This is a genomic window from Paenibacillus sp. LX16, assembly GCF_036252815.1.
GTDB classification, from domain to species: domain Bacteria; phylum Bacillota; class Bacilli; order Paenibacillales; family Paenibacillaceae; genus Paenibacillus; species Paenibacillus polymyxa_B.
Genome location: NZ_CP141152.1, coordinates 415,687 through 531,029 on the forward strand (window position 1 = coordinate 415,687; position 115,343 = coordinate 531,029).

At 47.4% G+C, this 115,343-nt stretch carries 95 protein-coding genes, 3 rRNA genes, 1 pseudogene and 3 riboswitches (2 of these 102 only partly in view); of the genes and pseudogenes, 60 read left to right on the top strand and 39 right to left on the bottom strand.

All coding sequences use genetic code 11. From position 1 onward, the window contains the following. From T3H97_RS01875 to T3H97_RS01885, 3 genes are all read right to left on the bottom strand, one after another. On the bottom strand, positions 1 to 637 hold the 5' portion of the coding sequence (locus tag T3H97_RS01875) for a PAS domain-containing sensor histidine kinase (RefSeq protein WP_328801521.1). Its footprint begins 467 nt before the window's first position; only the first 637 of its 1,104 coding nucleotides appear in the window; the start codon lies at positions 635 to 637; its stop codon lies off the left edge, out of view. Then, complete coding sequence (locus tag T3H97_RS01880) at positions 630 to 1,283, bottom strand: response regulator (RefSeq protein WP_016818376.1); 654 nt, start codon at positions 1,281 to 1,283, stop codon at positions 630 to 632. Before T3H97_RS01880 ends, T3H97_RS01875 begins: the two co-directional genes overlap by 8 nt. 143 nt (positions 1,284 to 1,426) lie before the next feature. Further along, entirely contained in the window at positions 1,427 to 1,876 is a 450-nt protein-coding gene (locus tag T3H97_RS01885) for a GAF domain-containing protein (protein ID WP_250242330.1), read from the bottom strand. Between the two features lie 299 nt (positions 1,877 to 2,175). Between T3H97_RS01885 and T3H97_RS01890 the strand changes: the two genes are divergently transcribed. From T3H97_RS01890 to rrf, 5 genes are all read left to right on the top strand, one after another. Then, on the top strand, positions 2,176 to 2,916 hold the full coding sequence (locus T3H97_RS01890; protein WP_025718906.1) for a Crp/Fnr family transcriptional regulator: 741 nt from the start codon (positions 2,176 to 2,178) through the stop codon (positions 2,914 to 2,916). Positions 2,917 to 3,144: 228 nt separating this feature from the next. Further along, the gene (locus T3H97_RS01895; protein WP_328801522.1) at positions 3,145 to 3,270 is read left to right on the top strand and encodes a hypothetical protein; all 126 of its coding nucleotides are present in this window, start codon (positions 3,145 to 3,147) and stop codon (positions 3,268 to 3,270) included. Between the two features lie 222 nt (positions 3,271 to 3,492). Continuing rightward, a 16S ribosomal RNA gene (locus tag T3H97_RS01900) occupies positions 3,493 to 5,048 on the top strand. A gap of 309 nt (positions 5,049 to 5,357) precedes the next feature. Next, positions 5,358 to 8,282 (top strand): 23S ribosomal RNA (locus T3H97_RS01905). Positions 8,283 to 8,429: 147 nt separating this feature from the next. Beyond that, positions 8,430 to 8,546, top strand: a 5S ribosomal RNA gene (rrf, locus tag T3H97_RS01910). The 16S, 23S and 5S rRNA genes sit together here, the layout of an rRNA operon. 179 nt (positions 8,547 to 8,725) lie before the next feature. Here rrf and T3H97_RS01915 read toward each other — a convergent pair. Further along, a complete protein-coding gene (locus T3H97_RS01915) occupies positions 8,726 to 8,884 on the bottom strand; it encodes a hypothetical protein (RefSeq protein ID WP_180984517.1) in 159 nt (52 codons plus the stop codon). A gap of 295 nt (positions 8,885 to 9,179) precedes the next feature. Between T3H97_RS01915 and T3H97_RS01920 the strand changes: the two genes are divergently transcribed. The 5 genes from T3H97_RS01920 (at position 9,180) to T3H97_RS01940 (ending at position 15,460) form a co-directional block, all read left to right on the top strand. Continuing rightward, a complete protein-coding gene (locus T3H97_RS01920) occupies positions 9,180 to 10,511 on the top strand; it encodes an extracellular solute-binding protein (protein WP_328801523.1) in 1,332 nt (443 codons plus the stop codon). Between the two features lie 227 nt (positions 10,512 to 10,738). Further along, positions 10,739 to 11,629: a carbohydrate ABC transporter permease gene (locus T3H97_RS01925; protein ID WP_250242336.1), complete on the top strand. Its 891-nt coding sequence runs from the start codon at positions 10,739 to 10,741 to the stop codon at positions 11,627 to 11,629. A 5-nt stretch (positions 11,630 to 11,634) separates the two neighbouring features. Further along, a complete protein-coding gene (locus tag T3H97_RS01930; protein ID WP_013308419.1) occupies positions 11,635 to 12,468 on the top strand; it encodes a carbohydrate ABC transporter permease in 834 nt (277 codons plus the stop codon). Positions 12,469 to 12,498: 30 nt separating this feature from the next. After that, positions 12,499 to 14,295: a sensor histidine kinase gene (locus tag T3H97_RS01935; RefSeq protein ID WP_328801524.1), complete on the top strand. Its 1,797-nt coding sequence runs from the start codon at positions 12,499 to 12,501 to the stop codon at positions 14,293 to 14,295. Further along, positions 14,276 to 15,460: a response regulator gene (locus T3H97_RS01940; RefSeq protein ID WP_328801525.1), complete on the top strand. Its 1,185-nt coding sequence runs from the start codon at positions 14,276 to 14,278 to the stop codon at positions 15,458 to 15,460. Before T3H97_RS01935 ends, T3H97_RS01940 begins: the two co-directional genes overlap by 20 nt. Positions 15,461 to 15,532: 72 nt before the next feature. On the opposite strand, the gene T3H97_RS01945 is transcribed toward T3H97_RS01940, so the two are convergent. Beyond that, a complete protein-coding gene (locus T3H97_RS01945; protein ID WP_235307012.1) occupies positions 15,533 to 16,438 on the bottom strand; it encodes a LysR family transcriptional regulator in 906 nt (301 codons plus the stop codon). A 161-nt stretch (positions 16,439 to 16,599) separates the two neighbouring features. Between T3H97_RS01945 and T3H97_RS01950 the strand changes: the two genes are divergently transcribed. From T3H97_RS01950 to T3H97_RS01975, 6 genes are all read left to right on the top strand, one after another. Continuing rightward, a complete protein-coding gene (locus T3H97_RS01950; protein WP_328801526.1) occupies positions 16,600 to 17,190 on the top strand; it encodes a flavin prenyltransferase UbiX in 591 nt (196 codons plus the stop codon). A gap of 28 nt (positions 17,191 to 17,218) precedes the next feature. Beyond that, on the top strand, positions 17,219 to 18,637 hold the full coding sequence (locus tag T3H97_RS01955) for a non-oxidative hydroxyarylic acid decarboxylases subunit C (protein WP_328802764.1): 1,419 nt from the start codon (positions 17,219 to 17,221) through the stop codon (positions 18,635 to 18,637). A gap of 41 nt (positions 18,638 to 18,678) precedes the next feature. Next, complete coding sequence (locus T3H97_RS01960) at positions 18,679 to 18,903, top strand: non-oxidative hydroxyarylic acid decarboxylases subunit D (protein ID WP_190298473.1); 225 nt, start codon at positions 18,679 to 18,681, stop codon at positions 18,901 to 18,903. 71 nt (positions 18,904 to 18,974) lie between these two features. Beyond that, a complete protein-coding gene (locus T3H97_RS01965) occupies positions 18,975 to 19,436 on the top strand; it encodes a pyridoxamine 5'-phosphate oxidase family protein (protein ID WP_328801527.1) in 462 nt (153 codons plus the stop codon). 164 nt (positions 19,437 to 19,600) lie between these two features. Then, positions 19,601 to 20,761: a serine hydrolase domain-containing protein gene (locus tag T3H97_RS01970; protein ID WP_328801528.1), complete on the top strand. Its 1,161-nt coding sequence runs from the start codon at positions 19,601 to 19,603 to the stop codon at positions 20,759 to 20,761. Positions 20,762 to 20,988: 227 nt separating this feature from the next. Beyond that, on the top strand, positions 20,989 to 23,325 hold the full coding sequence (locus tag T3H97_RS01975) for an Ig-like domain-containing protein (RefSeq protein WP_328801529.1): 2,337 nt from the start codon (positions 20,989 to 20,991) through the stop codon (positions 23,323 to 23,325). Positions 23,326 to 23,396: 71 nt separating this feature from the next. Here the strand turns inward: T3H97_RS01975 and sdaAA are convergent, their stop codons facing one another. Both sdaAA and sdaAB read right to left on the bottom strand, forming a co-directional pair. After that, complete coding sequence (gene sdaAA / locus T3H97_RS01980) at positions 23,397 to 24,296, bottom strand: L-serine ammonia-lyase, iron-sulfur-dependent, subunit alpha (RefSeq protein WP_328801530.1); 900 nt, start codon at positions 24,294 to 24,296, stop codon at positions 23,397 to 23,399. Continuing rightward, positions 24,286 to 24,975, bottom strand: a complete 690-nt coding sequence (gene sdaAB, locus T3H97_RS01985) for an L-serine ammonia-lyase, iron-sulfur-dependent subunit beta (RefSeq protein WP_328801531.1) — start codon at positions 24,973 to 24,975, stop codon at positions 24,286 to 24,288. Before sdaAB ends, sdaAA begins: the two co-directional genes overlap by 11 nt. Positions 24,976 to 25,186: 211 nt before the next feature. After that, a riboswitch (glycine riboswitch) is annotated at positions 25,187 to 25,302 on the bottom strand. 337 nt (positions 25,303 to 25,639) lie between these two features. On the opposite strand from sdaAB, the gene T3H97_RS01990 reads away from it, so the two are divergent. The 8 genes and pseudogenes from T3H97_RS01990 to T3H97_RS02025 all read left to right on the top strand — a co-directional run bounded on the left by T3H97_RS01990 (position 25,640) and on the right by T3H97_RS02025 (position 34,275). After that, positions 25,640 to 27,229 carry a DUF6359 domain-containing protein gene (locus tag T3H97_RS01990; protein ID WP_328801532.1) on the top strand — a complete coding sequence of 530 codons (1,590 nt, stop codon included), beginning with the start codon at positions 25,640 to 25,642 and terminating at the stop codon, positions 27,227 to 27,229. A 325-nt stretch (positions 27,230 to 27,554) separates the two neighbouring features. Beyond that, positions 27,555 to 28,586 (top strand): ABC transporter ATP-binding protein, encoded by a 1,032-nt coding sequence (locus tag T3H97_RS01995; RefSeq protein ID WP_328801533.1) that lies wholly within the window; start codon positions 27,555 to 27,557, stop codon positions 28,584 to 28,586. Beyond that, positions 28,564 to 29,490 carry an ABC transporter ATP-binding protein gene (locus T3H97_RS02000; protein ID WP_328801534.1) on the top strand — a complete coding sequence of 309 codons (927 nt, stop codon included), beginning with the start codon at positions 28,564 to 28,566 and terminating at the stop codon, positions 29,488 to 29,490. Before T3H97_RS01995 ends, T3H97_RS02000 begins: the two co-directional genes overlap by 23 nt. A gap of 13 nt (positions 29,491 to 29,503) precedes the next feature. Beyond that, positions 29,504 to 30,472, top strand: coding sequence for an oligopeptide ABC transporter permease (opp4B, locus tag T3H97_RS02005; RefSeq protein WP_103046713.1), 969 nt, complete (start codon positions 29,504 to 29,506; stop codon positions 30,470 to 30,472). A 28-nt stretch (positions 30,473 to 30,500) separates the two neighbouring features. After that, positions 30,501 to 31,409, top strand: a complete 909-nt coding sequence (locus T3H97_RS02010; RefSeq protein ID WP_103046714.1) for an ABC transporter permease — start codon at positions 30,501 to 30,503, stop codon at positions 31,407 to 31,409. A gap of 42 nt (positions 31,410 to 31,451) precedes the next feature. Then, positions 31,452 to 33,272, top strand: coding sequence for an oligopeptide ABC transporter substrate-binding protein (opp4A, locus tag T3H97_RS02015; RefSeq protein WP_328801535.1), 1,821 nt, complete (start codon positions 31,452 to 31,454; stop codon positions 33,270 to 33,272). Between the two features lie 160 nt (positions 33,273 to 33,432). Next, positions 33,433 to 33,513: pseudogene (locus tag T3H97_RS02020) on the top strand (LysR family transcriptional regulator); the annotation flags it as partial. 6 nt (positions 33,514 to 33,519) lie between these two features. Continuing rightward, the gene (locus tag T3H97_RS02025) at positions 33,520 to 34,275 is read left to right on the top strand and encodes a LysR family transcriptional regulator substrate-binding protein (RefSeq protein WP_328801536.1); all 756 of its coding nucleotides are present in this window, start codon (positions 33,520 to 33,522) and stop codon (positions 34,273 to 34,275) included. A gap of 27 nt (positions 34,276 to 34,302) precedes the next feature. On the opposite strand, the gene T3H97_RS02030 is transcribed toward T3H97_RS02025, so the two are convergent. From T3H97_RS02030 to T3H97_RS02045, 4 genes are all read right to left on the bottom strand, one after another. Then, positions 34,303 to 34,953, bottom strand: coding sequence for an amino acid ABC transporter permease (locus T3H97_RS02030; RefSeq protein WP_029514671.1), 651 nt, complete (start codon positions 34,951 to 34,953; stop codon positions 34,303 to 34,305). Positions 34,954 to 34,967: 14 nt separating this feature from the next. Further along, entirely contained in the window at positions 34,968 to 35,627 is a 660-nt protein-coding gene (locus T3H97_RS02035; RefSeq protein WP_103046716.1) for an amino acid ABC transporter permease, read from the bottom strand. 71 nt (positions 35,628 to 35,698) lie between these two features. Beyond that, positions 35,699 to 36,529: a transporter substrate-binding domain-containing protein gene (locus T3H97_RS02040; protein ID WP_103046717.1), complete on the bottom strand. Its 831-nt coding sequence runs from the start codon at positions 36,527 to 36,529 to the stop codon at positions 35,699 to 35,701. 42 nt (positions 36,530 to 36,571) lie between these two features. Then, positions 36,572 to 37,309 (bottom strand): amino acid ABC transporter ATP-binding protein, encoded by a 738-nt coding sequence (locus T3H97_RS02045; protein ID WP_103046797.1) that lies wholly within the window; start codon positions 37,307 to 37,309, stop codon positions 36,572 to 36,574. Positions 37,310 to 37,635: 326 nt separating this feature from the next. Here T3H97_RS02045 and T3H97_RS02050 point away from each other — a divergent pair, with 326 nt between their 5' ends. Beyond that, on the top strand, positions 37,636 to 38,103 hold the full coding sequence (locus T3H97_RS02050) for a cupin domain-containing protein (RefSeq protein WP_029514674.1): 468 nt from the start codon (positions 37,636 to 37,638) through the stop codon (positions 38,101 to 38,103). A 91-nt stretch (positions 38,104 to 38,194) separates the two neighbouring features. Here T3H97_RS02050 and T3H97_RS02055 read toward each other — a convergent pair whose 3' ends face one another. From T3H97_RS02055 to T3H97_RS02065, 3 genes are all read right to left on the bottom strand, one after another. Continuing rightward, on the bottom strand, positions 38,195 to 38,860 hold the full coding sequence (locus T3H97_RS02055; RefSeq protein WP_328801537.1) for a class D sortase: 666 nt from the start codon (positions 38,858 to 38,860) through the stop codon (positions 38,195 to 38,197). A 116-nt stretch (positions 38,861 to 38,976) separates the two neighbouring features. Then, complete coding sequence (locus T3H97_RS02060; RefSeq protein WP_328801538.1) at positions 38,977 to 42,480, bottom strand: collagen binding domain-containing protein; 3,504 nt, start codon at positions 42,478 to 42,480, stop codon at positions 38,977 to 38,979. Positions 42,481 to 42,672: 192 nt separating this feature from the next. Continuing rightward, positions 42,673 to 42,753: riboswitch (cyclic di-GMP riboswitch) on the bottom strand. A 50-nt stretch (positions 42,754 to 42,803) separates the two neighbouring features. Further along, positions 42,804 to 43,685, bottom strand: coding sequence for an AraC family transcriptional regulator (locus tag T3H97_RS02065; RefSeq protein WP_328801539.1), 882 nt, complete (start codon positions 43,683 to 43,685; stop codon positions 42,804 to 42,806). 593 nt (positions 43,686 to 44,278) lie between these two features. Between T3H97_RS02065 and T3H97_RS02070 the strand changes: the two genes are divergently transcribed. After that, positions 44,279 to 45,535 (top strand): DUF445 domain-containing protein, encoded by a 1,257-nt coding sequence (locus T3H97_RS02070; protein ID WP_328801540.1) that lies wholly within the window; start codon positions 44,279 to 44,281, stop codon positions 45,533 to 45,535. Positions 45,536 to 45,568: 33 nt separating this feature from the next. Beyond that, the gene (locus T3H97_RS02075) at positions 45,569 to 45,940 is read left to right on the top strand and encodes a TIGR02328 family protein (protein WP_328801541.1); all 372 of its coding nucleotides are present in this window, start codon (positions 45,569 to 45,571) and stop codon (positions 45,938 to 45,940) included. 112 nt (positions 45,941 to 46,052) lie between these two features. Here T3H97_RS02075 and T3H97_RS02080 read toward each other — a convergent pair whose 3' ends face one another. Next, entirely contained in the window at positions 46,053 to 46,727 is a 675-nt protein-coding gene (locus T3H97_RS02080; protein ID WP_274483687.1) for an NAD(P)H-dependent oxidoreductase, read from the bottom strand. Between the two features lie 189 nt (positions 46,728 to 46,916). Here T3H97_RS02080 and T3H97_RS02085 point away from each other — a divergent pair, with 189 nt between their 5' ends. Continuing rightward, positions 46,917 to 47,300, top strand: a complete 384-nt coding sequence (locus T3H97_RS02085; protein ID WP_023986690.1) for a winged helix-turn-helix transcriptional regulator — start codon at positions 46,917 to 46,919, stop codon at positions 47,298 to 47,300. 81 nt (positions 47,301 to 47,381) lie between these two features. Here the strand turns inward: T3H97_RS02085 and T3H97_RS02090 are convergent, their stop codons facing one another. From T3H97_RS02090 to T3H97_RS02110, 5 genes are all read right to left on the bottom strand, one after another. Then, positions 47,382 to 48,629: a stalk domain-containing protein gene (locus T3H97_RS02090; protein WP_328801542.1), complete on the bottom strand. Its 1,248-nt coding sequence runs from the start codon at positions 48,627 to 48,629 to the stop codon at positions 47,382 to 47,384. Between the two features lie 238 nt (positions 48,630 to 48,867). Further along, a complete protein-coding gene (locus tag T3H97_RS02095; protein ID WP_328801543.1) occupies positions 48,868 to 49,617 on the bottom strand; it encodes a YcnI family copper-binding membrane protein in 750 nt (249 codons plus the stop codon). Positions 49,618 to 49,648: 31 nt separating this feature from the next. After that, positions 49,649 to 51,367 carry a copper resistance CopC/CopD family protein gene (locus T3H97_RS02100; protein WP_328801544.1) on the bottom strand — a complete coding sequence of 573 codons (1,719 nt, stop codon included), beginning with the start codon at positions 51,365 to 51,367 and terminating at the stop codon, positions 49,649 to 49,651. A gap of 254 nt (positions 51,368 to 51,621) precedes the next feature. Further along, positions 51,622 to 53,472 (bottom strand): bifunctional diguanylate cyclase/phosphohydrolase, encoded by a 1,851-nt coding sequence (locus T3H97_RS02105; protein ID WP_328801545.1) that lies wholly within the window; start codon positions 53,470 to 53,472, stop codon positions 51,622 to 51,624. Positions 53,473 to 53,754: 282 nt separating this feature from the next. Further along, positions 53,755 to 54,348, bottom strand: coding sequence for a DUF5317 domain-containing protein (locus T3H97_RS02110; RefSeq protein ID WP_328801546.1), 594 nt, complete (start codon positions 54,346 to 54,348; stop codon positions 53,755 to 53,757). Between the two features lie 202 nt (positions 54,349 to 54,550). Between T3H97_RS02110 and T3H97_RS02115 the strand changes: the two genes are divergently transcribed. The 5 genes from T3H97_RS02115 (at position 54,551) to nfsA (ending at position 60,102) form a co-directional block, all read left to right on the top strand. Continuing rightward, on the top strand, positions 54,551 to 55,780 hold the full coding sequence (locus T3H97_RS02115; RefSeq protein WP_328801547.1) for a multidrug effflux MFS transporter: 1,230 nt from the start codon (positions 54,551 to 54,553) through the stop codon (positions 55,778 to 55,780). A 114-nt stretch (positions 55,781 to 55,894) separates the two neighbouring features. After that, positions 55,895 to 56,245 (top strand): metal-sensitive transcriptional regulator, encoded by a 351-nt coding sequence (locus tag T3H97_RS02120; protein ID WP_328801548.1) that lies wholly within the window; start codon positions 55,895 to 55,897, stop codon positions 56,243 to 56,245. 54 nt (positions 56,246 to 56,299) lie between these two features. Then, entirely contained in the window at positions 56,300 to 56,500 is a 201-nt protein-coding gene (locus tag T3H97_RS02125) for a copper ion binding protein (RefSeq protein ID WP_013308457.1), read from the top strand. A gap of 117 nt (positions 56,501 to 56,617) precedes the next feature. Beyond that, positions 56,618 to 59,074, top strand: coding sequence for a heavy metal translocating P-type ATPase (locus tag T3H97_RS02130; protein ID WP_328801549.1), 2,457 nt, complete (start codon positions 56,618 to 56,620; stop codon positions 59,072 to 59,074). 284 nt (positions 59,075 to 59,358) lie between these two features. Then, entirely contained in the window at positions 59,359 to 60,102 is a 744-nt protein-coding gene (gene nfsA / locus T3H97_RS02135) for an oxygen-insensitive NADPH nitroreductase (RefSeq protein WP_250242504.1), read from the top strand. Positions 60,103 to 60,250: 148 nt separating this feature from the next. Here the strand turns inward: nfsA and T3H97_RS02140 are convergent, their stop codons facing one another. The 5 genes from T3H97_RS02140 to T3H97_RS02160 form a co-directional block, all read right to left on the bottom strand. Beyond that, positions 60,251 to 61,123: a TatD family hydrolase gene (locus tag T3H97_RS02140; protein WP_328801550.1), complete on the bottom strand. Its 873-nt coding sequence runs from the start codon at positions 61,121 to 61,123 to the stop codon at positions 60,251 to 60,253. After that, complete coding sequence (locus T3H97_RS02145) at positions 61,116 to 62,066, bottom strand: ABC transporter ATP-binding protein (RefSeq protein ID WP_328801551.1); 951 nt, start codon at positions 62,064 to 62,066, stop codon at positions 61,116 to 61,118. Before T3H97_RS02145 ends, T3H97_RS02140 begins: the two co-directional genes overlap by 8 nt. A 44-nt stretch (positions 62,067 to 62,110) precedes the next feature. After that, positions 62,111 to 62,887, bottom strand: coding sequence for an ABC transporter permease (locus T3H97_RS02150; protein WP_274483704.1), 777 nt, complete (start codon positions 62,885 to 62,887; stop codon positions 62,111 to 62,113). After that, positions 62,884 to 63,177 carry an MTH1187 family thiamine-binding protein gene (locus tag T3H97_RS02155; RefSeq protein WP_290405221.1) on the bottom strand — a complete coding sequence of 98 codons (294 nt, stop codon included), beginning with the start codon at positions 63,175 to 63,177 and terminating at the stop codon, positions 62,884 to 62,886. The genes T3H97_RS02150 and T3H97_RS02155 overlap by 4 nt, the downstream gene beginning before the upstream one ends. Positions 63,178 to 63,711: 534 nt before the next feature. After that, positions 63,712 to 64,755 (bottom strand): ABC transporter substrate-binding protein, encoded by a 1,044-nt coding sequence (locus T3H97_RS02160; RefSeq protein ID WP_328801552.1) that lies wholly within the window; start codon positions 64,753 to 64,755, stop codon positions 63,712 to 63,714. Between the two features lie 192 nt (positions 64,756 to 64,947). Next, positions 64,948 to 65,057: riboswitch (TPP riboswitch) on the bottom strand. Positions 65,058 to 65,327: 270 nt separating this feature from the next. Between T3H97_RS02160 and T3H97_RS02165 the strand changes: the two genes are divergently transcribed. The 6 genes from T3H97_RS02165 (at position 65,328) to T3H97_RS02190 (ending at position 72,744) form a co-directional block, all read left to right on the top strand. Continuing rightward, positions 65,328 to 65,762: a pyridoxamine 5'-phosphate oxidase family protein gene (locus tag T3H97_RS02165; RefSeq protein ID WP_061831133.1), complete on the top strand. Its 435-nt coding sequence runs from the start codon at positions 65,328 to 65,330 to the stop codon at positions 65,760 to 65,762. A 220-nt stretch (positions 65,763 to 65,982) separates the two neighbouring features. Continuing rightward, positions 65,983 to 68,085: a bifunctional 2',3'-cyclic-nucleotide 2'-phosphodiesterase/3'-nucleotidase gene (locus T3H97_RS02170; RefSeq protein ID WP_328801553.1), complete on the top strand. Its 2,103-nt coding sequence runs from the start codon at positions 65,983 to 65,985 to the stop codon at positions 68,083 to 68,085. Between the two features lie 275 nt (positions 68,086 to 68,360). After that, on the top strand, positions 68,361 to 69,422 hold the full coding sequence (locus T3H97_RS02175) for an EAL domain-containing protein (RefSeq protein ID WP_328801554.1): 1,062 nt from the start codon (positions 68,361 to 68,363) through the stop codon (positions 69,420 to 69,422). A gap of 312 nt (positions 69,423 to 69,734) precedes the next feature. Continuing rightward, positions 69,735 to 70,748: a zinc-dependent alcohol dehydrogenase family protein gene (locus T3H97_RS02180; protein WP_328801555.1), complete on the top strand. Its 1,014-nt coding sequence runs from the start codon at positions 69,735 to 69,737 to the stop codon at positions 70,746 to 70,748. A 31-nt stretch (positions 70,749 to 70,779) separates the two neighbouring features. Further along, the gene (locus T3H97_RS02185) at positions 70,780 to 71,937 is read left to right on the top strand and encodes an SMP-30/gluconolactonase/LRE family protein (protein WP_328801556.1); all 1,158 of its coding nucleotides are present in this window, start codon (positions 70,780 to 70,782) and stop codon (positions 71,935 to 71,937) included. An 18-nt stretch (positions 71,938 to 71,955) separates the two neighbouring features. Next, entirely contained in the window at positions 71,956 to 72,744 is a 789-nt protein-coding gene (locus tag T3H97_RS02190) for an SDR family oxidoreductase (RefSeq protein ID WP_028541208.1), read from the top strand. Between the two features lie 307 nt (positions 72,745 to 73,051). Here T3H97_RS02190 and T3H97_RS02195 read toward each other — a convergent pair whose 3' ends face one another. Continuing rightward, positions 73,052 to 74,143: a hypothetical protein gene (locus T3H97_RS02195; RefSeq protein WP_328801557.1), complete on the bottom strand. Its 1,092-nt coding sequence runs from the start codon at positions 74,141 to 74,143 to the stop codon at positions 73,052 to 73,054. A gap of 272 nt (positions 74,144 to 74,415) precedes the next feature. Here T3H97_RS02195 and T3H97_RS02200 point away from each other — a divergent pair, with 272 nt between their 5' ends. Further along, positions 74,416 to 76,113 (top strand): glycoside hydrolase family 13 protein, encoded by a 1,698-nt coding sequence (locus tag T3H97_RS02200; protein ID WP_103046746.1) that lies wholly within the window; start codon positions 74,416 to 74,418, stop codon positions 76,111 to 76,113. Between the two features lie 114 nt (positions 76,114 to 76,227). Here T3H97_RS02200 and T3H97_RS02205 read toward each other — a convergent pair whose 3' ends face one another. Both T3H97_RS02205 and pdaA read right to left on the bottom strand, forming a co-directional pair. Next, the gene (locus T3H97_RS02205) at positions 76,228 to 76,950 is read right to left on the bottom strand and encodes an HAD-IIB family hydrolase (protein ID WP_328801558.1); all 723 of its coding nucleotides are present in this window, start codon (positions 76,948 to 76,950) and stop codon (positions 76,228 to 76,230) included. A gap of 160 nt (positions 76,951 to 77,110) precedes the next feature. Next, positions 77,111 to 77,908 (bottom strand): delta-lactam-biosynthetic de-N-acetylase, encoded by a 798-nt coding sequence (gene pdaA, locus T3H97_RS02210; RefSeq protein WP_328801559.1) that lies wholly within the window; start codon positions 77,906 to 77,908, stop codon positions 77,111 to 77,113. A 262-nt stretch (positions 77,909 to 78,170) separates the two neighbouring features. On the opposite strand from pdaA, the gene T3H97_RS02215 reads away from it, so the two are divergent. Together T3H97_RS02215 and T3H97_RS02220 are read left to right on the top strand one after the other, a co-directional pair. Beyond that, positions 78,171 to 79,193, top strand: a complete 1,023-nt coding sequence (locus T3H97_RS02215; protein ID WP_165178804.1) for a methionine ABC transporter ATP-binding protein — start codon at positions 78,171 to 78,173, stop codon at positions 79,191 to 79,193. Next, entirely contained in the window at positions 79,190 to 79,855 is a 666-nt protein-coding gene (locus T3H97_RS02220) for a methionine ABC transporter permease (protein WP_023986716.1), read from the top strand. Before T3H97_RS02215 ends, T3H97_RS02220 begins: the two co-directional genes overlap by 4 nt. On the opposite strand, the gene T3H97_RS02225 is transcribed toward T3H97_RS02220, so the two are convergent. Next, positions 79,852 to 80,226: a MerR family transcriptional regulator gene (locus tag T3H97_RS02225; protein WP_025722906.1), complete on the bottom strand. Its 375-nt coding sequence runs from the start codon at positions 80,224 to 80,226 to the stop codon at positions 79,852 to 79,854. The two genes, T3H97_RS02220 and T3H97_RS02225, sit on opposite strands and share 4 nt — an antisense overlap. 98 nt (positions 80,227 to 80,324) lie before the next feature. After that, complete coding sequence (locus T3H97_RS02230; protein WP_025722907.1) at positions 80,325 to 81,305, bottom strand: aldo/keto reductase; 981 nt, start codon at positions 81,303 to 81,305, stop codon at positions 80,325 to 80,327. A 275-nt stretch (positions 81,306 to 81,580) separates the two neighbouring features. Here T3H97_RS02230 and T3H97_RS02235 point away from each other — a divergent pair, with 275 nt between their 5' ends. From T3H97_RS02235 to T3H97_RS02250, 4 genes are all read left to right on the top strand, one after another. Then, positions 81,581 to 84,943: an S-layer homology domain-containing protein gene (locus T3H97_RS02235; protein ID WP_328801560.1), complete on the top strand. Its 3,363-nt coding sequence runs from the start codon at positions 81,581 to 81,583 to the stop codon at positions 84,941 to 84,943. 162 nt (positions 84,944 to 85,105) lie between these two features. Beyond that, complete coding sequence (locus tag T3H97_RS02240) at positions 85,106 to 88,249, top strand: ATP-binding protein (RefSeq protein WP_328801561.1); 3,144 nt, start codon at positions 85,106 to 85,108, stop codon at positions 88,247 to 88,249. A 156-nt stretch (positions 88,250 to 88,405) separates the two neighbouring features. After that, on the top strand, positions 88,406 to 89,557 hold the full coding sequence (locus tag T3H97_RS02245; RefSeq protein WP_328801562.1) for a response regulator: 1,152 nt from the start codon (positions 88,406 to 88,408) through the stop codon (positions 89,555 to 89,557). 240 nt (positions 89,558 to 89,797) lie between these two features. Next, complete coding sequence (locus tag T3H97_RS02250) at positions 89,798 to 89,950, top strand: hypothetical protein (RefSeq protein WP_250242567.1); 153 nt, start codon at positions 89,798 to 89,800, stop codon at positions 89,948 to 89,950. Between the two features lie 163 nt (positions 89,951 to 90,113). Here the strand turns inward: T3H97_RS02250 and T3H97_RS02255 are convergent, their stop codons facing one another. Further along, entirely contained in the window at positions 90,114 to 91,883 is a 1,770-nt protein-coding gene (locus T3H97_RS02255) for an alpha-glycosidase (protein WP_328801563.1), read from the bottom strand. 151 nt (positions 91,884 to 92,034) lie between these two features. On the opposite strand from T3H97_RS02255, the gene T3H97_RS02260 reads away from it, so the two are divergent. The 5 genes from T3H97_RS02260 to T3H97_RS02280 are packed head-to-tail and all read left to right on the top strand — an operon-like array spanning position 92,035 to position 96,557. Then, positions 92,035 to 92,709: a response regulator transcription factor gene (locus T3H97_RS02260; RefSeq protein WP_328802765.1), complete on the top strand. Its 675-nt coding sequence runs from the start codon at positions 92,035 to 92,037 to the stop codon at positions 92,707 to 92,709. After that, positions 92,709 to 94,139 carry a sensor histidine kinase gene (locus tag T3H97_RS02265; protein ID WP_328801564.1) on the top strand — a complete coding sequence of 477 codons (1,431 nt, stop codon included), beginning with the start codon at positions 92,709 to 92,711 and terminating at the stop codon, positions 94,137 to 94,139. Before T3H97_RS02260 ends, T3H97_RS02265 begins: the two co-directional genes overlap by 1 nt. A gap of 59 nt (positions 94,140 to 94,198) precedes the next feature. After that, positions 94,199 to 95,116, top strand: coding sequence for an ABC transporter ATP-binding protein (locus T3H97_RS02270; protein WP_103046757.1), 918 nt, complete (start codon positions 94,199 to 94,201; stop codon positions 95,114 to 95,116). Beyond that, positions 95,113 to 95,829: an ABC transporter permease gene (locus T3H97_RS02275; protein WP_328801565.1), complete on the top strand. Its 717-nt coding sequence runs from the start codon at positions 95,113 to 95,115 to the stop codon at positions 95,827 to 95,829. Before T3H97_RS02270 ends, T3H97_RS02275 begins: the two co-directional genes overlap by 4 nt. After that, complete coding sequence (locus tag T3H97_RS02280; RefSeq protein WP_328801566.1) at positions 95,829 to 96,557, top strand: ABC transporter permease; 729 nt, start codon at positions 95,829 to 95,831, stop codon at positions 96,555 to 96,557. Before T3H97_RS02275 ends, T3H97_RS02280 begins: the two co-directional genes overlap by 1 nt. A gap of 71 nt (positions 96,558 to 96,628) precedes the next feature. Here T3H97_RS02280 and T3H97_RS02285 read toward each other — a convergent pair whose 3' ends face one another. After that, entirely contained in the window at positions 96,629 to 97,585 is a 957-nt protein-coding gene (locus tag T3H97_RS02285) for an L-lactate dehydrogenase (protein ID WP_103046760.1), read from the bottom strand. Between the two features lie 534 nt (positions 97,586 to 98,119). Between T3H97_RS02285 and T3H97_RS02290 the strand changes: the two genes are divergently transcribed. From T3H97_RS02290 to T3H97_RS02300, 3 genes are all read left to right on the top strand, one after another. Continuing rightward, a complete protein-coding gene (locus tag T3H97_RS02290) occupies positions 98,120 to 98,941 on the top strand; it encodes a MerR family transcriptional regulator (RefSeq protein ID WP_258298041.1) in 822 nt (273 codons plus the stop codon). A 144-nt stretch (positions 98,942 to 99,085) separates the two neighbouring features. After that, complete coding sequence (locus T3H97_RS02295) at positions 99,086 to 99,907, top strand: serine/threonine protein kinase (RefSeq protein ID WP_328801567.1); 822 nt, start codon at positions 99,086 to 99,088, stop codon at positions 99,905 to 99,907. A gap of 116 nt (positions 99,908 to 100,023) precedes the next feature. Continuing rightward, positions 100,024 to 100,143 (top strand): hypothetical protein, encoded by a 120-nt coding sequence (locus T3H97_RS02300; protein WP_013369112.1) that lies wholly within the window; start codon positions 100,024 to 100,026, stop codon positions 100,141 to 100,143. Positions 100,144 to 100,322: 179 nt separating this feature from the next. Here the strand turns inward: T3H97_RS02300 and T3H97_RS02305 are convergent, their stop codons facing one another. The 4 genes from T3H97_RS02305 to T3H97_RS02320 all read right to left on the bottom strand — a co-directional run bounded on the left by T3H97_RS02305 (position 100,323) and on the right by T3H97_RS02320 (position 104,378). Continuing rightward, on the bottom strand, positions 100,323 to 100,508 hold the full coding sequence (locus T3H97_RS02305; RefSeq protein ID WP_080683015.1) for a hypothetical protein: 186 nt from the start codon (positions 100,506 to 100,508) through the stop codon (positions 100,323 to 100,325). Positions 100,509 to 100,600: 92 nt separating this feature from the next. After that, entirely contained in the window at positions 100,601 to 102,148 is a 1,548-nt protein-coding gene (gntK, locus tag T3H97_RS02310; RefSeq protein WP_103046763.1) for a gluconokinase, read from the bottom strand. A 41-nt stretch (positions 102,149 to 102,189) separates the two neighbouring features. Further along, positions 102,190 to 103,551 (bottom strand): GntP family permease, encoded by a 1,362-nt coding sequence (locus T3H97_RS02315; RefSeq protein WP_328801568.1) that lies wholly within the window; start codon positions 103,549 to 103,551, stop codon positions 102,190 to 102,192. A gap of 131 nt (positions 103,552 to 103,682) precedes the next feature. After that, the gene (locus tag T3H97_RS02320; protein ID WP_250242599.1) at positions 103,683 to 104,378 is read right to left on the bottom strand and encodes a GntR family transcriptional regulator; all 696 of its coding nucleotides are present in this window, start codon (positions 104,376 to 104,378) and stop codon (positions 103,683 to 103,685) included. Between the two features lie 193 nt (positions 104,379 to 104,571). Between T3H97_RS02320 and map the strand changes: the two genes are divergently transcribed. Next, entirely contained in the window at positions 104,572 to 105,318 is a 747-nt protein-coding gene (gene map / locus T3H97_RS02325; protein ID WP_023986734.1) for a type I methionyl aminopeptidase, read from the top strand. A gap of 829 nt (positions 105,319 to 106,147) precedes the next feature. Next, positions 106,148 to 107,110, top strand: coding sequence for a glycoside hydrolase family 26 protein (locus T3H97_RS02330; RefSeq protein WP_328801569.1), 963 nt, complete (start codon positions 106,148 to 106,150; stop codon positions 107,108 to 107,110). Between the two features lie 248 nt (positions 107,111 to 107,358). Here the strand turns inward: T3H97_RS02330 and T3H97_RS02335 are convergent, their stop codons facing one another. Both T3H97_RS02335 and T3H97_RS02340 read right to left on the bottom strand, forming a co-directional pair. Next, positions 107,359 to 107,856, bottom strand: coding sequence for a CcdC family protein (locus tag T3H97_RS02335; protein WP_103046767.1), 498 nt, complete (start codon positions 107,854 to 107,856; stop codon positions 107,359 to 107,361). A 166-nt stretch (positions 107,857 to 108,022) separates the two neighbouring features. Next, positions 108,023 to 108,499, bottom strand: a complete 477-nt coding sequence (locus T3H97_RS02340) for a disulfide oxidoreductase (RefSeq protein WP_053324504.1) — start codon at positions 108,497 to 108,499, stop codon at positions 108,023 to 108,025. A gap of 234 nt (positions 108,500 to 108,733) precedes the next feature. Between T3H97_RS02340 and T3H97_RS02345 the strand changes: the two genes are divergently transcribed. Beyond that, positions 108,734 to 109,360 carry a nitroreductase family protein gene (locus T3H97_RS02345; RefSeq protein WP_328801570.1) on the top strand — a complete coding sequence of 209 codons (627 nt, stop codon included), beginning with the start codon at positions 108,734 to 108,736 and terminating at the stop codon, positions 109,358 to 109,360. 106 nt (positions 109,361 to 109,466) lie between these two features. Here T3H97_RS02345 and mprF read toward each other — a convergent pair whose 3' ends face one another. Next, the gene (gene mprF / locus T3H97_RS02350) at positions 109,467 to 112,109 is read right to left on the bottom strand and encodes a bifunctional lysylphosphatidylglycerol flippase/synthetase MprF (RefSeq protein WP_328801571.1); all 2,643 of its coding nucleotides are present in this window, start codon (positions 112,107 to 112,109) and stop codon (positions 109,467 to 109,469) included. 200 nt (positions 112,110 to 112,309) lie between these two features. On the opposite strand from mprF, the gene T3H97_RS02355 reads away from it, so the two are divergent. From T3H97_RS02355 to T3H97_RS02365, 3 genes are all read left to right on the top strand, one after another. Then, positions 112,310 to 113,071 (top strand): AAA family ATPase, encoded by a 762-nt coding sequence (locus tag T3H97_RS02355; RefSeq protein WP_328801572.1) that lies wholly within the window; start codon positions 112,310 to 112,312, stop codon positions 113,069 to 113,071. Positions 113,072 to 113,319: 248 nt separating this feature from the next. Next, a complete protein-coding gene (locus tag T3H97_RS02360) occupies positions 113,320 to 114,522 on the top strand; it encodes an MFS transporter (protein WP_134903088.1) in 1,203 nt (400 codons plus the stop codon). Positions 114,523 to 114,742: 220 nt separating this feature from the next. Beyond that, positions 114,743 to 115,343, top strand: partial view of a lactonase family protein gene (locus tag T3H97_RS02365; RefSeq protein ID WP_134903087.1) — the 5' portion only. It continues 452 nt past the right edge of the window; the window shows 601 of its 1,053 coding nt (coding positions 1–601); it begins with the start codon at positions 114,743 to 114,745; the stop codon falls past the right edge of the window.

Below are 115,343 nucleotides of genomic sequence, written 5' to 3' on the forward strand. Positions count from 1 at the left end.
CTGCACTAGGTTGTTCGGCAAGTTGGCTATCTAATTGAATAATAAGTGAAAACAGGCTTTGTCCTATCCCGTCATGCAGCTCTCTTGAAAAACGTTTGCGTTCTTCTTCCTGTATTTGCATGACTTGCGTCATCATAGATTGGAGTTCTGCTTCTACTTTCTTCAGTTTAGTGACTTCATTGCGGATCGCTAAGTACTGATAGGGTTTACCTTCCTCGTCCATAAACGGAACGATCGTAGTATTCACCCAGTAGTAGCTGTTATCTTTAGCACGATTACGTATTTCTCCTTGCCATACCTCACCTGAACGGATCGTAGTCCACAGGTTTTTCATGAAGGCAGAGGTATGATAGCCTGAATTAATAAGACGATGATCCTGACCGATCAGCTCTTCACGACTGTATTGCGAAATCTCACAGAACTTGTCGTTTACGTACTGAATAGTACCTCGATGATCGGTCAAAGCAACGATGGAAGACGTATCTAGAGCAAATTTCAGATTGGATAGTTGGTGGAGTGAGTTACGCAGCGCATGAAGAAAAGGGGATTCTGGTATATAAATTTCCAGATCATTCAGCAGTTTATCGGTTGATTCACCAAAGGCATGCTGCAGTAAAGGGTTAGAAGGTTCATTCATAATGGAGCAGCCCCTTTTTTAGTGCGAATTTGACTAGCTCAGGTCGTGTTTTCAAGTTAAGCTTCTCCATAAGATTACTTTTATGGGATTCTACGGTTTTGACGCTAATCACCAGGTGCTCGGCAATTTCCTTGTTGGCATATCCTTTGGCTACCCACGATAGAATCTCTTTTTCCCGCTCAGACAAGGATTCATAGGGTCCGGCTATGCCTTCCTGTTTGATTTTGTCCAGATATTCACTCATCAGTCGTTTGGTTGCATTTGGGTACAAATAGGCACTACCTTCGGCCACAGACTGGATGGCAGCGAGTAACTCCTCATGAGGTGCGCTTTTTAAAATATATCCGGATGCTCCAGCCTGAATGGCTCGGAACAGATATTCTTCATCGTCATGCATCGTTAAAATAAGGACTTCTGTATCGGGCAACTGTTTTTTTAATTCAGTGGTTGCCGTGAGACCATCTTTGCCAGGTGGCATGCTAAAATCCATGAGTACAACATTAGGTTGTAGCTCTACTGCCTTGCGGATCGCCTCATCCCCGTCTGCTGCATCTCCTACGACCTTAATACCATTTTTGCCGTCCAATAGGGCCATGAGGCCAGAACGTACGACAACATGATCATCCACTACTAGTATACGAATCAATTTGTCATCCCCTCGAACGGTAAACAAACCGTGCGTTTTGTCATAATCATAGCAAATTTTAGGGATTTCAATCAACAAAGATAGTTAGGGACAGCCATATCAAGTATTTTATGAGTTTTATTATCTACAGTAACATTGTTGATCTATGGAGTGAGAGGGTAAGCACATAGTTGGCTAAGGCGTTGAGCGACTTGAGTGGCCTCGGCTACATCAGACTCTGTGAAAGTCCTCACATCACGATTACCAATAAGCAGCACACCGTTAGGCAGATCCCCTGTACTGGAAAAGGGAATAGCAACAGCAGAGTGAAGCTGCTCGGCCAGCATTAGTGCACACTCCTGACGCAGACGTATACTACCTGATAGCAGAGCACTTACAGTCACGGTACGTCCCAAGCGAACAGCCATCCCGGCAATACCATGGCCAATCTTAAAAGAAATAAGGCGATAGCGATTGCTTCGGCTGCCAGAGGCGTAATACCAATGCAACTTACCACCCGACTTGGACATAAATGCAAGGGCAGTGAGATCACCATAAATAGTATCTCTCAACTGGTTCAGTTCTTTTCGCATTTCATCCGTTATTTGTAGCATAGAAGACACATCCTTTTTCATAACCAAACTATATCTCTAATTCATTGTAGTTCCGACAGTTACAAAAGTAGATCAGGGAACCCCCTGATCTATAGGCTCGGGAAACACTGACTTTTCATTTGGTTGGGTAAGGAGTAGGGAAAAGGCCGATAAATGGGGCGTTAGCTCACTTTAGAAGTGATATTTATCACAGTAAATCAGGGAGTAGGAAGGTATAAAATCAGGTGTTCTCCCGATAACAACCCAGGCATTAAAACATTATGATATAGATATCAGGTAAACACGAGGAGGACGCTAACATGCAAGCCACTTGTATGGAACGGTTTGGGGACGAAGCGGAACGCACGGGAATTCAGATTTATTTGACAGAAGAACATTTTGATCTGCTAAAAGATATTATGTCCTGGAAGAAGGTAAAAGCAGGCGTTATGCTTTTCCGAGAGGGCGATGATGCAGAGCAGCTTTATTATATACATTCAGGTCATGTTAAACTTCGTAAATCGACAGAAGATGGTAAAGAACTGATACTGACCATTCAGCATCAAGGCGACTTAATTGGGGAATTTAGCGGGATAGATGGAGAAGAGTATAGTTGCACTGCAGAAACAGCCGATGTGTGTGAGTTAGGCGTCGTGCTTGTTAAGGATCTGGAGTCGCTCTTGTCCAAAAATGGGGAAATGGCACTTCAGTTCATCCAGTGGATGGCGATGAAGCAACGCATTATGCAATCCCGTTTTCGGGACTTACTGTTGTATGGTAAAACTGGAGCGTTAGCGTCTACATTGATCCGTGCTAGCAATACATGTGGCGTGGCTGTGAAGGATGGCATTTTATTAAATATGAAGCTAAGTCACTCCGAATTAGGTGAGATGATTGGAGCGACGCGAGAGAGCGTGAACCGGATGCTGAGCGCGCTGAAAGAGCAGGGAACCCTAGATACAAGGGATGGAAAGATTGTTATTCACGATCTCAAGGTATTACGTGGCATGTGTTGCTGTCCTTCGTACGGCCAATGTGCTCATGAAATTTGTCGCCTCTAATACATGAATACCATTAGGCGGGGTCCAAGAGACTTCGCCTTGCTGCATGTCTTCTAACAATCTAGCACATGGGGTAACGAACAACATAGATTACAAGAAAAACTAATCAACGTCGTATCGCGGCTAATTACCAATAATGTATTTATATTAAATGGAACTGAACACATGACACTATATGAAACTAGCTGTTTTGAAGTAACATTGGAGCTAATAATGGTTGGCTAAAAGATGGAAGGAATTTTAAGTTTGGAAAAAGGGATTATTTACAAGTTGCTTTCTTTTGCTGAAAATGATATATTATTTGAGCTGACAACAAAACAGCAGTTTCAAAAGCGAAAAGCTTGGGTGAAATGATCTTCAAAAAAAGAAAAAAATAACCCTTGCATTTTTGAAATGAACATGATATGATCTTATAGCTGCTGAAAAACGCAGCGAAAGAGAAATGTTTGATCTTTGAAAACTGAACAACGAGTGAGTAAAACGATTTTGTTCGCAAAATCAAACGAGAGATATTTTTATCTCGTCAGTTTCAACATGAGCTTATCGCTCTTTCTATAAACCAGCTTCGGTTGGTCTTTAATGGAGAGTTTGATCCTGGCTCAGGACGAACGCTGGCGGCGTGCCTAATACATGCAAGTCGAGCGGGGTTGTTTAGAAGCTTGCTTCTAAACAACCTAGCGGCGGACGGGTGAGTAACACGTAGGCAACCTGCCCACAAGACAGGGATAACTACCGGAAACGGTAGCTAATACCCGATACATCCTTTTCCTGCATGGGAGAAGGAGGAAAGACGGAGCAATCTGTCACTTGTGGATGGGCCTGCGGCGCATTAGCTAGTTGGTGGGGTAAAGGCCTACCAAGGCGACGATGCGTAGCCGACCTGAGAGGGTGATCGGCCACACTGGGACTGAGACACGGCCCAGACTCCTACGGGAGGCAGCAGTAGGGAATCTTCCGCAATGGGCGAAAGCCTGACGGAGCAACGCCGCGTGAGTGATGAAGGTTTTCGGATCGTAAAGCTCTGTTGCCAGGGAAGAACGTCTTGTAGAGTAACTGCTACAAGAGTGACGGTACCTGAGAAGAAAGCCCCGGCTAACTACGTGCCAGCAGCCGCGGTAATACGTAGGGGGCAAGCGTTGTCCGGAATTATTGGGCGTAAAGCGCGCGCAGGCGGCTCTTTAAGTCTGGTGTTTAATCCCGAGGCTCAACTTCGGGTCGCACTGGAAACTGGGGAGCTTGAGTGCAGAAGAGGAGAGTGGAATTCCACGTGTAGCGGTGAAATGCGTAGAGATGTGGAGGAACACCAGTGGCGAAGGCGACTCTCTGGGCTGTAACTGACGCTGAGGCGCGAAAGCGTGGGGAGCAAACAGGATTAGATACCCTGGTAGTCCACGCCGTAAACGATGAATGCTAGGTGTTAGGGGTTTCGATACCCTTGGTGCCGAAGTTAACACATTAAGCATTCCGCCTGGGGAGTACGGTCGCAAGACTGAAACTCAAAGGAATTGACGGGGACCCGCACAAGCAGTGGAGTATGTGGTTTAATTCGAAGCAACGCGAAGAACCTTACCAGGTCTTGACATCCCTCTGACCGGTCTAGAGATAGGCCTTTCCTTCGGGACAGAGGAGACAGGTGGTGCATGGTTGTCGTCAGCTCGTGTCGTGAGATGTTGGGTTAAGTCCCGCAACGAGCGCAACCCTTATGCTTAGTTGCCAGCAGGTCAAGCTGGGCACTCTAAGCAGACTGCCGGTGACAAACCGGAGGAAGGTGGGGATGACGTCAAATCATCATGCCCCTTATGACCTGGGCTACACACGTACTACAATGGCCGGTACAACGGGAAGCGAAATCGCGAGGTGGAGCCAATCCTAGAAAAGCCGGTCTCAGTTCGGATTGTAGGCTGCAACTCGCCTACATGAAGTCGGAATTGCTAGTAATCGCGGATCAGCATGCCGCGGTGAATACGTTCCCGGGTCTTGTACACACCGCCCGTCACACCACGAGAGTTTACAACACCCGAAGTCGGTGGGGTAACCCGCAAGGGAGCCAGCCGCCGAAGGTGGGGTAGATGATTGGGGTGAAGTCGTAACAAGGTAGCCGTATCGGAAGGTGCGGCTGGATCACCTCCTTTCTATGGAGAATCGTTTCCTGCAACGGAAACATTCAAATATGAAGCATTAGCTTCAAAACTCAGGTTTAGGCCTGTTACTCACTCGTTGCTCAGTTTTGAGAGCTCAAACTCTCGAAAAAGCTGGTTGTTTACAGCTTTGCACCTTGAAAACTGGATACCGAAACGAAATTGCGTTTTAGAATATTCCTTTAAGCTGATCTTGTGTAAACAAGTGAAATAAAGGTAGCAGGTAAGGAAAGATCTTTTGCCTTTGGCAAAAATCATTCTTTATCGAACATCGACATTTTCTTTCTTTGAAAGAAAAGTCTAGGTTAAGCTACAAAGAGCACACGGAGGATGCCTAGGCGCCAGGAGCCGACGAAGGACGTGGCGAACAACGATAAGGCCTCGGGGAGCTGTAAGCAAGCTTTGATCCGGGGATGTCCGAATGGGGAAACCCGGCTGTCTTCATCGACAGTCACTTTCTGCTGAATACATAGGCAGAATAGAGGCAGACCAGGGGAACTGAAACATCTAAGTACCCTGAGGAAGAGAAAACAATAGTGATTCCGTCAGTAGCGGCGAGCGAACGCGGATTAGCCCAAACCAAGAAGCTTGCTCCTTGGGGTTGTGGGACGTCTCACATGGAGTTACAAAGGAACCGGTTAGATGAAGAGGTCTGGAAAGGCCCGCCAGAGAAGGTAAAAGCCCTGTAGTTCAAAACTTGTTCTCTCCGAGACGGATCCCGAGTAGTGCGGGGCACGTGAAACCCCGTATGAATCCGGCAGGACCATCTGCCAAGGCTAAATACTCCCTGGCGACCGATAGTGAAGCAGTACCGTGAGGGAAAGGTGAAAAGCACCCCGGAAGGGGAGTGAAATAGATCCTGAAACCGTGTGCTTACAAGAAGTCAGAGCCCGATCTATGGGTGATGGCGTGCCTTTTGTAGAATGAACCGGCGAGTTACGTTCCCGTGCAAGGTTAAGGTGAAGAGCTGAAGCCGCAGCGAAAGCGAGTCTGAATAGGGCGAATGAGTACGTGGACGTAGACCCGAAACCGGGTGATCTACCCCTGTCCAGGGTGAAGGTGCGGTAACACGCACTGGAGGCCCGAACCCACGCATGTTGAAAAATGCGGGGATGAGGTGGGGGTAGCGGAGAAATTCCAATCGAACCCGGAGATAGCTGGTTCTCCCCGAAATAGCTTTAGGGCTAGCCTCGGAAATAGAATCGTGGAGGTAGAGCACTGATTGGGTGCGGGGCCCGCAAGGGTTACCAAGCTCAGTCAAACTCCGAATGCCATAGATTTAGTTCCGGGAGTCAGACAGTGAGTGCTAAGATCCATTGTCGAAAGGGAAACAGCCCAGACCATCAGCTAAGGTCCCCAAGTGTGTGTTAAGTGGGAAAGGATGTGGAGTTGCACAGACAACCAGGATGTTGGCTTAGAAGCAGCCACCATTGAAAGAGTGCGTAATAGCTCACTGGTCGAGTGACTCTGCGCCGAAAATGTAACGGGGCTAAACACACCACCGAAGCTATGGCTTGATGCTTTGCATCAGGGGTAGGGGAGCGTTGAATGTGGGTTGAAGGTGTACCGTAAGGAGCGCTGGACTGCATTCAAGTGAGAATGCCGGTATGAGTAACGAAAAGATCTGTGAGAATCAGATCCGCCGAAAGCCTAAGGGTTCCTGAGGAAGGTTCGTCCGCTCAGGGTAAGTCGGGACCTAAGGCGAGGCCGATAGGCGTAGTCGAAGGACAACAGGTCGAAATTCCTGTACCACCGTAATCCGTTATGAGCGATGGGGTGACGCAGTAGGGTAGTGACGCGGACTGATGGATGTCCGTCTAAGCAGTGAGGCTGGTGTGTAGGCAAATCCGCACATCGTAAGGCTGGGCTGTGATGGGGAGCGAAAATTATAGTAGCGAAGGTCATGATCTCAGACTGCCAAGAAAAGCCTCTAGCCAGGAGAAGGTGCCCGTACCGCAAACCGACACAGGTAGGCGAGAAGAGAATTCTAAGGCGCGCGGAAGAACTCTCGTTAAGGAACTCGGCAAAATGACCCCGTAACTTCGGGAGAAGGGGTGCCTCGGTAGGGTGAATAGCCCGAGGGGGCCGCAGTGAAAAGGCCCAAGCGACTGTTTAGCAAAAACACAGGTCTGTGCGAAGCCGCAAGGCGAAGTATACGGGCTGACGCCTGCCCGGTGCTGGAAGGTTAAGGGGAGTGGTAAGCCTTCGGGCGAAGCTATGAACCGAAGCCCCAGTAAACGGCGGCCGTAACTATAACGGTCCTAAGGTAGCGAAATTCCTTGTCAGGTAAATTCTGACCCGCACGAATGGCGTAACGACTTGGGCGCTGTCTCAACGAGAGATCCGGTGAAATTTTAATACCTGTGAAGATGCAGGTTACCCGCGACAAGACGGAAAGACCCCATGGAGCTTTACTGCAGCTTGATATTGAATTTGGGTACGATCTGTACAGGATAGGTGGGAGCCGTAGAACTTTGAGCGCCAGCTTGAAGGGAGGCATCCTTGGGATACCACCCTGATCGTATCTAGGTTCTAACTTGGTACCGTAAACCGGTGCGAGGACAGTGTCAGGTGGGCAGTTTGACTGGGGCGGTCGCCTCCTAAAGAGTAACGGAGGCGCCCCAAGGTTCCCTCAGAATGGTTGGAAATCATTCGAAGAGTGCAAAGGCAGAAGGGAGCTTGACTGCGAGACCTACAAGTCGAGCAGGGACGAAAGTCGGGCTTAGTGATCCGGTGGTACCGCATGGAAGGGCCATCGCTCAACGGATAAAAGCTACCCTGGGGATAACAGGCTTATCTCCCCCAAGAGTCCACATCGACGGGGAGGTTTGGCACCTCGATGTCGGCTCATCGCATCCTGGGGCTGAAGTAGGTCCCAAGGGTTGGGCTGTTCGCCCATTAAAGCGGTACGCGAGCTGGGTTCAGAACGTCGTGAGACAGTTCGGTCCCTATCTGTCGTGGGCGTAGGAAATTTGAGAGGAGCTGTCCTTAGTACGAGAGGACCGGGATGGACGTACCGCTGGTGTACCAGTTGTTCCGCCAGGAGCACCGCTGGGTAGCTATGTACGGAAGGGATAAGCGCTGAAAGCATCTAAGCGTGAAGCCCCCCTCAAGATGAGATTTCCCAATTAGTAAGACCCCTTGAAGACGACGAGGTAGATAGGTTGGGGGTGGAAGTGCAGTAATGCATGGAGCTGACCAATACTAATCGGTCGAGGGCTTATCCTAAAGAATAAAACGCAAATAAGTTTCGGATCCAGTTTTCAGGGTGTAAGTTTTGTATTGTATAAGCTCAAGTAGCTTATATGAAACAAGCGAACACACAGCATTTGGCGATGCTGATTCCTGAAAAAGAATTTACGATGTAAATTCATGTTTGGTGGCGATAGCGGAGGGGTTCCACACGTACCCATCCCGAACACGACCGTTAAGCCCTCCAGCGCCGATGGTACTTGGACCGCAGGGTCCTGGGAGAGTAGGACGTCGCCAAGCACGATAAAAGAGCACAGCCTTAACGGGCTGTGCTCTTTTTCCTATAACCGATTCATTTATCATTCACATGAAAGATCATTATCGTGGATTCGGTCAAAAGTTTTACGGTATCCTGGTTGTCCTTTGTATAGTGGTGCCTAGTCAGCATTTTTAACTGAGGACAGTATTAACTGGGGAAGTTAATCTATTTCAACCTGTTCTGTCTGAAGGACACTCAAGGCTTGAAGTTTACGGGTAATTTCTTTTTGCCACTTGGTATCTCCGACCTGTACGGCAAGATTGAGAAGATCCAAATAATCATCAATATGCAGGGAGGTTTTACTAAAAGCTTCTTTCACTGCGGTCCTGCCTCCTTTTAAAGTCTATGTGTATTCATCGTTTAATAATGATAATCATTATCAAACGATGATCTTATTCATATTATGCCTGTGTTCTAGATAAATTGCAAGTTATGATATGAATGAATTTTGAAGCACGCAAATGAGGGCTTGAAAAAACAAACCCTTCTCCTTAAGTTCACGCATTGTTCACGTCTTTTCTATGGAACATAATGAAAAGAACAAGCGGGCAATGAGTGTCCACCAATTAGGAGGGCAAATTGCGCAATGCTTCAACAAGAGGAGGAAAAAGACCATGAGCAGAACAAAAATGAAAGCGTTTGCCATTGTGATGGTGAGCGCCTTGGCATTGACGCTGGCAGCTTGTAATAACGGACAAAGCGCAAGTCCGGGAAATTCAGGAGAAACGAGCAGAGGCACCGCAACGAAAGATGTTACGATTACCTTTCAGAACATTAATCCTGATCCGAGCACCCCTTCGTACAAAATGATTAAGCAAATTGTAGGTCAATACGAGCAGGATCATCCTCATGTAAAAATTGAATTGGATTCGCTAAATACAGATCAACAAAAGCTTAAGCTGAAGACACAGGCAGCGGCGAAGGAAGTACCTGATATCACGATTGTAAACCCGGCTGCACAGATGAAGCCATTCGTAGATGCCGGGCTGCTGGCTCCATTAAACGATGTGGCTGATAAAGAGGGATTAAAAGATACGTTTCAGAATGGACTTCTTAATTACTATAGTTTCGACGATAAGCTCTATGCTTTTCCGGACGGTAACAATATAGAAGTGGTGTTTTACAATAAGGAACTGTTCAAGCAGGCGGGAATCCAGAAGTTGCCGACCACCTTTGACGAGCTGATTACGACGGTCAAAACGCTGAAGGCGAAGGGGATTACTCCGATTGCCATTGGGGAAAAGGATTCATGGACGGGGTCCCTCCTTTTTATGAATATTTTGTTGCGTACGAATGAAGGGCCGAATTTTCTCAATGATGTACTGGACGGCAAAAAGACGTTTAACGACCCGGCTTTTGTGGAAGCGGTGGATGCATTTCAGGAATTGGTGCAGGCAGGAGCTTTCCCAGATGGAGCTACATCTATTGACTACAATGCAGGCGGTAATATTTTTAAAACAGGAAAAGCCGCGATGTATATTATGGGTACATGGGAAACGGGGTCAATTGATGCTTCTTCGGTAGCGGGTAAGGTAGGAGCGTTTCAATTCCCTACGGTGAATGGCAAGGGTGATGTGAATGAGTATGTAATTGCGCCGGGCAGCGCATTTGCGGTATCTGCGAACAGTGAACATTTACAGGAAACGAAGGATTTTCTGCACTATTTTATTAAGGAGATGCCCAAAATTCAGTTTGATCTGAAAAATGCGATTGGCAGCGGTCAGAAAATGAAAGGTGATCTGAAGGAAGCGGGCTACTCCGAGTTAGCGATTAGTCTTAATGAGCTGTTCAAGAATGTAAAAGGGGGCGATCTCGCTTTTGATAATACGATGAATCCGGCTATTGCGCAGGCGCATCTGAGTAGCATTCAAAATCTGTTCGTGCAAAAAGAAGACCCTGCACAAGTTGCCAAGGAACATCAGAACACTTTTGAGGCGAATAAATAAGTGAGGATTTTGCAAAAATCCAATAAGCGACTCCCAATGAACAATATATAGATCGAAATGGTCTGGTTCGTCTAGATATTACACTTTGGAGCGACTGAAATCGAATTTTGCAAATCCTGAAGTAGCAGGCACTAGGGAGGGGGCAGAATGCTTCTTCCCTGATTGGAAATCATGTAGGTTGTGCATCCTCAGAAGATGTTCAGAATCAACACAAAGGAGATTAGAACATGAATGTACTGAAGGTGCCAGCACGTACCATTGCCGTTTTCGTGCTACCCTGCCTGTTGTTGTATACCTGTATGGTATTTGTTCCGATTCTGGTGTCGGTGTATTGCGGATTGCTGGATTGGAACGGAATTGCCGAGGCAAAGTTCGTGGGGCTGGCTAATTTTGAGCGGATTTTTACAGCAGATTCAGTGTTCTGGCCGTCCGTGAAACGGACTATGATGTTTGCTGTGTTTTCCATGCTGGAGATTCCATTCTGTCTGTTGCTGGCAATCTTGCTTAATCGCTATGTGCGTAAGGCCAATACGCTGGTTACGATATATTTTCTGCCGGTTATTCTGTCGGTGGTCATTATCGGGCAGCTGTGGAAGACGATCTATAATCCGGCTTCGATGGGTGGAATGCTGAACGGTATTTTGCTGGCGATTGGGCTGGAAAGCTGGACACGCTCATGGCTGACGGAACCGCAGATAGCGATGTACGCCCTCTATTTTGTATCGTTGTGGCAGTATTTTGGCTATCATTTGCTTATCCAGTTTACCGGGGTACAAAATATACCGAATGAGCTGTACGAAGCAGCCAAAATTGATGGAGCTGAAGGATTCAAAGCAGACCGCTATATTACGCTGCCGCTCATTGTACCTATTTTCAAGATATCAATTGTATTAGCATTTATCGGCTCCCTGCAATCGTTTGATTTGATCTGGGTGATGACGGGGGGAGGACCAGCCCATGCGACGGATACAGTATCCACGTATATGTACAATATGTCCTTTTTATCGATGAAATACGGATACGGCAGCGCATTGGCTTCAATTCTCGTAGTGATTTGCTTGTCATTTACAATTGTGATAAATTTTGTTTTCAAACGAATCGAAAATAAGGTAAGCTAAAGGAGATGGAACTGTTGAATGCCTTGAAAAAAACGGGAGTCTTTTCCTTATTGGCAATCTTAATTGTCACGCAGCTGTATCCACTCTTTTGGCTGCTGACCTATTCGTTGAAGACGAATGAAGAGATATTGAGCTCAAGCTTCTTTGCACTCCCTCAAGTGCCCCAGTGGCACAACTATCAGGAAGCCTATGAATCAGGGAGCTACTTGCGTTATTTAGGAAACAGTGTACTGGTGACCGGGGTTACGATGATTTTCGTCATTTTATTAAGCTCGATGACTGCTTATGCGATTACACGTTTTCGTTGGCGCTTCGGGGCTGTTGTGCTGACTTTGTTTCTGATCGGGATGATGATCCCGATGCAAGCTACACTGCTGCCGCTGATGGTGATGTTTAAAAACGTCCATATTCTGAATACGTATTTCTCACTGATTTTACCCTACATTGCTTTTCAGACACCGATTGCGGTCTTCATCCTATCCGGCTTTATGCGGTCCATTCCCCACGAAATTGAAGAATCCGCTTACATTGACGGAGCGAGCATTTATCGTATTTTCCGCAGTGTAATCTTACCCATCTCGATTCCGCCTATCATGACGGTATGTATTTTAACTTTCATTAACATCTGGAATGAATACATTATGGCTGCCACCTTTATCTCGTCCGAGAAGCTCAAAACTCTCCCTTTCGGCGTATATACGTTCGTCAGCCAGTATTCTGTGAACTACGGTAATATTGGTGCTTTTCTAGTCATGGGTGCCTTACCGGTCATTATTATTTATTTTGTTCTGTCCGAAAATATCACCAAGGGCATGGTTGCGGGAGCGGTTAAAGGATAGGTGGCCGATGCGAAAGGAGCGCACGGAGGTATGATGCGCCGTTTTCAATCCATTCAATACCGCTTGTTTGTTCTGTTCCTATTGAGCATGTCCGGCATTGTGCTGGCGGTCAGTCTATTATTTTACAACCGTACTACGGTGCAGTTCCATGATAAGGTCAGCGAGCTAGCGCGTAAAAATGTATCCCAGACGGCAGGCCTGTTCGAATTGCTACTCGGCAGCTATAACAGTCTCTCCAAATCGATCAGCAACAACATGGATTTGGTTCGTCTGTTGACGACGGATAGTAGTGATTTACCTGCTGTCAATTACATCAACGAACGTACGATTACGAATATTCTGGGCGCTATCTATTATTCGCGTGAGGATCTGATTGGCATCCATGTCATCACAGACACAGGCAAGGTATATAACTATGGCAATTATATGAATGTCATTGATACTCATTACGAACATACGGAATGGTATAAGGAAATTCGAAAGTCGGCGGGTAAAATTGCATGGCTGGGCGTGTATCCTCACTCTGTCATTGATCAGGTGGAAACCAGACCCGTGTTTGCGTTTGGACGGCAGCTCTATGATCTGGATGAACACAAGCCGATTGGTATTGTCCTGTTTGAGGCTGAGCCGCGTTCTGTTTTGTCCGCTCTCCACAATTTGCGGTTAGGCACCAATAGTCAGGTATATTTGTTGGGTCATGAAAACCGAATTGTGTCGGCTACTTCCTCTGATCCGCCACCGGATTTGCAAAATCTAGAGCAGCAGGTACCGGAGGAGGATGTTATTGTAAATCGAAGTAATGAAAGAGTTGTAATCGCTTCCAAGTTGCCGTTTGCCGACTGGTCTGTGATTAGTGTGACACCTAGTGAGGATCTGAACGTGGAGCTGGTGCAAAATCAAAGGTACTTATTTATCGTGGCACCTATACTTATTATTGTGTCGGCGTTAATTGCATCTATCGTCTCCAGGGGCATTTCCCTTCCGCTCAAGCGAGTCATTCGGGAAATGAAGCGGGTAGAGACAGGAAATTTCCGTCATACGGTAAACACTAAATCTTATGAAGAAATCAATCAGCTAGCTACCTCTTTTAACCATATGGTAAGACGGATTGCAGAGCTGATTGAGCTGGTACGTATATCATCAGTCAGCGAAAAAAATGCGGAGCTGCACGCGCTACAGACGCAGGTCAATCCACATTTTCTATATAATACGCTGGATATGATCTATTGGATGCTGGACGAAAAGGGACAGGATCAGCTCGGAGAGGTGGTCCTCTCCTTATCCCATATGTTCCGTTACAGCAGCCATTGGGAAGAAGGGGCCGATGTAAGCCTTCGTGAAGAAGTGGAGCAGGTTGGCCACTATCTTACCATTATCCAAGCCCGGCTGGAGGGCAGGGTATCCGTAGACATCAATATTGAAGAACGATGGATGGATATCCGCTTGCCGAAAATGACCTTACAGCCATTGATTGAAAATGCGGTGAAGCACGGACTGGAGCCTCTTCATGCGGATACAGGTGGCAAGCTGCTCGTCAGAGCGGAAGAATATGGCGGTGTATTGAGCCTGCACATCATCGACAACGGTGCAGGGATGAAGTACGAACGATGGGAGGTGATCCAGGTCGCTTTGGCAGAACCCGGCAAACAGGCGGGCAGCGGGCAGGCGGGAGGCATCGGCCTGCAAAACCTAAATTTACGGCTACGGCACATGTTCGGAGAAGAGTACGGCCTACGGATCTCTAGCGTACCTGGGGCCGGAACAACAGTCACTGTAAGTGTGCCTCTGCCACAGAAGGAGGAGAAACATGAATATTCTGATAGCTGACGATGAAAATATGATTCGGCAGGGAATTCGGCGTACCATTGGCCAAGCTCTACCAACCTGCGGCATTCATCTCGCTGCTTCCACCGAGGAGGCAGCAGGCATTCTGGCGGAGCATCCTGTAGATATTGTATTAACTGATATCCTGATGCCCGGTATGGATGGTCTGGAATTCATGCGTATTTCTAAGCGAAAGCATCCTCATCTGCAGTGGGTTGTCATTTCGGCCCATTCCGACTTCCATTATGCACAAAGAGCAGTAAAGCTGGGTGCCAAAGACTACCTGTTAAAGCCGATTGGTAAAAGAAAGCTGCTGGAATGCATTGAAATACTGGCAGCCGAAGCGCTTGTGGCCTCGCAGCAGGCGAACGAGGGTAGGCTTCTCAAATCCAATATGGTTTATTTGCGTGAAGCCGTTTTCCAACGCTATGCCCTTGGACTGGACACGGGCAAGCTGGATATACAGCCTTTTGTCGAAAATTATCCGGAATTCCATCTCTTCATGGTTCGCATGGAACCTGATCACAAGCAGACGCATCTGGAGCATTTTATGATTGAAAATGTACTGTCCGAGCTCATTGAGGCAGGAGGCAGCGGCTTTGTCGTCAGTCTAGACCGCCATAGTCTCCTGGGCATTGCAAGGCTAAGGGATGAGGCAGAGGCCGCACGGCTAGAGACGTTGCTCGAATCCCATCTGAAGCGTTATGTGAAGGTGCCCCTACAAATTACACGTTCGGGTGTTCATCACAATTTTGCCTCCATACCTGAAGAGGTGGCGCGATTAAGACGTACACCGGAGGAGATTGCAGCCGCAGCAGCGGATACAGGAGAATGTCTCCGCAAAGGCATGCATACGGTAGATGTGGCATTGCAATACATTCGGGCTCACTTTACAGAGGAGCTGTCGCTGGAGAAGGTGGCTTCAATCGTATTTTTGAATCCGGTGTATTTTAGCCAGTTATTTAAGCAAAAGACGGGACAAGGCTATAAGGATTACGTCATTTCCTTGCGTATGGAGGAGGCGAAGCGGCTGCTCAGTGATCCTCATCTGCGGCTGGCTGATATTTCAGAGCGGATCGGTTATCAGGATATGAGGCATTTTACACAGGTATTCCGGCGGAAATGTGGAATGACTCCAACCGAGTATAGACATCAGGGAGTCAAATAAGACGGTATCAACGGCCGAATGAAGGAAGTTCTTCAAGCATCAGACTGTTTCAGGAGTAGAGCGGTAGAGCATCTACTCGGGAACAGTCTTTTTCGTGTCTCCAGCTTGTAGCAGTTCAACAAATTTGCGAGCTGCATTGGATAAATAACGATCCTTGCGCCATACGACGGCAGGCTGTGTGAAGGGGAATGGCTCCTTAATGGAGAGTGTGCGAAATCTGTCCCCGTATTCTTGTCCCAAGCCAGCGTCTGGAATAATGGTAATTCCCATGCCTGTGGAAACGAGCGAGAGAATGGTCGATATTTCTGGACAGTCCAATACGACGCGCGGAATAAGATGGTGTTCCTGAAATTTGCGGATGACGGTTTCGTATAGTCCGTGTCCTTCTGTTCGGCGTCCCAACAAGAGGTCATAGCTGGCAGCTTCCTGTAATGTAATTTCCCCACTGGGATGGCGATCTGCCCATTCACACGGAAGAACCGCAACAAAAGAAACGCCCTCCAGTTCAATCGTATGGTACGATTTGTCGTCTACCGGAAGCAGCAGCAGGGCCAGATCGACTTTATTCTGATGCAGCAGCTCTTCCAGATGATGTGTGTCTCCGTGTCCTATTTTAACGTATACCTCTGGATAAACCTGATGAAAGCGGCTGAGTTGTTCAGTAATCAGAGACATACAGGCGGATGACGTGCCTATGGCAAGTGTGCCGGTTACTTTGTTTTCAAACTCCCCAATTTCTCTACAGGTGTCCTCCATTTCAGCCAATAATCGTTTGGCGCGTGTATACAGTGTATATCCGGCCTCGGTAACTTCCCACTTCTTTCCTTCACGGTAAATCAGCTTTACACCAAGCTCGTCCTCCATATTTTTGAGTTGTTGACTCAGTGGAGGCTGGGCCATGTTGAGCGTTCTGGCGGCCTTGGTGATTTGCCCTTCCTCCACGATGACGCAAAAGTAATGCAGATGCTTCAAGTCCATTGGGGATTCCTCCTCATTTCTAAACAACGTTTCTATTTGAATACTTTTAAAGTATGCATTACATATATTATATATATTTTTCGTGTGCAGGGAACGGGCGTATAATTTTTGACAGTAATGCATGGGTGAACATAAAACGATGGGATGGAAGGAGGGGACATATGAAGAAAATCATTGTAGGAATATCGGGAGCGACAGGGTCAATCTTTGGTATCCGTATATTGCAACAATTACGGGAGGCTGGAGTCCAAAGCCATCTGGTGCTATCCCCGTGGGCTATTGCCAACATTCCCTATGAGACAGGCTACACGGTGAAGGAAGTGGAGGCAATGGCGGATGCAGTCTACTCGTATAAGGATCAGGCCGCGCGTATTTCCAGCGGCTCCTTCCGGGTAGATGGTATGGTCGTCGCTCCTTGCAGTATGAAGACTCTTGCCTCTATTCGTATCGGTATGGCGGACAACCTGCTTACCCGATCAGCGGATGTGATACTGAAGGAGCGAAAGAAGCTGCTGCTCATGACCAGGGAAACACCATTAAGCAGTATCCATCTGGAAAATATGCTGGAGCTGTCACGTATGGGTGTGATGATCCTGCCACCGATGCCTGCCTTTTATAATCATCCTGCAAGTATCGAGGAATTAGTGGATCATATTGTTTTTCGCGCATTGGATCAGTTCGGTATTGTCACAACTGCAGCCAAACGTTGGGATGGAATGAAGCAGACTGACTCCAGACTGCACCAGAATTGAGAAATCGAAAGACGAAGGAGAATGAATGATGGCTTATAAAGACTTTCGCGATTTTCTACACACCTTGGAAAAGGAGGGACAATTACTCACGATCAGCGATGAGGTAAAGCCGGAGCCGGACCTTGCAGCAGCTAACAGAGCATTAAACAATCTTGGAGATAAGACGCCTGCTCTCTTTTTCAACAACATCTATGGATATACGGATGCTCGTATTGCAATGAATGTGATGGGCTCCTGGCCCAATCATGCCCTCATGATGGGAATGCCAAAAAACACGCCACTCAAGGAGCAGTTTTTTGAATTTGCCAGACGCTATGAACAATTTCCGGTGCCCGTGAAGCGGGAAGAAGCCGCTCCTTTTCATGAAGTCGAGATTACGGAGAATATTAATTTGTTTGATATTTTGCCGTTGTTTCGTTTGAATCAGGGGGACGGAGGGTTTTATCTGGATAAAGCAATTCTAATTTCACGCGATCTGGATGACCCGGACACCTACGGTAAGCAAAATGTCGGCTTATACCGGATGCAGGTGAAAGGCAAGAACCGTTTGGGCATCCAGCCTGTACCACAGCATGATATTGCGATCCATATCCGTCAGGCTGAGGAGCGTGGCGAAAATCTGAAGGTGGCTATTGCCCTCGGATGTGAGCCTGTGATTACAACGGCTGCTTCTACGCCGCTGCTGTACGATCAATCCGAATATGAGATGGCGGGGGCCATTCAGGGCGAGCCTTATCGTGTGGTCAAAGCGAAGGATGCAGATCTGGATCTGCCTTGGGGAGCCGAGGTCATTTTGGAAGGCGAAGTGTTAGCAGGTGAACGTGAGTATGAAGGTCCATTCGGTGAATTCACAGGTCACTATTCCGGCGGTCGCGCGATGCCAGTCATTCAGATTAATCGTGTATATCACCGCAAACAGCCTATCTTTGAGCATCTGTACATCGGGATGCCTTGGACAGAAACGGATTATATGATCGGTGTGAATACAAGTGTACCGTTGTTTCAGCAGCTTAAGGATGCTTTTCCTAATGAAATCGTAGCTGTTAATGCCATGTATACGCATGGGCTGGTCGCTATTATTTCCACGAAAACCCGATATGGCGGCTTTGCGAAGGCTGTGGGAATGCGTGCGTTAACGACTCCGCATGGATTGGGGTATTGCAAGCTGGTGATTGTGGTGGACGAGGGGGTCGATCCGTTCAATCTGCCGCAGGTCATGTGGGCTTTATCCACCAAGCTTCATCCAAAGCATGATGCTGTCATTGTTCCTGGCTTGTCTATTTTACCGCTTGACCCCGGCTCTGATCCGGCAGGTATGACTCACAAAATGATACTGGATGCGACGACACCTGTAGCACCGGATATTAGAGGCCATTACTCGCAGTCACTCGATTCCCCGCTGGGTGTAGCGGAATGGGAGAAAAAGTTGAGCCAAATGCTTCGCTAAATATGTTTAAAAACAAAGAAAGATTAAAGGAGTGCTGACAGATGCATATTTGTCCCCGTTGTGAATCTAATCGTTCGGAGGTTGTTACCCGCTCGCCAGTTAAAGGCGCCTGGGAGGTTTTGTTGTGCCCTGTATGCCTGTTCACATGGCGAACCTCAGAACCGGATAGCATTACTGATCCAGCAAAGTATAAATCGGCGTTCAAGGTAAACCCCCAAGAAATTCCGAATGCTGCTCATGTTCCTCCTATTCCAGAGCGGATATAGGGTCGTTCGTAAGTAGCCGTAAATTATGGTACTTTGAAGTTATAGGCCAAAAGTAAAGGGGATTATACTTCATGCAGACACCAAGGATTGGTAAGGAACTGTTCACGCTACTGGACGGTAAGGGACTGGAGGACAAGCAGCATGAAGCAATGATGCTGCTGACGGTCACGGAAGATCAGTGGCCGCACATAGCGATGATTAGTGTGGGCGAGGTTGTAGCGCTGGACGCGGGGAATCTGCGTCTGGCACTATGGCCGGGTACGACCACGACGGGCAACATGATCCGTACTGGGAAGGCGACGCTTGCGGTGTTCACCGGGGGGAAGGCGCATTATGTGCGGTTGTCGCTGGAACATCTGCCTGCTTTGCCCGGAGCCAAGCACGTACGTGAGCGATTTGCGGCTCATGTTTTTGCAGCCAGAGAGGATTCGGCTCAATATGCGGATATTTTGACAGGTGTCACGGTTCGTCTCAAGGAACAGGAATCGGTGATCCATCGCTGGAAGGAAACGGTGGCTGAGCTGTTAATGTAATGCCATCTGATTATGACAAATAATCTATGTATTTACCAAGTTTACCGTTAAAATAAATGTAGGGAATAAGCGCTTACAAGGGATCGTGCTGAGCTTGTTGGAACAGGAAATTAGAGCGCGAGGGGAAGCCTGTTTCTTTTGAAGGAAAAATAGGAGGGATGAATATGTCACGTTTTGACAAGGTAGATCAGCTATTGAAATATTTCGTAGCAAATGGGCCGGCAGGTTGCGGTTGTGCTATTGCCCAGAATGGCAAAGTGTTGTATGAAGGGTATCATGGATATGCTGATCTGGAAGCCCGAAAACCAATCACTGAGGATACAGTGTATCGCTTGTTTTCCATGACAAAGGTTGTTGTCTGTGCGGCTGCACTTATGCTGTACGAACGTGGGCAATTTTTGTTGAATGAGCCTTTGTATGAATATCTTCCCGAATTTCGTAATGCGCATGTATTCAAAACCGCTCCTAACGGATACACCTACGTGGATAAGGTGGAGAATCCCATTTTAATTAAGCATATATTCAATATGAGTATGGGTCTTCCTTACGCTTCCGAGTCTTCAGAGACAGGACGGGCGATGCAAAAGGTCCTTACAACGTTAAAGGAAAAGCAGGGGAAGTATGACCTGCGCACAGAAATTAAAGCGCTTTCTGAAGTTCCACTTGCGTTTGAGCCGGGAACACGCTGGCTATACGGATATGGACATGACCTTGTTGCAGGTCTTATTGAAGTGGTTTCAGGTAAATCATTAGGACAATTTTTAAAGGATGAAATATTCGATCCGCTTGGTATGAACAATACAGGTTACCGTTATCGTGGAGATATTAAATCGCGGATGGCTTCCATGTATCAACGGATAGACACCGGAAAACTTGAGAAAATAGAGGGTTTCTTGGATGAATATCATCAGCCAGATGCTATATATGAAAGTGGAGGCGCAGGTCTGTATTCGACAGTTAGGGAGTACCTTACATTTTCACAAATGCTGTCGAATGGAGGTATGGTAGATGGTGTGAGGCTATTAGGGAGAAAAACCATTGATTTAATGCGCACCAATCATCTGAATACAGATCAATTATTGGATTTTACTAATTCTTATCATACAGGTTATGGTTACGGACTGGGCGTGCGCACGTTAATTGATAAAGCGGCTGGGCATGCAAACAGTTCTATTGGAGAATTTGGCTGGACGGGAGCAGCGGGCACTTGGGTTTCTATAGATCCAAGTGAACAATTCTCCGTCGTTTATATGCACCAACTGGCTCCTAATATGGAAGAATACCATCATTTAAGAGTTCGTGCAGCAGCTTATAGCTGTTTGTAAATGCGAGGTTGTGGATCTGTTGTGGATCTGTTGTGGAAACTCTTCATTATGGCTCTGAAGCTGCACAAATTGTAATGTCTAATCTTTATCAGAAATGATCTAGTTAATAAGGACCAAATTTCCTTCGAAGCCTAAACTATTCTTTTCCATATGACGACATAAAACGTAGGTGTAGGGATTTTACGAAATCCTTAATTTTTAGCTTTAAAATGGGAGGGAATTAGATTTTGAAGAATAGATGGTCCGGTTTTCTGGCGTTGGTCATCCTGATTTCAAGTTTTACATCATATGCAGGGTTTGCATCTGCAGCAGAAGCAGTGCTTTCCAAGATTGTCCTTTCGTCTAACGAGGTAACTTTGCAACAGGGGGATACAGCTGCATTGACGGCTACGGCCGTTTTTAGCGATGGGACAACCTCGAATGTAACCGTAAGCACCGATTGGAAAAGTGATAATACAGCTATCGCTACGGTGTATAACGGTACAGTTTCAGCCAAAGCCGAAGGGGAAGCGACCGTGGTAGCGACCTATAAAGAGAAGGTACAATCGGTTCAGGTACATGTAACGAAAAAGGTTAAGGCGCTGACATCCAGTGTACAAAGCCTGAGCTTGCGTTCAAACGGCACAGGGCAGATCGATCTGACAGCGACTTACAGTGATAATACAACAGCTCAGGTTTCGGGTGATGCTACTTGGACCTCGGATAATCAAAAGGTTGCAACTGTAGTTAACGGATTGGTTACCGCTCAGGGAGCAGGTACAGCCAATATTAAGGCCGTATATGGTCAACAGACCGTAACCATTGCTGTGCAGGTGGAGCAGGTTAAACGTCTCGATGTCAGTTCATCAGAGGTTTCTCTTTTGCTGAAGGATACTGAGAAGGTTAAACTTTCAGCGACGTTCCCGGATGGATCGGTACAGGACGTGACAGAGTCCGCCGAGTGGAGCTCCAGCAATGCAGCCGTGGCGGATGTACTGAAAGGCACCATTACCGGTTACAGCGCAGGAAAGGCGACAATTACAGGTAAATATGGTACGATGTCCGCTACGATTTCGGTAGATGTTGATCAAACGAACAAACTGAAAGCCAGCGAATCCAATATTTTTCTCCGTCTGGATGAATCTAAAAAAATACAAGTTTCTGCCGTTTATCCGGATGGGACGGTAACGGATATCACAGATAAAGCTACTTGGACATCAAGCGATGAAAAAATTGCGACTGTGAATAAGGGAACGATTATGGCCATTGGAGCGGGTTCGGCTACGGTGACCGCTAAGTATGGAGATAAGACCGTTTCGATCAAGACAGATGTCGAAACCTCTAGATTTCTGGATTTGAGCGAGGACAAGCTGAGCTTGAATGCCAAGGAATCCAAAAAGCTCAAGCTGACCGCAACGTACGTAACAGGTACGGAAGAAGATATCACAAGTAAGGCAGAGTGGAAGTCCAGCAATGAAGATATCGCTTTTGTCAGTGCGGGAGAAGTCACGGGTTATAAAACAGGTGAGGCTACCATCACCGCTTCTTATGGCGGCAAAACAGCTACAGCTACGGTATCCGTAAATGTGCCCGGTGATCTGTCTCTGTCCTCCAAAACGGCAACAATTGATATTAATGAGGACTATACTGCAACTTTGACGGCTACTTATGCGGATGGGCGTAAGGAAGATGTAACACAGGATGCAGAATGGGCTTCAAGCGCGGAAGATATTGCCTCTGTGTCCAAAGGAACGATTACGGGTAAATCTGCTGGTAAAGCGGTTATTACAGCGACCTATAATGGCAAAAAACTGACGATTAACGTACAAGTAGGCCTTGTAGACCGTCTGGAAACAGACTCGCGTGTAATTGCGCTTGGTGCTCAGGAAACGAAACAGCTGAAAGTAACAGGAGTTAAGAGTGGCGGTACAAAAACAGACGTAACCAAGGACGCCACCTGGACTACTAGCAATGTAAAGGTAGTTGAAGTTAGCGAGGGTTTGATCAAAGCAAATGGTAGTGGTAAGGCAACTGTGACTGCTTCATATGGCAAGCAAAACATTACGTTTACGGTAGAAGTGGACGTAGCGCAAAAGATTGAAGCTGATGCAATTGCGTTGTCACTCAAATCTGGAGATCAAAAAACCATCGCGATTGTGGTTAAATCGAGTGATGGTAAAGAAAAGGACGTTACGACCCAAGCTGAATGGAAAACGTCTAATTATAAGGTAGCCACTGTTAAAAAGGGTCAGGTTACCGCGGTTAGCTACGGTAAAACTAACATTCAGGCGAAGTTTGGCGGGAAGGTAATTAGTATACCCGTGGATGTTGATACGCTTAAATACCTGCAAACAGACGAAGTTGCTTTGAATTTGAAGGCAGGACAGCTGGCTAAAGTTACGGCTACAGCCACGTATAAGGATGAGTCGGAGAAGGATGTTTCCAAACCGGCTGTATGGTCCTCGTCCAGAATTATTGTTGCGACCGTCAAAGACGGTAACATTAAGGCACAGGGCAAGGGCAAAGCTGTAATTACTGTGAAATATGCAGGGAAAATGACGAAGGTACAGGTAACCGTTCAGTAAAAAAGAGAGCAAGCATACGTCCAAGGACGACATGCTTGCTCTTTTATTTTAAGGAGGCTACCGCTTATAAATCATGACTTATCCTTCTTGGTCGGTGTGTTGCGTGTAAGTGATTCGGTCAAACGCTTGCCAGTCGGCGTCTGGGCCAACCCGCCTTTGGCGGTCTCGCGATGCTTCGACGGCATCGCACTGCCGACTTCAAGCATTACGTCAATGACTTCGTCAGACGGAATAGCGCTGCGCACACCCGCCAAAGCCATGTCCGCTGCGGCAAGCGCAGTCACGGCTCCCAGCCCGTTGCGCACGATGCACGGAATCTCCACGAGTCCGGCGACGGGGTCACAAATCAGGCCGAGCGTGTTCTTAAGAGCGAGGCCCACGGCGTGAACAGCCTGTTCAGGCGTACCACCGCGCAACTCGACCATAGCACCAGCGGCCATCCCGATAGCTGAGCCAATCTCAGCCTGACACCCTCCCTCCGCGCCAGAAATGAATGAGTTGTTGGCGATCACGTAGCCAATGGCTCCAGCGGCGAATAGGCCGTGCACCATATGCTCATCATCCCAGCCGAACCGCTCCTGCGCACTGATGAATACACCAGGGATAACCCCACATGAGCCTGCGGTAGGCGTGGCGACAATGCGACCCATGGATGCATTAACCTCCGACACAGAGAGGGCATAAGCCATGGCGAGCGCGGAGGCATCACCGGAGCAGGTTTCCCCTGCCCGCAGATACTCCGCTAGGCGCTTGCCATCACCGCCCGTCAATCCACTGCGGGATACGGTGTCTTGTGTCTGACCGCGATGAACGGCTTCCTTCATGACTTCATAATAATCAGACATTTGGCGAAAGACTTCTTCCTCCGTTGTATTCGTTTCTTGTACCTGCTCTTCAATCATCAAGCGGCCAATCGTGGTGGATTCTTCAGCGCATAAAGCGCTGATTTCATGCAGATGGCTAAACCGCATCGGATTCAGCTCCTTTTTTCAAATTAATCATCTTAATTTCATACATATGAGGTAAAGAACGCAGTTCCGCAATCAGTTCAGCTGGAGCAGAACTGTCCGTTTCAATGGCGGTGAGTGCTTCACCATCCCGGCCTTTGCGATCTACGTGCATATAGGCAATGTTAATGTGAGCCAAGCCCAGCGCTGAAGTTATCGCGCCCAATGTACCGGGCTTATCTGAGTGGAGAAGCACCAGCGTAGGCAGTTCCCCGGTCAGATTGACCCGGAATTCGTTGAGCTGCTGGACATGGATGCTGCCGCCGCCGATGGAGGAGCCCAACAGTGTGCGCTGATCCTCGCCCTTCCACAGCTCGAAACGGACAGTGTTCGGATGAGGGGCGGGGAGTCCGCTGACGGCGAATTCCACGGCCATCCCGGCTTGTTCGGCCCATTGCTCGGCATCGGGAATCCGGTGATCGTCCGTATCGTAATTAAGCAGTCCTGCGATGAGCGCCAGATCTGTACCGTGTCCTTTATACGTATCAGCAAAGGAGCCGTATAATGTCATGCGGGCACGGTCAGGCTGCGCCCCGAGCCAGTGCCGGGCAACGCGTGCGAGTCGCACCGCGCCTGCGGTGTGTGAACTGGAAGGTCCGGTCATGGCCGGGCCGATAATAGAAAATACATCTTTGAAACGCATGGTGTGGCCCCCTGTATGTTCTAATACCATACTATATGGTATCTCCGCGTCTTTGCGCGGTTATGACGGTTCCTAATGCTGACGCACAATGTGAGCACAAAAAAGGACAGGATAAGGAAGTTTCCCTTATCTCTGTCCTCGTTACCTGAGAGTTTCGTGCGGTGTTCTTACCGCCTTACCCCTTGGGTGGCTTGCGCTCTCTCCAGAGTTGCGTCAGATGACGATACATGGACCTGAGAGATTATCCGCCAGCCGGGTGCTGGCGTCTTGCTCCTTCGGTGCCGCCAGAGTGTAGGCTCCCTGGACAGACTCTCCCGTCATCTTCATTCGCGTATACCGTTCTACATGTCTTTCTTAGGGTAATGTATGCCGTGCTCGGTGTCAATCACAGGGTTCAATTTTTACATAAACGAGGATTTTGCAAAAACCCAATAAGCGACTTCTAATGAACAATATATAGATCGAAATGGCCTAGTTCGTCTAGATATTGCGCTTTGGAGCGACTGGAATCGAATTTTGCAAAATCCTGAAACAGGTGCGTTTCCAATAAAAAAGATTAAAATTTACATAATTATGGATGAAATCAGGAAGGAATTAGAAGATTGGCGGCTAATCTGATAAAGGACAAGTACATTTATGGAAAACATAGGAGGGATATTGACGTATGGTAAAAGGCTTGCGGTTCACAGGTTCACGCTTAAAAGGGATACTACATCTAGCAGCAATCGTATCACTGCTGATCGGGATCTTCGTTCCATTCGGTCAGGTCAAGGCAGAGGGAGCATTGACAGTAGCCGAAGCACTTCAGGGCCAAAGCAGTGGAGGTACGGTGACGGTGGAAGGCTACATCGTCGGACATGCTACCGGATCGAAAACGGCTAACTTTTCTTCTCCGTTCGCGAATGATTTTAACGTACTGATTGCCGACCAAGCAAATGAACGTAATACGTCTAATCTATTGGATGTACAGCTGACTTCAGCGTACAGAGGGCAATATGGGTTATCAGGCCATCCTGAGCTGATCGGCAGCAAAATTCGTGTGACGGGTACACTCGGCGCCTACAATAATTTTGGCGGAGTAAAAAGCCCAAGCGCTGTTGAACTGGTGAGCGGAAGCGAGCCGGGGGAACCAGGTGAACCTGGCAACCCGGGTCAACCCGGTACTACACTGCCGGATGGAAAAGGCAAAAAGGTGCTGTTCGATAATACGCACGCACAGACCGCTGGTGCAGCAGATTGGGTCATTGAAGGCGCCTTCTCCGACTTTGCCAATGGACTGCGTAATGTAGGCTTTACGGTAGACCAATTGAATCGTCCCATTCCTTTTACTTATGGAGAGCAGGCCATAACATATGACAAGTTGCGCCAATATGATGTGTTCATTATTGGTGAAGCGAATGTTGCCTTTAAGGCATCCGAGCAGGCTGCCCTACTGCAATACGTGAATAACGGGGGAAGCGTATTCTTCATCTCCGATCATTATAATGCGGACCGTAACAAAAACCGTTGGGATTCCTCCGAAGTTATGAATGGCTACCGTCGTGGAGCCTATACTAATCCAGCCAAAGGCATGACTGCAGAAGAAGCTGCATCACCGGCGATGCAAGGATTAACAAGCTCCGATTGGCTGGCGACCAACTTTGGCGTTCGTTTCCGTTATAATGCGCTTGGTGACGTGAATGCTACTGACATTGTAGCCGCAGATCAATCTTTCGGCATTACCAAGGGTGTGCGCTCGATTGCCATGCATGCAGGATCTACGCTGGCTATTATTGATCCTACCAAGGCTAAAGGCATTGCTTATATCCCTTCAGGCACGAAAAAATGGGGGAATGCTGTAGATCAGGGAGTTTATAACGGCGGGGGCCGTGCGGAAGGACCTTATGCCGCTATCTCCAAGGTAGGTCAAGGCAAGGCAGCGTTTATCGGTGATTCTTCCCCTGTAGAAGATGCTACACCGAAATATGTGCGTGAGGAAAATGGACAGTCGAAGAAGACATATGATGGTTTCAAGGAAGTGGATGATTCCACCTTCCTGGTACAAACGGTCCAATGGCTTGCATGGAAGCAGGACTACACGAAATTGTCCGATGTGGCAGGTTTGACTCTGGATCAACCAACGAAGCTTCTGCCATTCGAGGAGCCTGCGACTTCCACGGAACCGCAGGCTGAGCCTTGGGCTGCTCCGGCAGCAGGCTACAAATGGTATGATCCTAGAACGTTCAAGTCTGGCTCCTATGGAGCGGCTTCGTAATTATCGTCAGGAGCTCAATGTGAGCCGGTGTTAGTTAGTCGTTTGATCCCTGCAGAGGGATCAGGCGACTTTTTTTGTGATGAAAATTAACCTGTGGTTGGTTATTTCATTACATTTTGTGCCAGAAAGGCCGCGCTACTCCTGGATCATTGATTTTTTAAATGATGTTGATAGCATAATCTTAATTGATATATCCATATACTGGTGATAGGATGTATTCAAATTATTCCGACAAAAACGGTGTGTAATGTTCATGAGAGGTTTTAAACATCAAACATGGTGAGAATAAGCGGGACAAGACCATGGAGAATGGAGGAAGCGCGCATTGAATACCGAACCTGTGTTGGAAATTAAAGGATTATCCGTATCTTTTCGCATCAAGGATCAATATCACCCCGCAGTCGACCATCTAGATCTGACGGTCAACCCCAATGAAGTGCTGGCTGTAGTCGGAGAATCCGGCTGTGGCAAAAGCGCGCTGGCGCTTTCAATCGCACAACTGCATGACATGGAACGCACGCGTGTAGAGGGAGAGGTCCTTTTTAAAGGCACGGACCTGAACCGTCTTTCTTCAGGGCAAATGAACAAAATCCGCGGAGCGGGCATTGGCATGATCTTTCAGGACCCGCTGACAGCACTCAACCCGTTGATGAGCATTGGCAAGCAGATTGAGGAAAATCTTGATTATCACACGTCACTATCTACGAAGCAAAAAAGGGAACGTGTGCTGGAGTTGCTGGAAAGTGTAGATATACCGAATCCTGTGCGTGTGTATGAGCAGTATCCGCATGAACTGTCAGGAGGGATGCGGCAGCGTGTGATGATCGCGATTGCCATAGCTTGCCGACCTTCTCTTATTATTGCAGATGAGCCGACGACTGCGCTCGATGTAACGATCCAATCGCAAATTCTCGACTTGCTCAAACAGCTTCAACAGGAGACTGGGAGCGGAATTATACTGATTACGCACGACCTTGGTGTTGTGGCAGAAGTAGCCGACCGCGTGGTGGTCATGTATGCCGGAGAAATCGTGGAGAGCGCTGATGTTTTTGAATTATTCAGGCATCCACAGCATCCGTATACGCGTTCGTTGCTTGCTTCTATGCCGGGATCGCACACCAAGGGGGAATCACTGCATGTCATCGGCGGCATTGTTCCCTCATTACAAGATATCCCCCGCAATAGTTGCCGCTTTGCTCCGCGTATTCCCTGGATTCAGCAGAGAGTGCATGAAGACCATCCCCAATTAAATGAAATTTCCCTTGGACATTGGGTCCGTTGTACATGTTATCAGCATTTTCATTTTGAAGACGAGGCAAAGGGGGAGGCTGCTCATGGCACTACTGGAGTTAAATGATTTGAGGGTCCACTATCCGGTGCGCGGTGGTTTCTTCCAGCGTGTTATCGATCAGGTGAAAGCAGTGGATGGCGTGTCGATCAGCATTGAGGCAGGCCAGACATACGGGCTGGTGGGAGAATCCGGCTGTGGAAAAACGACGACAGGCAGGACGATCATCGGTCTAAATAAGCTGACGAGCGGACGGATTCTGTTTAAAGGAAAGGACCTTGCAGCTCTGAGCCGTAACAATCGCCATCCACTGCGTAGAGACATTCAGATGATTTTTCAGGACCCATACTCTTCGCTCAACCCGCGTAAGCGCGTATTGGATGTCATTGCTGAACCGCTGCGAAATTTTGAAAGGCTGAGCAGTGAGGAAGAACGAAGGAAAGTACAGACGTTGCTGGAAAGGGTCGGCTTGAACGCCGATGCAGCCTACAAATATCCGCATGAATTTTCCGGGGGGCAGCGGCAGCGGATCGGGATCGCGCGTGCGCTGACATTAAACCCCAAGCTGATCATTGCAGATGAGCCGGTGTCGGCGCTGGACGTTTCCGTGCAGGCACAGGTGCTTAATTTTATGAAGGATGTGCAGCGGGAGTTTAATTTAACGTATTTGTTCATTAGTCATGACTTGGGTATTATCCGCCATATGTGTGGCCAAATCGGTATTATGTACCGGGGACGTCTAGTGGAACAGGGGAGCGAGCAAGACATTTATGAGCGTCCACAGCATCTGTATACCCAGCGCCTCATTGCAACCATTCCCAATATTGATCCTACAAAACGACTGGAAAATGCCAAGAAAAGGCGAATGCTTTTATCCTCCTACAAAACAGAGCTACCCAAACATCTAGACGCGAGTGGAAAACCGTTTGCACTAAAATCAGTAAGTCCATCCCATCAAGTCGCGCTACCATAAGGGGGGTACAGAAATGTGGAAATTTACACTGCGTCGGCTACTGGTTATGATCCCTCAACTTTTTGCACTGAGCGTGCTTATATTTTTCCTAGCTAAGGCCATGCCGGGGGATGCCCTGACAGGACTTATTACCTCGACACCCAATCTGAATCCGGCCGCACTGGAAGAACAGCGACAAAGACTGGGACTGAATGATCCGGTGTGGGTGCAGTATGGGAACTGGCTCGTCCAGCTTGCTCACGGGGATCTAGGCAAATCTTATGTACATAAAATTAGCGTTACCGATCTGATTGGCAGCCGTCTGGGGAACACGTTCTTTCTGGGCGTAGTAATTCTGGTTCTGACGTATCTGATCGCCATTCCGCTCGGCGTACTCAGCGGTCGTTATCAGCATAGTCTGCTGGACAAAACCGTCGTGGGCTATACCTATCTCAGCTTTGCGACACCTCTATTTATACTCGCGCTGCTGCTGCTGTACGTGTTCGGATTTAGGCTCGGCTGGTTTCCAACCAGCGGTAGTGTGGATGTAGGCGTGGAGCCGGGGACATGGGCATATTACGTGAACAAGTCGTATCATCTCATTTTACCAGCCGTTACAGGCGCATTGCTCAGTACAACGGCTACGATTCAGTATTTGCGCAATGAGGTCATTGACACAAGACTGAAGGATTTTGTGAAAACAGCGCGTTCCAAAGGGGTACCCGAAGGTAAAATTTATTCCCGCCATATTTTCAAAAACTCTCTATTGCCGATTGCTGCCTTTTTGGGCTATGACCTGACGGGAGTAATTGCAGGCAATATTTTTCTTGAATCTATTTTCGGTTATCCGGGTTTGGGCCAATTATTTCTCCAGTCCATCACTCAACGGGATTTTTCAGTCGTGAACGCGCTGGTCATGATCTCTGGCTTCTTGGCACTATTAGGAACTCTTTTATCTGATGTTATCCTAAGCAAAGTCGATCCCCGCATTCGAATTGAATAGCGAACAAGTCTAGAGAAAGGGAGGGATTATGGTGTCTATACAGGTGGAGGAGGTTTTCACGCCGGAAATCATTCGTAAATCACCATCCAGTTGGTCTGTACTGCGTCGTGAGCTGGTGCGTGACAAAATGTCCTTGGTTTCCATTGGCTTTATAATTCTGTTCTTGATCTTTATATATGCCTCTGTCCTGTTTGTAAATCAGGATGTTGTCACGACGGTGGATTTGGGCGCGATCCGTGAAGCTCCAGGCTCAGTGCATTGGCTGGGGACAGATCGAGCGGGCAGGGATATTTTCGGCCAGCTGGTCATTGGAGCCCGCAATTCCTTCACCATTGGCTTTACGATTACATTGTTATCCGCCGCTATTGGCTTAACGTTAGGTTTGCTGGCTGGTTTTTATGGGGGACTGGTCGATAACATCATCATGCGGATCATTGATTTTATTCTGGTGCTTCCGTTTTTGATGTTGGTCATCGTATTTGTCAGCATTGTACCCAAAAGCGGCATAGGGTCCTTTATTTTCATCATGACCGCCTTTTTATGGATTGGAAAAGCACGTCTGATTCGGGCGAAGGTGCTGTCAGAGCGCGAACTGGACTATGTACAGGCTTCCAAAACCCTCGGCACACCCAATTGGAAAATCATCTGGTTTGGCGTGCTGCCCAATCTTAGCTCGGTCGTGATCGTCAACCTGACCCTCAGCCTCGCGGGAAATATCGGGATTGAGACCGGGCTTTCTTATCTCGGCTTTGGCTTACCGGAATCTACTCCAAGCTTGGGTACACTGGTGAGTTATGCGAATGACCCGGATGTTTTGCAGAATAGCTGGTGGATGTGGTTGCCAGCCTCGCTGCTTATTTTGGTGCTAATGCTGGCGATTAACTTTATTGGCCAGGCGCTCAAACGCGCCACGGATGCCAGACAACGATTGGGTTAACTGAAGTTCAAGGATAAGGACAATGACAAGGAGGGATTTACAATGGTTAAACACTGGAGAAAAGGAATTCTGCCTGTTCTATCTGCAATTTTGGTACTTTCACTGGCCGCATGCAGCGGTTCGCCTTCCGCTTCAAATGGAGGAAAATCGTCTGACGGTACAGGCGGCTCAGGGTCCGACAGCAAGCAGGTGAATGCGACAGCGCTGGCGAAGGCGATCAAGAACGATAAGGCACCGATTAAGGGTGGTATCATCAATTATGCACTCGTGTCTGATACCCCATTTGAAGGTATTCTAAATCCTGTATTTTATGATGGCAATCCTGATTTTGAAGTCTTCCAGTTTTTCTACCCTTCTATGTTTTCGATTGACTCCAATCTGAATATTGACGATAAAGGGGCGGCGACGATTTCCTTTTCCCCTGACAATAAAGCCGTGACTGTCAAAATTGATCCCAAACTGAACTGGACGGATGGTAATCCCGTAACGGCAGAGGACTATGCTTTTTCCTATGAAGTGATCGGTCATAAAGACTACGAAGGTCCGCGTTATGATAGCTTTATGACCAACATTGTGGGTATGGAGGATTATCACGCGGGTAAGGCCAAAACCATTTCTGGCATCAAGGTGCTGAATGAGAAAGAGGTTACCATTCATTTCAAAGAACCCAATCCTTCGGTGAAATCGGGACTCTGGTCTACGCCACTGGAGAAAAAGGTATTTCAAAACATTCCCGTGAAGGATATGGCCGGATCTGATCCTGTCCGTAAAAATCCGATTGGCTATGGGCCGTTCAAAATTAAATCTATGGTCACAGGTGAATCTGTGGAATTCGTCAAAAATGAGGATTATTTTCACGGTGTACCCAAGTTAGATGGCCTTCATCTGAAGGTTGTGAACCCGAATGTCATTACCGAGGCGCTGAAAAGTGGAGAGGTTGACTGGGCCAGCTATCCAACCACCCGTTACAATGAGGCCAGCAATCCGAAAAATGTACAGTTTCTCGGTCAGGAGGAATTATCTTATAGCTATGTGGGCTTTAAGATGGGCAAATTCGATCAGGCCAAGAGTCTAAATATCATGGACCCGAACGCCAAGCTGGCGAACAAGTCATTACGTCAGGCCCTCGGCTATGCGCTGAATAACGAGCAGGTCGGCAAGCAGCTATATCATGGACTTCGGATTCCAGCAACGTCCCTGATTCCGCCTGCCTTTAAGGGGTATCATGATATAAATGCAAAGGGCATCACGTACGACCCGGACAAGGCGAAAAAGCTGCTGGACGAGGCAGGGTATGTGGACACCAATGGAGATGGATATCGTGAGGACCCTAAAGGCAAGGAACTGGTACTCCATTATGCAGCAATGAGCGGGGATGCGACAGCCGAATCGCTGGCTAAGTTTTATTTGCAAAATTGGAAGGATGTTGGGCTTCATGTCGAGCTGGTGGACGGTCGACTGCTTGAGTTCAATTCTTTCTATGATCGTGTGCAGAAGGATGATCCCGGCATTGATATTTTTGGCGGCGCATGGAGTACAGGTTCAGATGTGAACCCTAGTGGGCTGTATGGACGCGAAGCCAGCTTTAACTACTCGCGCTTTACGAGTGAAGAGAATGATAAGCTGCTGCAGGAAGGTGTGTCTGTGAAGGCCTTTGACGACAATTATCGTAAAGATATATACAATCAGTGGCAGGCGTATATGAGCGAGGAGGCACCAATTGTACCAACGTTATTCCGGTACTCACTGGAAGCTCTGAATAATCGGGTGGCCAACTACGATATTACCCGTGGCAAGGAGTACGATGCAGACACGTTTGCGAATATTACGTTGACTGCGGAAAAAGCCGAAGTAGCCCAATAATCCAAAAAAGCGCAATAACCTGAAGAAGAAGCGCGAACCGGATTGATCCGATCTTGCGCTTCTTTTGACCTTTTAATGCAATCATTCTGGGGATTCTCGAAGGGAGAGAAGGAAGACGGAAATACGTCAGCTTCAATACTTCATAGCTGTATGCGAGGAACTGCATTTTACGAAAGCTTCGGAAAAGATCGGAATCTCCCAACCCACGCTTAGCCTGCAAATCAAGGCGCTGGAGGAGGAATTGGGCATGACGCTTTTTGACCGTGCAGGCAAGAAAATTAAAATGACAGATGCCGGGAAATTGTTGCTGCAACACAGTGCACATGCGCTCAAGGATTTACAGCAAGCAAAGGCTTCCATTGAGGAGTTGCGCACCGAGCAACGCGGGAGTTTGCGGATTGGTATCGCATTAACGGAGCTGGAGGAACCATTGCAAGAGATGCTTATCCATTTTCATCAGTCATTTCCTAGAGTCAGCCTGCACATCCATCCATCATTCGATGTAACAGAACAGCTGCTGGATAACCGAGTGGATGTTGGCATTACGCTGCATTCGGGTACAGATGAAAGGCTTGTCCAGCTTCCTCTTCGTACGGAGAACTACTGTCTTGTTGTTCCGGTAGAGCATGTGTTTTCCAACCGTCCTTCCATTACGCTGGACGAATTGAGGCATGTACCCTGGGCGATGCAGCCAGAGTGTCATCCCGGCAGGAAGCTGATTGAGCAATACTTCCGTGATCAGGGGTATCCCTTTGCAACCGTCTTGGAGACAAATTCCCTACCTTCAATCCTGCGCTGGGTGCAGGAGGGACTGGCCGTAACCCTACAGACGGAGTCCCTTGCGGCAGAATTGGATCGCTCACAATTTTGCACTGTACCTATTTTGTGCGGCGTGCTACAGAGTCAGCTAGAGTTGATTTATCGGTCTGGCCGTTATCAGGGAGAAGCGTTGAAGCAATTAATTGAAAAGATACAAGCTGTACTAACAGTGCGTTCCAACTAGTGGCAACGCTGATGAGTATCACGAGCTTTAATGTGTACGAACTTCCAGCCTGCGTGCAATCAGTGACATACTGTAATTGACAGCAAAGTACAGGAAAGCGGCGAACAGCAGGGCTGGAATGACAAAGGATTGATTTTGTCCACCGACAATTTGAATGTTATGCGTCAGCTCCGGCAAACTGATAATGACAGCCAGTGAGGTATCCTTGAATAGGGAAATGAACTGGCTGACAATCGGGGGCACCATGCGACGAAGCGCTTGGGGCAGAATGATATGCCATAAGGTTTGAGAGTAGCTTAGACCGGAGGAACGTGCGGCTTCCACCTGTCCTTTATGGACCGAATTCAGGCCGCTGCGCACAATCTCGGCGATCATGGCTCCCTCGAAGATCGACAGGCCAGTAATGGCTGCCCACTTGAGGGAAATCGATAATCCGATGGAGGGTAAAACCATACCGATGAAGAAAATAATGAGCAATAATGGAAGATTACGAATGAGATCAATGATAAAGGCAGCAACCTGTGAAATGACAGGTAAGCGGGTATAGCGCAGGATGCCGAATAAGATACCGAGAGCGAAGCTGAACACGATAGAATAAATAGCAACCTCCAGCGTGAGCAGGAAGCCCTCCAGTATAAAACGCACATTAGGCCACACAAACAATCCACCGAAATCCATACGGGCTTCCCTCCTTAGGATGTTTTGGACAGACGTCGTTCCATATATAGTACAAGAAAGCTAAGCGGAACCGTCAAGATAAGGTACAACAGCGCCGTGATCGCGTAGACTGTGATGGGCAGAAAGGTATCCGAGTTAATGAGGTCCGAGTAATACATTAGATCCAGTCCAGCCACAATAGCCAGCACGGAAGAGTTTTTGACCAGATTGATGAATTGGTTGCCGATCGCAGGCAGTACGACTTTGATCGCTTGCGGTAAAATAATGCTGATCATCGCCTGGTTGTAACTCAAGCCGGAGGACCTTGCCGCTTCAAATTGCCCCTTGGGAACAGCTTGAATGCCGGCACGTATGGCTTCCGCAATAAAGGAGGCTGTGTACACGGTCAATCCAAGCGTTCCAGATACGAATCCGTCCAAAGGGATGCCCAGAGTGGGAAGCCCGAGATAAAAAAACAACACGACGATCAGCAAGGGGATATTGCGGATGACCTCTACATAGACGGTACCGATCCAGTTTAGCCATTTAAAAGGCGCAATTCGGAGGATGGCAATAATAGCCCCCAGAATAAAGCTTCCGATCAAGGCAATGACACTAGCTTGAACGGTATGTAGCAAGCCTTCTCTGAAACGGTCGCTATGATCGAAAAGTACGTTGATATCAAAAGTAAGCATCTGCGAATTTACCTCCTTATCCAGACCTAAGAAAGGAAGGAGCTCGCAATCGCGGCTCCTTCACAAGAATACTATTCGGGTTTAACCCCAAGCCATTGCTCGTGGAGCTTATCGTATTCACCGTTGCTTTTCAGTTCCTTGATCGTATCATTAATGGCTTGCAGCAGTTCAGGCTGTCCCTTCTTCACTGCAATGCCGTAAGGTTCCTCTGTGAAGTTCCCGCCTACAAGAATATAATTCGGATCTTGCTTCTGCATGCCGAGCAGAATAGAGTTATCGGTAGTTAACGCTTCTCCTTTACCTGCTTTGAGGGCGTTGAAAGCATCCTGATAGTTTTCGAATTCCAATATCGTTGCTTCAGGAGCTTTTTCACGGATATTTTTGGCGGAAGTAGAGCCTTTCACGGCGAGCACTTTGGTATTCGGGGTCAGGGACTCCAGCCCGGTGATGGGGCTCCCCTTTTTCACGAGTAGAGATTGCCCGGCGTTAAAATAGACGTCGCTGAAATCGACCTGCTTTTTACGTTCATCCGAAATGGTCATCGTCGCGATAATGGCGTCGATGTCCCCGTTTTGCAATAAGGTGATTCGTGTTTTGGACGTGACTTCTTTTAGTTCAAGCTTGGTTTCATCGCCAAAAATATGTTTGGCTACAGCCTTGGCGATGTCGATATCAAAGCCTTCTACTTTTCCACTAGCCGGGTCTTTCAGTCCGAACAGCTTGGTATCGTATTTCACACCAACGACCAGTTTGCCACGCTGTTTGATCGCTTCCAGCCCGTTGGCTGCTGCCGGCTCATTCCCCGACGTTGCCGCTCCTTCTTTGCCTCCACAGCCTGCCAAAACAAGCAGACAGGATAAAGCTACCAGCACCAAAGTACTCCATTGAAATCTTTTTCTCATCAGAACATTCCCCTTTCGATTTACGCTACATTGGTAGTCTGTTTAATGATGAATCAGACGGCTCAGGAACAGGCGAGCCCGTTCTTCAGCCGGATTCTGAAAAAATTCGGCAGGTTGGCTGTCTTCCAAAATCTGTCCTTTATCCATAAAAATCACGCGGTCCGCCACTTCACGTGCAAAGCCCATTTCATGAGTGACAATGACCATTGTGATGCCCTGATGGGCGAGCGAGCGCATAACATCCAGTACCTCTCCGATCGTTTCGGGATCAAGAGCTGAAGTAGGCTCGTCAAACAACATAATTTTTGGATTCATCGCGAGCCCGCGGGCGATCGCGACCCGCTGCTGCTGTCCACCGGACAATTGGGCGGGGTAGCTCTGTGCCTTTTCTTCGATTCCGACGCGCTTTAGATAGGTGATGGCTGTTTGAGTAGCTTCTTCTTTCGAGATGCCCAGTACCTTCATAGGTGCCAGTACAATGTTTTCAATCACCTTTTTGTGGGGATATAGATTGAAATGTTGGAACACCATCCCGATGTTGCGGCGGAAGGCATTAATATCAATCTTTTTGTCATGTACAGGGATCTCGTTAACTATCAGCTCCCCATCCGATATCGTTTCCAGACGATTGATGCAGCGAAGCAGGGTGCTTTTACCCGACCCGGAGGGACCGATGATGACGACGACCTCGCCCTCCTTAATCTGAAGATTAATGTCTTTGAGTACATGGAAGTGACCGTAATGCTTGTTGACATTGCGAAACTGGATCAGAGAGCTCACCCCTTTTAGGCTTGGATACATAGCTTAGTAGACGGATTGACATGATCAAGCTCTATTAGAATTTAAAAATTTCTCTCATGATACTATAAGCTTACAATAAAAAACAAGATATTATGTTATAAAACTTTACGTGAAATGTATTTTGATATGTTTTTTACTATTCAATTGTTATTTATATGAGAAGAATAAGTAATTATCCGCAATTTTATGTTATTAAATTTTACATAAAATATTAATCCTCGACATGCCAAGGGAGAAACGTGACAAAAGCAACGCTATGTTTTACAGTAGGGAAGAAGGAATTTAGGGTAAAGGAAGGTTAGACAATGACGAAAGCTATTTCACCGCTAGTCACGGCATTGGGCATGGAGCCCCATCCAGAAGGCGGCTGGTACAAAGAGATGTGGAAGGCCAATTTTCAAATTCCGAAGCCTGTACTGCCGGATGTGTATTCCGGTCCGCGTTTTGCAGCTTCGTCGACGTACTTCTTGCTGCATCCGGGCGAGTTCTCCGAGTGGCATGTGGTCCATTCTGATGAGCTGTGGCTATATCATAGCGGAAGCCCTGTAGAGTTGAAATTGGGTGGAAGCGGAGAAGAGCCAGGCGAAGAAACTGTCATCATCGTCGGTGCAGATGTGGAGGCAGGACAGCATCCACAAGCACTCGTACCAGGAGCAGTATGGCAAACGGCACGTCCGCTTGGGGATGAGCCCGTGCTGGTAACCTGTGTAGTTGCACCAGGATTCCACTTTGATGATTTCAAGCTGATTGCCAAGAATCCAACTGAATCGTAATGTGAACATTGGCGGGTGTATTTCTGTAAATGAACAGGAATGGCCCGCCTGATTTATGTTTACTCATAGAAATAGGCGCTTTAAAATGGCTTTAGGTGCTTAGTTTCGCCTGAACAATGAGACGATGGGTGGGGTTTACGAGAGGGTCACATGTAATCAGCGTGAGCAGCTTTTGTTTTTTGAAGCTTTTCAGAACAGACACGTCCGTAGGATCGACCACTTTCAGGCTATAAACGCTGTATACATATTGGTTACCCCGAGTGTTAACAACAATCTTATCCCCGATCTTCAATTCATTTAGACGATTAAATAAACGTCCAGAGGTACGGGCTCGATGAGCAGCAATGGCGGCATTTCCCGCTTGTCCCAGCATCCCCGTTTCCCGCATATGTACAGCCGCGTGTCTCATATTTATCCTCGTTGCGCCTTCCAACACAGGGAGCTTTAAAGCAATACGACTTATGCTAATAGTGGCTATGGGAGTTTGTTCATTAGTGCTGGCATTGGGAGCGGGGGGTGGAAAGGTATGTTGCCGTGTTTCACTAACCGGAACTTCCGTAAGAGTAGTGGACAAGCGAGCATAGCTGTCTGTAAGACTGAGGGCCCATAGCGCGTCGCTTTTTCCTGATGGTAGCTCTGCTGCTTTTAATAGCTTGCTTTGTTCCCGATTCTCATTCCATTCCGTCGCTTTAGGAAACAAAATAAAAAGTAAGCCTAACAAAATAAATACGTAGGAAAGTTTACGCAGACTCAGCAATCTCGCCTCCCCTAAGCAAAGTACGGATTATACATATTTTTTTGAAAAATGCCCCATTCCCGACTTATTCCAATCGGGATTGGAATAAGCCGGGAGATCAGGGCAGGTGATCCATTTTATTTTTTGTTTGTCCATCTGAATTTCAACAATACGCCCCACATAACCAACGCTATGCCTGTCAAATAGAACGGAGCGGGGCTGCTCTCACCTGTTTGGGGCAACTGATGTACCGCAGGTGTATCCTCTGGCTCTTTCCCTGGAACCTTGACACGGATCTTGGGTTCGGGATCGTCTTTCGAATCCACCGGAGGAGGATCTTGATGAGGCATGACGGCTGGCGGCTCCGACTCCGGTGGTATAGGCGCAGGTTCCTCCTGTGGAGGGACTATGTCCTCCGGAGACTTTGGCAATGACGGAGGAACGGTTATAGACGGCGTATCGGGTATTTCTGGATCTTTGTCATGTTTTTTACCTGAGCCTCCGGACGGGGGTGAAGGGTTTGGATGAGTAGGCGTTCCTGGTTCGTTTTTCTTTTCTTTACGATTGGTGACCACAATCTTCTTTACACCAGAGCTTTGTCGCAGTGTTGCATCTATTTTAATCTCAAGCTTGCTCTCCGTGATTTTATAGCCCTCCGGTGCTGCCAATTCTTCCAAGATGTAATCGTCATGAAGCAAGGAGGAAAAGATGATTTTGCCTTCCGCATTGGTGGTATGAATGAGCGGAGCTCTTTTTTGACCCTTATCATAGAGCGCAAACTGTGCGCCAGGCAGTACCTTGTCAGGCATATCCTGATCTACCTTGGTCAGCTCAAGACTTTCGGTCACACCCCCGCCAGAACCGGAGCCGGAAGACGTTCGTACGATGATTTCCTGGCTGGTTTCCCGCAGTTCTGTCGTCAAGCGATCCCCCTCAAAGGCAACCTTATTACTCACTTTGGCTTTGTCCTCAGCATGAATGAATGATTGGTATTCAAGTATAAAAGCAGTGGAAATATCCTTGGCAAAAGTAAGTTCAAAAGTTTGCTGGCCTTGAGCGTCTGTCTTGATATACAACTTGTAATCTTGGTTTCTAATCAACTCGGTGCTCTTGGTTGTATTTCCGTTGGCAGCGATTATTGTAGAATACAAATGAAAGGAATCCTCAATTAAGATTTGATTGTTGCTAGGCTGATCTATAATTTTAGCGTTGGATACATATGACTGTCCTTCATTGATGCGGATGTTCCAGTCAATCTTATTTCCATTTTGTGTACCGACTTTAGATACATATTCTCCGCCATGAGGTACCGTGACTTGCGCTGCCCATTCGGAGACTGTTTTTTGTCCATCGAGTAGAAGGGCTTGATTGTGGATTTCCTTTTCAATCAGTTCTCCTTCCAATGAAGTTTGAAAGGTAATCCAGTAGGGAGTCTGTATCTGCTCCTTGAACTGGATACGTAATTCATTCCCATTTTGCTCGGAGGGAGGAATAATGATGTATTGATCTGCCGGGATTTCAGCCCCTTTTTGTACGCCATCCCACCATCCCAGCAAGGTCATATCGTATACTTTTACGGAGGCGGGCAGTAACTTCTGACCTTGCAACAAGGGGTCCCTCACTTCCGCGTGATTCAGGATCTTGCGATTGTAGTTGGCTTTAATGTCCCAGGTAATGAGCTTGGAGGTCGCATTATAGCTTCCTTGCTTGGCACCGTTTCGCTGTGTCATATAGTCCGGCCAGATCGGGCACTCCACTGATTGAGTTGATGTTTCTCCGTTTTCAAACTGGTAATCTATAATGGATTTATTACGAAACTCAGGCTTCGTCGTATCCGTTTTCCAGTCATTATTATAGGTGGTTGAATACTTGATCGTATAAGCTTTCTGAATGGTTTTATGAAATTTGAGTGTAAATCCTTGTTTATAGTCCTGTGATAGCGGAACCAGCTCATAATCCGTAGGCGCACGTAGCTCCGTTGTTCCGTCAACACTTTGAATTTTCAGGGTGTTCGGTAACAAGGCTAAGCCCCCATTTGGAAACACATCCTGGATGACAATGTTTTTCATGGTGTACAAGTCTGTATTGATGGTAATCACCCAAGGTATGATTTTGGTGTTGTAATTGGGTGTGTCATACATTTTAGTCATAACTCCGCTTATAATTTCCGTCGATACGATCTTCTGGATTCCATCTGAAGTTATGATGTTTATAACTTTTTCATTTTCATAGACACGGCCTCTGGCTTGAGTCTGGTATCGGATGGTATAGGCTGAATCTACGTCGAAGTTGAATTGAAGTTTAAAGCCGTTGCGGTCCGGATAATCAACTGGGATGACAGTATACGCCCACGATGGAAGTTCCTCCAGCGTGTTCCCCTTAAATACTTTCAAAGAACCGGACAGCAATTCTTGAGTTTTGTTGAAATGATCAATTAAAAGAGCTTTGGCTTCGGGGATTTTTGTCTCGCCGAAGTTATATCGTATGGCCCACGAGAGTGTTTGTGTGGCATGATCATATTTTTCAACCTTTTTGGACAAAAATTCACCACGTTGTACCTGAACAGTAGCGGTAGCAGCTACGTTCTCTATCGCATCTCCTGAAAGCGTTGCTGTGTTGGAAAAACGTGTTTCGTCGCCAATAATGCGCGTGGAATATTGAATCTGATAGGCCGTGTTAATGCTATCGTCTTGAATACGAATCACAAACCCTGTCCCGGCTTGATCTGCTTCAATGGCATATTCACTCGTATTCACTAGACCTCGAACAACGGTCGACCCATCGATATTGACTTGTAGATGATAGAGCCGGATAGAGTCTCTTCTGAGTTCCAGCCCTGAAGGAATGGGATCGGTGATGAGGACATGCTTTACGGTGTTTAGCTGTTTGTTCACATCAATGGTCCAGTCGATCTGATTTGTGCCAGCTAGTTTCCCTTGTTTGCTTAGGGTCGGCCCTGACTGGGGTTTTACATTCACGATGACTGTTTGCACCCCGCCTTTGATCGGAATCGCAATGATGATCTCTGTACTACCTTTCATCGTTTCCTTCGTAAACTCAGTTTTGATTTGCAGTTTGCCGCTGACATTGGAATGATTCTCTACATATGGGTTAAAGGTCATGATAACCTTGCCCTGACGATCTACTGTGAAGTATCCCACGGTTCCGTCGGTAGTGACTAACGGAGATGAGATATCAGTGTAGATGACAAACTGTTCTGGTAAGTGAAAGGTGAAGGTGTCCCCTGACTTATAGGTATTGTCAGGAAGCTCCCATTCATAGCCTAGTTGGATGGCTGATCCGATGTCGAATTGGCTGTCGGGACTATATACCGCATCAATGACATGCCCTGATTCGTCGGTCAGGCTCAACTTCGTTAGTATGCTCTGCGGAGCTGCATCATGTTGAGACTTTGAACTGGCTGCTCCTTGAACGAAGGGGGGCGTGTTTGAAGGAATCTCCCTGGGGGGTTCAAGGTTTGGGACACCGTATACAGCATCCGTAACGGTATGTGTAGGATCGGATACAGCACTCTGCGGCAGTTCTGGGGCTGGAGCATCTGCGTAAGCCAGCGTTGCGCTGAAAAAGCTTTGGACAATGAGCAATAAGGCAATGATCATTACATTTATTTTTGTTCCCATGCTCCAAGTGATTCTCCTATTCATCGTAATGTGGCAATGCTTCGTTCGAAATTAGTATATTCAGCATGCTAGGCTGACATGACTATCCCAATAGAAAAAAAGCCCTGATCATAGCGATCAGGGCTTTTTTCGAGAGAGGCATAGCAATTTTGATGGATCTATGTAAAAAAGACATAATAAAAAGCTCGTTCATCTGGTAGCTGGCTGCCATCCCGATAGGAAGGCCCTATAGTTTTGCGTCACTGCCTTTCGACAGTTTTGCCATTAACTTGAATAGCTTGTGCATCTATCATCTATCAAACTGAGTTCATGTAACCTCTCATTTACAACTTGGAACGGTTCCCCCATTTTTTGCGGAAGGTATGAGGTGTTTCTCCTACATGCTCCTTGAACAGGTTAATAAAATGGCTCGTATTGGGAATCCCTACGTACCTTGCGATATCCACAATGGACATGTCACTGGTTTTAAGCCAGCTTTGAGCGGCTGTGATACGGACATTAATGAGATAATCAATCGGAGAGAAACCGATCTGCTTTTTGAAATTTTTAGCCAGATTAAACTTGTTTAATTCAAACATGTCTGCCAGCGAGTCCAGTGTTATTCGCTCACAGTAGGACTGATCCAAATATTGCTGTACCCGGCGTACTTCGCTGAGGGTTTCAGCATTCACATGTGGATGATCATAGGGATGCTGTAAAATGCACATCAGTATTTCACCAATGAGCCTAGACGTTAGTAGCTCAGCGGAAAGACTTCTGTCAGACTGCCCGCAAATCAGAGCATGGAGCTTATCCAATATAATATACGAATTGTGCATGGAAATGACCGGTTTATTATGCTTGGCAAATTGTTCGTAAAAATTTTCAATCAGGTTGCCATACAGGTACAGGCTGATAAACTCCCAGGATTCATGACCGGAGGTGCTGTATTGAACATATTCCTCGCAATTAATAAAAAACAAGTCTTGAGGTTTTAAGATATATTTCTTGTCCCGGTACAGTAATTCTCCCTTACCAGACAACGTAAAGACAAGCAAAAAAGAGGCAAGTTCTTTCCTTTCTATCGTAAAAGCAGAAGTTTTTTGGAAGTAGCCTAATTCCTGGATATAAAAAAGGGATTGCTTGGCAAAAGCGGAGGGAGTGCGTACAATTACGACCGGATCGCCATTCCAGAGGCCCACGTTGTTTTTTTGGTCTGTTGTCATATTCAATTCCTTTACAAAAAAGCTATTTTATCTAGCATATCTTGATCCGATTCACCAATATATAATGGCTGATTAAACATGATTTCCTATTTATAAAAGTTTATTTTATCACAACAAATATGTCTATATATCAAATTATGTGTATGAGTTTTATGGGAGTCTCACTTTTTATGGATATTTAACCTGATAATCCATATGAAAAAGTCGAATGCTGTTGAAAGAATCTGGGGTTACCATGGTTTCAAATCCTTTCTGAGGTAAAATACCAAAATGGTACTGAAAAAAGGTATCTTATGCCCATTCAACTTTCTTGTTCACTTCTCCTTTCGTTTTAAAAAAATTAGGACTTGGTTCTAATAAAATGGTTCGTAAGGCTTAGTATTGAAAATAAGAGTTTGGGCCCAATACTGTGATTTTGTTCACAAACATGAATGTAAAAAAGAGAGATATATGCATAAAAAATTACGCAAAAAGTGCCCTTACCCGTTTCACCAAGAGTGCTTTCAACTTTGGAAATGACACGGGCAATGATATGATGGGTAATACAGGTATAGTGCTTTACTTACTCGACAGTCAGTTTGGAGGATTACAGGATGGGAAAACCAAAAAATACGAAAACCGCAGCGGCGTGGTCGCTCGTTATTCTAGGGGCAGGCTTTGCAGCCACATTGCCCTTCCAGCAATATGGCTGGGCTCGTTTGTTAGCTGGCGCTTTTGAGGCAGGACTTGTAGGGGGACTGGCAGACTGGTTCGCTGTCACTGCTTTGTTCCGTCATCCGCTAGGCATTCCGATACCACATACGGCGCTGCTTCCTAAAAATAGGGACAAGCTCACAAATGCATTGGTGAGTACGGTGGAAAATAACCTGCTAAACAAAGACAGCATCGCATCTAAAATTGCAGATATTCGTTTGGCCGATTTGGTGCTGGGTGGTGTGGAAAAAGGATTGCGCACACCGGAGGCGGCGGCATCCATAGATGTTCTTGCCAAGCGGCTCGTCCAGTCGCTTCCGCTCGCGGAATTGGCTCCGGTCATCGTGGCAGAGCTCAAGCGGCAAGTGACTGACTTTGACGCCGGACCGTTGCTGGAGGCGCTTGCTCGTCAAACCAGCGAGAAGGGCTATGATCGTCGCGCATTGGATTACACGCTGGAGCAAGCCGAGTCCTGGCTTTTGCGTCCTGAAACGGGCTATACGCTGGGCACCTTAGGAATGCAGGCAGTCAGCGGTTTGCAGGTGAGCGGGCTGATGCAGTTTGCCTTGAACGCATTCCTCGGCTATCTGAACGAAGAGCGTATGGGTGAAATGATTCGTCATTTCCTGCTGAATCAGGTGGCAGAACTGCAAAGGGAAGAGCACCCGCGCCGTCAGGCCGTGCTGGATGGTCTAAGAACACAGGTGACCCGATTGGCGACGAAAGATACGGTTCAGGAAGGATTGAACGCCTGGAAGGATAGCCTTGTTGAAGCCTGTGAAGGCGATGCGTTAGTGCTGGGCAAAATGGAAGAACTGCGTATACGCTTATTGGACTACATGGAAGACGGAAGTTATGTGCAGACCTATATTTTACCGCTATTGGATCGGATGCTGACTGATCTAAGAGGGAATACCGAGCTGCTGGACAAGATCAATGTGCGAATTGTGGAAGGTATTACTGGACTCGTGGAAGCCAACCATAGTCGGATTGGTAACTTGGTGCGCGAAAATGTAGACAAAATGGATAACAAATCCCTGATTGCACTGATGGAGGACAAACTGGGACAGGATTTGCAGTGGATACGTATTAATGGCGCAGTTACAGGCTTCCTGATCGGCATTGTGCTGACAGGTATCCGTATGTTAATCCAATAGATCAGAAAAAGCTACAGATAGGGTTGTGGAAGCATGAGGCTTTGGCATGAACATTTAATCGACAAGCTACCCCGTCCACAACTGCTTGGACAACATCGTGAGTGCTGTGCCCTGCGCGGGAATGGGTGGGGCAAGCCACACGCCACCGTGAATTATGTGTTCGATTACCACCCAATGCTGCTAGTGCGCTATCATAGACTCATTATGGGTGAAATGAAAAGCAGAGGGTACAATGTTGATCCGCTATGGGAACAGCCGTTGTATCGCGGTAAGCAGTGTGAGCCTTGGGAAGAGGAGCTGGGTGAGGAACTGGCAGGCGCGGGTGCATATGTGGAGCACGACGATGAGTATATGAAGGAGTGCCTGGATAACCTGGCTTCCAAGGGGATCTTAATAGAGATTTGAAGTGACATAAAAAGGCGGGCTGCGGTGTGTTCATCATTCAGATGAAGTGCCGCATGCCCGCTTTTTAGATGCTTCAATATTTAGCGTATTGGGAGAGACTCGTGATATCAGGTTACAGAATCCAGCGTGTGACCTTTTCCAGCGGTTGTCTAGATTTTTCCCGCTTGGGTTCATGGGCACGGTAACCGAAGGCGGCAATGACCGAAATATCCAGCAGTCCGTTCTCCAGTAGTCCTTCTTCCTCTAATATGGCATGCACTTGATCGTAGTTAAAGCCCTCAATCGGGCAGGAATCAATGCCGATCTGAGCCGCCGCTGTCATCATATTGCCTAAGGCAATATAGGTTTGCTTGGAAGCCCAGTCAAATAACGTACGTTCGTTTTCCAGCAGGCGTTGATTTTCACCCTGGAAAATCTTGTAGCGACCCGGCAGTGAGGAAAAATCTTCCTCAGACATACCTTTAACCTCTTTATACATATACTCCACGTAAGGAGAATCATAACGGACATCCTTGCGCGCCAAAATCAGGACGACATGGCTAGCCGCAGGAATCTGCTTTTGACCACCGCTGGAAACCGCAGCCAGCTTTTCTCTCAATGCCTGATTTTGTACAACTACAAACTGCCATGGTTCAAAACCGACGGAGCTCGGAGAAAGTCGTCCGGTTTCGAGAATGAACTGAAAATCTTCTTCCGGTATGATGCGATTGGGATCGAATTCCTTTGTGGCATGTCTGAACAGAAAGGCATCCAGAATTTCCTGTTTTTTAGCTGATGTATTGGACATATAATGTACTCCTTTGGGTATGGGTTTAGTTGGTACTCTAATTGTTTTCTGCTACTATAATGAGAGTTGGTATCAAATATATAGTCATCATATAGAAAGTTTTTTGAGAGAACAAGTACGCACATATTTGTTCCTTGTCATAAGTCTCGGCCTATCGGTCTACACATTCCACAGAAAGAAGGGGTATGCATGGCACAGGAGATGGAGCATGCGGTTAGCGTTAACTTTGGATGTCCGGTAGCGAAAACCGTTGGGGTTATAGGCGGTAAATGGAAGGGAGTCATCTTGTATCATTTGACCACAGGACCGCGGCGCTATAACGAAATTCGACGGACCTTACCTAATATTACACAGCGGATGTTAACCTTGCAGTTGCGTGAATTGGAGCGTGATGGTATTGTGCACCGTGAGATTTATAACGAGAACCCACCGCGTGTGGAATACTCGCTTACACCGTTGGGAGATACGTTAAGGCCGTTGCTGGATTTTATGAGAGACTGGGGGATCTTCTATGGAGAACAGGGTTGCGAGCCTGTGACGACAACTTCCAAATCAGGCAAGCATTTTTGTTAAAGGGCATGAAGAAAGCCCGCCAAATGATTTCATAGAAGACGCCTAAGAAATCATTAGCGGGCGGAATAAGGTCAGGTACACTTATTTAAACTCGATGGCTTCGTTCATCTGCGTCCAGGCCGTTTCTCCAATGATGCCCAAGCGCCAGATAGCGATTCCTTTGAGGTCATAACGTTTGGCTAAACCGATCTTGGCGTTAACGGTACTGTCTTTTTCGCTACCCATTGAAATCCCCAAAATGAGCTTGTCCCGCGAGGTTTCCTTCAAGGCCAGTTGTATGGCTTCATCCACTTTATCCAAAGGCTCAGGCGTAGCCTTTTGTCCATAATCATAGGCCATGATGATCAGGTCGTCCGCCAGATTGCCCAGCGTTTTGTAGTCATAGCCAGAGTAAGAGCTGTTCAGCGGATGCAGAACGACGGTGAGCTTGAGCCCGGCCTGATGCGCTTTGGCCGATAGCTTTTTAATAAAGGCGTTGTAGTCTGAACGCGCTTTGGCTTTATCGCCGCTCCAGCCTAATCCTTCCAGATCTAGCGTAATGCCTTTAAATTGTTTGTCGGTGGCGGTGCTGACGATTTGGGAAATGGTTTGTTCTTGAAGCTGCACATTTTCCAAAACTTTGGTCAGCTCGTGATTGCCATCTCCGGAATAGACCATCAGATAAGGGGAAGTCCCCTGGCTGTCTGCCTCCTGCACAATGGACTCCGGCGTTACAGTTCCAGCGGCTTGAGGCCATTTGTATTCTTTGCCGTTTGTCGTAAATTGTCCGTTCGTATCAATTCGACTCCAGCCGAAGGCAACTGCGTTAAAATCCGGTATTTTGGATTTTTGGTCAAAGGAAGACAGCGCATAAAAGCCTACTGTATACATCGCTTCACGTGGCGATGTAATGGAGACCGTCCGTGTTCCCTGATTCCAGTTCACCGTGGCTCCAAACTGCTGCCCGAAAAAGCCCAGCGGAATCATCGTGCTACCGCGCACGGTTTGCGGAGCGGCTGTTAGTTGAACCGTTTGTCCGTCCACTGTGGCATTGCGGCTACCCATCTTTAGAACCACCTGCTTCGTAGCAGAGCCTTGCGCTTTGGTAGCGATGATGCTTTGGCTAGCTTGATCCCATTTCACTGTAATGCCGAGAGCCTCAGAAATAGCGCGAAAGGGAACCATGGTCGTGCCGTTCATCATGGCAGGTTGTACGGGGAATGGTAACGGATATCCGTCCAGCATAATGCTGACCTTACCGGTCTCTGCTTGTGCCAAAGGGCTGTAGAAGCCCGCTGCGGTACTCAGAAAAATAGCACTAGATAACAGAGCCTTATTTACGATTTTCATCCTATGATCTCCTATGCTCAATAGATTGCAATGCTATCATGTTAGAATCGTGAAGTATCTATCATTTTACCAAAAAAATGATAGAAAGGTGAATGTGAAATAAATAGGATGAGATAAATTTAAGTATGTATTTGATCTGAATATTAATCGTTATTTTCCATACCAAAAAAGCTGACTCCTTTAAATAGGTGTCAGCTTTTTCTTTTTAAAACGATTTTACCTTTATTCGTAACCCAGATTACTTGCGGCGCTTGAGTGCAATGCCGATAGCTGCGGCACCAAGAACGACTGCAATGATCGATAGGACCAGTGCTGTCGTTTGTGCAGTAGAGCTGGCTGGGACAGAAGCGGCAGGTGCAGCTTCTACTGCATTGTTCGAAGCAGGTGCGGGGCTGCTGCTATCTTTAGCCGTATCTGTGCTCGCGTGGCCTGCTGCCGTATCCGCCGAATCGTGTCCGCTGTCTGCGGCAGGGGCAGGAGTTGCGGACGTGGCATCCGCCGTGATTTCGGTAATGGAATGAGGATTGTTACTTCCTTCATCGCCGGTCCATTCCACGATACTTCCGTCACTGTAATATTGGAAAGCGTCCCAGGCTGCTGCGGTATTCTGGTCTGCATTTTGCGCTACAAAGCTGAAACGCTGATACTGACCCGCTTGAATACCGTCTTTTTCAGTCGTCCAGGTCACGGTGGTTACTTTGCCAGAGCTGTCTTTTTCGGTGGCTACTTTCCAGTCCGGTACAGGCTCGTATTGTTTGAAAACGACCTCTTTCGGAATTTTTAAGGCGACTTTGGTGGTTGGAATGTTTTTTTCCACGGGTACTTTCAATGTGTACGTTTCCCACGCATTAGGTTGTGAAACAGAAGGCTTGACTGTCACATGTGCACTGGCCATACCTGCAAAAAGTAAGGCACCAGCTGCAATTAGACCCACAGAGGTCGCAAACCTGGAAAATCTGGATTTTGCTGTTTGAATCGTTATATTCATATTCATTTCGCTCCTTTTAAGTGTAAAATAATTATTTTTTACCGCCTACATGCAGGGTGAATTCAGCATCAACCGCATCGAGTGATGCCGTCAGAGCATGTACTTTTACCGTCCATGTTCCTTCGGAGGTCATCAATTCCTGACTGCGGAATGGCTGTTGCTGCTTCACGGGCAGAACAAATTCCTGTTGATCTTGGTCAGGGTCTGCTGGAGTGAGCGTTAATGTGACCTGCTGGATTCCTGAAACGGCAGCACCTTTGCTATCCTGAACGGATACCTTAAATTCATTGCTGCCCACAGCATTGGGGCTGACTGCCAGTGTAACGTTATATTCGCCCGTAGTACGAGTCTCCTCAAACGGAACAACAGGTGCCTGGCCGGGTGACAGGTGAGTGAGCACCGCAGTCAACAGCATCACGAGCAGGCCGACGGAAACCTCGGCACGCAATCCCCGGGCAGCTTGCTTGCTGGGCGCCGCTTGCCGTGCGCTGCGGAACTGGCTGGCCGCAAAGGCCAGCATGACTAGCAGCAGCGCTGCCTTGCCGAGCAGAACGAGTCCATAGGACGTGTTCAGCAGCATGGAGGGAGCCGGAATGTACAGCACGGCTCCATATATACCGGTGGCGAGTAGCGCTGCCACCATAGCAATGCCCCAGCCAGCAAAGCGGCGCAGGGCGGCTTGCCGCAGAGTTGCCCGCTCGGATACGGGCAACTCTGCTCCGGCAACAGGCAGGCACACGACCATGACGGCAAGTGAGCCGATCCAAAAGGCTGCTGCTGCGAGATGGACAAAGTCCGCCGCAATGGCTGGAGCTGGATGGGTAGCCGCTGCAGGATGGCCGACAAAGGCTTTGGACAGCATGAGGCATAGCGTTAGGAGAGCTGAGCTGTAACCCCAAAGACGGCGCTGGCGATTCGAAATGCTGTAATCCAGCGCGTAAATCAGCGTTACGCTTAGGAGCAGCACGAGAATCATCTGGATAAACCAAATTTGCCCGGCTCCAGTAAACTGGAGAGCTTCTCCCAGAATCGGGAGGGAGAATCCCTCTCTGATGGAAACCCCGGCATCCCATGAAGCCTGAAGTGGCAGGCTGATCAGAATGGCGGCAGACGTTATGCCGTAGCCGCTCCATAGCAACTTAGTCCAGCGGGGCAATGTTTCAAAGGGCCGCTGATTATGCTTATGCTGTGTACTTTGATTCTTGTCTTGGCTTATGTTCGGTAAGATGAACAGCCGGAAACAAATCGCTCCAAAAAGCAGCGATAGTCCTATGTAAAGAAACCAACGGACAGCGATTAAGTCGATTCGTGATGTCCCTGAGCTTTCAGATGCGATAGCTTGATGGGTAGACGCATTGGAACCGCTGCCTACTTGAAATGGAATGACTCCATTAACCGGATGTCCGTCTGCGGATAAAGCTCTCCAATTGACGGAGTAAATTCCATTTTTCATCCCTGGAATCAATTGGATTTCCATGGTGGCTTTGTGGTTCGGGTCAAGCTGTGCTTTTCCTGTGTCGACCCGCTTGCCTGTTTCATCGGTCACTTTGATCGACATGAAGGCAGATTGCAAATCTTCATTGAAGGTGATGATCACCTGAGAAGGCGACTTGTCCAAAACCTGATTTTCGGTCGGACTGGATTCAATGACAAATGCATGAGCCCACGAAGAGTGAGGAAACAGGATCAGAAGGGGGAGACACAGCAATAAAAGACAAGCCACACGGGCTGGTCTGGACAGGTAGAACATGCCTGTGAAGTCACCTTCTCTCGATTACTTGAAGCGAGGATATCCCCATTTGTAAGATTTTATACGGACAAACCCATTCCTATCTTAATCATAGTGCATATAGCGTGAATAGATGGAGCGAATTATGACATTTATATGAAATTTGAAATAATAAGCATTATACAAAATGCCAATCATATGAAAACCCCTAGCGTGGCTGAATTCAGGACGATTTCAACCACGCTAGGGGCAAAGAGGAAGAACCTATGAAGGAATTAGAGCCCTGTTTCCATGAAATCCGTGAAAGCAGGTTGCTTATGTTGAATATAATGGATAAAAGTAGCCGTTAGTTTGGGATCGAATTGGCTACCCGAGCAAGCACGTAGTTCTTCAATGGCCTCCTCGAACGTTTTGGTGGGTTGATAGGGGCGCTCGGTTGTCATCGCATCAAAAGAGTCGATGATCGTCAGCATCCGACATAAACGTGGAATTTGCTCGCCCTTAAAGCCAAACGGATAACCTCCTCCGTCATAACGTTCATGATGTAGCTCCACAAAAGGAACCAAATCTATGAATCGTTCGTTGGCTTCGACAATTCGTTTGCCCCACATGACATGCGCTTGCACCATCTGCCATTCCTCACCAGACAGCTTCTCTTTTTTATTGAGAATATTCCAGGGAATCTCCAGTTTACCAATGTCATGAATGAGGGCACCTAGTATGAAACGCCGCTTATCCTCTGGTCCGAGTTGAAGCACATCGCTCATGTCTGCTGCATATCTGAATACCCGTTTGGAATGCTTGAAAGTGTTAATATCCTTGTACAAGAACAAATTAAGCTGCTGCTCAAGATCCCGAATATCCTGCCCCAGATCGACCTCGCGCTCCACTTCATTTAAACTTCCGTGCGTATGAACGATGTTTTTTCCCTGTTTCTTGGCGTAGTACAGGGCTTTATCCGCCAGATCAACCAGTTGTGATTTGTCGTAGATGTCAATGCGGCTTTGTGCAATGCCTGCGGAGAAGGACAGACAGCCGTGTGGAAAAATTTCAACACCCTCATAACGCGAATCATTTAATCTTTTTCGAATAGCATTGACTGTTTCATATGCTTGTTCAGCGGTATGACCGGGCATTAGCAGGGTGAATTCTTCTCCACCATAGCGGGATACGGTGATGTGGGTGCCAGAGGTCTCCTTTTTAAGAAACTCACCGAGAAATCCCAGTAGCTGATCGCCTTTGAGATGACCGAAATGATCATTGTATTTTTTGAAATCATCTATATCAATCAGCGCCAGACTGAGAGGAGTATTCTCGGATCTGGATTTATTTAATTCAGCTTCAAGTGTATTTTCAAAGTAGCTGTGATTGTATAGCCCTGTTCTGCGATCCATGTTCGCTTTTTCTTCGATTTCCCGATACAGCGTGAACATTTGCTTGAATGCGTGAGACAGGAGCATGCTTAGCCCAAGGAACAGCAAAAGTCCTAAAATGCCGTTGTTATAAATTAGTGTAGTCAATACCAAAGATAGAATGAGTGTACATAAGTATACGAGCAGGGATTCAGCCAAAAAAGCCTGTTTAAGCTCATTGAAGGACCCTTTGTATGCGATATAAAAGTAGATGCCCAGTGTGATGGTGTTCACCGCAAAGTAGCAGATCAACGCCAGTAGGTAGGAAACAAAATGATCTTGGTTTAAAGCCCCCTGCGTTCCGCCGCTTAGTTCAAATACTGTTGAAGACAGGAAAATGGAAAGGGCGTAAATGGAAAAATTGACGGTATGCTTCCACCAGGACAACTCAGTGTGCCGGAACATAGCGATGATTACATTTAACAGCAAAATCAGGATGGCAATTTCGGTACCATGCACAAAAATACAAGCCAGATACACGGAGGAATCCATGGACTGCTTGTTACTGGCTGGGGGTAGCTGGAATGTAAAATGCTCCAGAATCAGAACGGCTCCCAATAGGGAATAGATCGTGACCCACTCTGTTGTCGTATAGTGCAAAAAGGACCATTGGTTCGTATACAAGAGGACGATCACGCCTACTATACATATGGAAAACACGTATATTCCCGTCGCGGTAACCCGTTCTTGCAGCTTTTTTATTATACTCATCATTTCTTCTCCTGCCTTGTCGTATCTTGATGTCAAAGCTACCAGGGGTGAATGGGATAATTTACAATTTTGTAATCGAAAATTTCACATGAAAAAACAGGCCGGAATCCAGCCTGTTTTGTTGAGCCTGTGCTTCCTTTTTTTCTTATCGGTGACTAGCCCCCGATTTTGTAACCGGAAGTCAAAGCAATTATGACAGAAGCCACGATAATAGCATTGATAATCACACGGGAGTATTTCAAGTTTTTCATACGGTTCCCTCCCTTCCTTGGAATAAGGTGTGCACTAGGCGTGGCGGGGATTGGTTTCTTGCTGCTTATCCTTAGTTCTCTTCACGACCATAATGCTTTGGATAAACAGGAACATCCCGAAGTTCATGACAACATCCCCAATACTAATTACCTGCGTGCGGGGATAGGGCTTGGAGAGAGGAATAATGTCACCAAGCAATGATAGACGCGTGCTCGCATCCATCATGTAATGTTTTGAGATGACACTTCCGGATTTAAGCATATCTGTATAATAGGGACCCAGCACCTCCGAAGCGCTCAACGAGACCGGCATCCTGCCGCCATTCACCGCCATAACGATAAAATTCATCAATACGCCCATTATAATAAGTTTGAATCCCTTATGATGTCTGTTCAACCAGAGAAATATCAACCCAACCACGTAGACTCCCATAAATAGATACCCGTTAATGGCTGCCAGCCAAGCCCACTTTTCCTGGGCATAAAAAATAATGAATTGTACCAGCAGCAGCACAGGGAACATCCAGCCGGCTATAAGGCGAATTTTACTGAAACGGATCAGACCTTGCCGCCAGCCTCCTCTGAACAGACCTACAATGAGACCCAGTAGCACTCCATCATAGACCATTATCATTCTCCAGATTCCACAAATTTTTGTTTTGGTTACCGTATAATTCGACCTGAAATTGGTAAATTCCTGCCTGATATATAGCAGTTTTGAAAAAAAAATTGCGGATTAGCGTGTAATTATTCGAAGCCAGACGAAATGAGTGATATCATGATGTATTGAAGTAATTATTTATATTTTTGTGAAAAGGATGATTATTATTATGAACCGGTTATCCAATACTGTTATGGTTGCCGCAGATATGACCAAATCGCGAATATTATGGATCGCCTTTGTCCTGGGTGCATTGAGTGCTTTCGGGCCGTTGTCCATAGATATGTATTTGCCGTCGCTGCCTACATTAGCCGACAATTTGCATACGACCACTTCGCTGGCGCAGCTTAGTTTGACCGCCTGTCTGTTGGGACTGGCCGTTGGCCAGATCGTTGCTGGTCCTCTTAGCGATGTGAGAGGTCGCAGAGGACCGCTGGTGATCTCGCTCATTCTGTACGCTGCTGCTTCGCTGTTATGCGTGTTTGCGCCGAATATCGGTATGCTCATTGCGCTTCGCTTTATTCAAGGGCTTACGGGCTCGGCGGGGATCGTAATTTCCAGAGCTGTAGCCCGTGATCTTTACTCGGGCAAAGAGTTGACACGCTTTTTCTCACTGCTCATGCTGGTGAACGGCGTGGCCCCCATTGCTGCACCGGTACTGGGCGGTGTCATATTGAACTTTGTTTCCTGGCGTGGTGTATTCATGGTGCTTTGTGTAGTCGGCGTGGCTATGCTGATTGCCGTCGTATTGGGTTTGCCAGAAACGTTGCCAACTAACCGCCGCTCGTCCGGTGGCCTGAAGCAGACGCTAGGAACACTCGGTCATCTGTTTGCCGATCGACGCTTTATGGGCTATGCCCTCTCACAGGCGCTAATTACAGGAGCGATGTTCGCGTATATCGCTGGCTCACCATTCGTGCTTCAGGATATTTTCGGGGTTTCCCCTCAGACGTATAGCATCATTTTTGCAGTGAATGGTTTGGGGATTGTACTGTTTTCCCAGTTGACGGGTAGACTTGTGGGTCGCTTCAGCGAACGACAGTTACTCTTGTCGGGTCTGGTAATTGCGGCTGTAGCCGGAATAAGCTTGCTTACTGTAGCCTTTACTGGGGGTCAATTATTTGCTGTTTTAGTTCCTTTGTTTTTTGTCGTTTCCTGCGTAGGGATTGTGAGCACAACAACGACTTCATTGGCAATGCAGAGTCAGCAGCGCTCCGCAGGCAGTGCGTCCGCTATGCTTGGTTTGTTACCTCTATTGCTGGGTTCCATCGCTTCACCGCTAGTAGGCTTGGGGAGTGGAACAACCCCCGTACCGATGGCGGTCGTTATAGCTATAGCCGAGGTTGGTGCACTATTAAGCTTTGTCGTACTTGCTAAGGAAGCACGCTCAAAAGTATAAATAGGGCGAAAAAGTGACATTTTTCTGGAAGGTTGACATACCCCGTGGGGGTATATTATGATGGGATTATAACAAATGCATGAATGCATATATCCACACACAGGAGGCTGATGTATGGCTGAGGAGCAACCTGTTTCCCACACTGAAGCCCATGAGAATCACTGTGGAACAGACGGGGAAAAGACAGTTAGAAAAAGTCATCATTCGGCAGAGTTCAAGAACAGCCTCGTATCCCGGTTGAACCGTATTGAAGGTCAGGTTCGCGGAATTAAGGGCTTGATTGAGAAGGATACCTATTGTGACGATGTACTGAACCAGATCGCTGCTGTCCAGTCCGCGCTGAATGGTGTCGGTAAGCTGCTGTTGGAAGGGCATATGAAAAGCTGTGTCATTGAGCGCATGCAGGCAGGAGAGCAGGAAGTGATTGACGAGCTGCTGGTTACGGTCAAGAAGCTAATCCGTTAAGAGTAATATTCATACACATTATGGGTACAGAAGTATCCCTGAGGAGGAAATAAAATGGCACAAGTTACATTGAACGTAGAAGGCATGAGCTGCAATCATTGCGTGAAGGCAGTAGAAGGGGCTTTGGAGAAAGTTGGCGCTACTGGCAAGGTCAGCCTCGAAACGAAGCAAGTGAATGTAGAATATGACGAGTCCAAGCTGAACGTTGAAGCGCTGAAAACAGCCATTGAAGACCAAGGCTATGATGTTGTTTAAGTAATGAAGGTGTTTTATGTGTGAAAAGACTTGTTTCGAAGGAGAAGCTTCCGTATTAGAAGCTTTTTCTTTTTGGATATGATATACCCCACTGGGGTATAGGAGGAGGGTTATACCATGGAAAACCGTGCGACCGACGGTGACAAGCAGACAACGCTTCACATTACAGGGATGTCCTGTGCCGCCTGCGCAAGCCGTATTGAGAAAGGTTTAAATCGAATAGATGGTGTGGCACAGGCTAATGTGAATTTGGCTTTGGAGCAGGCGTCGATATCCTATGATCCCAAGCAGGTGGAGATCCCTGAGTTTCGCGACAAAATTGCTTCTCTTGGGTTTGGAACTGTAAGTGAAGAAGCCAATCTGAATGTAACGGGCATGACTTGCGCGGCCTGTGCAACCCGGATTGAAAAGGGATTGAACCGGATGCCGGGTGTAACAGGCGCCACGGTAAATTTGGCGATGGAAACAGCTCATGTGGAATATGCCGCGGGGAGTATTGCGGTCGGTGATCTGGTGAGCAAGATCGAACAGCTGGGCTACGGGGCGATCCCGCAGAGCGCAGAAGACAACATTGCGGATGTACGCAGTAAGGATATCCGGCGTAAAAAATGGAAGTGGATTGTGTCCGCAGTGCTGTCATTTCCGCTATTGTGGGCGATGGTGGCTCATTTTTCCTTTACGTCATGGATTTATGTGCCGGAACTGTTCTTGAATCCGTGGTTCCAACTTGTGCTGACAACACCGATTCAGTTCGTCATCGGATGGCAGTTTTATGTGGGCGCGTATAAAGCGCTTCGCAATGGCAGCTCGAATATGGATGTGTTAGTTGCACTAGGTACGTCTGCGGCTTATTTTTACAGCTTGTACCTTACCTTGCGTCCGTCTGATGTCATGGAGGGTATGGCAGGAATGCCTGTCATGACCATGCCGGAGCTGTATTACGAGACAAGCGCGGTACTAATTACGCTTATTTTGGTTGGTAAATGGTTCGAGGCGGTAGCCAAAGGGCGTTCATCCGAGGCGATCAAGAGCCTGATGAGTCTACAGGCGACGACGGCACGTGTAGTGCGTGATGGACAAGAGCTTGATATACCGATCGAACAGGTACGTGTGAAGGATATCTTTATTGTACGACCCGGCGAGAAAATTCCTGTCGATGGTGTGGTTGTGGACGGACGTTCGGCAGTGGACGAATCCATGTTAAGTGGTGAGAGTCTTCCGGTTGAAAAAGAAGCGGGTTCCGCTGTTACAGGGGCGACGCTCAATAAAAACGGGGTATTACGTATTCAGGCCGAGCGTGTGGGTGGTGATACAGCGTTGTCCCGTATTATTAAGGTCGTGGAAGATGCGCAAAACTCCAAGGCCCCGATTCAGCGGATTGCGGATCAGATTTCCGGTATTTTTGTCCCCATTGTTGTTGCTATTGCTGTGTTAGCCTTTATTGTCTGGTTTTTCCTTGTGACACCGACTGATTTTGCAGGCTCACTAGAGAAAATGATTGCAGTTCTCGTCATTGCTTGTCCTTGTGCGCTCGGCTTGGCTACTCCAACGTCCATTATGGCAGGCTCGGGACGTGCCGCTGAATACGGTATTTTGTTCAAGGGCGGCGAGCATTTGGAAATGACCCGTTCAGTCAACGCAGTGGTATTGGATAAGACAGGAACAGTTACGAACGGCAAGCCAGAGCTGACGGATGTTATGGTTGGTGCAAGCGGCTTGGCTGAAAACGATTTGCTGCGGTTGCTCGGTGCGGCAGAAAAAAGCTCGGAGCATCCGCTGGCGGAAGCCATTGTAAAGGGGATTGCAGATCGAGGCATTGAGTTGGTAGGGCCGACAGATTTTGAAAATATTCCGGGTTATGGTGTGAAGGCGCATGTGGAAGGTAAGCAGGTATTGGCGGGTACACGCCGATTGATGAGCAGGGAAGGCATCGCGATAGATGACTCAGCCGAGCAGTATATGAATGAGCTGGAAAACGCAGGGAAAACCGCGATGCTTGTTGCTGTGGACGGTTCCTATGCCGGACTGGTGGCCGTGGCGGACACGATTAAAGAAACGTCACGGGAGGCCGTTGCCCGTCTGCGGGCGATGAACATTGAAGTCATCATGATTACGGGTGACAATGAACGGACTGCGCGGGCTGTTGCCGCCGAGGCCGGAATTGAACGAGTGCTGGCGGAGGTGCTACCTGAAGGAAAGGCTGAAGAAGTGAAACGGCTTCAGGAACAAGGCATGATCGTAGCTATGGTTGGGGATGGTATTAACGATGCGCCTGCTCTGGCTACTGCCAATATCGGGATGGCGATGGGCACGGGAACGGATGTGGCCATGGAGGCTGCGGATATTACCCTCATGCGCGGCAACCTGAACAGCATTCCTGACGCGATCGAAATGAGCCGCCGGACCATGACAAACATACGGCAAAATCTGTTTTGGGCGCTCGGTTATAACGTGATCGGTATTCCGATTGCCGCTTTGGGCTTCCTTGCTCCATGGTTGGCGGGAGCAGCCATGGCATTTAGCTCTGTTTCGGTTGTGCTGAATGCACTGCGTCTCCAACGGGTGAAGCTGTAATGTATGGATGCATCAGCAGGATAGCGTGCTGTCGGACATCTGTTGCGAGATAAAGTTAGTATCTGAGTATAGAGCAAGTACGCACAATTGGTTTTCTGCGTGCTTGCTTTTTGTTGCGTTTGTTTTTTTAAACCATTCAACTTTCATCACGTTAGGTTGCTTATCATTCGCGAAAGTTTCATAATATTTGTAGGAGTGCCATGCAAGCATGCAAGAACTTCTTCGTATACTCACAGCTTGATGTAGATAAAGAGCTTATATTATGGATTAGGAGTGAAGCAGTCATGAATGATACGATTTCCTTGTTGATGAATCACCGGTCTGTGCGAAAATTCAAGTCAGACCCCATTACCGACGAGCAGCTCGCAGCTATTGTGGCAGCTGGCCAAATGGCTTCCTCGTCCAGCAATGTGCAGGCATATACCGTCATTGCCGTTACCGAGCCTTCTTTGAAAACAAAGCTGGCCGAGTTGGCAGGGGGGCAGGCTTACGTTGAGCAATGCCCTGCGTTTCTGGTATGGTGCGCAGACCTGTATCGCTTGAAGCAGGTCACAGTTCACCATCAGCCAGGTCAGCCTTCCTATGAAGGGTCCGTCGAAAATTATACGGTTGCGACCATTGATGCCGCGTTAGCTGCACAAAATGCAGCGGTAGCCGCTGAATCACTGGGCCTGGGCATCGTCTACATTGGCGGCATTCGTACTAAAATAGCAGAGGTGTCTGAGTTGTTAGGGTTGCCAGAACTGGTGTATCCAGTGTTCGGTATGTGTATTGGTGTACCGGATCAGGAAACGGGCTTGCGTCCACGTCTTCCGCTGTCCGGTGTTTTGCATATGAACGGCTATGACAAAAATCAGACGATGAAAGCTGTAGAGGCATACGATCATACATCAGCCGAATATTTAAAGGAACGTACGGGCGGTCAACGCTCTACGCCATGGTCTGAGCAAATGGCCGCAAGATTGACCGAGCCAGCACGCTTGCAGTTGAAGCCGTTTTTGGAACAGAAGGGTTTCTTGAAGCAATAAAAGCTGAGTAGCGACAAAAAAACTCTGCAAAATACAAGAACCTCCTTTTTACGTAGGATGGAGTCCCGCGGAAATAAGGAGGTTCTTTGCTTTGGCTACAAGTTGTGGTTGTAAACCTTCCAGTCAGTAAATAGCTGGTATGCCTTTATCAATCAGATAGTGAGTAAAAGCGTCTCGTATTTTCATAAAATAATTGACGGACGGCAGATTCATCTTGATGGGTCAGCTTGCTATACGCGCGAATGACGTCGGCAGTCATCCGTGGATGTGTCTCTTGTCCGGTAAAAGGCCCCTCGAACGGCCAGGGACCGTCTGTCTCTGCCATGATCTGATCAGACGGATACTGTCTTGCCAAACTGCGGATCTCTTCTTCGTACAGGAGATCCGGTGTGAACGAGATATAATAACCGTTCCGGGCCATACGTTCGGTCGTGGCGGCAGAGCCTTTGAACCAGTGAAAGTGCGCCTGCGTGACGCTGTGACGTTCCAGAAGGTCACAGGCAATATCTGCGTCCTCATAAACGGCGTGCAGGACAATGGGCTTGTTATGCTTGCTTGCAAACTGGATAAAACGCTCCAGCAGCGCTATGTAGGGAGCGAGGTCAAAAGGTGAACCGCTCCGTGAGGCTTCCAGCCGATTGTAATAGGGCAAGCCGACTTCACCCACGGCGACCATCTGCTGTACATGTTCGTCCATCCAGTCGAACAAGAGGTCAAGCTCAGCTTGCGGTGGTAGAGCCTGTTCGGGATGAAAGCCAAAGGCTGGTCGTACCAGCCCGGGGTAACGCTCGGCTAACCGTAGATTGGCTCGGCTGGAGTCCAGGTGCATCGACACGGCTATCACGGCTAGGACACTGCTATCGGTAAGTGAAGCGAGTAATAACTCCTGTTGTTCAGGCAGGTAGCTGTCTACATGAATGTGCGCGTCGATCAATGGAGCGGGTTCAATTGCGCTCAAATCCAAGCCTGGCTTTGTTTGGCTGTTCCATTTCAATGCACATCGAACTTTTACGTCACTCATGTTGATTCAATCCATCTTCCGGGATATTCTTGTGGACGCTCTGAGCATTGTCCATGTCGCCGTCCAGTTTGTACTTTTCCTCGCGCATCCAGCTGGTCATGGTCCGCTTCCATTCCATAAAGAGCGGATCGAGGGTGATTTCTTCCCTACGCGGGCGAGAAAAAGGGACATCTACGACATGCACCACCGAAGCAGGTCGCGCCGACAGCACATAGATGCGGTCGGAGAGCAGCAGCGCTTCTTCAATGCTGTGGGTAATAAACAGCACAGAACGGCGGTTCTTTTCCCACATCCGTAATAACCATTGCTGCATGTCTGCACGTGTCAGCGCATCGAGTGCGCTGAACGGCTCATCCAGCAGCATTAATTCCTGCGGGCTGAGTAGTGCGCGAAGAAAGGCTGCGCGCTGTTGCATTCCACCAGACAGCGTATGTGGATACGCCTTGGCGAATTTGCCTAGTCCAACCTGCTCGAGCCATTGCAAGGCTTCTTTGCGACGCTCGTGTTCACTGGCGTACTGAGGGGGTACTGCTGTATTTTTACTTGGAGCATTTTCCTGCCCCAGCATTACGTTGTCCAGCGTGGTACGCCATGGGAAAAGGGCGGGCTGCTGCGGCATATAGCTGATATGCCCACGTTCACCAGTCATGTCCCGTCCGTGCATACGGATACGTCCCTGCTGCGGTTTGAGTAGCCCGCCGATGATGTGAAACAGCGTGCTTTTGCCACTGCCTGACGGACCGATGAGGGAAACGAATTCTCCTGGCTTGACTGTGAGGGATACATCCTGCAATACGGGCAGTAAGCTTCGCTTTTCGCGGAAGGCGAGGCTGATCTCGTCCAATTCCAAAGCAGGAGGAGCAGTTGAAGGACTCTGCTGTTCCCCGGCTCGTTGTTCATTAGCCACGTTGTGTGATGATAAGTCAATCGGATGCAGACTCATACGCGCCACGTCCTTTCTTTGCAAAGTTTAATTCAAGGAGGAAGCTACTCTCGATCGGGTTTCCAGCGAACCAACCATTTCTCCAGTAGTAAAATAACCACAAACATGAGTAAGCTGAGTGCAACAATAATGCCGATGGCAGCAAAAATGAGGTCCGTGCGATAGGCCGATTTTTGCAGCAACATATAATATCCAATTCCTTCACTAGCTCCAATCCATTCGGCAATGATCGCGCCCATTACACTATAGGTAGCAGCAATTTTAACGCCAGAAAAGACTTGCGGCAGGGAATGTGGCAGCTCCAGCTTCATAAAAATAGCCATGCGGCTTGCACCCGACATCCGCATATAGTTCATCATCGTACGGTCTGTTCGAGTCAGCCCGTCCATGGCCGCTACAGCCACGGGAAAAAAGCATACTAAAGTAATAACCATGAGCTTGGGCAGCACGCCAAAACCAAACCACACCATGAGCAACGGACCCAGGGCGATGATCGGAATGTTTTGGCTAAGGATAAGCAGCGGATACAGAGCTGACTTGAGAAAAGGGATCGTATGAAGAACGATGGCGATCAACAGTCCCGTTGCTGTCCCTATAGCGAATCCCGCAAGTGTCAGACGAATCGTAGCCCATGTATGGGCACCAAGCAGCGCCGTCTGGGCTATGCCCTCTTGTACGATGAGGGATGGAGCAGGCAATAGCCAGGATTCAACATGCAAATAGGAAACCGCCCCCTGCCAGGCCGCTAAAAAGAAGAGGACCGCCACAAGGGGCGGCCATACGCTTTTCCACCAGGATGCGTTCTTGCCTTTCGGATTCATGGGCGATATTTCTCGGTCAGCTTGTTCATGCTGATGCCTTGTGGGTTATGTGCGATTTTGATCTGTGAAATGACGCTGGGACTGCCCGCTTCCGTCAAAGCCTCGTGCATTTCTTTAACCACTTTCAGCAACTCGTCGAGCTCGCCCTCCATGGTCGTATCCAATGGATTCACCTGATGTTTGACGCCGGAGTGCTGAATGACCTCAATCGCCTTATCTACATACGGGTAAGAGTCCTCGTTATTAGGAGTTTTAGGGATGACTTGAATACTGAGTAGTGTGTTAGCCATGAAAATTCACCTGTCCTTTATTGTGGAGTTGTTTTGAGAAAATAGGGTGGTTTAAGGCGGGGAGACCGCTTCGCGTTTCATTTGATCTTACGATCGCTGTTGCCGTGGGGTTCTTTGAATGAATTTTAAAAGGTAAGAATCCCACGGCAAAGGCGAGCGCTACGCTTCTCCAGATTCAAATGAACCGCTACGCTGCCAACCGCCTAAAAGCACCTTAGTTTTTGATAGGTTGTGTGGCATTTTTACACACAAGCGCATCTGTTTTTGCGCTTTAGATACTATGAGACTAAAGAATAAACCAAGTGGAACGAGAACGAAGTGGGCGGAATGGTGCTGTACAAGCGTTAGCGTTCGCTTTAAAAGCTTTCCGTAGGAAAGCTCGCTTCGGAAGCATAACCTCCCCGGATTTCTACACTAATCATAAGTTTTTATTAAGAAATCCGGGGGCGGTGGCGATGGGAAGCACCATCCGACTGCGTAGTGGGGCTTCGTTCACTTCTCTAGTTCAGTCTTATTTAACGTTTTAACAAATGATCAGCGCTTGGGCAAGAAGTCGTTTGTGAAGGCTTTATCTACTTCCAAAGGCTTGCTGAGCAGCTTGCGTTCGTACATCCAGTCCGAATAGTTTTGCCATACCTCCGCTTTTTGCACGCCCCATTGCGCGGCATCGTCCTGATAACGTGGGCTTAGCCATTTTTGGCTGGCGAGCACCAGTTTTTTATCCAGCTCTGGTACAGCTTTGCTTAAGATGTCAGCGGCTTCTTCCGGATGGGCGATAGTGTATTCATAGCCTTGTGCGGTAGCGTCCATGAACGCTTTGACCAGCTCAGGATCATTTTTTATCGTCTGTTCGTTGCTCACAATTACAGGCGTATAGTAATCGAGGCTTTTGGAATAATCTTTTACATACAGCATATCCAATGGCTCACCTCGAAGCTGGGCTTCGATTCCGGTCCATGCGTAGAAAATCCAGGCAAAGTCGATATCCCGCTTCACGGCTGTAAAATAGTCTGCATTGCCCATGTTGACGATCTTCACTTTGCTCACATCGCCTTTGTCTGAATCCATGATGGATTTCATGACCGCTTCTTCTACGGGAGAGCCCCAACCGCCGTATTTTTTACCTTCAAAATTTTTCGGGCTCTTAATTCCGCGATCTACCGGGGCTGCGAAGCCTGAGGTATTATGCTGGATCACCGCAGCGATGGATACAAGCGGCACGCCTTGCGTACGAGCCTGTGTGACGCCTTCTTGGTAGCTGAAACCAAAAGGTGCAGCATTAGAAGCAACCATTTGATCGGCTCCGCCTGAACCAGGTTGAATAATTTGGACATTCAAACCCGCTTTTTCGTAATATCCTTTGTCCTTGGCAACATAGAGTCCCGTATGATTCGTATTGGGTGTCCAGTCGAGCACGACTTTAACATCTTTGAGATCCTTTGCCGAAGTAGACGTTTGAGTGTTGGTAGCGGGAGCCGCTTCTTGGGATGTGGAGGGACTTCCACCGCAAGCAGTCAGGGTCAGGGCCATGAGCCACAGACTGATCAGTCCCAGGCTTAACATTTTCATGCGCTTCATCGTTGTGTTCTCTCCTTTAATTACCCGTTATCCGTCCAATCAGACAGCTTATATTCCCCATTTTCATAAAAATAACATCTGCCGGACGCGATCTTTCCAACAACTTAATCTTCAACAAAAAAAGCGCCCCGAGTTTCCGGGACGCTTGCGCTTGTATATACCAAAGTAAGGGATGGTCCTATGTAAAAAAGGCACATCTTGCTTAAGCATTCCTACGCTGGCATTACCCAGATCAGGTTGTAAGGGTCAGTGTCTTGGGACACACTCTCAGCCGGCCGATTCCAGCACCCCTGGCATTGTATGGTTTAATGGGTTCATTTATTCGGGTTTACTACGACGATTATATGCCTTGAATGCGAGTCTGTCCAGCATGGAGGAAGAGATGACGGTTCATTTGCCGAACGACAGGGTACACTTTTACTGTGAGCTTTGATCTGAAAATGAGCATGAATCAATCCGATCTGATCGGGTCATGTTATTTTCAGAACAGCTGCGTAGGTATATTCAGATGGGCTGGTGTCAAATGGCATGGCCGTAGAGAATTCTAATTCGTGAAAAGGAGTTGTTGTACTGTGGGTAAAACGGAAACATTGGATCGTAGCCAACTAGAACAAGCCATTGTGAAGGCTTTGGATAACAACAAATTTTGCTCGTTAGGTACGGTAGAGGGTGGAAAACCGAAAGTACGCTATATGGCCCTTTTTAACGATGGAATGAACATTCATCTGGCGACAGATCGCAAAACGCATAAAGTGGATGAGCTAAAGGATAATCCGAATGCTTATCTGCTGCTGGGTTATGAAGTTGGCGGTACGAAGGAAGTCGTAGAAGTGGAGGCTACCGTCCAGATTACAGCTGATGAGGGGCTGCGCAAACAAGTGTGGAACGATTCCTTGAAGGAATGGTTCTCCGGACCGGATGATCCAGATTATGTCATTCTGGACGTGAATCCGACTCGCATTGAGTATGTGGGCCAGCAAACTGAGCGCCAAGTGTGGAATAAATAATGAGAATATAAATGGATAAACCAGTGAATCTCCGAGTTTTTTAGGAGGTTTGCTGGTTTTTTATTTTTGAGAGAATTAATTATTTTTTCATAAATAATTTAAGTAAATGACTACTCTTTTGTCTGGCGTTGGATTAAAATAGAAATGGTGGGTTCAAGGCTTACATATATGTGCAAAAGTATGTATATGAAGCATACACCTTAATGAGGAGGGGTATATTTTGTTATTTCGTAAAAATTGGTTTAAAGGGTTTACAGCAGCAGTTGTAGCTTGTAGCATGCTGGTGTTTTCAACCGCTCCATCCTGGGCAGCTAACGATTCTCGCGATAGTGCTACGGTGAATTTGCGTATCTTGGAAACAACGGATATTCACGCGTCGCTGATGAACTATGACTACTATTCGGACAAAGTAACCAACGAATATGGCCTGATTAGCACTGCCAATGTGATCCAACAGGCGCGTAGTGAAACGAGAAACAGCATGCTGTTCGATAACGGCGATTTGTTGCAGGGCAATCCATTAGGCGATTATATGGCCAGAAACAAAACCTTCGAGAAAGAAGGCGGTGTCCATCCGGTCTACAAGATGATGAACTTGATGGGCTATGATGCGGCGACAGTGGGCAACCACGAATTCAACTATGGTCTCGACTTTCTGGAGAAGTCGCTCAAGGGAGCCGATTTTCCTTACGTAAATGCGAATGTTTATGTTGATAAGGGGGGGCAAGCTACTAAAAATTATTTTACCCCTTATCGAATTCTTGATAAAACAGTAACGGATGAGAAAGGTGAAGAGCATGCACTCAAAGTGGGTGTAATCGGCTTGGTCACACCTCAAATTATGCAGTGGGATGAAGCCAATTTGAAGGATAAAGTCGTTACTAAAGATATTGTGGAAACGGCGAAAAAGTTTATTCCTCAAATGAAGACGGAAGGTGCTGACATCATTATTGTGCTTGCGCACACAGGTTATGAGGATGTGCCGCAAACGCCAATGATGGAGAATGCTGTTAAATATTTGAGCCAGGTGGACGGAATTAATGCTATTCTGTTTGGGCATGCTCATAAATCTTTCCCTGGCCCTGATTTTAAAGATATGAAGGGTGTAGATCTGGATAAGGGAACCATTAATGGCGTACCGGCCGTGGAAGCTTCTTCATGGGGCAAGGATCTGGGCATTATTGATTTGAGCCTGGAAAAGAGAAACCGCGTGTGGAACGTAGTTAACTCTCAGTCTCAAGTGCGTCCGGTTGTGGGTACCACAAACCAGGCTGTGCAGTTTACTCCTGACTACAAACTGACAGATGCGATTAAAGAAGAGCATACAGGAACGCTGGATTATATTCGTCAACCTGTTGGAACAACGACTGCACCGATTACTAGCTATTTTGCATTAGTGCAGGACGACCCTTCTATTCAAATCGTAACGAATGCACAGAAATGGTATGTTCAAAACCATCTTAAAGGAACTGAATACGAAAAACTTCCCGTATTGTCGGCAGGCGCTCCATTCAAGGCCGGTGGTCGAAACGGAGCCGAGTATTACACCAACATTCCTGAAGGTACGATAGCGATTAAAAACGTGTCCGACCTGTATGTGTATCCGAACACGGTTCATGCTGTAGAAGTAACCGGTGCTGAAATTCAGGAGTGGCTGGAGTGGTCTGCAGGTCAGTTCAACCGCATTGATCCAAAGCAAACTGAGGAGCAATCGCTGATCAACAAAGATTTCCCAACCTACAATTTTGATGTCATTGACGGTGTCAATTACCAGATTGATGTAACTCAGCCTGCACGATATGATGCCAAGGGAACTATTATTGATTCTTCAGCGCATCGTATCAAGGACCTGCAATACAATGGGAAGGCTATTGACCCTGCGCAGAAATTTATCGTAGCCACCAATAACTATCGTGCTTCCTCGTCCAACTTGGCCAACCCAGATGGCAAACGAATTGTGATGGCAGCACCGGATGAAAGTCGTCAAGTCGTTATTGACTATATCCGTACAAATGGAACGATTAATCCATCGGCGGATGGCAACTGGTCTATTGCTCCTTTTGGTCAGGCAAAGGTTACTTTCGAGTCCTCACCTGAAGCCAAAGACGTGCTGGCAGGCAATCAACAAATTTCATACTTGAGCAGCGCGGCAGACGGCTTTGCCAAATACAGCTTAAAAGCTGGCGCTAAGCCTAGTGTAGCAACGACTCCTGTAAAGGAAGCTGTGGCTCCCGCGAAAGCAACAGCAAAGCCAGCTGTTAAAACGACCAAACCCGCGGCTGTTAAACCAGCTAAAACAACAAAGCCAAAGGTGTCCAAATAACTTCGGATTTTAGTTTCCACTCGATATCAGAATGAAGCAGCAAGTCTCTTTAACCAAGAGATTTGCTGCTTTTTTAATGCCAAAAACAACAGCCTCCGAATTATTATGAATGTAAAAAGGTAGTATTGTATTTGTCGAATATGTACTTAAGTCCTAAATTATCATTAAGAATAAGCTAGTATTTTGTAAAAACACGTAGTTATATAGTACTTTTGTTCTAGTTATTTGTGATATAATGGTGAAAAAACCGGAAAATTGTTCCGAGGAGGACCATTATGACATGCAGCAATTGCAGCATCATATTACCTATTAAGGATCAAGGATTGCTCAGAATTAGGCATTCCAGGGTGTCGCTTACTCCAGCATTAGATGGTTTGGGTATGCTATCGGAACAAATGAAGCAGGAACATGGGCGTGAGGACAACATAGAGTTTCGCTATGACAGCCGTTCAGAGCTGGAACAGCTCGTTAACGGACTGGCTCGTCTGCCGCAGGAATACTTGAACCATATGCAAGTTGTGGTGACCGGCCTGCATCATGTCGAAGGATATGAGGAGTGGCTTTTATTTAGTCAATTGCAAGCCAGACTGCAACATCCGGATATCGTGAGTATCATTAAGGATCGAAGTTTTTCCAGCCATATGCAGCCTATTGTTGACCATAAGCTGGATATTATGGGGTTTGAGTTTTTACTGCGTCCGTCACATGCGGAGAGACCTTTTCAGCCTTTCCGACTGTTTGAAATCGCCCGTGAAGCTGGCTTGCATGCTCATCTGGATCGCTCGGCTCGTATTTCCGCTATTGAAAAAAGTGCAACATGCCTTCCTGCGGGGATTAAACGTTTTATTAACTTTCTCCCTTCCACCATTTATAATCCGGCTTATTGCTTGAATCACACCTTTGAGACGATTGATCGGTTATCCATGAATACAAGGGATTTTGTATTTGAGGTTGTAGAAACGGAAGAGATAGATGACCTTAATTTTTTGCATCATATCTTTGATCAATATCGCGATCGAGGAGTTTCGGTAGCCCTTGACGATGTGGGGGCAGGTTATTCTACGACAGAGCTTATGAATTGTCTTCAGCCAGATTATGTTAAAATTGACCGCAGTATAATTGACGGCTGTCATAGTAACAGCGATCAGAAGCGGCAAATTACAGGGATTGTGGAATCGGCTTTTCGTTTTGGAGGCCAAGTGTTGGCTGAAGGCGTAGAGCAGATGAAGGATTTTGAATTTTGCCGTGAAGCAGGTGTATCACTGGCTCAGGGTTATTTGTTTGGCAAGCCGGAGCCCGGTCCGCCCTCCAACTTTATGCTTAGTAGCGTAATATAAGTCAGGAACAAATTTAAGAAGACGTATTTTATAAAAATTTGAGCTTAAATAAGGCTGTGGCATAAGCAAATTCCAATTCTATTGGACAGTGCTTATATCACCATTAATGTAAAAAAAAACGCGAGTTGCAGAGGTTTTCTCACCCCTGCAACTCGCGTTTTTTGGACATGCTTGCCGTTTTTATTTTTAAAGTAAAGATTGACGTCTTAAGGATAATTAGATACAGTGTATTGTATAGGAAACAGTGTTTCCTATACAATACACTGTATCTATACTAGGTAAAAAGTTAGCATTACAGGGAGGACAACCAAAATGAAAGCAGTGCAACTAAAAAATGGTTTTGGCTTTGAAGAGTTAACCTTGACGGAACTTGACATACCGGTGCCAGGACGGCTGGAAGTTCTGATCCGCATAAGGGCAGTGTCTCTTAATTACCGGGATTTGGTAGTTATCAACGGAGTAATGCCGATCGGCATTCAATTTCCCTTCATTCCGTTATCCGATGGAGCGGGTGAAATTGTAGCTGTGGGCGAAGGGGTGACAAAATTTCAGGTTGGACAAAGGGTAGCGGCAAATTTACAACAGAAATTCATTGGCGGGAGCACGAGAGCGGAGGTCTTAAAGGACAGTCTGGGAGGCCCGCTCAGTGGAGTGGCGGCTGAATATATCGTTCTTCATGAAGAAGGGGTCGTCGCCATTCCGGATCACCTTTCTTGGGAGGAGGCTTCCACCTTGCCGATTGCGGCATTAACTGCATGGAGCATGCTGATGGAATCCGGCGGGCTGCGAGCGGGGGATACGGTGCTCTTGCAAGGAACAGGCGGTGTTTCCATCTTTGGACTTCAATTCTCTCTGATGGCGGGAGCAAGGGTAATTATCACATCGAGCAGCAATGACAAGCTCGAACGAGCAAAGGATCTCGGCGCATGGCAGACAATCAACTATTCGGAAGTTCCCGAGTGGGATAAGGTGGCTCTGGAGCTGACAGGCGGCGGAGTTGACCATGTCCTGGATGTAGGGGGAGCGGCAACAATGGCGCAATCCATCAATGCACTTCGTACCGGAGGGACTGTGAGCATGGTCGGATTCTTATCGGGCTTGACTATTCCTGAGTTCGATGTCACCAGCATTTTGCAGAAGGCTGCGACGATTCGCGGCAGCCAAGTCGGTAACCGGGAACATTTCGAAAACATGAATCGTGCCATTTCCCACCATCGTTTACATCCTGTCATTGACCGAGTATTCCCGCTCAGCCGAATCGGCGAAGCCTTCGCACTTTTGGCTGAAGGAAAACAGTATTTCGGTAAAATCGTCGTTCAATTATAAATATTATTCACATCACATAGGAGGCACTCTAATGCCCAGTAAATCTGATTTATCTGTCAAAGATTCTCAAGGAAGAAAGAATAAGAAACCGCGTAAATGGGTACGCAGAACCGGTTTATCGCTGCTGGCGGTAATCCTTCTGGGAGTGGCTATTTTTATGCTCATCCCTTCCCCTGTGCAGCCTGCAAAATGGCTTGCACCTTCGGCTCCCTCTTTTGAACAAGCGGGTCCATGGCAACAAAACAACAAACTCAGCTCCGCAGAGCTTGTTACAGATGCCCCTAAGTTTCCGGAATTCATCACCTTTGACAAGGAAGGGAATTTATATACGGGGGACTCCGACGGGGAAATTTATAAGGTTGCCTTTGATACTAAGGGCAATCCGCAAAAGGCCCAGCTATATGCAGATACCAAAGGAACGCCCAATGGACTTATGTTTGACGCAAGTGGAAATCTGATCGTTACGGATGTTAAGAAGGGGCTACTGTCGGTAGATCCTTCCGGAAACGTGACGGTGTTGGCCAATCAAGTGGACGGCACACCGATCTATTTGGCCAACGAGCTGGATATTGCCAAAGATGGTACCATTTATTTTTCTGACACCTCCAATTATGGCAGTGTAGTCTTTAAAGAAATCGCCGAGAACAAGCCACATGGACGTTTGCTGAAATATGATCCGGCGACCAAGCAGACGACAGTTCTGTTGGAAGGCCTTTATTTTGCGAACGGGGTTGCCTTGTCTGCAGACGAAGATTTTGTGCTTGTGGCAGAGTCGTATCACTACCAATTGACCCGATACTGGCTCAAAGGGCCGAAGAAGGGGACTTCGGATATTTTTGTGGATAATCTCGCCGGTTTTCCGGATAACATTACGCGTGATGATCAAGGCCATTTCTGGGTCGGTCTCTTCACGACACGTATTCCCTTTGTAGATCAAATGCATGAAAGCCCGTGGCTGGCTGGAATGATGGCCAAATTACCTCAATCGCTGCTCAGCGGTGCAAGCGCACCTGTGAAGCATGGGCTTGCTGTGGAGCTAAATCCGCAGGGTAAACTCATCGGAAGCTGGCATGATCCTGAAGGCTCGCTTTATGGGGTAACCACGGCTGTAAATCATGACGGATATTTATATATAGGTACAGCTCCTGGAGGCAGCCAGGGTGTTCATCGTGTGCTTTTAACCAAATAAGCTTGGGGAGGGTATAACATGATATTGGATGAGTTGAGATTATCCTGGAAAGCGAAGGAAAGCCTGGCCGGGAAAGTAGCTTTGGTAACAGGCGCAAGCAGCGGCATTGGGGCATCGATTGCAAAAAAACTGGCAAAGCGAGGCGCGTATGTAGCTGTATTGGCACGCCGTCAGGAGCGATTGGATGAATTGGTTCGCGACTTGCACCAAGAGGAATTGTACGAGGTCATGGCAATACCTGCTGATATCCAAAAAGCTGAAGATGTACAGCAGGCGGTCCACGCCATTCTTGAACGCTGGGGACGGCTTGACATTATCGTTGCCAATGCCGGCTTCGGGTATCGAAGCCCACTGGCAGAAGTGGAACTGGAAAGGTGGGAGGAGCTTTACAAGACGAATGTGCACGGTCTTGTCCTGACACTGAAGTACGGACTTCAGCCAATGAGGGAACAGGCCAAGGGGGATGTTGTCATTGTCTCCTCTATTGCAGCGAAGGAAGTGGTTGCCGGAGGAGGACTATACAGCGCTACCAAGTACGGCGTTAGCGCCATAGCCTCTGCATTGCGTTTGGAGACCAGTACGCAAGGAATTCGTGTAACTGCAATTCATCCCGGGGCGGTGGCGACGGAATTTTCGCAGGTGGCCGGATATCCCGAGCAGGAAATTCGGGCGTTTGCTTCGAGCGTTTTGCCGCTGCATCCCGATGATGTTGCAGAAGCTGCCCTTTATGCACTAGAGCAGCCGGAGCATGTCAATATTCCAGAGTTGACCATTATGCCTTCGAGGCAGGTCCAGCGGTTCAAATAGAGCAATATTTATTCTGACACAAGCCGGATAACCGGGTATGGTCATCGACGATGCCGGGTATGGCGGCGAAGAGGACTACGTGCCTTCGCTTGACCATAACCTGCTCAAATGGGTGAGCATGAACTAAAAAGCGCGAGCTACAGGGGGGAATAACCCTTGCGCTCGCGCTTTTTTATACTAATGACGAAGCGTGACTGTCCAATAAAATTTAAAACCAGCTTTGGGACAGCTCCATTTACTATAGAGCAGACCATATCCTGTGAAAATTTTGGCTCCACGTTCGCTTATCCAGTCATCGTGAGCATAGCTATAGTGTAATGACGTACAGACCTAGCGGCGTAGTTGCACTGCCGGCGACCATGAAGCTCAGATCATAGCTGGATCTGCCGGGAGGGACGCTGATATCAGCCAATCGGCATACCTTGGTATTATCTCGTAGCAGAGGAATACCATATACACGATCATCTACGCGTACAGACCCGGCGAACGCGCCCCCACGTGGATTGGCGTAGATTCGTACGATACGTACCTCGTCACTGTCATTAATGATGGGAATGGTCGCGTTGTATATGGTTCCGAATTGTCCGCGATTATCTAGCGCAGGCCCCAGCTCGCTGCGTGCCCCGGTAAATAGCAGATCGGCAGGAGTCTCGCCGTTCAGCTTTTTGGTGGCACACGCCCGATAGTTGGCGCTCTGCCCCACCACGTACTCTGGCATCCGCGCATTCGTTTCGGAAAAGGACCACACCCCTCGTGGATGCGCCTGGGGTGGAGGTACGGGAGGAAGCGCATCCATATGAATCTGGCGCAGATCGGTCTGCGTATCCTTGCTGATCACGGTGCGAATCACATAATCCAGCGTACCGTGGCCTTCAGCAAATTCTACTGTGAGGTCATAGATGAATCCGGCCAGCGCTCCTTCGGGCAGCTCAAATTCCTCCAGTAGGGCGGTGCCTTTGCCGAATTTATGACGGTCTACTGGCTTCAGACGTTCCATCGTACCTGCCAAACAGCTTTTGGCAATAGACTGCCCGACATCTATAATCCAGTTGGCATCCTCTGGCACAATCTTAAGGGCACGTTCAATATGACGTACTTCTAGTTTAGCAGCGCTTCTGTTCTCTACGGTGATGCCCAGTTTAACAGCGCTGCCGATTTTGTTATAATGCCAGCCGAAAATGCGATGTTTGACTGTTCGGGTTGTCGTGCGAACCACGTCATGCCACAGTGTGGCTTGCTCGGTAGGTACCGTCACATGGGTAAGCGTCTCCGGATTATCGCTAAGCATCAGGCGGCGGGTTCCCCCCTCAGTGGCTGACTCCACGTCCACATGGATATTGGGCGGGATCACAGCAGTTTCCACAATCAGATCCTTTGGCTTCTTGGGTCGATGGTTCATGTCAATTCCTCCTTTTATTCAAAAGTGGCACCGCTTTGAGTACATGTATATGGGCAGTTCATAAATATAGGTAACGCCAGGTCCACTTTTACAACCTGTGTTGCAAAATATTTTTTTAAAATAAATCTCCGTAGGTTATAGAGGCTCTACTATTGCGTCGAAGCAAGCTTACAAGACTCTTGTTCCCCCACACCAACGATTCGCAGACAGGTATTGCGTGTATGTTAAGAGCATAAGCTATTGGATGTACAGAGAAGCTACAGGAGGGAAACATGCCTAGAAAAATATGGTGGAAGGAAGCCGTTGTATATCAGATTTACCCGATCAGTTTTCAGGATTCTGACGGAGACGGTAAAGGGGACTTACGAGGTATTTTGTCCAGGCTGGATTATTTGTGTGAGCTGGGTATTGATGTAATCTGGATTTGTCCGGTATATAAATCGCCCAATCACGATAACGGATATGATATTAGTGATTATTATGCCATTATGGATGAGTTTGGAACAATGGAGGATTTTGACGAACTGCTTCACCAGGCGCATGAACGAGGCATCAAAATCATGATGGATTTGGTATTAAACCATACATCGGATGAGCATCCGTGGTTTACGGAGTCACGCTCGTCCAAGGATAATCCGAAGCGGGACTACTACATATGGCGAACAGGCAAAAATGGCGGATATCCGAACAACTGGGAATCGTATTTTTCCGGTTCAGTGTGGAAATATGACAAGCTTACAGACGAATATTACATGCATCTGTATTCCGAGCATCAGCCAGATCTGAACTGGGAAAATGAAGAGATGGTGGGCGAGCTCTACCGCATGGTGGAATGGTGGCTGAAAAAGGGAGTTGATGGCTTCCGTTTTGACGCCATTGCCCATATTGTCAAAGCCGAAGGGCTGCCGGATGCCGATAATCCTGACAAACGAACCTTGGTACGTGCCTATCAGCTTTTTTCCAATCTAGAACAGGTACATGTGCTTCTACGGATGCTGAATGAAAAATTACTGGAGCGTTATCCCTTAATGACAGTTGGCGAAACGTCTGGTTTAGGACCGGAACAGGCGCTTGATTATGTGGGGGACCAGCGGCATGAGCTGAATATGGTTTTCCAGTTTGAACACATGTTTATTGATGCCCAAGGGCTAGGGACAGAAAAATGGAAATCCAAGCCGTGGACACTGGTGGAGCTGAAAAAAATAATGAGCAGCTGGCAGACAGTGCTTCATGAGGAAGGATGGAATGCCAATTATCTGAACAATCATGACCAGCCGCGGGCCCTCTCGCGATTTGCGAATGATGGACAATATCGTGTGGAGTCGGCCAAAATGCTGGCAACCTTCACGCACATGCTAGAGGGTACGCCTTATATTTATCAGGGTGAGGAAATTGGGATGACGAATATTGCATTCCCGTCCATTGATGATTATCGGGATGTGGAAACGTTGAATTATTATGAGCAACAACGGAAGATCGGTGAGTCTGAGGAACAGATTATGGCAGAGATCTGGCGGAAAAGTCGGGATAATGCGCGTACTCCTATGCAATGGAATGCTGGACCTTCAGCCGGATTTACCGATGGAGAGCCGTGGATGAAGATTAACGATAACTACACACACATTAATGCAGAGGCAGAAAGAAATAATCCGGACTCGATTTTCCACTATTATCGCAAGTTGATTGCTCTGCGCAAACAACATGAGGTCATAGTCTATGGCGAATACAAGCTGCTGTTGCCGCTGGATACGGAGCTGTATGTATTCACTCGTATGTTGGGAGAAGAGCGTCTGCTGGTCATTTTGAATTTCTTTGACCGTGATCCGGTGTACCACTGGCCCGAGGAGGACTTTCCTGTCGCTAAGGCGGAGCTGCTGCTGTCCAACTACAAGCTGGTTCAAGGGGAACAACTGCATGCCTTGAAGTTGCGCCCTTATGAAGCCAGGGTGTATAAGCTAACCATGCAATAGGCGTTGCTATCTTTAGAATGGTAAAAGGAAGGGAAGGTTCATAGAGACCTTCCCTTTCTTGGCGTTTGGCTAAATGGTAACTGTTTCAGCCAACTCACGTATTTTGGCGATAATCTAGTCTTCTTGATTTTCCCCCTCATTAGGGATCGATTCAGTCGCGAAGGCAGCCAGTTCAGCATGGTGATGAATCATGACGGCATGGTGTGCCTCCCTGAACATCGGAATATCATTCGCATCATTGCCGAAGGCGATAAATTGACAGGGCTGCACACCAAGCTTCTGAAGCGCGTTCCATTTATGGATATTTTGCGGGCTGATGTCCAGTACTTGTTCATTACGGTGTTGATGGATGACCACGCCGAGCGGCGAAAGCTTGGCAGCCAGCCCATCCATATCGTCAGCAGTTAAAATGAGTATTTTTACAATGGATTTCAGGGAAGCCAAAGGCATTTTTTGCGCCAACTTGCTGATATCCACATTGTTGAGTATAGGATGATCAGCTGCGCCTGTGTATGCATAATCCCACTCGCTGTCAATCAGGTAGGTGGTTTGGTGTTCCTCCAGTAGTGCGAGCAAGGCATTCTTCACTTCAGGTAAAAAGAATTCCACGTGAGTTATACTGCCTTGTTGGGAGATCATAGAGCCGTTGCCACCAATCAGAGCATAGGTGTGAAAGCGTTTAGGAAGTACGGGGAGCATGTCGCGAATTGGCCGTGCCGAGGCAAAAATGACTTCATGTCCCGCTTGGGACAATTGTTCCAGACAGCTTGCGATCTTATCCGACACACACTGCCCCTTGAAGCAAATCGTTCCATCTAGATCAAATACAAAATGCATGATGTACCTCCAAAAAATAGTGCTTTCCAATTCATTTCTTAGAGTCATTATATCCATTACCTTCCTTGGTCGTAAACTAAAAAGCCCGATTCACACTGGCTACCATGGGCAGGTGTGGATCGGGCTGATAACGCATCGACTCATTAAATTCAATTACTATTTAGTGATAATGTTTTACCTTAAGGTCGTCTAGACTTTTAAACTCATACCCTTGCTTGCGAGCCTCGTCGATGATGGAACCAAGCGCTTCTGCATTGTCCTTGGATACGGAATGGAGCAGAATGACCGCACCAGGGTGGAGCTGACGAATGACTTGACGATAGGCATAGTCCGTTCCTTGCTGGATATTTGTGTCCCAGTCCTTATAAGCTACAGACCAGAATACGCTCGTATATCCGGCCTCTCGACAGGAAGCCAATGCTTTTTCACTAAAAATGCCGCGAGGCGGCCGGACGTATTTCATTTCTTTTTGCCCAGTTAGCTCTGCGGATGCATTTCGTACCCGATCCAGCTCAGACCGGATCTCTGCCGAAGAGATGGTGCTCATATCAGGATGGCTCCATGAATGGTTTCCGATAATATGACCCTCACTTGCCATGCGTCGCATCAAAACAGGCTGGTCTTTTACAAAATGCCCCGTCACAAAAAAGGCGGCTGGAACCTTTTTAGCCTTCAATACATCCAGCACTTTCGGAGTATACCCATTCTCATAGCCGTTGTCGAAAGTGAGAAATAATTCTTTTTTAGTCGTATCCCCTAGAAAGATACCACCTTGCCTTTCGATTAGGTGCATAAAGCCTTCTTGTGCGATGGAAGGTAGCTCCCCTCCCTTACTTTTTTTAAACCCAAAATGATAAGGCTGTCCGTCAACAGTCTGAGTAGCCCATGCGGGTTCTGCCGTAACTGTCAACATCCCTATAACTGCAATGCATAGCCACAAGGTAAATATTCGCTTCATCTATGTTCCTCCACTTCCGTCCCGTTCGGGTAAGGTGTGTATGCTTCGGCATATTTCATACCATCTGCAATATCATGCTGATTTATACAAGGACATGAACTAACCAGACTCAAAACACATATTGACATGAATATTAAATCGAAGTAGTATACTTTATAAAACTTACTAGAATACTCGGATTTAATTCGATCGTTCATGCCAAAGAAAAGCAATCAGCTCAGAACATCTTACATACTTGTGAGAACGGAAGGAGTTAGGACTCATGATTGAACTTAGGAATGTATCCAAAACCTATGTGAGAAAAGGTCTAAGTATTGAAGCGTTAAAAAATATAAATATCAAAGTGGATAAAGGAGATATTTTCGGATTTATCGGATTCAGTGGCGCAGGGAAAAGTACGCTGATCCGTTTGGTCAATCGTCTGGAGAAAGTAACCAGCGGAGAGGTTCTTGTTGAGGGGGAACAGTTAAATACCTACTCGACCTCTGGGCTGCGAAAGGTAAGGAAGAAGATCGGAATGATTTTTCAGCATTTTAATCTGCTGGAATCGAAAACAGTGTTCGACAACATTGCAATTCCGTTGGTGCTGCTTAAGCGCAACAAACGGGAAATAGAGGGGCGTGTAAAAGAGCTCTTGGCGTTCATAGGATTGTCGGACAAGGCGAATAGCTACCCCAGCGAGCTTTCCGGCGGACAAAAGCAGCGTGTGGGGATTGCACGGGCGCTTGCGAGTAACCCGTCCATTTTGCTCTGTGATGAGGCAACCTCGGCACTTGATCCGCAGACCACACAGTCAATTCTCGACTTGCTTCGCAAAATCAATAAGGAATACAAGATCACCATTTTGATCATCACCCATGAGATGTCGGTGATTCAGCGGATTTGCAACAAGGTAGCCGTAATGGAAAAAGGGGAGATCATCGAGCAGGGCAATGTCCTGGAGGTATTCGGGCAGCCGCAGCACCCGACGACGCAGAGCTTTGTACGCACGGTCATTCACGATACGGTACCCGAGAGTGTGCTGCAAACGTTCGAACAGCAAGAATCACAGCGAATATACAAGCTGGAATTTATAGGGCAGGTTGCTTCTGATCCGGTGGTTCATGAATTGATTCGGCAGCATGATATCCACGTAAACATTTTGTTTGCCAACATGACGGAGATTCAAGAAACGACGATTGGCTATATGACGATTCAACTGCGCGGTGGACAGCATGCCGTTCAGCAGGCTGTTGATTTTCTCAAGAGCAAAGGAGTCCATATTCAGGAGGTAGAGAGTCTATGATGATTACAGGAACCACGATCACCTGGGATCAACTGTGGGAAGCTTTGTATGAATCCGTGCTCATGGTCAGCATATCCTTATTTATTGGTGCCCTGATCGGTATCCCTATCGGTATTTTACTCGTCATCACCCGCCCGGGCGGAATTCTGGAGAACAAATGGCTGCACAATATTTTGAATCCGATCATTAACATTGTTCGTTCCTTACCGTTTATTATCTTGCTGATTGCGATCATTCCGTTAACCCGCCTGATTGTGAATACATCCATTGGGACCAGTGCGGCAATTGTCCCCTTGATTGTATATATTGCGCCATATATCGGCAGGCTGGTCGAAAACTCGCTGTTGGAGGTAAATCCGGGGATACTGGAGGCAGCAGATGCGATGGGGGCGACCCCATTCCAGGTCATTCGATACTTTTTGCTTCCTGAGGCATTCAGTTCTCTGATTTTGTCGTTAACGACAGCATCCATTGGTCTGATTGGTGCTACTGCTATGGCTGGTGCGGTCGGCGGAGGCGGAATTGGCGATCTGGCGATCGCATATGGCTATCAACGTTTTGATACGCTGGTTATGCTGATTACCGTCATCATTCTAGTCTTGTTTGTACAAGGTGTTCAGTCCTTGGGGAACCTGTTGTCCCGTAAAGCACGCAGGGGCTAAATTAGATGTTTTTCTTTTTCACCTATTGTCTGTTCATAGCTTGTAATTTTATAATCCATGCGTTCCAACACATTTTCCATATCTTTCATTTTTGCAATGAGCTGCTTGCGCTGCTCTATTAGGAGTTCTTTTCTAGCATTCATCGTTTCATCACCTTGCTGGAATAACCTAACATACTCAATCAAAATTTCAATGGGAAGTCCTACGCCTCGCATACATTTAATATATTCAACCCATCTGCAATCTTCTTCCGTGTAATCCCTGATGCCACTTTTATTACGGTTCACACGCGGAATAAGTCCGATGCGTTCATAATAGCGGAGTGTATCCTGAGATAGTTCAAATTTTTTGCTTACTTCTGCGATCAACATGCAGACTTCACCTCCTGATTCTGATCAAGAAACGCCCTATGTAAATGGATAGGGCGTTCTTGTCGTTTCTTATTTCGAAACTGTCATTTCATCCATATTTACTGAGCGCCAACTACCGGATGAGGAACATACGGCTCTTCCAGCAATGCGATTTCTTCAGGTGTTAACGTAATCGAAAGAGCAGCTACTGCATCTTCAAGATGAGACGTTTTCGTAGCACCGATAATCGGAGCTGTTACCGGTTCTTTCTGTAGCAACCAGGCAAGTGCGATTTGAACGCGGGGAACTCCACGTTTTTCTGCGATTGCCGCAACCTGCTCCACGATCAATCGATCGGTATCTGCAGTCGCATCGTATTTAGATTTCGCAACTTGATCGGTTTCGGAACGATGTGTTGTTTCCTGCGCATCACGCGTCAACCTTCCACCTGCAAGCGGGCTGTATGGAATCACACCGATTTTTTCTTCCTTACAAAGCGGCAGCATCTCTCTCTCCTCTTCCCGATATAAGAGATTTAAATGGTTCTGCATTGATACAAATCGGGTCCATCCATTCTTTTCAGCGACATGTAATGCCTTCAGAAACTGCCATGCGTACATGGCAGAAGCACCAATATATCTTGCTTTCCCGGCCTTCACAACATCATGTAATGCTTCCATCGTCTCTTCAATAGGGGTATTGTAATCCCAGCGATGGATTTGGTACAGATCCACATAATCTGTCCCCAGTCGCTTAAGGCTCTTATCTATTTCACTCATGATAGCCTTTCGGGAAAGTCCCGCACCATTCGGGCCTTGATGCATACGGAAATGAACCTTGGTCGCGAGGACAATTTCATCTCGATTCGCATAATCCTTTAAAGCCCGTCCAACAATTTCTTCGCTAGTTCCATCTGAATATACATTCGCGGTATCAAAAAAATTAATACCTAGCTCCAGGGCATTTTTTATAATGGGACGACTGCGCTCTTCATCTAGTATCCATGGGTGAATCCACCGTTCTGCAACCCCAAAGCCCATACACCCAAGACAGAGCCGGGATACATCCAAGCCGGTATTTCCAAGTTTCACATAGTCCATTTGATTATACCTCGCTTTCCTAGATATTGTTTTCTTCAAATGTAGTCTACTCCAGCTACTTACACCGGATATTATTACATTTGGAGTTCACTCCAAGTCAAGCGATTTTGTTGCGTGATGCCTTCATATAGGTCTAATTGTTCAGAATTGGTTCAGTGGGACTTCGTATAATTCTCTTAGCATAGTTCCTTGGTTGCATAATCCGTAGAACTAAACATGACTAAAGACTTTGATAAAACAGGTTATATGCCAATAAATATTGTCTAGGAGTGGAAATGTTGAAACTTGTAAATCGAAATAAATGGATTGCATCTGCGATGGTATTGGGTATTGCTTCAGGTTCAATCATATCTCTGCCTTGGGTGGGCGGCGTCCAGACTGCTTTTGCAGCGACAGCAGATACGCAAAGCGAAACTGGATTTGTAGCACAAGCTCGCACCTTGGGTTTGATGACAGGCGGTAAGCAGGGCGATTTTATGGCACAAAAGAATTTGACCCGCGCAGAAGCGGCTAAAATTTTGTGCAGTCTGTTCCAGTTGGAAGTTAACAATCAGCCGCAAACTTCTTTTATGGATGTATCGTCCGATGCATGGGGCGCTCCCTATATTGAGGCTGTACGTGCAGCCGGGTATATGACAGGCAACGGGGAACTGTTCCGTCCGGGGGATGCCATTACCAAGGAAGAACTGATCGTATCGTTAGTACGTGCAATGGACTTACAGGATGCCAGCACAGCGAATGCACAGCAAAATGCAGTTCAGGTTGCCCGCTCTTATGGTCTGTTATCAGAGGATGCTTCTGCAACGGATTTGAAAAATCCATTGAACCGGGAGAGTGGTGCAGAAGTATTCGTCAGCCTGCTGGATCATCCGGTAGGAGAAGTGAAATCAGAGGGCAATACCGTTCGAATCGGAAATATCCCTTACCAGTTAGAAGGGTCTTTGCAAGGTTTGTTCGGTGAAAATAACAAAGCTGTATTAAAAGGGGCAAAATTCGACCTTAACCGTAATTTGCGTACACTGACAGGTGTGAATAAGCTGGAAATTAACGCAGACGGCGGCGTATTTGACGGTAAGGGTGTGTCTTTTGATGGACGCCTGATCGTCAATGGTTCGGTAACCTTGAAAAACATGTCCTCCACAGGCGTATTAGAAATCAAAGGCTCAGGTACCCAGCCTGTATCGGCCATTTTGGAAAATACGACATGGTCTGGTGTGGAGCTTGGCTCTAAAGATGCACAATTGACAGCAAGCGGGACGACAAAGATTGACAACTTAACGCTGAAAAATGATGCATCGATCGTGACCGAAGGAAATGCCGCGATTAGTCGTGTTTCATTGCAACAGGGACTCGGCAAGCTGTTGGTTAGCGGTAGTATAGGTTTGCTGGATGCAACTCAATATGTGGGCGTTCCTTTTATTACGTTGGCTAAGGGGGCTGCAATCAACCAGCTTAACCTGCCGGAACAAAAACAGCCGCAGGATGTTATCATTAACTATAATGCGATGAAAGAAGCTGTTAGTCTCGTAAATGGTACGAAGAACTCATCCTCTGCTGGATCGGTTGTCACGGACACAGCTAGTAAAGATAAGAAAAAACACGATAGTGACATTATCAGCGTAGACCGCAGTCAGCTGGAGACAGAAGTCCATGCAGCCAAAGAACTGCTGGAGCGTGCAGGTGAGGGTGGATCGGATCAGGCGCTTTACCCAGCCGCAGCGAAGGAAAGCCTGTCCATAGCAATCAATCAAGCTACGCTGGTACTGAACAATACAGCAGCAACACAGGCAGAGGTAGATCAAGCGCTCAGTACATTGAAACAGGATGTTTCTGTGTACACAGCCTCAGCCACAGAACCGGTGATTGGAACACAAGAATTAACTAGACTGATTCAGATAGCTTCGACTACCCTTGAACAAAACCGAATGGTTGGCGACGAATTCCCGCCTCTTTGGGATGACTCACTAAGTCAAGCTATTCAATTTGGCAACAATGTGTTGGAAGGAAATGCTCCTCAGAATATTGTGGATCGGGAAGTAAAAAGCTTGCGTCGAGTAATTGAAGTCTACAAAGCATCAGTAAAACTCAGAGATGCCTATCTGCATTTTCTCGATGTAACGGATCGTGTGGAGAATTTGAACACAGATAAAGCGCGTTATAACTCCTTAGTGAGGGAAGGATTAAGCGTATATGTGAATCCATTAACTACAACGGAGCAGTTGGAAGAATGGACACGAAAAATAGAAGCTACCACAGAATCATTCTTGGTACTGCAAACAGTCGACTTCTCAGTGCTTAAAAATACTTTACAAGAAGCGCAGGTTATCTACGATCAGAGTAGCGCTCAAAATACTGCACTGTACAGCCTCATTCAGGAATATACAGAGAAGATGCATACCGCTATGACGCAGCAGGACGTATTGATCTTGAACATGGAGCTGAGTCAAAGACTTACGGAATTCACTGCCCCTCAACCTGCTACAACTCGGGAAAGACTGCAACAGTTGATTCAAGACATTCATTTAAAACTGCTGTCTAACCCTGTTGCTCGTAATTACTTGAATACGGAAATACTGTCTTTAGAGCAACAAACAGGACAAGCCAACTTTGCACTCATTATGCCGTTTACTCCTGAGGAGCAATTGGTGATCTCTTATAATCAATTAAGTCAGGCTAAAGGGACCTATATTGAAAAATATAACGAGAAAAGACTACAATTGAGAGACGAAATCATTGAAATGCAGACATCGATCAATGGAATTTTGGTGCAAAATTCAGGGGCATTAAGCGCTGAAGCCCAGCAAGCCTTGTCTTCTGCTGCAGAGCATGCCTCCATTTTCTTAAGTTTGCCTAGATTTGAATTGCAAGACGTTGTTCCTGTATATGAGGAGTTGCAACGGGTACAGAGCCAATATGCTGCACCAGTAGCAGTGGATACCACGTTGTTGAATATCAACATAAATTTAGCTATTAATGAAGTTCAGACGTTCGGACGTCATTATACCGATCAAGATAACGAAGAACTTCAAGGACAAATTAATCAGGCAAGCCTTGTGCTTAATAATTCGGATAGTACACAACTGCAGGTAGACCAGGCTAACACAGATTTGATTACAGCATTTTCGAACTACCAATCCAAATGGATCGTAACTGATCAGGATATCAATGAGCTCAAGACAATTGCGAACAATCTGCTCACAGCAAATGGTACAGATACTACGACGGTCTACTTTCAGAGAGTAGTGGATGCATATAATCATCTGGACCAGTATTATCCTATGCCGGAAATTAAGAAAAATTATATGAATCTGGAAGATGCGATTCAGGAGTATAAAGATTTTGTAGCCAGCCAGCAACAAAGCAGCGGAACAGGAAGCAGTGACAGTAGTGGTGGAGCAACTCCACCAAGCGACAACAGCGGAACAGGAAGCAGTGACAGCAGCGATGGAGCAATACCACCAAGCGACAACAGCGGAACAGGAAGCAGTGACAGCAGCGGTGGAGCAACGCCACCAAGCGATAGCAGCGGAACAGGAAGTGACGACAGCAGTGGTGGAGCAACGCCACCAAGCGATAGCAACGGAGATGATTCAGGCTCGATTCCTGGCGGTAGTATTGATGACGTTATGATTCCTTAATAAGGGAAATGCAGGAAGTACAAGGGTGTATAGAAGGGGACGATTCCGCACAGATTTTTGTCTGCGGCGGGCGTCCCTTTTTGCATGTGCAGCGCTTCTAATACAGCTGGTTAGAATAACCGATACTAAAAGATAGACGATATTGAAAAGAGCGGGGGATTTATGAAAAAACAGGGGGTTTTATTTTTTATTATACTTCTGCTTGCGGTTGCGTTACCGGTGTATCCGTTAGTGTCGGGTGTTTTATCCGGGAACAGTCATTGGAAAGCTCACAACGGTGTTATTGATTTGCGTAATTGGGACCCCGAAAAGGAAGGCCCTGTACAGCTGGGAGGGGAGTGGGAATTTTATCCCAATCAGTTTGTGCAACCTTCATCCTTTCATGGAATACAAGATAAGGATTGGGAAAATCATCAGAGTTCTTCAGAGATGGGGATGGAAACGAGATCTTCTGCCAAAATTGTGGATGTGCCTGGTAGATGGAATCAGTGGATGCCTGAGGGACAGGCGACCGGATATGGCACCTATCATATTCGTGTGCTGTTGCCTGAAAAAGCGGAAAATCTGTATGGCATCTATATGCAAAACATTCGCAGTGCCAGCCAAGTATGGATTGACGGAGGAAACGTCGGAGCGAGTGGTATTCCCTCTGTTTCTGCCGACAAGGGTAAGCAGGGCAATGTTCCCTATGTTGGGTTTGCAGCGGTAGATGGACATTCGGCTGATATTACCGTGCATGTGGCTAATTATAGCTATTCCTCTGGTGGGATTATTTATCCACTGTTATTTGGGGATTACGAGAGTATTACGCATAGCCGGGAAGTTGCAATGGCAGAGGACACCGTACTGATCGCAGGATTTTTTATTCCTACCGTATTTTTTATCATGCTGTACCTTTTACGTAAAAAAGAGAAGGCACTGCTTTACTTAGGATGCTTTTGCATCGCGGCATTATTTTACATTCTGACACATGGAGAAAAACTGCTGGTTTGGGGAATACCGGATTTACCTTATGAATGGGTACTGAAAATACAGTCGTTCTCGTCAACGCTGTTCTACTATTTTCTGATCCGCTATGTTCATCTTTCGACGCAGATTGTTATGAATCGGTTCGTGCTGCGCCTATATCATATTACAACTGCACTGATGCTGGGTATGGGGCTATTTTTGCCTACACTGGTACTCTCATCCTTTGAATTGTTTATTCTTCTTTTTGGTGTAGTCAGTGTGGGATACGTGTTACTAATCTTGATTCGTGGGCTTCTTCAACAGACGGATGACGCTGCACTGCTAGTCATTAGTATTATGAGCATTCTTATGATTGTAGTGACTAGTTTTGTGTATATTCTGGGCTGGGGAGATGTACGTGGGGTGACAGCCTATGAAATGCTCATATTCGTATTGGCTCAAACACTCCTACTAGCCAAACGTTTTGTACATTCGTTTATGGAGGTTGAGAACCTGTCACGACGGTTGCTCACACTGGATGGGTTAAAGGACGAATTTCTGGCGAACACGTCACATGAACTGCGCACTCCTCTGCATGGAATTATTAATATCGCTCAATCCATGCTAGACCGCTACGGGACACAATTCAATGAGCCGCAAAAGCACAATTTGGTCTTGATTGCGAATGTAGGACGCAGACTTTCTTATTTAATTAACGATATTCTGGATTTTTCTAATTTGAAAAATGGCAGATTAGCCTTAAATCGTCGGCCTGCCAATGTACAGGCAGCTGTGAATTCCGTGCTGGAGGTATTGGGTCATACGGTGGGTAAGAAAAAGCTTCATTTCGTCAAAGAATGGCCCCATTCGTTGCCCAAAGTGGATGCGGATGAGGATCGGCTGATTCAGATTTTGTACAATTTGTTGGGTAATGCGGTCAAATTTACGGAGGAAGGCGAAATTGTAATCTCTGCCAAAGCGGGGAGCCGTGAAATGGAAATCAGTGTGAAGGATACCGGATCCGGTATTGCCCAGGAGCATCTTTCGCATATATTTGAACCTTTTAACCGAGGGGCGAATGCTGAGGATGAAGGATACAGTGGGACAGGGCTTGGATTAGGCATAGTCCGTCGTCTGGTGGAACTGCATGGGGGTCATATCCGGGTAGAATCTAGATTGGGCAAGGGCTCAACCTTTTATTTTACAATGCCCTTAGCGCAGACTGGAACGTTGGTGCATGAAGCTCAAAAAGATGTTTCTTCTGCGGTTATATTGCAGCCTGGCGTGACGTCGGGTCAGAATGTGATTTTGCATGAAGAGGATGCACTGGAGCAAGTTCAGACTGTTCCTTACAAAGTGCTGGCTGTGGATGATGATGAGGTTAATCTTCGGGTGCTGGAGGAGCTATTATATACCACAGGTTGTAGCGTGGTGGCTGTGGATCATGCCGAGGAGGCACTTCACATGCTGAATGGCCGTACCCGATTTGACCTAGTCATTACGGATTGGATGATGCCGGAAATGTCCGGTATTGAGCTGTGCCGACGGATACGGGAACGGTATTCCCTGTCCGAGCTACCGGTGCTGCTGCTGACGGCACGCGACCTGCCCGGCGATATCCGCGCAGGTTTTATGGCGGGAGCGAATGATTTTCTACGTAAGCCTGTTGATGCTGAGGAATTAAAGGCGCGTGTGCGCACGCTGTTGAACATGCGTCATTCGGCAGAAGAAGCGGTGCGTTCGGAAATGGCCTTTTTACAGGCACAAATCAAGCCGCATTTTCTGTACAATGCCTTGAATGTTATTGTGTCGACTGTAGCCGTAGATCCGGACAAAGCAGCGGAGCTGCTCATGGAGCTGAGTCAGTATTTGCGGGGCAGTTTTGATTTTCAGAACAGGGAGAATACGGTACCGTTATCCAAGGAGTTGGAATTGGTAGAATCGTATGTGGCACTGGAAAAAGCGCGATTTGAAGAACGTTTGCAGGTGACCATAGAGGTAGGGAGGAACATCCGGTCGCTTATCCCGCCATTAAGCATTCAGCCTATCGTGGAAAATGCGATACGGCATGGTGTGATGCAACGGGCAACGGGTGGAACCGTGCGAGTAGTTGTACAGGAGGATGGAACCGATTTTGTGGTCAGCGTGACCGATGACGGCGTAGGGATTCCACCCGAGCGACTGGAACAGCTGCTGTCGGAGGATCATGTATCTTCCAGCGTGGGACTGCGTAATATCCATCGCCGTCTTATCCATATGTATGGAGAAGGGTTGCGGATTGAAAGTAATCCTATGCAAGGGACGACGGTAAGCTTCCGTGTGCCGGAAACGATCACACCCCGGAATACCGATGAATAAAAAAAGTACAGTACATTTGTCGGAAAAGCTAATGTCGCGTCCACGATGATACGATATATAAAATATAAGAAATTAAAAATCGTATGGTTAAAGCAGATAGTATGTAAATAGGGCATCATGATGGATGGTTGCAGCAGGAAGGGAGTACGGACACAAATGAAGGCGATTTTGATTGATGATGAGAGATCGGCATTAACCTACTTGGAACGGTTGCTGGAGGCGGACGGACGGTTAACGGTAATGGGCAAATATACGTCTGCACAAGCGGGGCTGGATTATCTGGCGGCAGAACGTGCGGATATTGTTTTTATAGATATCGGAATGCCAGAGATGAACGGTCTGGAGGCCGCCGAGTGGATTCAGCAGCTGGATTCTCATATTCATATCGTCTTTGTGACCGCGTACTCGGAATATGCTATTGAAGCGTTCGAGCTGCAAGCACTGGATTACTTGTTAAAGCCCGTTCATGCCCGGCGGCTATCCAAAACGTTAGACCGGATTGCAGCCACGCTGGCTGATTCCCGCTCTTCCAGCAAGGGAATTGCGGCAGAGCAATCCCCCAAGGTGCGTTGTTTTCAAAAGCTTGAAATTTTGGAGGTTGGACAGGAAGCCGTAGGAACGAAACCACTCAAATGGCGCACATTAAAGTCACAGGAGCTATTTTCCTTTTTACTACACCATGAAGGGGAATGGGTGAGCAAAGAACAATTGCTAGATGCGCTGTGGCCTGAATATCATTTGGACAAGGCCGTAGTTCACCTGCACACGTCCATTTACCAAATTCGCAAGGCGTTGAAAGAACGGATGCAAGATACGAAGCTGGAATACAATCTGGATCGCTACCGCTTGAACCGCAATGGCTGGATTACAGATGTGGAGCTATTCGAGCGGGGAATATCCGAATGGGCTGCATCCGGTAGCGGCGGTACGCCGCGTATTGAGAGCCTGTTGGCTCTATACCGTGGCAACTATCTGGAGGAGCACGATTACCCGTGGGCGTATGCAAAAAGGGAGAAGCTGCGCAGTATGTATCTGGCATGTGCCTCTGAGCTGGCGAGTGAAGAGCTTCGCTCAGGTCGTACCCGGCAGTCTGTTCAACGCTTGCTCAGCCTACAGCAACGGGAGCCGTACTCAGACGATATCTGCGGTCTGCTGCTGACCGCCTATGCCCAACTGGGCGATTATACAGCTGCGCAAAAGCATTATGAAAGCTTCGTCAGAATACTGGAAGATGAGTTGGGTATTGAGCCGCAGCAGGTGACGCACCAGTTGTACGTGCAATTGAAAACACAGACGCTACCTGCGTAAACTGCTGCATGGGCTCAGGTAGCGCTCAAAAACCGCTTCAAGGGTATATCCTCTTGGAGCGGTTTTTTATAGATGGAAATTTCGTTTTTTGTGTAAACCACCGAGCCCCTTTTCTTTATGATCTGCTATTCGCCGATACTTATTTTCTACAGCAGCATATTCATATAGCATATCTCTTCGCATTTGAGTCGTAATTGAAAGGTTTAAGGAAATCATGTATATATCTAAGGAGGTATTGCATTGGGAAGAACGAGACGAACTGGCTTTAAGAATAAAAGAATTTCGGTGGACGTCAGACAATCTTCTTCAGCTCAGACAGGACAAGGCGGTAACCCTATTTCGATCAATGCTTCGGATGTTGGGGTAGTAAGAACAGATGTTAAAAACAAATAATCGACTTGGATAGAAGCTCATATTCAACGTAAAAAGACCACCGGGAACAAGTTAACTATCTTGTTCCCGGTGGTTTCGCTTTTTTTGCCGTATTCGACAGGTACTTTCATCAGCATCCGCCTATAGAGACTTATGCTTTTCTTCTCGTCTTGACACCACCATCTTAAGTAGGTTTTACTGACTGAGCAGGTGCTGCCTTCAGTACAGCGTATCCGTAGGGTGGAAGCTTGGCATGCAACCCCTTCTCTCTAACAAACCACTGGCTTTCGCCAAAGGCCAATTGCCATTCCTGCTCGGGAATGTCCAGTTCAAAAACGTGATCCTCATCGGAACGGTTGAGCAGCACGAGCAGCACTTCTTCCTCGCTGCGGCGCTCGTAGGCAAGTGAGGTGCCCTCTGGCTGTGCCTCCAGAAAGGTGATGCTTCCCTGATCACGGAGGACCGGGTGTCCCTTACGAAGCGCAATCAGCTCGTGGTAAAAGTCGAACAGCTCGCGGTCCTGCTTGTCGGTGTCCCACTCCATACACTTGCGGCAGCCTGGATCGGCATCTCCATCCAGGCCGATCTCATCGCCGTAATAGATGCAGGGTGCGCCCATGTACGTGAACTGGAACAGGGCGGCCAGTCGCATCAGCCGCTTGTCATCCCCGCACAGTGTCAGCAGGCGCGGTGTGTCGTGGCTATCCAGCAGATTGAAGGCGACCTCGGATGCTTGCTGTGGATAGCGGGCCAGTTGTCGTCCGATGGCGTAGGCAAAGCTTTGGGCATCGGTCACTTTTTTGACGAAAAAATCATTCACCGCGTAGGTGAACGGATAATTCATCGTTGCATCGAATTGGTCCCCCTGAAGCCATTCGGACGATTCATTCCACATTTCACCCAAAATGTACGCATCCGGATTGGCCTGCTTGACTGTAGTGCGGAATTCCCGCCAAAAAGCGTGATCCACCTCGTCTGCCACATCCAACCGCCAACCATCGATGCCGATTTCTTCGATCCAGTGCTTTGCCACATCCAGCAGGTACTTTTTCACCTCAGGATGTTCGGTATTCAGTTTGGGCATCATCGGTTCCAGCCCGAATGTATCGTACGTCGGTGTGCCATCCACCACTTCCAGGGGGAAGCTATGTACATGGAACCAGTCCTTGTAAGGTGACGCTTCGCCTTTTTCCTGCACGTCAACGAACGGTTTAAACGTACGCCCTGAATGGTTGAACACCGCATCAAGCAGCACCCGAATTCCTCGGTCGTGGCAGGCATCGACCAGTTTTTTTAATGTATTTTTGTCCCCAAAATGCGGGTCCACCTCCATATAATCCTCTGTATCATATTTATGATTGGTCGTTGCCTTGAAGACAGGAGTCATATATATGGCGTTAATCCCTAGCTCGTTCAGGTGATCCAGATGATCCAGAATCCCCTGTAGATCGCCACCGAAAAAATTGTCTCTTTGTGGCGTTCCGCCCCATGTCTCTGCACCTTCTGGACTGATGGAGGGGTCACCGTTCGCAAAACGTTCCGGGAAAATCTGATAAAACACAGCATCCTTCACCCATGCAGGTGGCTTCAGAATATCAATCGGGTTCAAAAAAGGGTATTGGAATAGTTTATCTGCATTTTGGGGTTCCTGGGCAGTAAAGTCGTCCTCGTTCATCCACATACGTTCCTCACCGTCTTCTAGCAAAAATCCATATTTCAGCCGACGATGAGTAGGTTTTACACTGCATTCATAGTAATCAAACCTGCCATCGGTAGCAAATTTGGACATCGGGACAAGCTGTCGGGTGCGGTCCCAATCGTATTTATCTCCGGTGAGAGCATGAACGGTGTCCAGGTCATTTTTCTTCGCACGTAGCCGTAGAAATATCGTTTCATCATTATAACCAAAAGCCCAATTGCGTTTCGGGTGATGGTATATCGCTTCCAGCAGCATCGGGTAGGCCTCCTTTTTTCACGAGCATTCAAATTTGAAAATGTGAAGCGTATGTCGTATAAGGTAGTTATTAACCTTTTTAAGTGGGTTATGTACCATAAATGCTATAATGCCCATTACATAAAAGAAAAACGATAAGTAGGTGCCCATGATGAAAACAAATGTGTTATACATCGAAGATGACCAGGATATCGGTGCTTGGACGCATCAGTATTTGGAAGAGCGGAATTACGCTGTCGTATGGCTTCGCAGCGGGGATGGGGCTGTGGAAGCAGCCCGCACGTGCCAACTCGTGATTTTGGATGTGATGTTACCCGGTCTGGATGGATTCACCATGGGGAAGCGGCTCAAGAAAGAATACCCGGAGCTTCCCATTCTCATGTTGTCTGCCCGTACATCCATTGACGATAAGCTGCAAGGACTGGATTTCGCCGACGATTATGTAACCAAGCCCTTTCACCCGGACGAGCTCATCGCACGTATGGAGATTTTGCTGCGCCGAGCAGGAACCGTGCCCGAAGAATCCTTACAGCTGGGGCATCTCTCTGTGTTCTCTCCCGATAACCGTATTGTGAACCGTGATACCGGGGAGGAAATTACGCTGACAGGCAAGCAATATCACATTTTTGCTTATTTGCTGCGGCATTTGGGCCAGATTATGACGAAAGAGCAAATGTATGAAGCGGTGTGGGGAGATCCATATATTGACGGAGACAAAACCTTAATGGTCCACATCCGACACCTTCGCGAAAAGCTGGAGATTGATCCTGCGTCACCTCGCATCATTGAGACGATCCGTGGTGTAGGATATCGGGTGAAAGCATAATGAGCAGGACGCGCAAGAATTGGAGGAGGTTGCACCCCAGCTCTAGGCCAGGTCAGGGAGGGCGGTTTCGCAGTTCACTGTTGTTCCGTTATCTGGTCATTATTGTGGTTGCTATGATGCTGTTGCCCATTGTGTTGCCTGCTACAGCCTTGATATATAGCGTGTTATTGAATTGGGGGGCGGAGTTCAAGCCTAAAAACGCTTACTATCCCTCTGCTAGCCATACCGAAAATAGCTGGCATCGCGAAGCTGTAGCTTTGAAGGGAGCCACACCAGAGCAAATCTCAGCCCATCTGCGCAAAATACAACAAGATATGTTCCCTAACTCACAAATATTTTGGGTGGATACCGCAGGTAAAACAAGGTTGGAGCTACCGACACAACCTAACATGCCAAAACAATGGAACGCTGCGCAGGCTATAGCTTTTATGAAGCAAGCAAGCTATGAGGGGCCGTTTACGGTAGTAGCCTTTATTGGCGGGGGCAAGAATGATGTAAATCAGGGCTATATGGTATTAAAAGTGCCTCGTTCGTTCTTTGAACAGCCACCTACAGATAGTAGCATGTTGATGTACTATCTCTTTTTTATCGTATTGATTCTGGGCGCTTTTATATTCGTATCTCTTCTGTTTTTTGGAGGCATTCGGCGTAGACTGTTGCAGCTTCAGGCCGCCATGTCGCAGCGAGGAGAGGATGGCTTGCCTATTCTTGTTGACACTGGACGCCCGGATGAAATCGGCAAGCTGGAAGAAGCATTTAATCAAATGGTCGAGCAGTTGGCAGAGAGTCGGGGACGTGAGCGTCAGGAGGAAGAGCTGCGGAAGAGACTGGTCGCGGATCTGTCACACGATATTCGGACGCCGCTTACGGTCGTGCGTAGCCATCTGTATACACTAGATGGTGAAAATCTGAGTAGCAGAGGGAAACAGTCGATTACACTAATGGAAAACAAGCTAAAAGACCTTGGGAGTCTGATCGATAATCTGCTCACCTATAATCTGCTAGCTAGTGGAAAATACACTATGAATAACACACCGCGTGATATCCTGCGGCTAGTGCGAGAGTGTGTAGCCAGCTGGTATCCGGTGTGGGAAAAGGAGGGCTTTGAAGTGGATATCGACCTGCCTGATCATAGTATGGTGTGGAATGTCGATGAGCAAGGCTTCCGTCGTCTGCTGGACAATCTTTTTCAAAATGTAGTTCGCCATGCTGCCTCAGGCCGATATATTGGTGTTCAAGTACAGAAAGATAATGGCACAGAGGCATTGGTTATCGTAGATAAAGGGCCCGGTATGGAGCAACAGTCTAGTGAAAAAGGAGCCGGGATTGGTTTGGCGATTACAGAACTGCTGGCTCGCGAAATGAATTTGGAGAGGGAGATTATCAGTTCATCAGCCGGGACCCGAATCCGTTTTTTAAACAAAACTTAAACTCAGAGTTCCCTTGGCTTTAAACTTGGCACGTTACGATAGGTGTCGAGGTGAGGAACTTGAACGAATACATTATTGAAACGAACAGTCTCAGCAAAATATACAAAGGCCGCGCGGCGGTTAATCAGCTGGACCTGAAAATAGCTCGAGGAGATATTTACGGATTTCTTGGTCCAAATGGAGCGGGGAAAACGACAACGATCCGCATGCTGCTTGGACTTATTCGCCCAACTCGAGGAACGATCCGTATATTCGGCAAAGATATTCGCAGACATAAGCTCGATATTTTACGTAAAGTCGGCTCGTTGGTGGAGTATCCTTCGTATTATGGTCATTTGAACGCAATTGAAAATCTGGAGGCCATTCGCCGTATTTTGAATGTACCCAAACAAAACATTGCGGAAGTGTTAGAGGTCGTCCGACTGACCAAGCACGCCAAGCGTCCAGTCAAAGGCTACTCGCTGGGCATGAAGCAGAGACTGGGTATTGCAGCAGCCCTGCTTGGGAATCCCGAAGTGCTCATTTTGGATGAGCCTACGAATGGTTTGGACCCGGAGGGTATTCAGGAAATGCGCACATTGATTCAGGCGATGCCCAAGCAACGGGGGATCACCGTACTGGTATCCAGCCATCTGTTGAGCGAGGTAGAGCATATGGCGAATACCGTGGGTATTATCCGTGAAGGAGAGCTGGTCTTTCAAAACACGATTCATAATCTCCGTCAGGAATCCGCAGGCGGGATTCGGATCGTCGTGTCGGAACCGGAAGCAGCCCAGTTGATTGCGCGTGAGCAGGGCTACCATTCAGTGAAGGACGGATCGGCGCTGGATTTCGAGAACATGAATGATGCGGCTGTTGCGCTGCTGGTCAGAAGATTGGTCGAAAATACGCATGCCGTATACCGTGTGGAGGAACGCCGCAAATCGCTGGAGGATATGTTCATGCAGGTAGTGGGCAAAGGAGGGGCTTCCTTATGATGCTGCGAGCACTCACGGCGGATCTGCTCAAAGCACGCAGAAAGGGAATCTGGTTCTTGGTGTTCCTCGGTCCCCTAGGGCTGGTAGCGATGCAGGGACTGAACTTTGGACTCCGCTATGACTATCTGATTCCGCGATACAAGGGCCATTTGTGGGAATCCTTGATGGATAACATCGCTATGTTTGTCCCCCTTGCGCTGGTGTTAGGAGCCACCATGGTCGCTTCCATGTTGGCGAATGTGGAGCATATGTCTAATTCCTGGAAGCAGCTACTGGCCTTGCCGATTTCCAAATTCAGCGTCTATATGGCCAAGCTGACGCTGGCGATCGGGATGCTGTGTGTGTCCTGTGTGCTCCTGACGGTAGGGACGTGGGGACTGGGCATGCTACTCGGCTTCGGGGGAGAGCCGGCGCCGATTGGAGAATTACTGCGGGTTGGATTTTGGCCTTTAGGCGGCACGCTGCCTATGCTCGTATTATTGTTGTGGTTAACGGTCACGTTCCATAATCAGGCTCTGCCTGTAACACTGGGTATTACGTTAGGCATCGGCAGCTTGTTTGCTTCACAGATGTCCGAATGGTTTCCGTTGGCCTGGCCTCAATTTGCATGGGTTGCACCTCAAGCGTGGATGTTTGCGTCCGTCGGGTGCGGAACGGGTGTGCTTCTCAGCCTGCTGACAGCGGCCCATTTTAGCCGAAAGGATGTGGCGTAATGTTCGGAGGATATGTACGGTTGCTTTCTGTTGAACGTATGAAAATGGCGAAATCGCCCGTCTGGCTGCTTGCGCTCGTCAGCCCGGCGATTGCCGTCTTGATTGGCTTGCTGGCGAATCCGGGAGGGAACTGGCAGGTGTTGTTGTCTGCCATGCTTACAGTTCATGCGCTGCTGTTCATGCCGATGCTGACCGCCGTATTTGCATCTCTGGTCTGCCGATTCGAGCATGGGGGCGGCGGTTGGAAGCAGCTGATGTCATTGCCATTGTCCCGCACGAGTCTGTATGCGGCCAAGTTGACCATCATTATGGCCCTGGTTGGACTGACCCAGCTACTGTTCGGAGGAGCGTTGCTGGGTGTTGGAGCTGTGCAGGACATGAACGGGCCAATCCCTTGGGCCGTGATCGCTCAAAGTTTGCTCGCTGGCTGGGTAGCCTGCCTGCCGCTGGCTGCGTTGCAGCTGATGGTGTCCTTCCTGTGGTCCAGCTTTGCCGCACCGCTTGCGTTGAATTTCGTCTTCACCGTGCCGAATATTCTGGTCGCCAATTCTCAAACCTACGGTCCGTACTATCCATGGACACAGCCTTTATTGGCGATGATGCCGAGTGGAAGAGACAACTTCGGGGCGTTCATGGTGCCAACTGACACACTGTTGACGGTTATAATAGGTAGCTTTGTCGTATTTACGTTGGCGGGACTGACAGTATTTCGTTATAAAGAGATATAGGGCGAAATACGGGGACTGCAAAAACTCCTTATCCTCAATGAGGGTAAGGAGTTTTTTACTGTGCTATTGGTTTATACTAAGCCTGAAATGGCACGGATATTATTGCTGATAAGGTGGCAAGAGGCGTCGAACTTCGCTTGTTCTTCCGGACTTAGCTCCAGCTCGATGACCTCTTGAATTCCTCTGCTGCCGATAATCGCCGGAACGCCCGTGCAGACATCGGTGTGCCCGTACTCGCCGTCCAATACAGCAGAGATCGCTATAATTTTACCATCATCATTTAAAATGGAACGAGTAATGTACGCCAGCGCATTGGCAATACCAAAATAAGTGGCGCCTTTGCGGGTGAAGATCTCCCAGCCTGCATCCCTGGTTTTACGGGCAATGTCGTCCAGATCGACGTGGCTGAATCGTTCCTTATGCTGACGCAAAATGTGCAAGAGCGGCTTACCACCAATCGTAACGTGTGACCAAGCGACGAATTGGGATTCGCCATGCTCGCCAAGCGCATACCCTTGTACGCTACGTGGATCTATGGAAAACACCTCAGAAAGCAACGTCTTGAGTCGGGATGAGTCAATGGAGGTGCCCGTGCCGATCACCTTGTTGCGCGGCAGACCGGATATACTTTGTACCATATACGTTACAATGTCGACAGGATTAGCGGCAATGACAAATATACCGTCGAAGCCACCCTCCATAATCGCGGTTACAATCTCTCTGGTAATAAGCACTGCGTCGTCCAGCACAGATAGGCGGTCTTGACCCGGTTTAGGGTTGGCTCCAGCCGTTATAATCACAACGTCCATATCCGTGCAGTCTGCATACGTGCCTGCACGCACCTTGGTACGTGTGGACGTAAAATCCATACAATGAGACAGATCCAGTGCATGGGCCAAAGCCCGATCATACGTGCGGTCAATCATCATGATCTCATCACAAATGGACTGATTAACCATTGAGTAGGCACAGCTCGAACCGACCATTCCCGCGCCGACAATAGCTACTTTCCTTGCCTTCCCCTTCATCTATGTTGCCTCCTCGTTCCAGCGAACGTTAATATGCTACAAATTATGCCTGAAATACATTTTACGTTACATAACATAACATATTGCTGATCTTTTGAAAATATCCATTTTTTTGTCTCCATTCCGGGAAATTAAAAATGACTGTGAATAGAGGTGTTTTTTAGGATTAATTATAGAATGAACGTGAATTATCAATACTTTTACTGGAAGATAGGAGAGCATGTTTCAATTTATATTTAAGGTGAATTCTGTGCAAATTATAACATGAACGATATTGATGGAAGGAAAAGTGCCATGAAAATAATGAAAGTATGACATTTATGTGACGTTCTTTAAAGAGTTTCAAGGACATACAGAACGGAAGTATTCTCTGCAATGTCGTTTCTTGTATATCTACAAATATTCCGTTATGACAAAGGTTCTTAGCAGTCTGCAATATTAGAACATTTTTGCCAAAGGGTTTCCAATGGATTTCGCGAATTCTACATATACAAGCTTATTTCTTTCCATACCATCCGGGGAGGTAATGATTAAATGGAAGAAAGCAAATCGACGACGGAAGCAGCAAAACAGTTGGGGATCGGGGCGAGTACCCTTCGTAAATATGCAGCGGCGCTGGAGGAGCAGGGGTATGTGTTTCAGCGTTCCGCGAATCAATCGAGGATGTTCAGTGCTGAGGATGTTGAGTGTTTGAAGGTGATGCGGAGGGCGTTGCGTGAGCAGCATATGACGATGGAGCAGGCGGTTCAGGTGGTGCTTGAGAGAGTGACCGCTCCCTTTCAAATGGAGGATGAAGAATTCCGCTTGCCACCCATCTCGGATGCTGAGTCACTGACCGCAACCTGGGAAGAAATAATGGCGGCGGCTGAGGGCAGGGATGAGACGGTCATGCAGGCGCAAGCAGCTGCTACGGTTGAACTGACAGAGTTACAGGATGAAATGAATGCTCAGGAACCGTCAGAGGAACCTATGCAGCTACAGTTGCAGGAGGAGTTCCAGACTTTGGAACCAACCATTGAATGTAGATTGGAACAAGCACCTGTATCCGTGCAAACGCAGGAGTCCGTAGAGCCGCAAGAACTGGCGCAGATGCAGAACATGGTGCAAACCGCATTGTTGGAAATGCGGAGCCGTTTGGAAGAGCTGGAAGCAGAGCACAGCCGTTTGGTGGAAAAGAATATCAGCCTGTCTAACCAACTGGAGGATCAAAAACGCTGGATGAAAGAAAAGGTTGACGAGGAACGAGATCGGCAGCTAATCACTAATTTGCGTACCTACCAGGGCAGGCAACGCAAATCGCGCGGTTCGTTGTTGTCCTGGCTTGGTCTGACACCGCGCAGACGCAGAGAGGCATAACCAGCATCTTTTCTGATAAAGACCATCAGACCTTCCCGGTTCTGATGGTCTTTTATCGTGGATGGTATAATAACGGAATACAAGAATACGAGAACAAGCCGCATAAGGAACGTTGCTGCGGCATGTAGAGGAAAGGATATAAGTATGTTTGCTTGGTTGCGGAACGCATATGAATCATGGATGGATTATCCGAAACAGCCTGGCGATTTACTGAGCGGACGTTATGATGTTCGTTCGCTTTTAGGCATGGGGAGCTATGGTCTGACCTATCTCTGTCTGGATCGGCGCAGCGGACAAGAGGTGGCGGTAAAATTGCCCAGACCGAGCAAACGGGCGAAGGCAGTTCAGCTATTGCAGCGTGAGGCTCATATTATGCGGCAAATGGAACACCCCTATATTCCGAAGCTGCTCGAAAGTGTTGAACATTCGAACGGAATAGTTGTGGTCATGGAATACATCTCTGGCATGACGCTGGAGGAGCTTATATTTGAACAGGAGCGTTCCTTTACAGAACAGGAATGCGTTGTCTACATTTTGGAGTTAATGGAGCGAGTTCTGCATGTGCATGAACGGGGCTATATCCATCGGGATATCCGCATTCCTAATGTGATTCACCGTGAGGGCAAGCCTTACTTGATCGACTTTGGTCTTGCTCTGGCGGTGGGAGAGCGACAGGAGGATGTATTTACCGAATCCATGCTGGAAAAGCGCGCACCCGAGCGACAAGATGTCGCCGTCTACAGCGATTTGTACGATGTCGGACATTTAATGCTTTTTATGCTGTATAGCAGTTACGAGCCTCAGCCGGATCAACCGCCGGCAAGCTGGCAGGAAGAATTGAAGCTGAGTTCACCTGTGCGTCATATGCTGGAGCGTCTTTTTCAGATTCGGCCACGTTATGAGAATAGCCGACAGTTTATGCAAGAGCTGGAGGAAGCATTGTTGCTGCTTGAGGTTAACCCATAACGGAAGTCCCTAAAAATAAACAGGCATTCGCCGCAAAAATGGGGGAATGCCCCCCTTACGCATTTGACCAGGTCTACATACAATGATCCTGTAAATGAGCGAAGGGAGTGTTGTAAATGAGTCATATGTGTGGAGTAGGCGGTATGGGTTGCGGTGTAGGAGCATGGACCTCTGTAGGAGCGATTCTGGTTCTGTTTATTTTGCTGGTGATCATCTCTAAAACCCTGTTTCTGTAATTTCGGTCTTGGCCGATTTCCTGTAAAATGCACAGATGTCGCCTTGCATAACGAAGGGCGCACAACAATAAAGCGAAGGCCCTTGAGATGAGAAGGGTCTTCGCTTTATAGGGTTTGAAGGAGCCTGTGGCATGCTTCTTGTGTTACGCTCTATTCCGTCGCTACTTCTTGTTGTTTGGCTAAGAACTGGAGTAATGCCGGCGTTTATCCTTGTAATAGTGGTGTCCATTGTGACTATTCTTGTAACCGTCTGAAGAAGAATGGCGTTTACGTTCACGTTCATAATAACGGTCTGAGCTGCTGTATCGCCGCTTATGAGAATGAGAGGTGGAATGTAGCAGGCGGTGCAGTAATTTTTTGAGCATCGTCTAATCCTCCTTCTTACCCTGCCCAACTGACATAGACAGGTTTTTATAAAACGGTAATACGCAGCAGTGTTAGAACAGGTTCCACTAATTTAGGATTGTAGGGACTTGGCCTGAAATTCTGCAATATCCTTGAACTCTTCTTCGAATTTACGTGAAATGCGGATATAAATCGGTAGTAAATCGCGATAAATATCCACGTGTTCTGCTACAGGTTTGTGCTGGTGAGTGGTACCGATCATACCGGACACAGCATCCAGCGAATCAATCCGTCCCAGTGCGTACAAGCCCAGTATAGCTGCGCCCAGACATGAGCTTTCCAGACTTTCAGGGATAATGACTTCCTGATCGAAAATATCCGCCATAAGCTGTCTCCATAGCTCCGAGCGTGCAAATCCACCAGTGGCGTGAATGACTGACGGTCTGTCGATGACTTCTTCCATGGCGAGCATGACGGTATACAAATTGAACAGCACACCCTCCAGAGCGGCGCGAATCATATGCTCTTTTTTGTGACGCAGGGATAGACCGAAGAAGGAGCCGCGAGCATTCGGGTCCCACAGGGGCGCACGTTCACCGGATAAGTACGGAAGAAAGAGCAGACCGTCGGAGCCAGGACGTACCTGTTCCGCAATTTGGGTTAGCACATGATATGGATCAAGTCCCAGTCGCTTGGCCGTTTCCACCTCGGAGGCTGCAAATTCATCCCGGATCCAGCGGAAGACTATACCTCCGTTGTTCACTGGGCCGCCGATGACCCACAGCTTTTCGGTCAAGGCGTAACAGAAAAAGCGCCCTTTAGCATCCGTGAGCGGCTTATCAACTACGGTACGGATGGCTCCGCTGGTGCCGATGGTAACAGCGACAACTCCAGGTTTGATCGCATTCACACCGAGGTTGGACAAGACACCGTCGCTGGCCCCGATCACAAAAGGCGTCGTCTTCAGTAGGCCCATGTCATGCGCATAGGTCTCATCCAGTCCTTTGAGCACATGCGTTGTCGGCACCAGCTCGGATAGCTGCTCCTTCGTTACACCTGCAATGTGCAGTGCTTCCTCGTCCCAGTCCAGCTGCTGCAAATTCATAAGTCCGGTTGCGGAGGCGATCGAGTGATCCACGACATATTGGTGGAATAACCGGGCAAAGACGTACTCCTTAATGGAAATGAATTTGTACGTCTGGGCCGCAACATCCGGTAAATCCCGCGTAATCCACATCAGTTTCGTTAGCGGTGACATGGGATGAATGGGCGTTCCGGTGCGTAAGTAAATATCGTGTCCGTTGTATTCATGTTTGAGCGCTTCGGCCCATTTGGCGCTACGGTTATCTGCCCAAGTGATGGAGGCGGTCAGCGGTTTGCCGTTCTTATCCACCGCCAGTACGCTGTGCATGGCCGAACTGAAGGAGACGAACAGCACATGCTCGGCTGACACTCCGCTTTGTTTCATGACCTCTTGCACCGTCGTTACAACAGCTTTGAAAATATCTTCCGGGTCCTGTTCTGCCGCATCCGGCTCAGGTGTATGGAGCGGATAGCCCACATGGTGCTGGGCGGCAATATTGCCATTTTCTTCAAAAAGCACCGCTTTGGTACTGGTCGTACCGATATCAACGCCGATCATATATCGGGTGTCTGTCATATTCAATCTCCCCTTCACTTACCGTTATTAGCTCATTATCGTTAAATTAACACACTCAGCAGCATAATCAAACCGAAAGCGACCAGGGAGAGGATGGTTTCCATAACGGTCCATGATTTTAGAGTCTGCGGAACCGTCATATTGAAAAATTCTTTAATCATCCAAAAACCGGCGTCATTCACATGAGACAAGATCAGCGACCCAGCTCCTGTAGCAAGGACGACCAGTTCGACATTCGCGCCGGGTGTAAGTGCCAGTACAGGTGCGACAATACCGGAGCCTGTCGTCATCGCGACTGTCGCTGATCCAGTGGCTACACGAATGAGCGCAGCGACCAGAAAAGCAAATACAATCACATTCATATGGGCTCCTGTAGCGACCGCTGCAATGGCCTGACCTACACCGCTGTCGATCAATACCGTTTTAAATGCACCGCCGCTCCCGATAATTAAAATAATAGAGGCTGTTGGTGCCAGACATTCACTGGTAAAACGGGACAAGTCCTCTTTCTTTAGACCACGTGCATAGCCTAGCGAGAAAAAAGAAAACACGGCCGCAATCAGCAATGCCATAACCTCATCACCAATGAATTTGGAAAATATAGTGAGCGGATGTGTATTGGCCGGGTCTACGATTTCAGCGACTGATCCGCTAAGCATTAGAATAACAGGTAATAAAATGGTGAACAGAGTAATCCAAAAAGGAGGCAACGAACGTCCCGTCGTATTTCTGAACTGCTCGTCCAGCCTCTCGGAAGGTCTGACCATGATTCTTTTGCCAATCCAAGCGCCGAAGACCGGGCCCGCAATAATGGCGGATGGAATGCCCACAATGAGTGCATATCCTATCGTGCGTCCAATATTGGCGTTAAAGGCTTCAATCGCGATCATCGGAGCCGGGTGGGGTGGCAAAAGGCCGTGTACCGTCGATAGTCCTGCCAGCATCGGAATACCGATTTTCAGCAGAGACATATTCATTTTACGGGCAACCGTGAACAGAATGGGAATTAATAAAATGATACCAACCTCAAAAAATACTGGAATACCCACGATAAAGCCTACGATCATCATCGCCCAATGAACGCGTTTTTCACCAAAACGATCCATCAGTGTGGTCGCGATGCGTTCGGCACCGCCGGATTCTGCCATCATTTTACCGAGCATGGTGCCTAAACCGATCACGATGGCGATGGAGCCGAGCGTACTGCCGAGCCCCTTGGTGATGGAGGCAGTAACTTCATGTCCCGGCATCCCGTTAACCAGTCCGAGAAATACCGACGAAAGCAGCAGTGAAACGAAGGGATTCCATTTGAATTTGGCAATCAGCAAAATCAAAAGAATGACGGTAACTAGCGCCCATATGAGCAGGGATACGTTATGGCTCAAGCCGAATAATGTGTTCATGAAGGTATGCCTCCTTATTCTTATATGTATAGCTAAATGTATACTTGTCGACAACTTCAATTAAAAAAGAGCCGCGCCAGCAAGAAACGCATAAAGCGCGGTACATTGGCTTTTTGTCACGCATGTTATGGCTAGGGCGATGTCTTTCTGTAGGGAGACAGGACGCTGTCGTTAACCGCGTTGCGGGTATCTCGGTAATGATCCTCAATAAATCCCGATAACTCCTGAGCATTCCCTTGACTTAAAGCGTTTGCAAAGGTTCGATGTTTGTGAATCGTGACTTGTGATTCTTCGATGTTAGACGCAAATCGTTGTTCTGTCGCAGCTAACATGACCGTCAGGATTAGCTGTCTCATACCGTTCCAGGTATGAAGAATACGGGTATGGCCTGCTTCCAGAACCAGAGCCTCATGAAAATTAAAATCCTGAAGAGAAAATTCAACGACATCCCTGTACTTGAGAGCGACTTCCATTTTGTCAATCATCTGATTCAAAACAGTCACCAATGTGGCATTATCACTATGTACATACCTTTGTACAACAAAATGCTCAATCAGCATTCGCACATCGAATAGCTCCTCCATATCACTGGGTGTCATGCCAACGACAACCGCACCCATGCGCTCTAAACGGATCAGTCCTTCGCTCGAGAGTGCCTTCAAGGCTTCACGCACCGGAGAACGACTGGTACCAAAATCGGCAGCAATCTGATTCTCAGATAGAACCGAGCCTGGCGTCTGAATACCCCGTATAATCTGAAGCCGAAGTTCACAAGCAATCCTTTCCCCAAGCGATGCGCCCTGTAACCAGGTTGTTGGATATTTCATAGGATACTCCTAACTTGGAAATAATTTTGCATACTGGTATACAAGTTATGGAATATTATATACCCCGTTTAAGATCCTTGTAAACGGTGTCAGTTGACATTGGTTCCATTTCGCTGCTTTTAGCGTTACAATAGAAGCAGAAAAAAGAAGCAGTGAAAAGTGGAACGAACACGGAAAAGAAGGAGACCGTTTAATGATTATCATTAAAACCAAAGAACAAATTGAAAATATGAAAAAAGCTGGAGACATTTTGGCTGCTTGCCACCGGGAAATTGCCAAAATGATCAAGCCAGGCATAACGACACTGGAAATTGACGCCTTTGCGGAATCCTTTATGAAGAAGCATGGCGCAACACCGGAGCAGAAGGGTTATAACGGCTACCAGTTTGCAACTTGTGGCTCACCTAACGATGTGATTTGCCACGGCTTTCCGAATAAGACACCGTTGAAGGACGGGGACATCGTGACGATCGACATGGTTGTGAACCTGAATGGCTGGCTGGCAGATTCCGCTTGGTCGTATGCGGTGGGTAATGTGTCTGAGCAGGCGCAAAAGCTGCTGGATGTTACCAAGGAATCACTGTATAAAGGGATTGAGCAAGCCGTTATCGGTAACCGGATCGGAGATATTTCCCATGCGATACAAACCTACGCGGAAGCGGAAGGCTTCTCGGTCGTACGCGAATTCATTGGGCATGGCATCGGGGAAGAAATGCATGAGCAACCGCAGGTTCCACATTACGGACCTCCGCACCGTGGACCACGTTTAAAAGAGGGCATGGTCATTACAATTGAGCCGATGCTCAACACAGGCACATACCGCAGTAAAATTGATGCGGACGGCTGGACCGCACGCACGTTGGACGGCGGCTTGTCTGCTCAATACGAGCATACGCTGGCCATTACAGCAGATGGTCCGATTATTTTGACCCAGCAATAAAAGCAGGCATCCACCGCAAGCATACAGACTACCGTGGTGAATGGGCTAGACATATTACAAAAAAGGGGCTGTCCAGGGGACAGTCCCTTTTGCTACGTGCATTCTATAAAAGTCTAGTACATGCGGGGAATAATAGTTTCACCTCTAAAAACCGATTTTGGCCAAAAGGCGAATATCGGTTTTTTTCGTTTCATGAGTGCCAGGCCAACATTTTAACGAAAATGTACGCTATGCGTTCAGAGTGACCAGCTTAGTTCTGATAGACGTTAGTGATCCGCCGTTGCTAACTATTCTGCACGTGTGCTTATTTTCTAGGCTATCGATAACGGGATACGTTAAGTGTGTGATTATGAATCTTCTATATAGTACTAAAATAACAATAATTTGAATCCAAATTCATAAGAATGAAATGTAAAAAGTCCCTTTATTACACACTTAGTCCCTGCTACACTTTTCAGAAATTGTTTGTTCATTGTTATATGAATTATTTTTTTGATCTAATAGAACTATTTCAACTTTTTTCCATAATGTCGATGTAATTTAGGGTCACAAATCACAATTGTTTTAGTTGAACTATATATCAAAAAAAAGGAGGCGGTGTACTAGAAAAAAGACTCATTACGGAACTCAGAATTAAAGAAAAACGGAGGTTATGTTATGGACAAAAAGAATGATAAAAGTTGCTGGATGAAGTGATTGACCATAAGCCACCGGAAGATTGGGGAAATAAGGGAGTCTAGGCTCTTGATAACTTCTTGTTTCCCGCATCACACACCTTAAGTCTTGCGATTAAAAACAGCAAGATATAAACATCAGGAGGATAACCATTATGAATTCATTCAAGAAAACGAAGAGCTTGATCAGCGCCCTGACCGGGGCTGCATTATTATTATCGCTACCGATGACGGCAGGCGCGGAGAGCAATATCAACTATACTGGCATGTTCCTGGGCTATGACGGAAGTGTAAACACCAGTCCTGTCTGGACCTACAACCCTGACATCGTCTCCTATGATCTGCTGAACTGGAACCAGGGGGGAACCGATGCAGCCTCCATTACCTCCAATAGCGCCTCCGCTATCCAAGACTTGGGGAAAATCGTCACTGTTTCCACTCACATGCCCAATCCCCAAGGTGGAAATGTAAACGCCCCGATGTCTGATTCCGATTTCGAGATCTTGGCCAATACAGACATTTCATCTATCAATTCGTCCAGCCCCGCATGGCTGCAAAATTATAAGGCCCAGGTTGACAATGTCGTGACCGGCCTGCAAAAGTTTAACTCATCCCCCGTTTACTACAGACCCTTCCATGAAATGAACGGAGGCTGGTTCTGGTGGGGAGACAAGAACACGACGGACTATAAGAACCTGTACATCAATCTGTACAATTACATCGTGACGACCAATGGCATGTCCAACGTCAATTTTGTCTATGCTCCTAATAAAGGAGCCAACGCGGCTGCTTATTACCCCGGCTCCAGCTATGTCACCTGGATTGGCATCGACGCCTACAGCGACGATCCGTCCAATGACAATGAAATCAAGATGGCTTACAATGACATCAAAGGACTTGGCAAAACTTATGGCTTCTGCGAAATTGGACCAGCCGTGGGTGGCGACCATGTGGATCGCAACAATAATCAGCTCAAGGAATTCGATTATTCGCTTTGGAACAAGGCCCTGAACGAAATCTACACTGGAGCAAGCTTCTTTATCACCTGGGACGGCGCTTATGCTCCGCAGAATAACACAAACGGCAGCACGCTGTTTACAAAGGAGAGCTCCCAGTAAGTGTCTGGCGTTCGGGCAGCACGGCATCAACGCGTTAACCCCAAGATGACCGCGGGGTCCTAGGAGAGTAGGACGTTTTCAATCACGACAACAAAAGCACACCCTTAATGAATTGCGTAATGTAGCTTACGATAGACTAAAAAGACCGAAATGACCAAAAAGACCAAAAAGACACGGTTCCTGTTGGGAGAACGTGTCTTTTTGGTCTATACAACAACATGCGAGCATGCATGTTAAAAAACCGTTTGTCAGATGCGAACTTCCGTCTCGTTCGGAACGAACTGACGATATTGGAAATACATACGAAGCCGCCAGTGTAACAAGGTCCCGAAGGCTAGGATGAAAAATAGCCCTGCTGTCTGCGGAATGGTGATGTAATGCTGAATAAATTCATGCAGCAGCAATCGGACGATCAGTAGGCTGATCAGGATAAAAAAGAAGGTACGTGAGCGTTGGACGAAAACCAGCCCTTCTTGCAATTCAAATTTGGTGCTGCGGATCAACGGGTAAGAAAAAATAAACCAGCCGACCAGAAAAGCGCCCAGCGCCCAAAGCCAGGGAACCCGTACTTCCGGCACCACAAACATCATAAAACCGGTGCTCATGCCGAGCGGAGGAATGATGATTTTTTTGGCATTAATCGGGCGATGACCTGTCTTCATACGGATGAAAATAGCCGAAATAGCGATTACGATCATACCGAAGGTTGCGCCATATTGCAGCAATGGGGTGCTAATATGAAACATGGACTGGCCCCCTCTATAAGGAATATAAGCGTTATTGGACAGACTGCAAACCTTTTACATTATACCACATATCCAATGGATATATTTAGTTACAGTCTTTCCTCTGGCAAGCGGATTATACGCCTCTTGGTGGTAACGGGTCCTTATAATTAGGTCTCTTTCATACTTATGCGAGTTCCTTTGCTTGTACCTCTCCTTGAGCTGATTTTTTCTCCTGACGCATGATATAACCCATGGCTGCAATAATAAGGATAAAGGCGATCAGTGCGAGAAAAGGAATGGTAATAAAATCGAACCAGTTCAGGTAATCCTGTTCACAGGATACTCTGCCGCAGGAAGTTGAAGTTTGCGCAGCTGCTTTGGCGGCTGCATGGATGCGCTGAATGATAAAATGATAGGCCGAAATCGCGCCTCCAATGATAGCCAACGGCATGACGTAACGACGTATCCCCGAATCCCCTCGAAAATAGGCGATCCCGAGTAGAAGGGTCAGGGGATACATCAGAATGCGCTGAAACCAGCACAGCTTACAAGGCTCATACCCCAAAATCTCGCTGAGATACAGACTGCCCAAAGTTGCCACACAAGCTACAACCCAGGCGGCAAACAAAGCAATATCCGTTTTTTTAAAAGATCCAATCATAGTAACGCTCCTTTTTTAATTCAAATGAGAACAAAATGACTCACCCGTGTCTTGTCCCATCGGCAGGCATCTGCCGATATGTATGTCTTAATCCGTATTGTACTGTATTTTGAGTGCAGGGTCATACTTAAACATATTGACATCATTCACTATCATTTTTATAATTGCAGTAGTTTGGGAAGTTAATGAGGATTCAAGTTAGATATATATTAAGAAATTAGGAGTGTGCCTAGAATGTCGAGCAGTCCAAAAAATGAAACTCTATCTACTATTAGTGAAAGACACGCGGTAAAGAGCTATGTTAAGGATTTTAAATTGCCAGAGGAAGATTTGAAGGCTATTTTGACTGCGGCGATAGAAGCTCCTTCCGCTTGGAACCTTCAACATTGGAAATTCCTTGTCATCGAAAGCGAAGCGGACAAACAAAAATTGCTACCTATCGCCTACAATCAGGGTCAAGTAGCGGAAAGTTCCGTTACGATTGCCGTATTGGGTGATTTGGAAGCGAACCGCAACACCGTCATTTATGATCAAGCGGTAGAAGCAGGCGCACTGCCAGCGGAAATCCGTGATGCATTGGTAGGTCAAATCAACGGCGCGTACCAAAACCCGCAAGTAGCTCGCGATGCCGCCATCCTGAACTCTGCTTTTGCAGCACAAAACATTATGCTGGCTGCTAAATCTCTGGGCTACGACACTTGCGCAATGGGCGGTTTCATTCCAGCACAATTGATCGAGCAATTCAATATTCCAGCACGTTACCTGCCAACCCTGCTTATTAGCGTAGGTAAGGCACAAGTGCCAGCACGTCCATCAGGACGTTTTCCACTTTCTGAAGTTGTTGTAAAAGGCAGCTTCTAAGAAGATTTGTGAATGTAAAAGGGTGTTCCTTCAACCGTTCGTGGTTGGGGAACACCCTTTTTTACGTCGTGTTAGGCTATTAAAGTTTCTGTTGTCAGCCCTTTGTTTAGTCCGATCGTTTGGACACAAGATAAACCAGCTCCAGCGTCAGGATCGGTAGAAAGACAGAAGCCGGATAGGCCAGATAGCGCGGCTCCCATTGGGGCTTGAACTTATCCTTAAAGCGCCGAAGCCCCTGAAAACCGTAAAAATGTCCCCCGTATTGGAAAACAAGTCGAGCCAGCTTTTCCTCGCGTAATGCCTTTTCGCTTTGTCCTACCTGGGACAGCGGTGCCATTCCCAGATTAAATGTCGTATATCCACTCTCCTTGGCCCACTCAATGACCCGTGTGAATAAATAATCCATCGTGCCATTTGGCGTATCAGGCAAGTGGCGCATCAGGTCAATGGAGACCGTCCGTCCATGATCGTAGGCAGGCGCCATCGTAGCGAAAGCGATGACCTTCCCTTCAGAGTCCTTTAGCAATGCAATCGGAGCCAACTGAAGATAGGGTTCTTTGAACCAGCCGAGTGAATATCCCTTCTCCTTGCGCCCGTCCAGCCAAATATTCGAAACATGCCGCATCTCCTCAATCAGTGAAGCCTCTAAAGGTGGTTGGATGATTTCGAACGAGTAGCCCTCGCGGTCAAAGCGGTTTTTGGCGCTGCGTAGCGCCTGATTGCTTTTGCCCGTCAGTGTAAAGGATTCCAGCGGCACCAGTGCTTCCTCGCCCAGTTTGAAAAAGCGATAGCCGTTCTCGTGATAAATGGACAAATACTCCGGCGAGGCCTGATAAAATACAGCCGTTAACGCATACCGATCTGCGAAACGCTGAAATTCCTGAATGGCTTCACTCACATGTTCTTTTGGACCGAGTGGGTCACCTAATACAATCAGTTTGTCCCGGCTGCGCGCATAGGGAATGACCACCTGTTCATTCTTGGTCCAATACAGATATTTATCGCCCAGAAAAAGCATATGAGAAACGAGATTACCACCCTGCCGTTCCAAAAATTCTTTTAGCTTATCCAGCTCCTGCTCGTCGGGTAGATTGGCGATGCTACGCTGAGGTCGAAGAAAGAAATATACCGTTAGGAATACCCATGCCAAAATCAGACTAAACACGGCGGTAACTCCGTAATCGCTGCGGTTCATAAAAAAGTCCAGATGGACCTTGGCATGCAAATGGCGCATAAAAGGAGTGTTGGAGCCAGCCCCAATGATAAAGTAAGCCCCGGTTACGAGTAGAGATAATCCACCCCATATTAAAATATTGTGCCGATTCAGCGGTGCACTGACCCGATAAAACCGCGAACGCGAGATCCATAGCATTAACGCCACAAACAGTAGGAATAAGGCTTCTTCAAAATCTAGACCTTTAGTGAAGGTGAAAATAGCTCCTGTCAGCAGCAGTATCAATGTCAGCCGCAATGCTCTGCGAATACGCAGAGAGATTCCGTGGGACAGGACGACAAGCATAATCCCGATGATGACCGAGATTTCATGCGACAAGCGCATGACGGGCAGGCTGAGCAAATGCTCAGCAAAACGTAGCCGATATAACAGACCGGGCGTAGCTGCCGACAAAAGAAGCACCACGCCGGAGATGAGTACCAGCTTACCAAGCGCCCATACCCCTAGATCGGCCAAAAACCGGAATTGACCAGGCCAGCCCCATACCTTCTGCCAGGCATTAAGGGAGTAATCCCAGCCCGTCTCAGCTAGCTGATTCAGGCGCTCGTTACGTGGAATCATTTCCAGCGCGGCTAATACCAAGCCGATGAGCCACGGGATGATGTAATAAAAGACGCGAAAGACCAGCAGCACAGCCAGTGCCCGATCTGAGTTGGCTCCCGCCATTTGCAGCCCGAGCAGGGCAATGATGTCGAATGCCCCGACCCCTCCGGGTGCAAGACTGATCAACCCGGCAATCGCGGCTATCACATAAATGCCGAACACAGCATGGATCGGAAGTTCATGGAGCAAGTGCGAGCCGATCCATGCAAAGGTAAGGCCAGCCAGCAGCCATTCCAGCAGGGAAGCACTAATGGAAGCGGAGATAGTGGACCAGGAAAGCTGTCCTTCTCCCTTGTTGAACCATGTGGAGTACCGTTTGGAGCGCTGCATGATCAGAAATAGCGGCAGGTACAATGCCATTCCCCACAGTGCCCAATGAAGCCAAGGATGAGCATCCAGCACAGGCTGTACCGGATACAGATGGACAACGGCCCCCCAAGCCAGCAAAGATAGTCCGGTAATGACGACCGGCGAAAGAAATACGACGGCAGAGGTGATGACACCTAACGGCACACCGCTTTTTTTATACAGTACGGTGCGAAGTCCCGCCCCTGTAAAGCCTGCAAAACCAAAGACATTATTGAAGGTATTGGAGATCCAGGCGTAGCGAAATGTCGTCCCAGGCTTGACCTGAAGCTTGAAATGATGCCTAATTACGTAATCGTAGGCGCTCATAGCCGCCACTGCAGCCAGTGAGAACAAGCCAATTTCGATGAGAAACGTGGCATCCATTCGCCGCAGCTCATGAAACATACGCGCCAGATTAAAGTCATTTAGTTCTCGTCCTGCCTCCCATATAATAAAAGCCAGTACAGCCAACGGTAGCAAAATACGTGTCAATCGCTGCCTGTAGATGGTCATCAAGAACTGTACGATTTTAAAGGATTGGATCGGTTTGTGATTTGACTTCATAGATTCACCTGCTTGAAAAAGAATGAGATATACACTTAGAATTCATGCCCAATGAACATTACTATACATTATACCTACAATAATCGCTTGAATAACAACAGAAGGGTTACGAAATGGGATTTCAGATTGATTGCTGTAAATAAATCCAATATAATGATGGAAAACCTAGTGAATTGCTTGGCAATGGAGCTGAACTGGACATGAGTATATGGGACCGCAATCTTTTCATACGTCGCCTGGAGCTGATATGGCCTCCAGATGCTGACGAGAGCCAATATCCGTTTAACTTAAAAGCCCTGCACCAATGGAACGAACTGAAATTCCATCCTTCCGTCACCTATATTATTGGAGAAAATGGCGTAGGTAAATCGACGCTTATGGAAGCAATCGCGGTCGCGTGGGGATTTAATCCAGAGGGCGGTACTAAAAATTTCAATTTTTCTACACAAGCCACACATTCCTCGCTGCATGAGTATGTCCGGCTGGTGAGAGGGATAGATAAGCCGCGGGATGGCTTCTTTTTCCGAGCCGAGAGCTACTATAACGTGGCGACTCATATTGACGAGCTGGATCGCGAAGGAGGAGGGCGACCGATTCGAGATTCCTATGGGGGTAAATCGCTGCATGAGCAGTCACATGGTGAGTCCTTTTTTGCTGCCTTTGTGCATCGGTTTGGAGGACAAGGGTTGTATATTTTGGATGAACCGGAGGCAGCGTTATCACCTTTGCGCCAGATGGCCATGCTTGCACGGATTCACGAGCTGGTGCAGCAGGGCTCACAGTTTATCATTTCTACTCATTCCCCGATTTTGATGGCTTATCCAGATTCCATCTTGTATCATCTGACACATGAAGGGATCGACACCCGGACGCTAGAGGAAACCGATCATTTTATCATTACGAAACAATTTCTGAATAACAGGGAAAAGATGATACAGGAGCTATTCGAAGATCCACAATAAAGTTCGTAGGGACCGCCAGACCGTTCCAGAAATTCATCCTGGTCGTTCGTTATGAGAGGGACAACACTGTCTATTCAGGTTGTTCCTTTTTGCTGTTCTGCCAAAGGAAAGATTCAGGGTTATCGGAAGTATTTTATGATTGTTATTTGTCTCTCTCTCTATTAATATAATGAAGAGTTTTGCTGGAATGGTTGCAAAATAAGATTTTCGTATACGAAATAAAGAATTTGAGGAGGACAAAACGCTACATGTCAGATTCACAACAGTTGAAAATGGGGCCGCTGGTCATTTTGATGATTAATATGTTTATTGCCATGCTGGGAATTGGCCTCATTATTCCGATCCTTCCCAAGTTTATGAGCTCCTTGGGAGGCAGTGGTGAAACGGGTGGTTATTTGGTTGCCGTGTTTGGCTTAACCCAATTCCTGTTTTCGCCGCTAGCGGGAGAATGGTCCGATAAATACGGACGTAAAAAAATGATTATTATCGGTTTGGTAATCATGACGGCGTCTTCTGTATTGTTTGCGATTGGGGAATCGTTGACCATGCTGTATATCTCACGTTTGCTGGGAGGTGCAGGGGCAGCTTTTATGATTCCTCCGATGATGGCCTATATTGCTGACATTACAACGGTCCACAATCGCGGTAGAGGAATGGGGCTGTTGGGTGCCGCCATGTCTCTTGGCTTTGTGATCGGTCCTGGTGTGGGCGGCTTGCTGGCAGATATCTCGATTCGTACGCCCTTATATGTTTCGGCGGCCGTATCGGGCGTAGCTGCACTGATTTCCTTGATTATGCTGCCCGAAACCTTGTCGCTGGAGAAACAGTTGAAGTTTCGGAATGTCAAGGTCAAACGGGACAATGTGATTAAACAGTTTGCCCTTTCTTTTCGCAAGCCTTACTTTATGCTGCTGATTATGATATTCACGTTAACCTTTGGACTGACGCATTTTGAAACGATGTTTCCTTTCTTCGTGACGGGCAAGTTTCATTACAATGAGCGTGATATTGCTATCATTATTACCGTAGGAGCACTGGTCGGAACCGTGATTCAAGCTGTGGTCATTAGCCCGATGTTGAATCGTTTTGGCGAAAAAGGTGTCATTATCGGTTCCTTTCTGTTTTCAGCGATTTCCCTTGTGCTTATGCTGCTCTCCGGCAACTTTTATTATGTACTCGGGGTATCGCTCATCTTCTTTACCGCTACGTCGTTGCTGCGGCCAGCCATTAATACTGCTTTATCCAAAATGGCGGGGGATGAGCAGGGAGTTGCAGCCGGCATGAACAATGCTTATATGAGTATTGGTAATATTCTGGGACCTGCGCTTGCGGGTACATTGTTCGAGGTGCATATCAATTTACCGTACATTTTTGGGGCAGCCATTCTCATTCTTAGTTTGGGGCTGGCTGTAAAATGGAATAACAGAGATACGCAAACCACAGCGGTTTAATGTTGTTCTTTTCGTAAACTTAGTCTCTTTTGGTGTGAACTGTGACGTTCTTGTGAACCACAGTTGGCACCGAAGGAGGCTATTTTTTTGCATACATCGCGAAACGTTAATGAAACGACAGAATCTTGGGTAATAATGCATGATGAGTTTACAACAAGACCAATAGTAGAGCTAAAAGCCAGATCATATGTGAAAAACAGCTAGAAGGAGATGAGAGCCGATGGAAGAGCGGAATGAGCAGTTATTTTATACAGGAACTTATGCGTCTCGTCAGGAAAGAGGAATATATGTATGTGCTTTGCATGTGACCAATGGTGATCTGCGCATGGTTGGAGGTGTGGAAGGGATCGAGAGACCTTCTTTTCTAGCACTACACCCGGATGGGACGAAGCTGTATGCTGCCAGTGAAACAGAAGGAGGCGAGCTGTATGCGTATCAGGTGAATACCCAGACGGGGCAATTACATCCTTTGGATCGAAAAGGGACAGAGGGAGCGCATACTTGCTATGTTTCCGTAACAACCGATGGACGATATGTACTGGCTTCTAACTATTCAGGCGGCAATGCCGTTGTGTTCCCTGTGACGGAAGCTGGAGGGTTAGAAGACATGTCGGGGCAAGTTCAGCATACCGGCTCAGGTATTCGCCAGGACCGCCAGGATGCGGCACATCCGCATTCGATTATTCCAGATCCTTCAGGACAGTATGCCCTGATATGTGATCTGGGACTGGATCAGATTGTGGTATACCGTTTGACAGAGGATGGAAAACTGGTGACCCATCGTGAGACAGATTTGCCACCTGGTTCTGGACCGCGTCATC

Coding starts and splice junctions, on each gene's coding strand:
- T3H97_RS02275 (WP_328801565.1), top strand. CDS start 95,113: ATGATGCTGCGAGCACTCACGGCGGATCTGCTCAAAGCACGCAGAAAG.
- sdaAA (WP_328801530.1), bottom strand. CDS start 24,296: ATGCGGTTTAGCCATCTGCATGAAATCAGCGCTTTATGCGCTGAAGAA.
- T3H97_RS02010 (WP_103046714.1), top strand. CDS start 30,501: ATGGTGTCTATACAGGTGGAGGAGGTTTTCACGCCGGAAATCATTCGT.
- gntK (WP_103046763.1), bottom strand. CDS start 102,148: ATGACAGACACCCGATATATGATCGGCGTTGATATCGGTACGACCAGT.
- T3H97_RS01955 (WP_328802764.1), top strand. CDS start 17,219: ATGGCTTATAAAGACTTTCGCGATTTTCTACACACCTTGGAAAAGGAG.
- T3H97_RS02095 (WP_328801543.1), bottom strand. CDS start 49,617: ATGAATATAACGATTCAAACAGCAAAATCCAGATTTTCCAGGTTTGCG.
- T3H97_RS01885 (WP_250242330.1), bottom strand. CDS start 1,876: ATGCTACAAATAACGGATGAAATGCGAAAAGAACTGAACCAGTTGAGA.
- T3H97_RS02085 (WP_023986690.1), top strand. CDS start 46,917: ATGGCACAGGAGATGGAGCATGCGGTTAGCGTTAACTTTGGATGTCCG.
- T3H97_RS02265 (WP_328801564.1), top strand. CDS start 92,709: ATGAGCAGGACGCGCAAGAATTGGAGGAGGTTGCACCCCAGCTCTAGG.
- T3H97_RS02290 (WP_258298041.1), top strand. CDS start 98,120: ATGGAAGAAAGCAAATCGACGACGGAAGCAGCAAAACAGTTGGGGATC.
- T3H97_RS01970 (WP_328801528.1), top strand. CDS start 19,601: ATGTCACGTTTTGACAAGGTAGATCAGCTATTGAAATATTTCGTAGCA.
- T3H97_RS02100 (WP_328801544.1), bottom strand. CDS start 51,367: ATGTTCTACCTGTCCAGACCAGCCCGTGTGGCTTGTCTTTTATTGCTG.
- T3H97_RS02240 (WP_328801561.1), top strand. CDS start 85,106: ATGAAAAAACAGGGGGTTTTATTTTTTATTATACTTCTGCTTGCGGTT.
- T3H97_RS02125 (WP_013308457.1), top strand. CDS start 56,300: ATGGCACAAGTTACATTGAACGTAGAAGGCATGAGCTGCAATCATTGC.
- T3H97_RS01895 (WP_328801522.1), top strand. CDS start 3,145: ATGGAAGGAATTTTAAGTTTGGAAAAAGGGATTATTTACAAGTTGCTT.
- nfsA (WP_250242504.1), top strand. CDS start 59,359: ATGAATGATACGATTTCCTTGTTGATGAATCACCGGTCTGTGCGAAAA.
- T3H97_RS01935 (WP_328801524.1), top strand. CDS start 12,499: ATGATGCGCCGTTTTCAATCCATTCAATACCGCTTGTTTGTTCTGTTC.
- T3H97_RS02190 (WP_028541208.1), top strand. CDS start 71,956: ATGATATTGGATGAGTTGAGATTATCCTGGAAAGCGAAGGAAAGCCTG.
- T3H97_RS01950 (WP_328801526.1), top strand. CDS start 16,600: ATGAAGAAAATCATTGTAGGAATATCGGGAGCGACAGGGTCAATCTTT.
- T3H97_RS02330 (WP_328801569.1), top strand. CDS start 106,148: ATGAATTCATTCAAGAAAACGAAGAGCTTGATCAGCGCCCTGACCGGG.
- T3H97_RS01940 (WP_328801525.1), top strand. CDS start 14,276: ATGAATATTCTGATAGCTGACGATGAAAATATGATTCGGCAGGGAATT.
- T3H97_RS02225 (WP_025722906.1), bottom strand. CDS start 80,226: ATGTTGATCGCAGAAGTAAGCAAAAAATTTGAACTATCTCAGGATACA.
- T3H97_RS02215 (WP_165178804.1), top strand. CDS start 78,171: ATGATTGAACTTAGGAATGTATCCAAAACCTATGTGAGAAAAGGTCTA.
- T3H97_RS02335 (WP_103046767.1), bottom strand. CDS start 107,856: ATGTTTCATATTAGCACCCCATTGCTGCAATATGGCGCAACCTTCGGT.
- T3H97_RS02130 (WP_328801549.1), top strand. CDS start 56,618: ATGGAAAACCGTGCGACCGACGGTGACAAGCAGACAACGCTTCACATT.
- T3H97_RS02205 (WP_328801558.1), bottom strand. CDS start 76,950: ATGCATTTTGTATTTGATCTAGATGGAACGATTTGCTTCAAGGGGCAG.
- T3H97_RS02160 (WP_328801552.1), bottom strand. CDS start 64,755: ATGAAGCGCATGAAAATGTTAAGCCTGGGACTGATCAGTCTGTGGCTC.
- sdaAB (WP_328801531.1), bottom strand. CDS start 24,975: ATGCGTTTCAAAGATGTATTTTCTATTATCGGCCCGGCCATGACCGGA.
- T3H97_RS01990 (WP_328801532.1), top strand. CDS start 25,640: ATGGTAAAAGGCTTGCGGTTCACAGGTTCACGCTTAAAAGGGATACTA.
- T3H97_RS02355 (WP_328801572.1), top strand. CDS start 112,310: ATGAGTATATGGGACCGCAATCTTTTCATACGTCGCCTGGAGCTGATA.
- T3H97_RS02185 (WP_328801556.1), top strand. CDS start 70,780: ATGCCCAGTAAATCTGATTTATCTGTCAAAGATTCTCAAGGAAGAAAG.
- T3H97_RS01890 (WP_025718906.1), top strand. CDS start 2,176: ATGCAAGCCACTTGTATGGAACGGTTTGGGGACGAAGCGGAACGCACG.
- T3H97_RS02305 (WP_080683015.1), bottom strand. CDS start 100,508: ATGCTCAAAAAATTACTGCACCGCCTGCTACATTCCACCTCTCATTCT.
- T3H97_RS02315 (WP_328801568.1), bottom strand. CDS start 103,551: ATGAACACATTATTCGGCTTGAGCCATAACGTATCCCTGCTCATATGG.
- T3H97_RS01965 (WP_328801527.1), top strand. CDS start 18,975: ATGCAGACACCAAGGATTGGTAAGGAACTGTTCACGCTACTGGACGGT.
- T3H97_RS02175 (WP_328801554.1), top strand. CDS start 68,361: ATGACATGCAGCAATTGCAGCATCATATTACCTATTAAGGATCAAGGA.
- T3H97_RS02090 (WP_328801542.1), bottom strand. CDS start 48,629: ATGAAAATCGTAAATAAGGCTCTGTTATCTAGTGCTATTTTTCTGAGT.
- T3H97_RS02030 (WP_029514671.1), bottom strand. CDS start 34,953: ATGGATTTCGGTGGATTGTTTGTGTGGCCTAATGTGCGTTTTATACTG.
- T3H97_RS02200 (WP_103046746.1), top strand. CDS start 74,416: ATGCCTAGAAAAATATGGTGGAAGGAAGCCGTTGTATATCAGATTTAC.
- T3H97_RS02075 (WP_328801541.1), top strand. CDS start 45,569: ATGAGGCTTTGGCATGAACATTTAATCGACAAGCTACCCCGTCCACAA.
- T3H97_RS02300 (WP_013369112.1), top strand. CDS start 100,024: ATGAGTCATATGTGTGGAGTAGGCGGTATGGGTTGCGGTGTAGGAGCA.
- T3H97_RS02255 (WP_328801563.1), bottom strand. CDS start 91,883: ATGCTGCTGGAAGCGATATACCATCACCCGAAACGCAATTGGGCTTTT.
- mprF (WP_328801571.1), bottom strand. CDS start 112,109: ATGAAGTCAAATCACAAACCGATCCAATCCTTTAAAATCGTACAGTTC.
- T3H97_RS02105 (WP_328801545.1), bottom strand. CDS start 53,472: ATGATGAGTATAATAAAAAAGCTGCAAGAACGGGTTACCGCGACGGGA.
- T3H97_RS02180 (WP_328801555.1), top strand. CDS start 69,735: ATGAAAGCAGTGCAACTAAAAAATGGTTTTGGCTTTGAAGAGTTAACC.
- T3H97_RS02320 (WP_250242599.1), bottom strand. CDS start 104,378: ATGAAATATCCAACAACCTGGTTACAGGGCGCATCGCTTGGGGAAAGG.
- T3H97_RS02040 (WP_103046717.1), bottom strand. CDS start 36,529: ATGAGAAAAAGATTTCAATGGAGTACTTTGGTGCTGGTAGCTTTATCC.
- T3H97_RS02025 (WP_328801536.1), top strand. CDS start 33,520: ATGACGCTTTTTGACCGTGCAGGCAAGAAAATTAAAATGACAGATGCC.
- T3H97_RS02080 (WP_274483687.1), bottom strand. CDS start 46,727: ATGTCCAATACATCAGCTAAAAAACAGGAAATTCTGGATGCCTTTCTG.
- T3H97_RS01920 (WP_328801523.1), top strand. CDS start 9,180: ATGAGCAGAACAAAAATGAAAGCGTTTGCCATTGTGATGGTGAGCGCC.
- T3H97_RS02285 (WP_103046760.1), bottom strand. CDS start 97,585: ATGAAGGGGAAGGCAAGGAAAGTAGCTATTGTCGGCGCGGGAATGGTC.
- T3H97_RS02145 (WP_328801551.1), bottom strand. CDS start 62,066: ATGAGTCTGCATCCGATTGACTTATCATCACACAACGTGGCTAATGAA.
- opp4B (WP_103046713.1), top strand. CDS start 29,504: ATGTGGAAATTTACACTGCGTCGGCTACTGGTTATGATCCCTCAACTT.
- T3H97_RS02230 (WP_025722907.1), bottom strand. CDS start 81,305: ATGGACTATGTGAAACTTGGAAATACCGGCTTGGATGTATCCCGGCTC.
- T3H97_RS02295 (WP_328801567.1), top strand. CDS start 99,086: ATGTTTGCTTGGTTGCGGAACGCATATGAATCATGGATGGATTATCCG.
- T3H97_RS01960 (WP_190298473.1), top strand. CDS start 18,679: ATGCATATTTGTCCCCGTTGTGAATCTAATCGTTCGGAGGTTGTTACC.
- T3H97_RS02115 (WP_328801547.1), top strand. CDS start 54,551: ATGAACCGGTTATCCAATACTGTTATGGTTGCCGCAGATATGACCAAA.
- T3H97_RS02260 (WP_328802765.1), top strand. CDS start 92,035: ATGAAAACAAATGTGTTATACATCGAAGATGACCAGGATATCGGTGCT.
- T3H97_RS02340 (WP_053324504.1), bottom strand. CDS start 108,499: ATGATTGGATCTTTTAAAAAAACGGATATTGCTTTGTTTGCCGCCTGG.
- T3H97_RS02140 (WP_328801550.1), bottom strand. CDS start 61,123: ATGAGTGACGTAAAAGTTCGATGTGCATTGAAATGGAACAGCCAAACA.
- T3H97_RS02070 (WP_328801540.1), top strand. CDS start 44,279: ATGGGAAAACCAAAAAATACGAAAACCGCAGCGGCGTGGTCGCTCGTT.
- T3H97_RS02050 (WP_029514674.1), top strand. CDS start 37,636: ATGACGAAAGCTATTTCACCGCTAGTCACGGCATTGGGCATGGAGCCC.
- T3H97_RS02195 (WP_328801557.1), bottom strand. CDS start 74,143: ATGAACCATCGACCCAAGAAGCCAAAGGATCTGATTGTGGAAACTGCT.
- pdaA (WP_328801559.1), bottom strand. CDS start 77,908: ATGAAGCGAATATTTACCTTGTGGCTATGCATTGCAGTTATAGGGATG.
- T3H97_RS02280 (WP_328801566.1), top strand. CDS start 95,829: ATGTTCGGAGGATATGTACGGTTGCTTTCTGTTGAACGTATGAAAATG.
- T3H97_RS02035 (WP_103046716.1), bottom strand. CDS start 35,627: ATGCTTACTTTTGATATCAACGTACTTTTCGATCATAGCGACCGTTTC.
- T3H97_RS02065 (WP_328801539.1), bottom strand. CDS start 43,685: ATGACAACAGACCAAAAAAACAACGTGGGCCTCTGGAATGGCGATCCG.
- opp4A (WP_328801535.1), top strand. CDS start 31,452: ATGGTTAAACACTGGAGAAAAGGAATTCTGCCTGTTCTATCTGCAATT.
- T3H97_RS02000 (WP_328801534.1), top strand. CDS start 28,564: ATGGCACTACTGGAGTTAAATGATTTGAGGGTCCACTATCCGGTGCGC.
- T3H97_RS02360 (WP_134903088.1), top strand. CDS start 113,320: ATGTCAGATTCACAACAGTTGAAAATGGGGCCGCTGGTCATTTTGATG.
- T3H97_RS01925 (WP_250242336.1), top strand. CDS start 10,739: ATGAATGTACTGAAGGTGCCAGCACGTACCATTGCCGTTTTCGTGCTA.
- T3H97_RS02235 (WP_328801560.1), top strand. CDS start 81,581: ATGTTGAAACTTGTAAATCGAAATAAATGGATTGCATCTGCGATGGTA.
- map (WP_023986734.1), top strand. CDS start 104,572: ATGATTATCATTAAAACCAAAGAACAAATTGAAAATATGAAAAAAGCT.
- T3H97_RS01930 (WP_013308419.1), top strand. CDS start 11,635: ATGGAACTGTTGAATGCCTTGAAAAAAACGGGAGTCTTTTCCTTATTG.
- T3H97_RS02150 (WP_274483704.1), bottom strand. CDS start 62,887: ATGAATCCGAAAGGCAAGAACGCATCCTGGTGGAAAAGCGTATGGCCG.
- T3H97_RS02110 (WP_328801546.1), bottom strand. CDS start 54,348: ATGGTCTATGATGGAGTGCTACTGGGTCTCATTGTAGGTCTGTTCAGA.
- T3H97_RS02060 (WP_328801538.1), bottom strand. CDS start 42,480: ATGGGAACAAAAATAAATGTAATGATCATTGCCTTATTGCTCATTGTC.
- T3H97_RS02245 (WP_328801562.1), top strand. CDS start 88,406: ATGAAGGCGATTTTGATTGATGATGAGAGATCGGCATTAACCTACTTG.
- T3H97_RS02220 (WP_023986716.1), top strand. CDS start 79,190: ATGATGATTACAGGAACCACGATCACCTGGGATCAACTGTGGGAAGCT.
- T3H97_RS02120 (WP_328801548.1), top strand. CDS start 55,895: ATGGCTGAGGAGCAACCTGTTTCCCACACTGAAGCCCATGAGAATCAC.
- T3H97_RS02345 (WP_328801570.1), top strand. CDS start 108,734: ATGTCGAGCAGTCCAAAAAATGAAACTCTATCTACTATTAGTGAAAGA.
- T3H97_RS02155 (WP_290405221.1), bottom strand. CDS start 63,177: ATGGCTAACACACTACTCAGTATTCAAGTCATCCCTAAAACTCCTAAT.
- T3H97_RS01945 (WP_235307012.1), bottom strand. CDS start 16,438: ATGGACTTGAAGCATCTGCATTACTTTTGCGTCATCGTGGAGGAAGGG.